The following is a 113,759-nucleotide window of genomic DNA, read 5'->3' on the forward strand; positions in this document are numbered from 1 at the left end:
GGTTCGCACAGCCTTGTTGATTCCTTGACGCGAAATTCCAAGCCAGGCAACGATGTCGGATGTGGTACACACAGGGCCGACGAGTTCGTGAAGGCCTGGGCGGGGATCGGTCATTGAACGGACCAGATGGGTGGCCTGCTCGACGATATCGGGAGTAATGACGGTACGGCGACGAGCACTTAACTGTTGTTCAATCGATGCGAGCAGATCCTTCTCTGAAGAAGTGAGACGACGCATGAGATGCTCCGAGGGGGGTGAGTAGGGCACAGATACGCAAAGAGGTACCCGGCCATTGGCGCCGCCTCGGCAATGGGTGCGCCATGAGGGACTTGAACCCCCAACCCGCTGATTAAGAGTCAGCTGCTCTGCCAGTTGAGCTAATGGCGCTTCAGTTATGTGTTTACAGTAGCACACAAGTGAACGTACTGTGTGCGCCATGAGGGACTTGAACCCCCAACCCGCTGATTAAGAGTCAGCTGCTCTGCCAGTTGAGCTAATGGCGCTTTGTCCTAAGGACAAGAAAGTAGATTACATACTAATGACGCCATGCGCAAATCATGCCGGGGCCGAATTTTGAGTACGAGGCTGTAGGCTAGGGGAGTGCAAGCAGTTGACATGGCATCGGTCGATAGTCGAGTTTCCCGCGAAAATACGGTAACGCAGGACTACCTCAAAGCAATTTGGGGAGCTGAAGAAAACGGTGACGAAGGAATCACAATTCGTGCACTTGCTTCGCGTGTCGGAGTCGCGGTTTCAACTGCCTCGGAAAAGGTCAAAAGGCTCGCAGCTGAGGGGCTTGCCTTTCACGAACCCTATGGGAAAGTAACTTTGACTGGAGAAGGCCGTCGGCGAGCTCTTGAAGTTGTGCGTCGTCATCGCCTTCTTGAAACTTATCTGCACGATGCTTTGGGCTTCGATTGGGATGAAGTCCACGAGGAAGCCGAAATTCTTGAGCATGCGGTTTCCGACCGTCTTCTGAACCGGATTGATGAACAACTGGGATACCCAAGGCGCGATCCTCACGGAGATCCGATTCCTTCAACTGATGGGCAAGTGCGCATTCTTTCGCTTACTCCCTTGCGTGACATTCCACTTCATCGTCGTATGCGAATAGCTCGTTTTAGCGATAGTGATGCACGTGCTCTTCGCTCCCTCGAATCTAAAGGACTAGGACTTGACGCCGTCGTGGCGATCAGTGAACGAATGGATGCTCAAACGATGAAAATCATCGTTCAAGCAGAAGAAAAAGAACGACTCCTTGAGCTTAACGCCCAAGAAGTCGCCCTTGTGTTCGTCACAAGCGTGGAGGAACAGGAAGCAAGTTACTGAAGCGAGGCCATCTGGGGTGGAACTTTGGCGCCGTAACCCAAAGCAACCACGGCCTCGCGAAGCTTCTCAATCGCAGCGTCGAGTTCTTCTGAGCTTGCAGGGGCTGCATTGCTCAAAAGGACGTCGCTCTCGGTGCGCAGAGGAATGACGTGCAGGTGCGTATGAGGAACCTCAAAACCGGCGATAACAAGTCCGGATCGCTCGACACCAAAGGCACGCTCTTGTGCTCGGCCGATGATCTGCGCGACTTCCATCAAGTGGGTGCATTCCTGTGGATCCAATTGTGTCCATGAAGGAATAGGATCTCGCGGGACGACGAGGACATGACCTGGACTCGTCGGCTCGATGGTTGCGAAAGCAACGCAGGAATCGTCCGCCCAGACGAAACGCCCAGAGAACTCACCTGAAATAATTTTTTTAAAAACGGTACTCATGTCTCTATTGTCGAACGCCGCGAGGGTTTTGCCTAGTGGGAATAAACAGGCAAATTTGCGCCAATGCACTACCCTAGATACGGCATAGAACGAGCCTGAAGACACTGTGTTTTCAGGGTAGATGGAGGCAAGGATGAGCGAGATCTCAACAGGGGAGCCCGATTTCCGTTACACGGCGCAATTGGCCGGAGAGATCGAAAACAAGTGGCAGGACCTATGGGACGAACGTGGGACCTTCTACGCGGATAACCCCGAGGGAGATCTTGCAGGTGATCTAGCCACACGTCAGTCTTTCTTCCTCCTTGACATGTTCCCGTACCCTTCGGGCAAGGGCCTGCATGTCGGCCACCCGCTGGGATACATCGCAACTGACACCGTTGCGCGTTTCCACCGCATGCAAGGTGAGAACGTTCTGTACACCATGGGCTACGACGCCTTCGGTCTTCCTGCAGAACAGTACGCTGTTCAGACCGGCCAACACCCGCGCGTGACAACCGAAGAGAACATCGCGAACATGCGTCGTCAGCTGCGCCGTCTGGGGCTTTCGCACGACCGTCGCCGTTCCTTCGCAACGACCGATGTCGACTATGTGCACTGGACCCAGTGGATTTTCCTTCAGGTGTTCAACTCATGGTTTGATCCGCAGGCACCGCGTCGCGATGGACGAGGCTTGGGTGCCGCGCGTCCGATCAGCGAATTGATCGCACAGTTTGCTTCCGGAGCGCGTGAGCTTCCCTCCGAGATCGCGCAGGGACGTACGTGGGATGAATTGAATTCGCGTGAGCGCGCGCAGATCATCGATTCCTACCGCCTCGCCTATATCTCCGAGGCGCCCGTGAACTGGTGTCCGGGTCTGGGAACCGTTTTGGCCAACGAAGAAGTGACGGCGGATGGCCGTTCAGAGCGTGGTAACTACCCGGTTTTCAAGCGCAGCCTGCGTCAGTGGATGATGCGTATTACCGCCTACGGTGATCGCCTCGCTGAAGACCTCGACACCATTAACTGGCCTGAAAAGGTGCGCACCATGCAGCGCAACTGGATTGGCCGCTCCAACGGCGCGGAGGTTGACTTCATTGCAGTCGGCGAAGGCGTCAGTGATCGTGGTTTCACGGTCTACACGACTCGTCCCGACACTCTCTTTGGCGCAACCTTCGTCGTCTGGTCGCCCGAGCACCCACTCCTTGGTGGCACCACCCCGGGTTCGGCCTCGGACCAAGCAGCGCTGGATATCCCCGCGAGCTGGCCCGAAGGCACCCGCGAGGCCTGGCGTGGTGGCTATGCAACGCCTGCCGAGGCCGTGGCGGCCTACCGTGCACAAGCTGGGGCAAAGACTCCTGAGCAACGCGCAGAAGATGCGGGGGAGAAGACGGGTGTCTTCACGGGCCTGTGGGCAATTAACCCTGTCAATGGCCGTCGCATTCCTGTGTTCATTGCTGATTATGTCCTCATGGATTACGGCACCGGTGCGATCATGGCAGTTCCTGCACACGATGATCGTGACTGGGAATTCGCTCAGCGTTTTGATCTGGATATCATCCGCACTATCGGTGATGCTCAAGATCCGACCGCTCATGACCTGAGCCAGGGCGCCTACACCGGTGATGGCGTTGCAGTTGACTCCGCGAACGAAGAGATTAGCCTCAATGGTCTGGATAAGGACGCGGCAAAGGCGGCAATGACCCAGTGGCTCGAAGAAAAGGGCTTGGGACGCGCTGCTGTTACCTACCGTCTGCGTGACTGGCTTTTCAGTCGTCAGCGTTACTGGGGAGAGCCTTTCCCGATCGTTTGGGACGAAGATGGGGTGGCTCATGCCCTCCCCGAAGAGATGCTCCCTGTTGAGCTTCCCGAGATTAGCGACTATTCGCCTCGTACCTTCGATCCTGATGATGCTGATACGGAACCGGAAGCGCCGCTGGGACGCGCACAGGAATGGGTGAACGTCACCCTGGACCTGGGGGACGGCCCGAAGAAGTATCGCCGTGAAACCAACACCATGCCTCAGTGGGCCGGTTCGTGCTGGTACGAGATGCGTTACACCGACCCGACGAACTCCACTGCTTTTGCCTCGCAAGAGAACCTGTCCTACTGGATGGGGCCGCGAGAGGGCAAGATCAGCGGTGGTACCGACCTGTACATCGGCGGTGTTGAGCACGCAGTTCTCCACCTGCTCTACGCACGCTTCTGGCAGAAGGTCCTCTTTGACCTAGGATTCGTTCCCGACGCTGAGCCCTACCACACCCTGTTCAACCAGGGCTACGTCCAGGCCTATGCCTACACGGATGCTCGCGGGCAGTACGTTCCCGCGGACGAAGTTGAAGGCGACGAATCCACCGGATTCACGTGGAAGGGTGAACCCGTTAACCGTGAATACGGAAAGATGGGTAAGTCACTGAAGAACATCGTGACCCCTGATGAAATGTATGACGCCTACGGCGCCGACGTTTTCCGCGTGTATGAGATGAGCATGGGACCGCTGGACGTCTCACGTCCGTGGGACACCCGCGCGGTTGTTGGCTCCCAGCGTTTCCTGCAGCGTCTGTGGCGAAATGTTTTGGACGAGACCACCGGTGAGGTGACCGTCAGCGATGACCCAATGGATGCAAAGACCGTACGCCTTTTGGCGCGCACCATTGCGGAAGTGACCGTCGAGTACGAGAACCTGCGCATCAACACTGCGATTGCAAAGCTTATCGTTCTCAACAATCACCTGACGTCTTTCGATCGCGTGCCACGCGTTGCAGTCGAGGCCCTCATTTTGATGCTCTCACCGGTTGCTCCGCACATCTGTGAGGAACTGTGGTCGAAGCTCGGACATGCAGATTCTCTTGCTCGCGTTCCCTTCCCGGTTGTGGAAGACGAATCCTTGCTCGAGGACGATACCGTCACAGCGATTGTCCAGGCCAATGGCAAGCTGCGTGCAAAGATCGAGGTTCCGGTCTCGATCTCTGAAGAGGATCTTCGTGCACTGGCTCTTGAGCAGGGCCCGATTGTCAAGCTCCTCGAAGGCCGCGAGCCTCTCAGGGTGATTGTGCGTGCCCCGCAATTGGTCAACATCGTTCTTCCGAAGTAACCATGCCTGAAGGAGATGCGATCCACCGGATCGCTCACACTTTTTCATCTCTTTTCGAAGGCGCTCAGGTGCAGGCGTCCTCCCCTCAGGGGAGGTTCGCCTCGTCTGCGCAGCTCATTGACGGCCACGTTGTGGTTGCGGTGCGAGCAGTGGGCAAGCATATGTTCGTTGCATTCGCTGCTCCCGGCCTCGCCACTTCCGTGATTGAGCAGGCCCGAGAAATTGAAGCTGAATACGCTGCTCGTTTGAACAGCGCCGAGGCCGTGGCTGCTCTTCCTTTTACCGGTAGTTCGCCGGTGTGGGGAGAACGTGCCTTCCCCAGTGAAGAATCCCTTCAGTGGCTCCATATTCACTTGGGGTTGTATGGCTCTTGGCGCTTTGACGCTGACGAGCGAACACAGGATGTTCCAGCCTCAATTGGCGCTCCCCGGACGAATTGGGTTGCAACGAAGGGACACCGTCATGCTGCCCTCAAGTGGGCAAGTTACTCGGAAGATAGCCTGTATGTCGAGGACAATCTTGCTGCCGGCGAGGCTAGGGATTTGGCAGGCCAATGGCAGGCTCCTGAACCTGTGGGGCAGGTTCGTCTGCGTATCCTCTCCGAAGTGGCCGTTGCAGATGTGACGGGACCAAATCGCTGCGAGCTCATTTCCGACGACCAACGTTTGGTTACTGAGTCAAAACTCGGTTGCGATCCTTTGCAACCTGGGGCATCACAGGAGCCTGCAATGCGCAAACGTTTCATTGAGCTGGTTCGCGCGCGTAAACGTCCTGTTGGTGAATTAATCATGGATCAGTCCATTGCAGCAGGGGTGGGAAATATCTATCGCGCTGAGGCTCTTTTCCTCGCCGGGATTTCTCCGATGCGCGCAGGAAACCGGCTCTCAAAGGCTCGCGTTGGCCAGCTGTGGGACATCATCTGTGAACTGATGACTCGTGGATTGGAAATCGGACGGATCGACACTATCCGTCCCGAAGATCAACCTGATCCGATTCCTGAAGGGGATGAAGAACTTGGGCGATGGTACATCTACCATCGCAGCGGTCGTCCCTGTATTAAATGCGGGACCATGATCAGTGAGAAGCTCATGCAAAACCGCAGGCTGTTCTGGTGCTCAAATTGCCAGAACTAGGACAGAATCGTCAGTGAATCTGGGGTCTTAAGCCTGTTCGTAGTTTTCGCTCTCCTGGAAGATGTCGTAAACGTGTGGCAGATGCGCATTTGCCTCATCGATGCGGACGATCAGGGATGAAGCTCCCCAGTCTTGGCATCGGCGTGCACATTCTGCGACCAAAGCCGTTGCAATACCGCGCCGGCGGAATTTCGGGTGGACCATCAAGTCGATGACCTGTGGGAGACCGCTGGGTTCTTCTACAGGGGGGTCAACGACGACGATGATTGCTGCGACGAGGTCTCCATCGACCCACGCGCCCAGAAAAGATCCTTCCAACGGGGTGCCGAAAACCCCTTCGAAACACAGGCGCATTTCATCCGTTGCTTCAGCCTGTGCCTCCAGAGTTTGGCGTTCTCCGTAGGCTGCGAGCGAGAGCTGTGCAAGCTCGGGGATATCGAATCGTGTGAGCACACCGATTTCACACTCTGCTGCACCGTGAAGGCGCGTCAGTGCGTCAATCTGTGCTTGTAGAGAATGTTTATCCATAAGGACAGAATATGTGATCTGTTGCACGCGCGAGGTTCTATGGGAAGTTGTGCGCCTAAGGAGTCCTTAAGTTGGGAATATGTTCGAGGGCTTGACAAAACCTGCAGTGCTAGATGTACCAGGTCGGGTCTTCTTCCCAGCAGTTCGGATCGATGATGAGATCGCAGTCTTCTTCCACCATGCGAGTCTCAGGCTTTTGGCGTAATTGTGCCGGAACGCCAATTGCAACAGCATCCTCGGGAACATCTTTAGTGACAACCGCGTTTGCGCCGACCTTTGCTCCATCGCCGATGGTGATCGGTCCAAGAACCTTCGCTCCCGCACCGATCATCACGTGATTTCCGACAGTTGGATGGCGTTTGCCCTGAGTCATCGCAACGCCGCCGAGGGTGACACCGTGGAAAATAACAACGTCTTCACCTACCTCAGCGGTTTGGCCGATAACGACTCCCGTCGCATGATCAATAAATACGCGGCGACCGATTTTCGCCTCGGGATGGATATCAACACCCGTCGCCATGCGTGCAAGGGAAGAGAGTACACGCGCAGGAGTACGCAGATGGCGGTGCGCCCACATCGCATGGGTTACGCGGTGCGTCCACAGTGCATGAACGCCGGGATAGGCAAGTGCGACCTCGAGGGTAGAACGTGCTGCCGGGTCGCGGCGTTTAGCCGTGCGGAGATCTTCTGCAAGAAGTTCGATTACCTTGCGGGGAGACGAGGCCATGGTCAGTCTTTCGTGAATCGCGATCTGCACGTATCGTGCTGGTTTCTAGCCTAGCGAGCTGTGTGGAGGATTGGCAGAAAATTGAGTGGGTGGGGAATAAGCCCCCACCCACTCATGAGTGTTCTCAGTCGCGCAGATTTTCGAAGAGCGCGGTGGAGAGGTAGCGCTCGCCCGTATCCGGCAGAATGACGACGATACGCTTCCCCTCGTTTTCAGGGCGCTGAGCAACCTGAATTGCTGCGGCGAGCGCTGCACCGGAGGAAATACCGACGAGGAGTCCTTCTTCTGCTGCTGCACGGCGGGAAGTCTCAAGAGCCACAGGGGTCTCAATATCGATCACTTCATCGACCACGCTGGCATCGTAGGTCTTTGCGACAAAGTTGGGGCCAAGTCCTTGGATTCCGTGAGGTGCAGCCTGTCCACCGGTCAGAAGAGGAGACTCGGCGGGCTGAACAGCAATCACCTTTACTCCCGGCTTCAGTTCCTTGAGCACCGAACCTACGCCAGAAACAGTGCCGCCTGTGCCGACACCGGCAATAAAGATATCGATGTTCTCGTCAGTATCGCGAAGGATTTCTTCGGCGGTCGTACGACGGTGGACAGCTGGATTGGCAGGGTTCGTAAATTGCGATGCGATGATTGAACCGGGACGAGAGTCGCGGATCCGTTCGGCTTCCTCAACCGCTGCGGTGACGCCACCCTTGGGGTCAGTTAGGACCAGTTCTGCCCCGAAAGCGCGAATTAGAATGCGACGCTCAACGCTCATAGAAGATGGCATGACGATCACGACTTTGTATCCGCGAGCAGCGCCAACCATTGCCAAAGCCACGCCGGTGTTGCCGGAAGTTGCCTCGATAATGGTGCCTCCGGGCTTGAGCTGTCCCGAAGCCTCGGCGGCATCAACGATTGAGCGCGCGATACGGTCCTTAACGGAAGAAGCGGGATTGAAGGCCTCGACCTTTGCAACGATCTCTGCGCCGCCCTTCTTCAAGCGGTTAATGCGCACCAGGGGGGTGCCGCCGATGAGATCGGTAACGTCAGTTGCGATGTTCGTCATGATTTCTCCTCAGATGGCTGTGAGCCTTACTCACACCGCAACTCTAAAACCGACCGAGTTATTCCTCGATTTCTATGTAACGTTGTCCCAATTCACGGAAGGAATACTTCCCAGAGCTGAGATTAGCCAGAAGCGCAGTGGCGGATTCGAGCTGATCAGGAGACATTGCTAAGCGGATCAAGACGTTCTGGCTCCATTCGGTGGCCAGTACCTGTGCTCCCATGCGACGCAGTTCAGCCTCGATTCGTCCTGCGTCGGTGGGATCAAGTTCCGTTTCCACAACCGTGAGTGCTTCCAGGCGGGCAAAGGAAGCCAGTGCGAGGGCTTCGCTGGTCGCGCTTGAGTAAGCCCGCACGAGGCCGCCTGCGCCCAAGAGTATTCCGCCGAAATAGCGCGTGACGACGACCGTCACATTCCACAGCTCGTTCCGCTTGAGAACATCGAGCATCGGCGTTCCAGCGGTACCAGAGGGTTCTCCATCGTCAGAAGAGTGCTGAGACGGGGATTGCCCTTCTTCCGCAATCATCCATGCCGAGCAATTGTGGCGAGCTTGGGGATGTTCTTCTTTGATGGAATTGATGAAGGCTCGCGCTTCCTCGGGTGAATCTGTTCGTGCAATCGCAGCAATGAAACGTGATCGTTTGATCTCGATCTCGTGACTCAGACGTGTTCCTGAGCGAAGGACTCGAAGTGATGACATGGTGGTCTCATTGTCGCATGGCGGGGGAGTTTGGCTCGAATGAGACGAGCTTCGCACGAATATTTCCTTTGGAATATGCGTACTTTTGGCCCGTCGTGCTACAGTGGTCAGGTTGTCGAAAGTCGTATTCGTATGACTGTGCACCCAAAGGGGTGTTTTTCGACGCGGTAAAACGTCAGAACTAGAAGAGGAGCGGTAGGGTCATGGCAGTTCCCAAGCGCAAGATGTCCCGAGCAAACACCCGCACTCGCCGGTCCGCATGGAAGGCCGATCTCACTGAGCTGAACACCATCAAGGTGGGCGGCCGTGAGGTGCGTGTTCCCCGTCGTCTGGCGAAGGCGTACAAGAACGGCCTGCTGGACGTCGAGGACTGATTCCTCCGTTCGCAAGTTTTTGTGGGGCCCGGTACCTATTGGTACCGGGCCCCACACTGGTATTAGTTAGTCCGTGCTCTATTGTTGACATATGTGGCACGAACTTATCCTTGACGCACACTCGATTTACCGACTTTTCATCGGTATCGTGATCATCTCTGCTCACCTGACTTTGACAAAGAAACAGAGCCTCACCCAATTCACTTCCATTGACTTCATCGGAAACTTCATTTTGGGTGGAATTATCGGCGGTATTATCTATAACCACTCGGTTTCAACTTTCTCCTACCTCGTTTTATTGCTTGCAACCGTGGGGATGATTTCGCTCTTCAACTTCATTGCCTCCCGCTTTATGCCCGCGCGGCAAATCGTCAAGGGCAAAGCGGTGACCATCATCAATCACGGCCAGTTCGTCATTGATTCTCTCGATGATGCAAGCAGTAATTTTGACATCATTAATTTCATCGAAGAGCTTCGCTCGCGCGGGATCTTTTCAGTTGAAGATGTTGAGTTTGCACAGTATGGGTCCAATGGCTCTTTGACCGTTGTCAAGAAGGGCGATGGAAGCTTGAGCTACGTCTTAGTCTCGAAGGGACAGGTTGTTCAGGATCAACTTGAAGCCTCTGGCCAGAGCAAGGAATGGCTTACTAAGGAACTCAAACAACAGGGAATTAAGCTCGAAGACATTTTCTTTGCTGAGCTCGAGGGGCGCGAGAAGATTTATATCGTGATGAATGACTTAACGACTCATACCTTTACCTTCTCTCTTGAAAATTCTGAGGAGGGCGGAGAATAAGTCACTTGTGCCTATGCCTTGGGCATTTGTCGCGAGGAAAACTTAAGCGGTGGGGCGGCCTTTGGTCGCCCCACCGCTTAATAACGTGTCGGATCGAAGTACTCAGTGAGCGATGATGACCCGCAAGAAGCGGGGACCGTGAACACCGTTGACTCGAACCAACTCGATATCCGAGGTCGCTGAACCACCGGCGATCCAGGTCGTCGGGCGAGTCGGATTCTGGCCCAAAATTTCAACCGCCTGAGGAACAGTCGGTACGATCGCTGAGCGTTCCAAAATAACCACATGCGTGTCGGGGACCAGGGAAATCGCGCGGCGCCCCTGATCGGGTTCCCCATCAAGAACAATCGTTCCCGAAATCGAGATGCCAACACGCGAGCGGGTGACGACTGCGTCGATCTCATCGAGCTCCAGCGTCGGAATAGCGTTCTCGCGCGAGTCCTCGCGGACCGTGCGCTTGTCACGTCCCGCTGCCTTTTTGAACTGATCATCGAGGCCGGTGGGGACAACCACGGAAGAAGCCTTCGCCTCGGAAAGGAACTTCGCGATAGCGTCAGCAATGGCCTCGTCATCGCGAGCTTCAACCACCTGTGCTGAGTAATCCTCGAGCTTTTCGATCATATCGGCGATGACTTCATCTGAGCCCGGAGCAAACTGCCCTTCTCGGATGTAGTTACGAGGGATCTCGCGGACGGGGCGTCCTTCCTGCGAGCGCTCGATGGCCTCGCGCGCACGCGCAAGGATTGCGGTCTTTGCATCCATAACCATCTCAGGCCTCCTCATCATTCGTGTGAGTAGTCATTCCGTGCTCACTGGCCAAAGGAATGCCACGTGCGGGTGCATCTGTACGCGGGGCGGAGGCATCTGATTCGGGGTGAGTGCGCCGCCACCACTGGCGGAAGGTTTCCTTAGGGGCAACCGGAAGATCACGAGCTCCCGTCCACAGCGAGGCTGGGAAGGGGAGAGCGCCGATTTTGCCCTTCTTCTTACCAATAAGGCGGGTTGCCTTCACGCCGGCCGTTGCAAGCTCCCAGGCCTTAGCGTTGGACATGACCGGGGTTGAAACGCCCATTGCCAGATCCCACACGTCGGGCACGATGGTGTGCTTGACGTCCACGGTGCGTGCACGCATGTGGATCAAGATGTTCGGAATCTTGATCTTGACTGGGCAGACCTCGCCGCATGCGCCACACAGGGAAGAGGCGAAGGGAAGGGTGTGAACCGGATCCTTCTCATCCAAGCCCTGGGTGAGCTGCGGGGTGAGGATCGCGCCAATGGGACCGGGGTAGACCGAACCATAGGCGTGGCCAGAAGTGTGCTGGTAGACCGGGCAGATGTTCATGCAGGACCCACAACGGATGCACGCAAGAGCCTCGCGACCAATCGGGTCGGCCAAGGTCTTAGTGCGGCCGTTATCCATCAAAATCACGTGGAATTCCTGGGGGCCATCTCCGGGGGTGACACCGGTCCACATCGAGGTGTAGGGGTTCATGCGCTCGCCAGTTGCAGAACGGGGAAGCAGCTGAGCGAAGACCTCAACGTCCTGGTAACGAGGAACCAACTTCTCAATACCCATAAGGGTAATGAGAGTATCGGGAAGAGTCAGGCACATGCGGCCGTTACCTTCGGACTCGAAGATCGAGACGGTACCGGTTTCTGCGATGCCCATGTTTGTTCCCGAAACTGCAACCTTTGCGTGAAGGAACTTCTTACGAAGGTGCGCGCGGGCAGCGGCCGTGAGTTCTTGCGGATCGTCGGAAAGATCTCGGGGAGCGTCTTCCATGCGGTCGAGGAAGATTCCACGGACCTCGGAACGATTGCGGTGAATTGCAGGAACAACGATGTGGCTGGGCATGTCGTCAGCAAGCTGAACGATCATTTCCGCGAGGTCGGTTTCGCGCGCGGAGATGCCTTCGTCCTTGAGGAACTCGTTGAGGTTCGTTTCCTGGGTCGCCATCGACTTAATCTTGACGACTTCATCGACTCCCTTGGACTTGATGATGTCGGCGATGATGCGATTTGCCTCGTGCTTGTCGCGAGCCCAGTGAACAATGCCACCGCGTGCGGTTACGTTGCGTTCGAACTCTTCGAGAAGCTCGGGAAGTCGGGATTCGACCTCAAACTTGATAGCTTCAGCGGCGTCGCGCAGATCTTCCCAGTCGGGCATTTCGGCAACGCGCTGGCCGCGCTTGGTGCGGATAGTCCGAGTTGCATGGCCCAGGTTGCGGCGCATCTGAGTATTGGCGAGGGTGCGGTGTGCGCCCTGGGGGAAAGTCGGTCCCCAACGAAGCGTGTCCTCGGGAATGGTGACGGTAGTCCGCCATCCTCCGGTGTGAACCGTGGCGTCGGAATCGTTGCTGACGACTCCTGGCATACCAATAAAGGTTTCAGACATATCAGATCACCTGAGCGCTTTCCGGTGCGAATGAAATGTTGCCAAGGAATGGCTGGTCCTTGGTTGATGCAAGGATTTCAGCAAGGTGCATGGGACGGATACCTGAATTCAGACGAGACAAGCCGCCGCCAACATGCATGAGGCAGGAGTAGTCACCCATAACCAGAACCTCTGCCCGGGTAGACATCACGTTTGCGACCTTGTCGGCAAGCATCGCAGTTGAAGTTTCGGAGTTCTTCATCGAGAAGGTGCCGCCGAAACCACAGCAGACTTCGGCGTCTGGCAGATCGATGAGCGTCAGGCCTTCGACGGCGCGCAGGAGGCGGTAGGGGCGGTCACCCACGTGAGCGATGCGCATTGAGTGGCAGGTCGGGTGGTAAGTGACGGTGTGAGGGAAGTATGCGCCCACATCTTCCAGACCGAGGACATCAGTGATGAGCTCGGTGAGATCGTAGGTGTGCTTGGCGATTTCCTGGGAGCGCTTTGCGAGCTGCGCATCGCCAACGTGTTCGGCAACGAGCTTTTGCTCGTGGCGGGCAGCACCCGTGCAGGAGCCGGAGGGAACCACAATTGCGTCCCACTCTCCGTCGAGAACTGGTTCGAAAGCCTTGACGTGGTTGCGCGTGATCTTTGCGGCGTCTTCAAAGTAGCCGGTGTTTGCATGCATCTGACCGCAGCAGACCTGGCCTTCTGGGAAGACGACTTCATGGCCGAGGCGCTCCAGCAGAGACACTGTCGCCTGGGCGGCCTGGGGGAACATGACGTCTGCCAGGCAAGTTGAGAAGAGAGCGATACGCACTGGGAGATCCTTTCTCGTAGGTGCTATTTCTCAAAGTATGGCTGGGTCTGAGGTCCCAATGGGGGATAATGAGTCAGCCCCTTGCTAGGTGGCGGCCAGAATTGTTGATTTTGTGCGGAAAAGTCGCAGAATTAGATCGCTGAAATGACGGCTTCTCTTGAGCTATTTGTCGCGCCGAAAATGCGACTTAAGACAGAGCATCCTTTCCTTTTTCAGTTTTACGCGGCTGCGGTACGCGAAAAACTACTACCCGGCCTCGTGGATTGACGAGGCCGGGTAGTAGTTTCCGTATCTGCGAAAGGAAGTCCGTTCGGCTTCTCTATTACTTCGCGAGGGTGCTCAGCTGGGGAAAACGCGTTTTCTTAGCCCCTGATTCCTTCGCCAGTGACGATGATGAGGTTACAGTCTGAGGACGCCGCGAAGCTTGTTATATCGAATGACCCCCAGTTCGAGTAAATGTTGTTCTTATCAGTTTGGAGCACCGTGTTCGCATGATCGGAGGGAACAGTGAAAAAGTGGCAGTTTTGGGGGACGTACTCGTAGAGGCCTGGATAGATACCGGGAAGAAGTGCGTTATTTCCGTCGCTTCCATTGGCAAGCATCTGGATTGTCTCAGGAGGAACACTTGCGACGCCTGTTACCCATAAGTGATGGTCGGGTGAGGGTAAGAGCCATCCTTCTGGGAAGTTGGCTGCCACGACGTGTCCCTGAGTTGCACCAAGCCCGGGCATCCGTTCATTGAAGGAATCGGTGCGTTCTTGGACCTTGATTTCGCCGTCAGTTTCGTAAGTGAACTCGGCAAAGCGTGGGTCCTGGGGTAAGCGTGAGCGTGCTGCGTTTGAACCGAAGGGAATGCATCCCGTGAGAAGCGTGATCGCTGCACAAAGAAGTGCCAAGGATCGCAATGGCTTCGACATAAGACACTCCTTTTGAAGCAGACGTTGGGCTCGCAGCCACGAGACTGCGAGCCCAACGATCTTAAGCAACGGGCATATAGGAACCTAAATATCCTTGCGAGGCGAGGAAGATCAAGACGCACAAGATGAGCAGCAATCCGATGGAATAGGGGGCTGCTTTCTTGAGAATCTCTGCTTCGCTTCCGGGCTCGTTGATTGCGGTCGCTGCGATGGTGAGATTTTGTGGCGACACAATCTTGCCGATACCTCCACCAATCGTGTTGCCTGCAAGCAAAGTCGATGGGTCGAGTCCGGCGATCTGCGCTGCTGTGGACTGAAGGTTGGCAAAGAGTGCGCCTGCGCTGGTTGCAGATCCTGCGACTGCTGTTCCCAACCAACCAAGGATGGGGGAGAGGAAGGCGAAGAACACGCCGGTTGTTGCAAGAGCGGTACCAATCGCCCCAGTTTGTCCAGAGAGGTTCATGACGTAGGCCAAGCCCATGACCAAGCAGATCGTCAGGATAGAAATCTTCAAGGTGGAAATTGTCTTGAAGAGAGTTGCAATTCCCTTTGTGAAGGTCATGGGGTAGCGACCGCCCGAACTGGTGCGACCGTAAACGAAAGCAACAATGAGAGCAGTGACGAAGATCCACGTTCCAGGGTTGGAAAGGAACTGGAATGTGTAGATCGTCGAAGAAACGGCCTTGCCGGTGGAATCTACCAACTCCCCGTGCAATCCGGGGACGGGGATCTTAATGTCTGTGGACTTGAAAATGGCGTCAATATCAACGCCGATCTTCCACAACTTGGTGATGGCAATGACGACAACAACCAAAACGTAGGGGAGAAGTGCCAAGGTGATTCGCGAGGCATTGGGACGATCTTCTTGTGTGCTCTCAGAACGGTAATCGTCGGGCGTCTTCGGGGTCCATACCAAGAGGAAGATGTAGGAAGCGGCCAAACCCAGAAGTGAAGCGAGGACAGCGGTTAGTTCATAGGAGAACTCTGAGGTGAAGAAATGCCCTGCTGCGGTTGCGACGCCGGAAATCAGAGCGATCGGCCACAACTGGGCGACGCCTCGGCCCCCATCAAGGATCCACAAGAGGAGGAGAGGAATGAAGCAGGCGAAAATCCAAGAAAGGTGACCCATATTGGCTGCAACCACCAGGGGGTTTTGGCCGCCCAAACGGCCGGCGGTCGTTGTCGGGATTGCCATTGCTCCGAAACCAACGTTGATTGCGTTGCCAACGATGGTCACAACAGCAGCCTTTACCGGGGGAAGGCCAAGTGAGACAAGCATCGCGGCAACGATTGCCACGGGCGCACCGAAACCTGCGAGGCCCTCAAGTAGACCACAGAAGGAGAAGGCGATGATCAGCGCTTGGACTCGAATGTCACCCTTGCCGATCGTGTTGAAGACAGCTCGCATGTCTTTACTGCGGCCGGAAACCTCGGTGAGGTTATAAAGCCACACGGCGGCGATGATGATGTAGATAATTGGGATCAGAGCGAAGATGATGCCTTGGCCTGCTGCCAAGAGACTCATGCTCAGTGGCATCTTATAGCCAAAGACGGCGATGAGTAGTGCAGCAACGAGCGAAATCAATGCGCACCAGTGCGTCTTGACTTTAAAAGCGCCCAGAAGAACGAAGAACAGCAGGAGCGGGAGAATTCCCGCAAGTGCCGTTAAAAATACGTTTGCGCCGATAGCCGTCGTTGACGGCGTAAAACTTGTGCTCACCAAAGAGAACATGGCTACTCCTGCAACAGTGCGAGTGGGTGATCCTAGCCAGATTCTAGGCCTAAATTCCTATCTCGGTGAGATTTTTAGGAAAAATTCCGGTGAAACTACAGAATAAAGGCAAACTCTAGGCTGTTTTCCGGGAGAAAAGCATGCTAGGGCGAAATAAAAACGTCCTGTGCATATTGCGTGCGGAAAAGCGCCCCCGACAGGACTCGAACCTGCAACCTCGGGATTAGAAGGCCCTTGCTCTATCCATTGAGCTACGGAGGCACACCAGCCAAGCTCTGACCGGCCTTACATAGTGTACATGGCACAAGCCGTCACACTTTCCCAATCTCTGGGCCGACTGTGCACTTCGAAAGAAAACAACGGATAATACAGTCATGCTTGAAAGAAGTTCTGGACGTAGTGCCCTTGTGGGTTCGATCCGCGCTCGAATGTGCGCCTAAGTTTTCCGCGCATCCGACCGTGGCGCTTCGCGCCGACTTCCAAGGACTTATATGACACAGCCCTCTCAATCTTCTAGTGACCTCACGACCTTGTCGTTCGAGGTCATGCCTCCTCGTAAAGAAAACCTCATTAAACCTTTCTGGGATACCGTCCAGCGTCTTCTCTCCGTTACCCCCGATTTCCTGTCGGTAACTTATGGTGCCGCAGGACAAGATCGACACAGTGCACGCGATGTTGTGCGCTCTCTCGTGCAGGACAGCCCCGTTCAGCCCATTGCTCACCTCACCTGCGTGGGGACAACGGCGACGGAAGTTGGGGAAGTCGTTTCGGACTACTTGGACGCCGGAGTGCGGACTTTCCTTGCACTTCGCGGAGATCCTCCCGTTGGCCGTCCGGATTGGCAGCCTGCGCCCGGCGGAGTGAGTTCAGCAACCGAACTTGTCACTTTGATTCGCTCCATCGAGGCCGCGCGCTGTGCGCAATACCCCGGTGCGGCCTTGCGAGCAGCGTTCAAACCTCTCACTATCGCTGTTGCTGCATTCCCTGCTGGTAACCCTGCGGCGGGTACCTCTCCCAATCAAGAAGTTGAACGCCTGCTTGTTAAGCAATCAGCGGGTGCTTCTTTCGCAATCACACAGTTGTTCTGGGAGACAGATACCTACGTGAATTTCCTTGAGAAAGCACGGAGCAATGGGGTTACGATCCCGATTGTTCCCGGAATTTTGCCCCCGACTGACATTAAGCGCGTCAATCGAATGACAGAGCTGACCGGGGTTGTTTTCCCCGAGTACCTGCGTCGACGCTTGGAAAGCGCGCAATCAGTTGAGGAGATGTACTCAGTCGGCGTTTCTTTGGGAGCGCGGCTGGCTCGGGATCTTCATGAAGTAGGAGCCCCGGGTATCCACATGTATACCTTTAATAAAGCGGCACCTGCTCTCGATGTGCTTGATGCTGCTGGACTTGTTTCTGCAAGCCATTTAGACCCGTCCATTTCACGATGACAAAGGATAAGTAAATGACTCAATTCCCTACGGCGACCATCCTGGGTTACCCGCGCATCGGTCGTGGCCGCGAGCTGAAGAAGGCGCTCGAAGCCTACTGGGCGGGCCGCATTTCCGCCGAGGAACTTCGCGCGACGGAAGCTCTCCTGCGCAAGACCACGCATGACCGCCTTGTCGAGCTCGGCCTCGGCAGGGATGACGCGTCGATCCCCGAAACCTTCGCACTCTACGACCAGGTTCTGGACGCAATCACCCTCTTGGGTGCGGTTCCCGAGCGCTACCGTTCTTTCGAAGGCTTGGATCTGCACTTTGCTCTCGCGCGCGGCAATGCGCAGGTTGCGCCTCTGGAAATGACCAAGTGGTTTGATACGAACTACCACCACCTGGTTCCCGAAATTGGCCCTGATACGCCGATTTCTTTCGCTGATCGTACGATCGTCGAGCGCTTCCTTGCCGCCAATGAAGAAGGCACCGTTGTCCGCCCCGTTCTTGTTGGTCCCGTGACCTTCCTCGCCGTCGCTAAGGCTGATGAAGCAACCCCCGATTACGATCCCTTCGAGCGCCTTGACGATGTTGTTGCGGCATACGCAGACGTCCTCGCAGAGCTTGCCGAGGCCGGTGCTCCCTGGGTCCAGATCGATGAGCATGCGCTTGCTTCTGATAACCTCCGCGTCGATCGCGCCACGCTGATCGAATACTCGAACCGGGTCTTCCGTGCTCTGGCTGCACTCGAGAAGCGTCCTGCGATCTTCGCTGCTATTGGTTACGGTGATGGTTCACGCGCTGCAGCTTCTCTTGCCTCCACCGGCATTGAGGCTCTCGGCCTGGACCTGTGCCGTGGTTCTCTTCCCGAGGCCACTTCCGTGGATCTGTCCAAGGTTGCCCTCGTTGCGGGCGTCGTTGATGGCCGCAACATTTGGCGCACCGACCTCGATAGCGCAATTGCGCGACTCGATGACGCGAAGGCACTTCACCCCGCATCGTTGGCCGTTTCCACTTCTACTTCGCTTCAGCACGTCCCGCACGACACCGCGCTCGAAAAGTGGGACGATCCCGTGCTCGATGCGAACCTCCACGCATGGCTGGCTTTCGCCGATCAGAAGGTTGCGGAGGTCGTCACCCTTGCCCGCGGCGTGCGCCAGGGCTGGGATTCCATTTCCGAGGCCGTCGAGGCGACCCGCGAGGTTCTTGCGCAGCGTGCAGCTGCTCCCGGTGTTGTTCGCCCCGAACTGCGTGAGCGTGTTGCAAAGCTGACCGAAGCCGATCGCGAGCGCGAGGACTTCGCTCTTCGCGATGAACTTCAGCGTGAGCGCCTTGACCTGCCGCTGTTGCCTACCACGACGATTGGCTCCTTCCCACAGACCACCGAGATCCGTCGGGCGCGTGCTGCTTGGGCGAAGGGCGAGCTTTCTGACGCAGACTACGCAGAGCGTATGCGCGAAGAAATCGCTTCGGTGATTCGTCTCCAGGAAGACCTGGGACTGGATGTCCTGGTTCACGGTGAAGCTGAGCGCAACGACATGGTTCAGTACTTTGCTGAACAACTCGATGGCTTTGCAGCAACGAAGAATGGCTGGGTGCAGTCTTATGGTTCACGTTGTACCCGTCCTTCGATCCTGTGGGGTGACGTTGTCCGTCCTCACGCGATGACCGTTGAATGGGCACGCTATGCGCAGTCGCTGACTTCTCACCCGGTTAAGGGCATGCTGACCGGTCCGGTCACCATCATTGCGTGGTCCTTCCCGCGTAACGACCTGCCTTTGGCTCAGGTTGCTGACCAGATTGGTCTTGCCCTGCGTGACGAGGTCACTGACTTGCAGGACGCTGGAATCGCGGTTGTCCAGGTTGATGAACCCGCATTGCGCGAGCTTCTTCCTTTGGATGCTGCTCGACACGGTGAATACCTCAAGTGGGCAGTGGATTCCTTCCGCTTGGCCACTGCTGGAGTCCGTCCCGATACGCAGATCCACACGCACCTGTGCTACTCGGAGTTTGGCCAGATTCTTGATGCAATCTTGGGCTTGGATGCGGATGTTACCTCGATTGAGGCTGCGCGTTCTCGCATGGAAGTGCTTCCTGAGCTTGCAGAGCAGGGATTCAACCACGGCGTCGGCCCGGGTGTGTGGGATATTCACTCGCCTCGAGTTCCTTCGGTGGAAGAACTCACCGAGCTTCTGACGCTGGCTGCCGAATCGATCGAGCTGCGTAATCTGTGGTCGAACCCCGACTGCGGTTTGAAGACTCGTGGTTATGCAGAGACCGAAGAATCCCTCAGGAATCTTGTTGAGGCAACGCGAATCGTGCGTGCCCAGCTTGAAAACTGAGTAGTTATTGCTGCCTGAGAGGGTGGGAACATGTGGCCTATGGCCGCGTTCCCACCCTCTTGTTATTCCTTTTGACACGAGTTCAGCATTCGATAGAATAGGGCTATGACTTTTAACGCGACCATGACCTGCCGCCCCATGTGCGGCTCCATGTGCTCGCGAATGTGTATGTGATTGACCTTCGCCCTGTCAATCGCTACCGCCTGAAATCCCACGATGAAAGTGGTGTGTGCGGTACCAAATAGTTTGGATACACCATGACCCTTGTTTACACCCCTGAAACCCGTCCGGCTGAAGCTCCGACTTCTTTCGAGGATTTCCTTGAAGTTCTTGCAGGTCTCAGGCTCTCACCCGCATCAACGCACATTGATCTGGACCATCGCCGCCTTGAGGTTTACGGCTCGTCAGTCAAGCTTTCGAATAAGGAATATGAACTGCTTGCCTACCTGGCTAAGCGCGCGGACGAAGTAGTTTCACGCGACGAATTGCTGGAATCGGTCTGGTACGGCGAAGGCCTCGAGACACAAACGCGCACGATTGACGCGCATATCCGTCGTTTACGAGCAAAACTGCCCGAGACGGATCTTATTTCCACCCTTCGAGGCCAGGGTTACCGTTTCAACTCCACCCCGACGGTGCGCGTGAGCTGCACGCGTGTCCACACACTCGTTGCCTAGGCGCTGCGCATAATCCAGACAGAAACAGCGGGGCTCAGCTCGGTGCCTCAGGCTCCTTGCCTAAATCACCAGGCGGTAGATTTCAGAATCGGGACGAAGCTCTTCAACGTGCAGGGGAGAAGCCTCCATGCGCTCGCGCAATCCCGTGATGTCCTCACGATCAGCAAGATCGATACCGACCAAAGCCGGCCCAGAATCACGGTTATTCTTCTTCGTGTACTCAAAGTGAACGATGTCGTCACCAGGTCCGAGAACATCTTCGAGGAAACTACGAAGCGCCCCGGGTTGCTGCGGGAAAGTCACCAGGAAGTAGTGACGCAAACCCTCATGACGCAACGAGCGTTCCATAATTTCCGCGTAACGAGTCATATCGTTATTGCCGCCTGAAACCACTGCAACAAGAGCGCCGCTGGCGTCACCCAGAAGCTGTGCGCGTTGCTCAGGATCAGAGAAGTACATACGCGCCGCAGCCGAGGCCAACGCGCCTGCAGGCTCAGCGATCACACCGTCTGAGTGGTACAAATCGAGCATTTCAGTGCAAACTGCGCCTTCAGGAACGACCAAAATATCGTCGACCAGTTCACGAACGACAGAGTAGGGCAGGTCGCCAGCGCGGCCTACAGCAGTACCGTCGACAAAAGGATCAACTTTAGGAAGGGAGACGATCTCGCCTTCCTCGAGCGCAGCATGCATGGAGGCTGCGCCCTTGGGCTCAACGCCGTAAATCTTGACTCCGGGGAAACGGGAACGAACCCAGGTCGCAATTCCCGCAAGGAGGCCACCGCCACCAACAGGGACCAGCACAGCGGCGGCCTCGGGAAGGATCTGTTCCTCGAGCTCGACGGCGATTGTTCCCTGGCCGGCAATGGTATAAGGATCGTCGTAGGGGTGGATGTAGGTGCGGCCGGAGTGACGCGCAGCTTCCTGTGCTTGTGCGTTCGCACGGTCGAAAGTACCGTCGACGATCACCTGTTCAACCCAATCGCCGCCAATCGTTTCGATACGCTGACGCTTTTGCTTGGGAGTATTGGACGGAAGGTAGATGGTTCCGCGAACCTTCAACTGAGAACAGGCATATGCCAGCCCCTGAGCATGGTTGCCTGCGGATGCACACACAACTCCGCGGCGGCGCTCTTCCTCGCTGAGCATACTCATGCGGAAGTAAGCACCTCGCACCTTAAATGAACGGCACGTTTGCATATCTTCGCGCTTGAGGTGAACGGGAACACCCACGAAATCACTCAGGCGCTGGGAGTACATCACCGGTGTTTTCTCAACGACATCACCCAAAATTTCCGAGGCCTGGGCGACCAACTCGGGAGAAAGGGGGAACTGATCCGTTGACATAGGTACTCCTTGAATTGACGATCGGTCTTTATCGTAACTCACGGCTAGTGAGCGCACTTTCTCACGCCAAACAGTGAAATCTCGGTGAGAAGCCTACACTTGAGAACGTGAGTGATTTGAAAGAACCATTGGTGTGGATCGATTGCGAAATGACGGGACTCGATGTGTCCCGCGATGCCTTGATTGAGGTTGCAGTAGTTATTACCGACGCTGATCTGCGTATCGTTGACCCGGGCATTGATGTCCTTATTACCCCTCCCGCTGAGGCCCTGGAAGGGATGAATGATTTCGTCCGGCAGATGCATACCTCATCGGGGCTACTTGAAGATCTTGCATCGGGAACGACGATGGAAGAAGCACAAGAACAGGTCCTGTCCTACATTCGTCGCTTCGTCCCCGCGCCGAATAAAGCACTCTTGGCCGGTAATTCCGTTGGTACGGATAAGCTCTTCCTCGAAGCGAATATGCCGCAGGTCATTGATCACCTGCACTACCGACTGATCGATGTATCGTCGATTAAGGAACTCGCAAAGCGCTGGTACCGTAGGGCTTTCGAGGAAGCTCCTGTCAAGCACGGTGGACACCGCGCATTGGCCGATATCCTCGAGTCGATTCAAGAACTCGAGTACTACCGCCGTGTTCTTTTCCCTCACGAACCCATCACGCGTGAGTACGCGCGCGAGGTCGCTCAAGAGGTCGTGGCCTTGAAAATCCCTGAAACTGGTGAGGAATCTCAGTAACTTTCGAGTTTTCCACAGGGCGCACCGGTATCGGCGTTTTCCACAGACGCCGGTACCGGTCTTCCTTTTTCGGTGCGCGTGGACGCACAGTGGTCGAACCCGTCAAGGGAACCCGACTCTAGGAGGAAGAACCATGAACAACCAAGGCACCGTCATTCTTCGCGGTCGCGTCGGATCAGATCTACGGAGCATGACGACTCAGTCAGGGACAAAAGGAATCCGATTCCGCCTCGCCGCAAGTCAATGGCGAATTAATGACTCTGGCAAGTATGAGGAACGTGATCCCCACTGGTACACGGTATGCGTGTGGGATCGACTTGCAAAGAATCTTCTCTCGAGCGTTGAAAAGGGAACTCCAATCATTGTCAGCGGGCGACCAAGTGCTCGCGCGTGGATTGGCCCCGATTCCGAGGCGCGCGCGGAGCTTGTCATTAACGCGAGTTTTTGCGGTATTGACCTTGCTTTCAACCCTGCGGCAGTCATGAAACCGAAAATTCCTCAACACAATGTTCAAGAATCAGCGACCGTTGAAGCGGGGGAGTACGCCGCACAGCCGGATATGGAAGAAGTATCTTCAAACGGCGTTTACCGCCATGATCCGGGCGCTCCAGATACGCACTGCAGCACAGGTGAAAGAAATGGGATTGGCACTGAAGCCACATGCTTGATTGAGCACTGCACTGGTGACTGCGATGCTGACGAGGATCGTCATTCATCCTGGGAGGCGGAGGAGTCAGATCTCGACGGAAGTGATGCGGCTTAGAAGTCCTATATGCCAAAAATGCGACTCGTGCCTTAGCATTGAGGGGTCTGCCCAACTACGACGGCGTTATGTTACGTGATCCTGAACGGAGAATCCATGGCGGAGTTCATCTACCAAATGATTAAGGCTCGCAAAGCTATTGGTGACAAAGTCATCCTTGATGACGTCACAATGGCTTTCTTCCCCGGCGCTAAGATCGGTATGGTCGGTCCCAACGGTGCCGGTAAGTCCTCGATCCTCAAGATCATGGCAGGACTGGATGAGCCCAGCAACGGCGAGGCTCGTCTCAGCCCCGGATACACCGTCGGGATCCTTATGCAGGAACCCGAATTGGATGACTCCAAGACGGTGATCGAAAACGTTCGTATGGGCGCTGCCGATACCTTCGCTAAGCTTGCGCGTTTCAACGAGATCTCGGAAGAAATGGCAAATCCGGATGCTGATTTCGATGCCCTGATGGATGAGATGGGCAAGCTGCAAACCGAAATCGATGCCCTGAACGCGTGGGATATCGATTCGCAGCTCGACCAGGCCATGGATGCGCTTCGATGCCCGCCGCCGGACCAGCAGGTCAGCGTACTCTCCGGTGGCGAGCGCCGCCGCGTCGCTTTATGCCGTTTGCTCATTGAAGCTCCCGATTTGTTGCTTCTTGACGAACCAACCAACCACTTGGACGCCGAATCGGTTCTCTGGCTTGAAAAGCACCTTTCCACCTACCCCGGCGCTGTGATTGCTGTTACCCACGACCGTTACTTCCTCGACCACGTCGCTCAGTGGATTGCCGAAGTTGACCGCGGTCACCTGTATCCCTACGAAGGCAACTACTCGACCTACCTGGAGACAAAAGAGAAGCGTCTGCAGGTTCAAGGCCAAAAGGATGCAAAGCTTGCAAAGCGTCTGAAGGAAGAACTCGAGTGGGTCCGCACCTCACCGAAGGGACGTCAGGCGAAGTCGAAGGCGCGTCTGGAACGCTACGAAGAAATGGCTGCTGAAGCAGAACGCAGTCGCAAGCTTGACTTCGAAGAAATTCAGATCCCGCCGGGACCGCGTTTGGGCAACATCGTGATCGAAGCTTCGAACCTTCGAAAGGGCTTCGGAGATCGCGTATTGATCGATGGACTTTCCTTCTCCCTGCCTCGAAATGGCATCGTCGGTGTTATTGGCCCCAACGGCGTTGGAAAGACGACCCTGTTTAAGACCATCGTCGGCTTGGAGCCGCTTGACGGAGGTGAGCTCACCATCGGTGAGACAGTCAAGCTGAGCTACGTTGACCAGAATCGTGCGGGAATCGATCCCGATAAGACGCTGTGGGAGGTCGTCTCTGACGGACTGGACTACATCCAAGTCGGCAGTGTCGAAATGCCCTCCCGTGCATACGTTTCAGCCTTCGGCTTCAAGGGCGCAGACCAGCAAAAGCCTGCAGGCGTTCTTTCCGGTGGCGAACGTAACCGTCTGAACTTGGCTCTCACGCTCAAGCAGGGGGGCAACCTGCTGCTCCTTGACGAACCGACAAATGACCTCGATGTGGAAACCCTGTCTTCACTGGAGAATGCTCTCTTGCAGTTCCCCGGTTGTGCAGTGGTGATCACCCACGATCGTTGGTTCCTTGACCGCGTTGCCACGCACATCCTCGCGTGGGAGGGCACCGACGAGAACCCCGCATCGTGGTACTGGTTCGAAGGAAACTTCGAATCCTACGAAAAGAACAAGATCGAGCGATTGGGACAAGACGCAGCTGCGCCTCACCGCGTGACGCACCGTAAGCTCACTCGCGACTGATCTCTGGGTTACGACTCAATGGGAGGGAACGGTGAAACCGTTCCCTCCCATGGTTTTGGTAGTTATCTATACGAAGAAGTAGGGGTAGATTGTACCTTCGGTGGCGCAAGATCAGCGCTACGCCATGCTGCTCATCGGTTTACCACTCTGGGGGTCCACACCAAATCCCCAGTGGCTTGATTTGTGTCCTTCGCTGGGAATGCGAAGCATTGCCTCTTGTGTGGCATGGGCAAGCAAAGTCCCGTGCTGCGAAAATATTGAGCATTCGACCAATACACGTCCGTTGACAATCTGCGTACAGCGTTGATCGAAAAGGATCCACTCATTGATATCGACATCATGGTGGAACCACATCGCGTGGTCCAAAGAAGCAGCAACGAGCCCCGGAGACATCCACGACAAACCAAGAGTGCGAAGCGCGGGTTCCAACATCACCTGGTCGACAACATAAGTCAGGAGTGCTCGGTGAACATACTGGGAGGCTTCTTCTGGAACGCGAGCTCGCGGTTTCATCCACAGCCGCTGTGCTGGTTCTCTTTGGGGATCAGCTTTGGTGTACAGGCTCTGACCGATGTGTCGAACGTCAAATGCCGCAGTCTTTCCAAGAAATTTCCCGACAGGGTGGTCCATGAGCCTGAAAATCTCAAAGGCAGAGCGGCACTCATCTGCTGGGGGCACCTGCGGAGCAGACGGCGAATAGGAGGGTGCCGCCTCGTGGCCCTGGAAAGAGACACTCATAGTGAGGATCTCGCGGGTGTCTTGGAAACAAGAGACCGAACGATTAGTAAATGAACGCCCGTCGAGTACTCGGGTCACGTCGAGGGTAAAAGGACTCTCTGGGTCTCCGCCTCGGACAAAATATGCGTGTAGGGAATGGGGGAGTCGCCCCTCGGGTACAGTCGCACTGGCGGCAAGAAGACCCTGGGCAAGCACTTGCCCCCCATAGACTCGGCGGACCTGAGGCAGTGAGCGGGCGATAAAAGAATCTTCGCCATTTTCTTTGAGAGAAAGAATGCGCAGTACCGAGGCAACAGGTTCCGTTGAGATGGTGGGGACGGGAAGCGGCGTTGTCATAGATCTATTGTGCTCATTCCGCGCCTGAAAGTGCAGTGCACTTGTGTATCTCAGGTTGTCATACGTGACGTATTGCACTGCATCGAATATCCCGTATATATTTATGAGGTGTATGTCACTTGTGTGGAGAGGGGATAGGCGTGGAAACGGCATCGCTTCTTCTCCAATCACTTGGGGGAGCGTCGAATATCCGCGATATCGAACCGTGCATGCTCCGTATTCGAATCGAAGTGGAGTCGCCGGAATTGGTCAACGAAGAAGGTCTTCGTGTGCCTGAGGTATTGGCTCTTGTACGCTCTGGCAACATCGTTCAGCTTGTAACAGGTGTCAATGCGCGCAACATTGCTTTGCAGATGCTCCAGTTGTGTTTGCCTCAAGATGTGTCTGCTGGCACACGCAAATCGCTGTTCTCACGTATTCCGCAACCCATAAAATAGACAAAAGCAGCTGTATTTCAGAGAGGACCTCATGGCAAACCAATCGGTAACAGAGAAACTACGTGAACTCGCCGAGACCGTGGGGGTCTCAACCGGTTTCTGGGATTGGTACGGTAACTGGAAGCATGTTGAAGATGCCTCCCTCATCGCCGTTTTGAACTCTTTGGGTTTCTCTCTTTCTTTTGATCCCTCAGAGGCAGAAATTAACGACGCATTCCGACGCAACGAAGATTTTGCTTGGGCTGCGCCGCTTCCTCCGACAACCGTGTGCCGTCAGGGCAATGAAGCAGAAATTCCTGTCCATGTTCCTCACGGAATGGGCGTGTGGTGCCACGTTGAGACCGAAGATGGATATCACCATGAACTTGAGCAGCTAGATCGCCCGATCCCGCCGCGAATGGTTAATGGAAATCTGGTCGGCCGTGCGACCTTTAAGATTCCCAACTGGTTGCCGCAAGGATGGCACCGGATTGTTGCTCGTCATGAAGATGGCAGCGAATGCTCCTCGACCTTGATCGTTGTTCCGCAACGACTTTCTTGCCGTCTCGATGATGGCCACAAGCGTTGGGGGGTCGCGGCTCAGCTCTACTCCACGCGTTCGAGCGGCTCGTGGGGGATGGGGGATACCCAAGATCTGGCTGATTTGACGGCAATTGTTGCGCGCGATGGCGCAAACTTCCTGCAGGTCAACCCCCTGCATGCACCCCAGCCGTGTTTCCCCCAGGAGACTTCGCCTTACCTTCCGGTTTCGCGTCGTTGGGCAAGCCCCCTCTACATCCGTCCCGAGGCCATCGATGAGTACGCGCGCATGGACGGAAAGGAACGCGGAGTTATTACGCGATATGCGCACGCATCTCGATCTCAGGAAGACATCATCGACCGTGACCTCTCATGGAAGTCTAAGCTGAAGGCCCTGCGCAAGATTTTTGAGATCCCCCGCTCGATCACTCGTCAGGCGCAATTCGAACATTTCTGCGCTGAGGGCGGAGAATCCTTAGAGAACTTTGCTCTCTGGTCTGCTCTGGTTTTTGAGAATGGGGACATCGAGCTTCCTGCGCCTTACGCATCAATCAATGCTCCCGAAGTTGAGCAGGCGCGCCAGCGCTTGGCGGGTGAAATTGAGTTTTGGCAGTGGTGTCAGTGGATCGTCTTCGATCAGCTGATCCGCGCCCAGGAAAGTGCACATCGCTTGGGAATGGATATGGGTATCATGTCCGACCTCGCCGTGGGCGTGCACTCTTTGGGCTCAGAGATTTGGTCGATGCCCGAGATCTTCGCCCCGGGAATGAGCGTTGGTGCGCCTCCCGACATGTATTCGCAGCAGGGGCAGAACTGGTCGCAGCCACCGTGGTCTCCGCGTGGCCTTGCCGAGGCCGGCTACGCGCCTCTTCGCGACATGTTGCGTTCTGTGCTCTCGTATTCGGGTGCAGTTCGCATCGACCACATTCTTGGTTTGTTCCGTCTGTGGTGGATCCCCGAGGGGATGGAAGCAAGTGCCGGTGCCTACGTTTCCTATGATCACGAGGCCATGGTTGGGATTGTGCTTCTCGAAGCGCAGCGCGCGGGCGCAGTAGTCATTGGTGAAGACTTAGGAACGGTTGAACCTTGGGTTCGCGGTTACTTGAATGATCGTGGCATCTTGGGCACTTCAGTTCTTTGGTTTGAAAAAGAAGGAAGCGGATGGCCATTGTGGCCTGACCACTATCGTCGTTCCTGCCTTGCTGCAGTAACGACGCACGATCTTCCGCCGACCCTTGGATACCTCGAGGGTGTTCACACTCAACTCCGGAATCGTTTGGGCTTGCTTGTCGAGGACTTGGACCAGGTGCTCGAGGCTGACCGCGTTGAACGAGAGCGAATGGTGTCTCGCCTGAATGAAGGCGGCTTCATTCACAATGACGAGCCCAGCGAAGAAGAGCTTGTTATGGGCTTCCACGCTTATCTAGCGGCTTCCCCCGCGCTCCTGCTTGCGGTTTCTCTTGTCGACGCAGTTGGAGAGAAGGCTCCCCAGAACCTGCCCGGAACCTCAGATCAATATCCGAACTGGTGTATCCCTCTCCATGGCAGTGATGGCGAAGAGGCGCATATCGAGGATCTTGCCGCTTCAGAGAAGGTGCACGCCTTCCTCTCGAACGTGAATCGATACGTGCGCTAAGTGAGCTTAGCTTTCTTCTGATGCCCGGTGCACTCGTGCGCCGGGCATCAGTGCTTCGATCGGTGAACAATCTGCAGGCAGATGCTCAAGATAGCTTGCAGGTGGACACAAGACAACAACAATGACTTCAAGCGGGTAGCCCATGTTGCGGGCTGGCGCGGTGTCCCATGCGATCAGTGGGTCACCCGCACTGACTTCGTCCCCAAGATTGCGGATACTTGAAAAGCCCTCACCGCCCAGCTTCACCGTGTCAATACCCAGGTGGACGAGAATCTGTTGCCCGTTTGCACGAGTAATTGCACAGGCGTGAGGAAGTAGATGCGTGAGGGTGCCATCCGTAGGAGCGCACACCTTCACATAACGGTCATTTTCTGGTGCGACGGCAAAGCCCGGCCCCATGATTTCCTCGGCGAAAACCGGGTCCGCGAGCGTATTGAGATGTCGAAGCGTCCCGGAAATGGGGGAGTAGAGCTCGAAACTCACTTGAGTGAAGAGATTTCCTCAGCGATTTCTTCTGCTTGCGGACCCATGACGATCTGCGCGTGGGACCCCACCACGACGACACCGAATGCGCCGGCTTCACGAAGCGCGGCCTCGTCGATCTTTGAATCATCCTTGAAATCAACGCGAATGCGGGTGATGCAATGCTGAAGATCGGTGATGTTATCCCAACCGCCAAGTGCGTTCAGGATGGTTTCTGCTTGGCTCATGATGCCTCCCCATTGCGATTTAGCCCTTAGGCCAAGGATAACGCGAAAATGCTCCCGTGTTCAGGGAATTAGGTCAGAAATTTGGGTGAATAGACTAGTATTCAAGGCGTGGAACCAGACATTTTGTTGACAGTCGTGATCCCTGCCTACAACGCACAGGACTACATTGATCGAGCAGTGACTTCAGTGCGTGGCTTTGATGAAGTCGAGGTGCTCATCATTGATGATGGCTCTCGCGATAAAACCGCTCAGATTGCTGATGAATGGGTAACTCGTGATCCCGAGCATATCCGCGTTATTCATCAGGAGAATGCTGGCCATGGCGGCGCTGTTAACGCTGGCATTGCTTCGGCGCGTGGGCGTTACCTCAAAATTCTCGATGCTGATGACTGGTTGGATCGTCTGGCGCTGAAACGTGCCCTTGAGCGCTTGGCCCTACGCGAAGAACAAGGGGAACCTCTCGACCTTCTAGTCGCTAATTACGTCTATGAAAAGCAAGGAAAGTCCCATAAAGCGGTGATCCGCTATGGCAATGTGATTCCCCGTGATCGTGTCGTGAGCTGGGATGAGGTCAAGCGCTGCCGCTACGACCAGTACTTGATGATGCATGCGCTCATTTTGCGCACGGAGCTTGTGCGCGAGTGTGGACTAGTGCTCCCGACGCACACGTTCTATGTCGACTTCATTTATTCCTTCGTGCCGGTCATCGATGTGCGCACTTTCGAGTATCTCGATGTTGACCTCTATCGCTACTTCATCGGGCGCGATGATCAGTCAGTCAATGAACAAGTGATGATTTCACGTGTCGATCAGTTATTGCGTGTGAATGCTGCAATGGTTGACGCAATTCCTCATCCCGATGATGTCCCGCCGAAACTGTACCGCTACCTCGTTCATTACCTGCGGATTAACTGCGTGATCTGTACGGTCATGCTTTTGCGTTCGGGAACGGAAGAGAATGCGGCTCGCAAAGATGAGCTATGGGCGCAGCTAGAAGCGAAGAAACCGGAGGCGTATCGAGCGGTACGCCGAGATCTTCTTGGGCGTTTGATTACCTTGCGTTCGAAGCCTGGGCGCGCGGTAATTATGTCGGGCTACCACATTTCGCAGTGGGTCTTGGGATTTAACTAAGTAGCTTAGCTGGGGCAAAGTGTCCATTTGACTTAGGGCAGGGCCACGCTCTTTAATGGTAATGAGAACGATTATCATTCTAGAGAGTTGGTCATGTCAGCATTGTGCCCTAAGGTAGCGCGCGCACTCATTTCACTATTCGCCGCCATTTCGCTCATCAGCGCCTGGATCTTTCTTCCACCTCCTGCTCAAGCGGATAGTCTTTCCTCCTCCCCAGAGGAACCTCGGCTGGCGAGCGCTCTCCAGGTCACATCCTGCGACAATGCTGGCAATGACAGAAATAGCATTGAGCTGTGTACTCCGGGGGACAATGGCGCGAAGTCGCCTCTTCGAGATGGCGCACTGAGGCTTCAAACAACTCCGGCAGAGCGCGACGGAGAGTTTGGCCTTGCTGAAGGATATGAAATCGGCGTTGAACTCAATCCCTCCCTCTTCACCCAAGGAACTCGCTATCTCATTGAATTGACCACCCATTCTGAGGATGCAGCTGAAGAACAAGGCACTCCCACCGCACTGAGTATTGAAAGCAGTGGGCAACGCCGCTTTGGTACCCCAGTTGAGGAAAATGTCAACGGCGCTCACGAGTTCTACCGAGGCTTTTCCCTAGAAGCCGAGGAAGAAGATCTTGTGTCAGGGCACGTGCAGCTCCGCTTCGCTGACCTTGGTATCCGCTCGCTTCGACTTCGCATTCTTGAAGCGCTCGAGGCAGGTGATCCTTCTCTTATTTCCGAGGCCAAATTCACCGCGAGCATTGAAGCGCCTGCGAGCGTGACGGAGCCGTCCGCTCAAGCCACTGTTCCCTCTCCCCCTAAGACCGCCCAGGAGAAGGACTCTGCTCAAAGTGGCGCCTCCGCTGTGCTCCCGAATAGTCGCGAGGCGCGCGAAAGTGCGGCGGCCTCGGCAATCAGACGTGAAGCGCAACCAAACGTGGAGGCGAACTCAGCCGAGCGCCGTCTCACTCTTGACCACGGGCATATCGACCTCTTCTACATGACGCTCGACGCCCAAGGACATCCTGTTCTGAAAGTGATGGAAGACGTCACCGGATCTGGCGTACAACACGAAGCAGAAGAACTACGCCTTGTCGTTCCTTCTTCGGCGCTCAAACACTCTCTTCCACAAGACATTGTTGCTGGAGGAAGCGGATATTTCCTCCCGCAAACTCAAGACCCAACTCTGCCGTGGCCAGGGTGGGATGTTCTTTCTCTTGCTCCTGCGGGTTTCGAGCGCGTTGAATTTGATGTTTCCTACACAAATTCCAATGGTGGACGCATTTCGCTGTGGACCGAAGACTTTGTCGCAGGGCGTTCGTCGCGACTGCGCACAGGAGGTTACGAATTAGATCCAAACGGGTCGACAATCGTCCAAGATTACCTCTCGCACACTCACGCGAACTGGGCCTTTTCTCAAGCTGGAAGCTACGAGCTGAGCGTTCAAGCACGTGCCTATCGAAACGATGGTTCCTTTGAAACAACGCGCAGTGCTCACTATCTCATTGAGGTTGGCGGCGCCCAGGGCGTGGTGTCTCCGAAGGATTCAAAGACCGAGAGTGGCGGAGTGCTTCCCCCTGCAGTTGATACGGGGAGGACAAACGGCGACGAATCACTTACGCGTGATGCCCCCCAGCGCCTTGGTGCAGAGCGCTGTATTCCCACCCGGATTACTCGCGAAGCAAACGAGGATGAAATTTCACGAATTCGTAGTGATAACGAGACTCCCAACCAAGCAATAACGACCCTGAACGTTCACGTTGGTAGCGAAGGCGGAATTACCGACGGGCACTTTGATCTGGGACCAGCCATTGAAAACGGCCAATTAGTCGCGCGAATTAAAGACGACCGAGCCGTACCTGCAGTGTGGAAAGATCCCGCATCAATGACTTTCGCACTGGGGGAGAAGGCCAAGATCAAGGCTCCTGAGGCGCTCAGCTACGCCGCGAGCGTGGGACAAGACGTATGGATGATCCCCGCCACCCAGATACGAGGCGTTCCGTGGCTCGGAATGAATTCGCAACGCGAAGAAATCGTGACTGAAACCAGCGGTCAGGTCCGTTTCTCTCTCCTTGATGTTCAAGGCCCCGGAAATGTCGCAGTATTTGAGTCGGGAAGCTTGGGCGCAGGAATCGGTACTCACGTTTTCGACGGCGCAGGAACAAGCTATACCCTGCCGGCCAATACTCATGCCCACCAAAACTGGGTGTTCACCGAACCGGGTTCCTACCAGCTGACGATCGCCATGAATGTGACGCCTCGCGGCAAAGACCTGCGCGGAAGTGGAAGTGGTGCTACTGGTTCCTTGATTGCGGCAGGAGGAACGGGGGAGCACGGACGTCCTCTGGTTTACGCAATCGTCGGACGCACGGCCTCGGGACAACCCTGCAGCCTAGCATCAACGGGCGCGGGGACCGCGGAACTTGCCCCGATGATCCTTGCAGCCCTCCTGATCGGATTCGGGTGCATTGCCACATCGACGCATATGCGGGTGAGACGGTGAAGTTTGCACGCTTCGTATCAGCGATTGTCACGTGCGTTCTTGCTGGCGCAGCTGGAGGATGTGCACCGCATAACGATGCTTCATCGCACCGCCTCAGCATTGTCGCAACAACGGGGATCTTGGCGGACTTTGCGCGAAACGTTGGCGGGGAATACGTCGATGTTCATCAGCTCATTCCCAACGGCGCTGATCCGCACTCGTGGGAACTGAGTCTGAGGGGTATTCGCGATATTGCCTACGCGGATATTGCGGTCACGAACTACCTGATGCTGGAGGATCATTCGGTGATTCGTGCGCTCGATGCGAATCTTCCCAAGGACGCTCTCTCGCTGTCCCTTGCGGAAGAAAGCGCGAAGTTTGGCGGGACTCTCATTCCCCTTGTAGAAGATCGCTCCCTTGATACCCCCTGGCTCGGAATGCGAGTCTATGGTGATGGAAGCCAGATCGGGGCAAAACGGTCATCCCAGGTAGAACTCTCTGTCACTGGTATCGAGGGACCGGGCCATGCCAGTGCCTACATCACGACAAGTTTCGGAAGTCCTGAGATTGCTTTCGCTTCGCGTGATGGTGTTGATACCGGGAATCATTGGGAAACAGATACCTCAATTCTGCCCGTTGGGGCACACCAGCACATGAGCTGGGTTTTTACTCAGCCCGGTATCTACACTCTGCATCTGCGAGCTCGCCTGCGCGTCACTCCGGATGCTGAGCCGATCGAGCTTCCCCCCTCACACGTGACCTTCGCCGTGGGGATCGATTCGGAAGAAGTTGCTCGCGAACGTGGGCTTTTTCTTCTCCGACGAGGCCACAGTGACATCACCGTGGACCTGCAGTCGCGCGCGTTGACCCTGATGGTTGACCGAGAAAAAGACGGTGGAGTCCCTGAGGGCGCGCCACTATTGGAAACGCCCGAGACGGGCAACGGGCTTCCTTCACCCCTTGCTTCTCTTGACCTTAAGCGGGTGCTGATCGATGTTCCTTCACGCACCTTGCGTGAAATTCCCAAAGGCAGGGGATGGGAATTCATCGGATCGGGGGATGGCCAAGCCTATGTTCTGCCGCAAGCAGTGCTGGGCAAACACGTCCACGGCGATATTGACCCACATGCATGGCATGACATTCACAACGCCCAGGCTTATGTGCGAGTCATTGAAAATGCCTTATCGACGCGTGACCCCGAGCATAGCGCGCAATACGCAGCCAACGCCTCGGCCTATATCGCCAAGCTTGACGAGGTCGACCGTGAGTTCGCACAGGCAATTGCGAAGATTAATCCACTTGATAGGAAACTTGTGACCACTCACGACGCCTATGCCTATTTGGCACGTGCGTATGACTTCGAAATTGCTGGCTACCTGAGTGCTCAAGACGGTAGCGAAGCCTCGATTGCAGACCGCAAACGCGTTGCGCAGACCTTGAAGAACATGAAAATTACCGCGGTCTTCTTGGAACCGCAAAAACGCAGCCGTCATCCCGTTATCGCTCAGGTTGCCGAAGAGAGCGGTGTTCAGGTCTGTGGGCTTTATGGAGACACCTTGGACGGACAAGCTCCGACGTATATCGAGATGATGCGTGCGAACGCCCATTCTTTGTCGCAGTGTTTAGGAAAGGACCATTCATGATCAACAGCACGGGGCATGTGCGTTCGACACAGGGCATAATGGCGCTTCTTGTCGGTATCGGGCTGAGTTTTGGTGTGGCACTGTCGGCACGCGCCGATGACTCGTTAACTCAACATGTGGACTCTTCAGAACAAGTCGTCCGAGAAGAAGCAGTTATTGAACGTGGTCACGTTGACTTGGGGCCAAAGATCGTCGATTCGAAACCGGAGATTCTGGCACGTGACGATTCCGGTGAGACCCCGCTTTGGCGCCCGCTAGACAACCTTGTATTTCGCGTGATGGATTCGGGTAAGCTCCAGGTACCTTCCGACCCGAGCTATTCATTCCTCCACGCACGCGAAGGAGAGTCATACTGGGTTATTCCACAAACTCAAAACCCCAATGTTGTCTGGTTGGGATGGAATACTCAAGACCCGGAACTGATCAAAGTGATGGGCAATGGTGCGACGATGACCTTGGGGAATCTCCAGGGCCCGGGTCAAGCATGGCTCTTCCTTCAAGACGGGGCTTTTGGAGCACCGACGGTCTTGTACGACTCGACTGCTTCCTCTCAATCCGATATCTGGGTCGAAGCTAATACTCATGTTCATGCGAACTGGGCGTTTTCTGCCCCCGGCGCGTATACGCTCAGCGTCCGCTGGTGTTTTGGTGACAGCAACTCTCCGCAGTGTGTAGCCGACACTCTACGATTCGTCGTAGGCGACGAGGCCAAGGTTGAGGAAGCCCGCGCGCTCACGACCACTGCGCTCGCGGCCTCGTCAAAGGCCAACAAGCAACCTAGCGCGCACGAGGATGCGCGCCAGCAAGGGGGAAATAGAGAGTTCTTCATCTACGGAGGGATCTGCCTTGTCTTGGGTGTGATCACCTTCGTTCTTGTTGCTCGTCGTACAAAGAGAACGCAGGCACAGATTGAGGAGGCGCGCGAGGAAGTTCGCCGTGGTTTCGGGTCGGAAAGCGGTGCCTGATGGAGTCTGAGAACGCTGTTTCGGCCCTCGACATTAGTGACCTTGATGTCTCCTACCCCGGGCGCGAGGTACTCAAATCGGTCTCACTCACTGTTGCTCCCGGAGAATTTTGCGCACTGATTGGTCCCAATGGCGCCGGAAAAACAACTCTTTTACGCGCAATCCTTGGTGCGATCCCATCTCGCTCGAGGCGCATCACCTCAATGGGGGCACCACTACAGCCCCGCGCAGTCGGCTACGTTCCGCAGCGTCATGAGTTTGCATGGGATTTTCCCATTACGATCCGTCAAGCTGTCCTGAGCGCGCTTGCTCCTCGGATAGGTTGGGGACGTAGAGCTCGCCTCGATGATCATCGTGCGGTTGAAGAAGCACTGCATCAGGTTGGCTTGGCGCAGCTGGGGGAGCGAGTCATTGGTGAGCTATCGGGTGGTCAGCGCCAGCGCGTTCTGGTTGCTCGGGCTCTTGCGCTGCGTCCGCAGTTGCTATTGCTGGATGAACCCTTTACCGGACTCGATATGCCCACCCAAGAAAGCCTGATCGATGTCTTTCAAGGGCTTGCGCGCACGGGGTGCGCAATTGTCATGACGACCCACGACATTCTTGGCGCAATCGATGCGTGCGATCGGCTTTTCTTACTGAATTCGACGGTTATTGCCTCTGGAAAACCGGAGGATATTCGAGATCCTCAGGTGTGGATGCGTACCTTTGATATTCGCCCCTCGAATCCCTTGCTGAAAGTCCTCGGGGTGATGTGAGTGCTGAGCATTATCGATTTTTTCAACGATTTAACGAACCCTGCCTTAGCCTTCTTACCGCGTGCAGTGCTTGTTACATGTGTTGCTGCATGTGTGTGCGCAGTAGTTGGCTGCCATGTTGTTTTGCGGGGAATGTCATTCATTGGAGATGCCGTAGCACACTCCGTATTCCCTGGTCTTGCCATTGCCTTCGTCTGCTCGGGATCGCTGGTGCTGGGAGGAACGCTTGCTGGCGTTGGAACTGCTGTGCTCGTTGCACTTCTTTCGCAAAATAGGCGTTTGAAGGAAGACTCAATCATCGGTGTTCTCTTCGTTGGAGCCTTTGGTCTGGGCTTGGTCATTATTTCCTGGGCTCCGGGCTACGCTGGCTCTCTCCAGGACTTCCTCTTCGGCTCACTGACGGGGATCCCAGCATCGGAAGTACCTTTTGTGCTTGTAGCATCCGCGCTGATCTTGGGAGTCTTTGCCTTCTTTCATAAGGAGATCGTTGCGGTCAGTCTTGACCGGGAAAGTGCGCGAGTCTCTGGATTGCCGGTAATGGCTCTGGATCTATTGGTCTATATCAGTGTTGCTGGCGCAGTCGTGATTTCCGTTCAGATCATCGGCAATATCTTGGTCCTTGCTCTTCTTATTACCCCAGCCGCCAGTGCACGTTTGCTGATGAACTCTTTGCATTCGATGATGTGGGGAGCCATCACTATCGGTGTCCTCAGCTCGATCGTCGGAATCTACGTGTCGTGGTCCTTAGACCTGCCCGCCGGTGCTTCTATTGTTTGCGTGGTAACCGCGGTTTTCGCTGTTTGCTGGGGATATCGAGCTATTCGTGTTCGTTTCGCATGATGGAATAAAATTGCCCGGAGCATGAGACGTTACTAGGTTTGGCCCTGTATAAGGGAAGGAAACGTCTACATGAGTACAGCAGCACCAACTGCAAAACGACGCACGCGCGATACATGGACCAGTCAAACTGGTTTCCTACTGGCAGCAATCGGTTCCGCGATTGGTTTGGGCAATATTTGGCGATTCCCTGGTGTTGCCTACACCAACGGCGGAGGAGCATTCCTTGTTCCTTACCTTGTTGCCCTGCTTTTTGCCGGTATCCCGATCCTGTGGCTTGAATACGCCGTGGGCCACAAGTTCCGTGGAACGCCACCGTGGGCATTTCGTCGTATGAGCGTCAAGGGTGAATTCCTTGGCTGGTTCTGTGTCTTTATTTGTTTCGTCATCATCACCTACTACGCCGCTGTTGTCGCGTGGTCGAGTAGCTACGTTGTTTATTCGATCAACGAGGCCTGGGGAAACGATTCGAAGACCTTCTTCCTTTCGTCCTTCCTTGGAACCGTGGGATCCAAGGAATTTTCGTGGACGCCGGTCCTAGCTGTTTCTGTGCCGCTCCTCCTTGTGTGGGTGTGCATCCTGCTGATTGTCTCCTTCGGCGTCTCCAAGGGCGTTGAGAAGGCGAACAAGGTCTTCCTTCCCTTGCTTGTCGTCCTCTTCTTGGCACTCGTTGTGCGCGCACTTTTCCTTCCCGGTGCGCTTGAAGGGCTCAACGCTTTCTTCACACCAAATTGGAGTGCCTTGACCGATTCCAAGGTGTGGATTGAAGCATTCGCGCAAATCTTCTTCTCGCTCTCCGTCGGCTTCGGCATCATGCTGACCTACGCCTCGTACCTCAAGAAGAAGTCGAACGTGACCGGCACCGCTCTGGTCGCGGGATTTGCAAACTCTTCCTTTGAGATTCTTGCAGGTATCGGCGTCTTCTCAGCCCTTGGCTTCATGGCTCACACGCAAGGAGTTGCGGTTTCTGAACTTCAGGGACTGAGGGGTCCGATCCTGTCCTTCGTAACATTCCCGAAGATTATTTCGATGATGCCCGGTGGGCCTCTCTTCGGTGTTCTCTTCTTCTCCTCACTTGTCTTGGCGGGTATCACCTCCTTGCTCTCGCTGCTTCAGGTCGTTTCGGGCGCACTCCAGGACAAGTTCGCGATGCAACCAATTAAGGCCTCGCTGGTCATGGGAATCCCGGCAACGGTGATTTCACTGGCACTGTTCGGCACCCGTTCAGGACTCAACACACTCGATATCGTCGATAACTTCATCAACAACGTCGGTGTCGTTGGTTGCGCGGTCGCAATGACGCTGTTCACTGCCCTTGTTCGTCCGCGTCTGGCGGGGCTGCGCAGACACCTCAATTCCGTTTCTGCCCCGGCGATCCCGCCCGTTTGGGATTTTCTGGTTGGAATCGTTATTCCCGCCGTTCTCACATTCATGCTCATTTCTTCACTGATTAAGAGCTTGCGAAATGGGTACGACGAATACGCGACCTACTTAGTGACGATCTTCGGATGGGGATCGGTGGCAATTGCCCTCATCGCCTCTGCGATTCTCACTCTTGTTCCCTGGTCGCATCCTCAGCGCACCTCGACAACCCCCACTGATCAGGAGATGGCATGAACGCCGTTGCTATTATCATGATGCTCGTCACCGTGCTTTTGGTGTGGGGAGGACTTGTTGCTTCACTCGTGATGCTTCGACTCCTGCCGACTCCTGGCGAGGACGAGGCTGAAACAACCGCTCCTGTTACGGAGCCCAACTCACGATAGGGGATAGCGTGCGCCTCGTAGCTTTCGACCTTGATGACACATTGGCTCCTTCGAAGTCCGCGCTTCCATCTGCGATGGCTCAGCAACTACGCGCACTTTTAGATGTCGTTCCTGTGTGTGTCATTTCAGGTGGGGAGTTCGGCCAATTTCGCGCACAGTTGCTGGAGAATCTGGACGCAACTTCCGAGCAGCTCTCGAAACTTCACCTCATGCCAACCTGCGGTACGCGTTACTATCGCTGGAATGCAGATCACTCCAACTGGGATCAGGTCTATGCGAATGATCTGAGTCAGGACGAACGCGAGCGTGCAATCAAGTCGCTACGCCTGCGCGCTCATGAACAGGGAGTGTGGGAAGCACAGCCATGGGGCGAGATCATCGAAGACCGAGGATCACAGATCACTTTTTCTGCCCTTGGCCAGCAGGCTCCTCTCGAGGCGAAACGCGCATGGGATCCTAGCGGAGACAAAAAACGTAAGCTGCGGGACGCTGTTGCTTTGGACGTTCCCGATCTTGAAGTGCGTGCAGGCGGTTCAACGTCGGTCGATATCACCCGCCGTGGAATCGACAAAGCCTATGGAATGGCAAAGCTTGTTGAGATGACGGGGATTGCCCCACAGGACATGCTCTTCATTGGCGATCGCCTTGACGAGGCAGGCAACGACTATCCGGTTAAGGCCGCAGGGTATCCAACGCGTCCTGTTTCCGGCTGGGAAGAGTGCGTCGACGTTATTGCTCAGATCGTTTCTGAGCTTTCTGAGCGAGCTTAGTTCCCAATTGTGCGTGTTGCCCACAGGGCAACCGCACTTGCTGCTGCGACGTTGAGTGAATCAACCCCACCCATCATGGGAATTCGAACAACGTAATCAGTCTGGGCAAGTGTGCTCTTTTTGAGGCCGTCCCCCTCGGTGCCCATGATGAGTGCGAGACGTGCGTCTGGTGCGGTCATCGCCGGCATCGTGATGAATTCGTCGAGGCTTACAGAATCATCACTCAATGCAAGAGAAGCAAGGGTAAAGCCTGCGGCGTGTAATTCATCTTTTGCCGGCCACTTGTCGAGTCTGGTCCATGGAACTTGAAACACGGTCCCCATGGATACTCGTACTGAGCGCCTGTACAAAGGATCTGCACACTGCGGCGTGACGAGCACGGCATCGGCGCCCAAAGCAGCAGCACTTCGGAAAGCCGCGCCGACGTTCGTATGATCGACCAGGTCTTCCAAGATCAGCACACGCTTGGGGCCTTCTCCCAAGGAACTCAGCAGCTCAGTGACGGCTTGGAGCTCAGGGCGTTGCATTGCCGCGAGCGCTCCGCGGTGGAGGTGAAATCCCGTAATCGATTCGAGTAGCTCTTCAGGAGCGATAAAGACGGGAGTGCCGCCGCCGTCGGCTGCGCCGAGGAAGTGTTCAAGAAGTGGCTCAAGATCGGGGAGCCAACGGGGTGCCATCATCAAGGACCGTGGGCGATGTCCTGCCTCAAGAGCGCGAATGATGACGTTCGTGGATTCTGCCATGTATAAGCCGCGCTCAACTTCCAGACTTTTACGCAGGTTGACGTCCGTCATGGAGGTGTAATCGGCAAGACGAGGGTCATCTGGTGCGGATAGGGCTGTCAGTTCAATGAGCATTCCTTCATTGTGCCACGCCTGCTAGTTCGCATCAGTCCCACCATAGCCACCAACCGGGACCGTGAGCCTCGTCCATACACGCGATCGGTTCGCATTCGTCCGGCCTGCAATAGCCATCGAATCCCAATCGCTCTTGAAGGCGTTCCCACACACCATCTTCGTAGATCAGTGCCCAGGGAGAGTCCTGATAGTCGCGAGCTGAGGAGTCCTCGATGTACACGGAATCGATGCTCATTCGTTCATCCCATCGCGGAGAAAGAACCAGATAACCTCCGAGGAGTACATGCGAATCGGCGAATGCTGCCTCAAAGAACAAATCGAGCGGCGGTGCATTGTTTTGACGATCTGCAAGGTTATCAACGGGGAGAAGTGGGCGTACTTCCTGTGCGATACGTCCGTTTACACCCGAAAAACGTGCAAAGTCTGCACAGATGCTGGGGGAGTCAACATAGGGACGCATGAGTTGCAAAATGCCATTGTCTTCGATCCAACCGGAAGCTCCGTACAGGCCGCTCGTTGGTAGTGACGCAAGAGAATGGGATGCCATCGGAAAGGTCCTTTCGTGAAGAGTGATGGCATCAGTCTGCGCTTGCGCACAACTGCGCTGCGGAGCGCTGAACAAACCTGTGGAAAACGCCGATAGGAGTGCAGGCTGTGGATAAAACTGGTGGGTATCAGCAACAGCTGATACCCACCACTCAAAAACCTAGATGTCGGTTACCTCGTTGGGAACTGCCCACGAGCAACCTGCGGGCGAGGCGAACGCCATGGGCGAAGCATAATTGCCCGCGAAAAAACATAGAACCACATACGGGGCGGGATCTTTTCACGCGGGTGAACTTCACCAAGCCTGCGCTTAATCTTCCGCCAGACCATCGTGGACTCAACGATGGCAATCAAGAACAGTCCGTACATGATCAGCATGACGATGAAGAGTGCGCGCTGAGCAAGATCTGAAGTTGACGAGAAGAACGACACCGCGAAGAAGACGACAAAAAAGACGATCATCACAGGAAACACGAATTCTGATGCCGAGCGACGAGCGTCGATCCAGTCGCGGGTAAAACGCTTGACTGTGCCCTTGTCACGCAAAGGCATGTAGCGTTCATCGCCGGTAACCAAGGCTTCTTGCTCGAGGCGGTCGCGTTCAGCTCGCATGGCACGTGCGCGCTCACGTGCAGCCTTCTTTGCTGCTTTACGATCAGCGACGATCAAGGAGTGATCATTACGGGCCTGCGCAGCCTTGCGCGTAGGAGTCGGACCGCTCTTTGTACGGTCACTCGCAGCGCGAGTTTGAGGCGTTTCTTCGGGTTCTGACTTCTTTGAACTCAACACGCTTCTAAGGGTAATAGATAGCAGAGTCGATCGGCACATTGACCAGGCCTTAACCGCGCACTGATACAGGTCGTCTCAGAAGCGATACGCTTGGATACATGGCTATTGACGAACTTCGTGAGCGCCTCGACGCGCTCTTCCCACAATTGGTCGACGAGCTTTCACAGCTTGTTGCAATTCCTTCGGTTTCTTCCGATCCCTCTCACAACGCTGACGTTGAACGCTCGGCTGAACATATTCGTTCTCGTTTCGAGGCACTGGGTCTGGATGCCCAGATTCATTCCGTCACCACTCCTGAGGGAGTACAGGGCAAGCCCGCAATTCTTGCACGCTCTGCACATATTGAGGGTGCCCCCACGGTTTTGCTCTACGCGCACCATGATGTCCAGCCCACGGGCGACCTTGCACGTTGGCACTCTGATCCTTGGAAGACGGTCGTCAAGGGCGATCGTATTTATGGTCGCGGCACGTCAGATGACGGCGCAGGTGTCATCGTTCACCTTGGTTCTTTGTCTCTCCTGGGCAAGGAGCTGAGCGCGAACGTCGTCGTGTACATCGAAGGCGAAGAAGAGATCGGTTCGCCCTCCTTCACTCACTTCCTTGAGACCTACCGTGATCAGCTCGAGGCAGACGTCATTATCGTCACCGATTCTGACAACTGGAAGGTTGGAGAACCCGCAGTAACGACCAGCTTGCGGGGTAATTGCGCATTTACCGTTGACCTGACGATTGCCGATCACGCGGTTCACTCGGGAATGTTCGGCGGCCCAATGATCGATGCTGCCACCTGTGCTGCTCTGCTCGTTTCCTCCCTCTACGACAAGGACGGAAATATCGTTGTTGAGGGGCTGGGCGGCGACGACCACGCCGAGGTGGATTGGCCCGAAGACGAATTCCGGGCAGCTAGCGGAATGCTCGATCAGGTGCGCCTGGCCGGAAGCGGTGATTTGGCAGCACGTACGTGGACAAAGCCTTCGGTGTCACTGATCGGATTCGATACGACTTCGGTTGCGAACTCCTCCAATACGATCATTCCTCATGTTCGTTTCCGTCTGTCGATGCGCACAGTGCCCGGCGTGGACCCGCGTCAAGCAATGGAAGCGATCGAGAAGCACTTGCTTGAGCATGCGCCCTTCGGTGCTCGCGTGGAGATTTCTGATCGAGATCTTGGCCCCGGCTACCTTGCCGACGTCGATTCTCCGGTTTCTCATGTCGTCAAGCAGGCCCTCACTGATGCCTGGGGCGTTCAGGCCGTCAATATTGGTGTTGGCGGTTCGATTCCCTTCATTTCGGAGTTCCAAGAGACCTTCCCCCACGCGCAGGTCGTTGTCACTGGCGTTGAGGATCCTCTGACAAACGCGCACTCCGAGGACGAGTCTCAGTCGCTCTCTGACCTGAAAGCTGCTGTGCTCGCCGAGGCCTTGGTGCTCACACGCTTGGCGCGCAAGTAAGTGGGTCGAGTCTTAATTTCGGGGCATTGGGGAGGGGATCGTAATCCTCTCCCCATCCTCGATTTACTTGCGCGGGGTTTTCAATCCCTTGCGCCGACTTGGCAGATGCAATGTGCCCCCTTTGGCCCTGGGCGCGCCTTTGTCGAGGCCATGCGTTCCCACGCGGGTATTGCAGTGCTTTCAACTGCCGAGGAGGCGGACCTAAGAGTTTTAGGCGCGCGCTATCGCGACGCGATTCTTGCAGGAAAGACTCCTGTTTTGGAAGGTGGGCATCTCGCGCATACCGACGGGGGAGTCGCCTTTCTCGAGGGGCTTTCAGGGCTCAGTCGCGCGGATTATTCTGACTTCGACCGTTGGTTTTTCTCCGCGATCGAGCAGTCACGAGTATTGTGCAGGCGCGGCGATTTCTACGCTGCTTTTTCGAGTGCGAGGCCTCTCTTTGGTCCCTCGTCGACGCTTGCTCTTAATCCCGACCTGAGCCTGCGAAGCGATGCGGATGCGGACTTTAATCGCCAATGGATGCGCCTCTTGCACCAAGTTGCACAACCGTATCTTCCCCTTCAAGGCCAGCCGGCCTCGTTAGTGGAGCCGGGGCGGATCGCAGGATCAGGGGCAAGCGGGGGAGCAGGTGCTGTGATCTCAGCGTTGGGAGGAAGGCTGATCTCTGATGGGGATTTCCTTGCCTACCATACGCATCTTCAATCCCTTCTTGCTGAGGTCGACCTCGTGATCATTCTTGAGCCCGAACTGCACTCTCCGCTCCTTGCTGAGTCGACGCTTCCAACGCTTACCGAGGCCGCGGCACATTTTGCGCTTCCCGTTCTCGCAGTTGCTCGGAGTTCATCGCTTTCAGCTCATGAGCGAGCCGAATGGGGCATCCATGGAGTGTTAACTGACGAAAATGAGGATTTTGAAGCTCTTGGCCAGCGAGCGGCGCGAACATGGGCGAATTAAATGAGGCCTCGCTCTCAGCTTAGAAAATGGCGTCAATCCATGACTAGCCGTAGGCTAGAACCATTACTGCAAACCCAACACATGAAGGAGCAGCATGTCTGAGAACACCACTGAGACTGCAACCCACGAGGTCATCTTGACTGATGTCGCCGCACAGAAGGTCAAGAGCCTTCTCGAGCAGGAAGGCCGCGATGACCTTCGCCTGCGCGTCGCGGTCCAACCCGGAGGCTGTTCCGGACTCATCTATCAGCTCTACTTTGATGATCGTTTGCTTGATGGTGATGCCGTTCGCGATTTCGACGGCGTTGAGGTTGTCGTTGACCGCATGAGCGTTCCCTACCTGGCGGGAGCAACGATCGACTTCTCTGACACCATCGAACGTCAGGGATTCACCATTGACAACCCCAATGCGCAGAACACCTGCGCATGCGGCGAATCTTTCGCCTGATCGGAGAAAAGTGAAGAAGCTTTCTGTTTTCGGTGCCCTGCTACTGAGCTGCACTCTTGCGCTGAGTGCCTGCTCGGGGCAAGCCAAGAACTCCCAATCGGCCTCGGCGAGTGCTTCAACAAGCGCGTCTTCGTCGGCTTCATCTTCAGCAGGTGCGCCGAAGGTTGATCGCTCCGGTCAAGGAAATTTCCCGGAGGTTACCGGGGGATTCGGTGAAAAGCCGGAAATTAAGGCCGGATCAGGATCGGTTGGTGACGCCATTCTGGTGAAAACCCTGCACCAGGGTAATGGCGCGACTGTCGGCTTGGATGACATCGTTCAGGTGAACTACGCGGGCGCTCTTTTCAAGGATGGAACGGTCTTTGACTCTTCCTTCGCTGATGGACGCACCCCGATTGCCTTCAGTCTGAATCAGGTTATTAAGGGCTGGAAGTACGGCCTTGCTGAAGCACACGTCGGTGACCGCGTTGAACTCGTTATTCCGTCACAGTGGGGATACGGAGCTAAAGGTGCAGGTTCGTCGATTCCGCCAAACGCTGATTTGGTCTTCGTCGTCGATATCTTGGGTACTGTTAATCCCTCAGACACTTCGGCATTGACCAAGGCAACACCTACTGGAAATGAACTTCCCGCAGGTATTACCGTGACCGGCGACTTGGGAAGCGAACCGAAGATCACTTTCGGTGTAAGTGCCCCCACTGCAGACGCCAAGATCGTCATCGCGGAAGGCAAGGGCGAGAAGGTCACTATCGGCTCAACCGTTGTTTACCAGGCAGTCGGCGCCACTTTCGGTGCCGATAGCAAGACTCAATCCAGTTGGAGCGAGGCTGGCGGTCAAGTCACGACTGTTGCGCAGGGGAACCAGCTCGTCGACTTCACCGCTGGTTCACGTGTACTTCTTGTCGGCGCAGGAAACACAGCTCAAGGCGCGGCTTCTCAGGCAGTTGTCGTGGATATTATCGCGGTGATTCCCGCGAAGTAATTTTTCGCGGCAAAGGCCGCCTGTCGCCTGAAAACAGAGCAAGTGGGGAGTTGGAAAACCAACTCCCCACTTCCGCATTCAAAAGTGGTTAGAATACCCTGAGTAACGATTTCTTAGCGTTGAGGAGCGCATCGTGAGTGAAACGCCTGTGAAGGTCTTGGTATTCAGTGATAATTCGTCCACTCGCCAGGCAGTGATCACAGGCGTCGGATTCAAGGCCTCGAAAGATACTGCTCCCATTGAATGGCTTGAGGCTGCCACCTCTTTCGGTGTTTTTGAACTTGTCGATTCCCACGATATTGCCGTTCTCGTGCTTGATGGAGAGACACAAAAAGAAGGCGGTATGTCGGTCGCTAAAGAACTGGCAAATACCCGTGAGAACCTTCCGCCGATCCTCATGCTCACTGCGCGTCCGCAGGATCAATGGCTCGCGACTTGGGCTGGTGCTAGCCGAATTGTGAGCGCACCTCTCGATCCTCAAGAGCTGCAAGAGAACCTCGCCGAATTACTGCGCGCTCGCCGCTAAGCGCTCAAAGAGTAGGTTGGTCTAGAGGGACCAGAGGATAGGCAGGGGAAGCAAAGTCCAAAGGTTGTTTTCCCTGCTCATCGATGAGGGTAGATAGCTCGTAAAAAAGAAGGCCTGTGGCTAGCGCATCGTCTAATGCACGATGCTGGCCGCCTCCCAATTCAAAGTGCTCGCGCAGGGTCGTTAATCGGTGGTTTTCAACTGCTGGTTTCGGCAAAGCATAGCGAGCTAAAGACAAGGTGTCATAGGGGGGAAGCGGCGGGAGAATACAGCTGCACTGCTGTTGGGCACGGGCCAGAAAACCCCAATCAAAAGCGACATTATGGGCAATTAATCCTGCAATCTTCCGTTTTTGACACGCCACTTCAATCCAGCTGCTAAAACGCGGGAACACCGCATGTAAATCCTGAGCTTGTGCGAGGACCTCATCGTTTAATCCCGTCAAAGAAGTAATAAACGCCGGGAGGGGACGGCGAGGATTGACGAGAGCTGAAAAACTATCAATAACCTGCTTCTCTTCGTAGATCACGGCCCCGATTTCGATAATCGAGTCCTTGGCACCGAGCCCCGTCGTTTCAAGGTCGACGACGAGCCATGCAGACTCCAACCACCGTGGAACCATTGCGGAAAAACTAGGCTCGGGCTGTACAGTAGAACCATTGACCATACCGACGATGCTAGCGGTTGACACCGGTGGAGGAAACATGGGTCTGTATCAAGCCTTAAAGCTGACGGGCACTCCGATTCTCAAAGCTGCTTACCGGCCCTGGATTCGAGGGAAAGAGAACATCCCCGAAACAGGTCCCGCGATCTTGGCATCGAACCATAACGCCGTGTGGGACTCAGTGTTTCTCCCCATGATGATTGACCGTGAGGTTGTCTTTATGGGCAAGGCCGACTACTTCACCGGGACCGGGCTCAAGGGCTGGGCAACGAAGGAATTTATGCGCGCCGTTGGCACTATTCCTGTTGATCGCAGTGGTGGTCGAGCCTCTGAAGCCGCGCTCAAAGCGGGCCTCAAGCGTCTTGGCGAAGGCGAACTGTTCGGGATCTATCCTGAGGGAACGCGCAGCCCAGATGGGCGCCTTTACCGTGGGAAGACCGGAGTTGCGCGATTGGCGCTGCTTTCCGGAGCGCCCGTCATCCCCGTTGCGATGATCGGAACACATGCGGCTCAGCCAATCGGGCAGAAGATTCCTTCGCGAACCAATATCGGTATGGTGATCGGCGAACCCCTCGACTTCAGTCGTTACAAGGGCTTGGACCGCGATCGTTTTGTCCTACGTGCCATCACCGATGAAATCATGTACAACCTCATGCTTTTGTCAGGACAGGAATACGTCGACCTGTACGCCGCGGATGTCAAGGCCCAGCTTGCTGCAGAAGGTGCCTTCGACGGACCTGTGCCTTCGAATGGAAAGACTGCACCCGGCGGGCGAGTTGCCCCCGACGTTGAAGTTCCCACTCCAACGGAGGAAGAACTTCACGAGGAAGAAAACTGAGCAAAGCCGGAGTTGCACGCTTGTCACCTCTCATGGACCGATAAAGCGAAGTAATCCCGCACTCGATAAGATAAGTACGTGGCGCAGATCGTTTTGATGTGCGCGAAGAAGACTGAAAGGTTTACCCATGACGGTTCGTCGTGTTGCCCTCTTGACCGCTGGTGGCTTTGCCCCTTGTCTTTCGGCCGCTGTTGGTGATCTCATTGAGCGCTACACCCAGGTCGCTCCCGAAGTAGAAATCATCCTCTACCAGTACGGCTACCATGGCCTGCTCACCGGCAACTACGTTGTCGTTGATGAAGAAGGACGTCGTGACGCAGCGGTTCTGCGTGAGTTCGGTGGCTCTTCGATCGGTAACTCTCGCGTCAAGCTGACCAACGCGAAGAACCTTGTGGAGCGCGGCCTCGTTGAAGAAGGCGTCGACCCGCTTGCTTTCGCTGCTGAACAGCTGCGCAAGGATGGCGTCGATGTCCTGCACACCATTGGCGGCGATGACACGAACACGACCGCTGCAGATCTCGCTGCCTACCTGCATGAGCACAACTACGAACTGACCGTCGTCGGTCTGCCCAAGACCATCGATAATGACGTGATTCCGATCCGTCAGTCCCTGGGTGCATGGACGGCAGCAGACGAGGGCGCACGCTTCGCATTCAACGTGATCGGCGAGCACCGTTCGAACCCCCGTATGCTCATCGTCCACGAGTGCATGGGCCGCAACTGTGGTTACCTGACCGCAGAAACCGCACGTCGCTACCATGAGCTGCTCCAGACAAAGCGCTGGGCACCTTCACTGGGACTCACCCGCGAGCGCTGGGATGTCCACGGCGTCTACGTTCCCGAGGCAGCATTGGATATTGCCGGGGAAGCTGCACGTCTGAAGGCAATCATGGACGAGCAGGGCAATGTCAACATCTTCCTCTCCGAGGGTGCTGGCCTGCCTGAAATCATTGCCGAGATGGAAGCTAATGGTGAAGAGGTTCAGCGCGATCCCTTCGGCCACGTCAAGCTTGACACCATCAACCCCGGCCAGTGGTTCGCTCGTAAGTTTGCGGCTCTTATCGGTGCCGAAAAGGTCATGGTTCAGAAGTCGGGTTACTACTCTCGCGCGGCTGCAGCCCACGAAGAAGACCTTGCTCTGATCAAGCAGATGTGTGACCTGGCAGTCGAGTGTGCGCTGCGCGGCGAGAGCGGCGTTATCGGCCAGGATGAAGAGAACGGTGACAAGCTTGCAGCCATCGCGTTCCCGCGTATCGCCGGCGGCAAGCCCTTCGATATTACTCAGCCGTGGTTTACTTCTCTGCTCGCTGAACTCGGTCAGCCCTTGGCTCCGGCACAGTGACCATGAGTTTCTCTACTCATCCGGGGCGCGGCGATTTTTCGCTGCGCCCCGGCGCACCTGACCTCTTTGCACCCACGGCTAACGAAGATGCTGCGCCTTGGGAAGCGTGGCGTCTGCGACGTGCGCTTCAACAGCCCACGTATCCTGATGCGGATGCGCTTAGCACGGTTCTTGCTGAGCTCCGTCGCCAGCCACCCCTGGTTTTCGCCGGTGAAGTAGATGATTTGCGCGCCGGATTGGGCGCGGCCTCGCGCGGCGAAGCTTTTGTGCTCACCGGCGGTGACTGCGCAGAGACCTTTGCCGAGGCCACTGCCGACCACCTGCGTTTAAAGATCCAAACCCTCCTGCAGATGGCAGTTGTTTTGACCTACGGAGCGTCGCTGCCTGTAATCAAGATCGGACGGATTGCGGGGCAATACGCAAAGCCTCGTTCGGCTGATATGGAAACACGGGATGGAGTAACGCTTCCTTCTTACCGCGGTGATGCGGTGAATTCCTTCGAATTTACGCCTTCATCGCGCGAACCAGATCCTTCGCGTTTGCTTGACCTCTATCACCATGCCGCTTCGACGCTCAACCTGATTCGCGCATTTACGCGTGGTGGTTACGCTGATTTGCGTCTGGTGCACCATTGGAACAGGGGCTTTACTGCGAATCCAGCGTATGCGCGCTATGAATCCCTTGCCGAGGAGATCCACCGCGCGGTCAAGTTCCTCGAGGCCGCTGGTGCAGGTTCTGCAGCGCAGATGCGCAGCGTCGATCTCTTCTCCTCGCACGAGGCTCTGCTTCTTGAATACGAATCGGCAATGACTCGTATTGACTCAAGAACAGGGGACTCATATAACACCTCGGGACACTTCCTATGGATCGGCGAACGTACACGTGGAGCAGACGATGCACACGTTGAGTTGCTTTCCCATGTGCGCAACCCGATTGGCGTTAAGCTTGGGCCTTCGACAACTAAAGACGATATGTGCCGTCTGATTGACCGTCTGAACCCTGAAGGCGAGGAAGGCCGACTGACCTTCATTACCAGGATGGGTGCGGATAAGATTCGCGACGTTCTTCCGCCACTGCTCGAAGCGCAATTGGCTGATGGTCGTCCAGTGACCTGGGTGACCGACCCGATGCACGGGAACACGATTACCTCGTCTACCGGCTACAAGACTCGCCGTTTCGAAACGATCATGGACGAAGTCACGGGCTTCTTCGAGGCGCATCGCCAGGTCGGGACGGTTCCGGGTGGTATTCACGTTGAACTCACCGGAGATGATGTCACCGAGGTCTTGGGCGGATCTGAGCAGCTTGATGAAGAAGCTCTTCGTGATCGCTATGAAACTTTGGTTGATCCGCGTCTGAACCACCAGCAGTCCTTGGAAATGGCTTTCCAAGTCGCTGAGTATTTGAAGAAAGAGTGAGGCTCACTGACCTGAGCACTTCACACCGGCATAAAGTTTGGGGGAGGAACCGTTGGTTCCTCCCCCAAACTGGTGGTAGTGGTGTTTTAGACGATCGTCAAAGTCACGGTAGTGCCACGAGGAACAACGGTTCCAGCTGCGGGGTTCGAGGAACGCACGGTTCCAAAAAGGCCACCCATGAATCGTTCAACGCGTACCTGTAGACCAGCTGCCTCGAGAGCCGAACGTGCTTGGCTTTCTTGTAAACCTTGAACGGTGGGCACCTCGACGGTTTCGGGTCCCTTGGACACGGTATATTGCACCTTGTCCCCGCGGTGAAGGGTTGTTCCGGCGGCGGTTTCTTGGGAAATAACGGTTCCTTGGGCAACCGTCGATGAGAACGCTTCCGTCGCTTCAGGAACCAAGCCCATCGATTCGAGGGTCTGTCGAACTTCTTCGGCGCTCTTGCCGCCAAGAGCCGGTACGCTCAGGGGTTCGCGTCCTTTAGAGACAACAAAGTCAACCTTCGTATCGTGGCGAATAGAGGAACCGGCCTCGACTGATTGCGAAATAATCTTGCCCTTTTCGATATCCTCTGACCAGTCCTCGGTCACATTTCCAACGGCAAGACCGCTGGTTGTCAGGGCATTCTTCGCAGCGTCAGTCGCCATTCCCTTCAGATTCGGCGCAGTCCGCATATCGACGCCCTTTGATACGACGACGAGGACCTCAGCGCGCTTGTGGACTCTGTCTTGGCTGCCTGGAGTCGTTGAAATAACGATTCCTGTTTGGACAGTATCGGAGAAGTCCTCGCGCTCTTGGAACTTCAGGTGAAGCGTGCGTAGATCATTCTCCACATCGGTAACCGTGCGGCCATCGGTGACCGGCATAGTGATATATGAACCCGGCCCGTATTCGTGCCACCACCACAATCCGCCGATGACGCCGACGATAAGGAGGGACATGATCAACGCCGCGAACTTGCCAAAACGGCTACGGCGCGTCTTTCGGTGAGCAACCTGCGTTAGTCCACCGGAGACATGGACAATAGCCTGAGATGTCGCGGGAAGCTTTTGTGCTGGCAGGGGAGCGGTGAGTTCAACGAGGCCCAGCGCAGCTGTTTTGTGCTCGCCATCCTCTTCTGCGGCTTCGATTTCAGCGCGTTTACCGGCAATCTCAGCTGGGATGGATGCTCGTGCGCGTAGTAAAAGATCAAGAGCCTCTTGAGCATCTAAAGGACGATTTTCGGGATCCTTCGCAGCAAGCGCTGCGACAAGATCGTCAAGCTCACGAGGGATCCAGGGTTCGAATTCTGAGGGAAGGGGAACGGAGTCATTGACGTGGTGATAGGCCATTTGCATGGCGGTTTCACCTTGCCACGGAACCGCGCCGGTGAGCATTTCGTAGAGCATGATGCCTACGGCATAAATGTCGGTTCGTGCGTCGCAGACACCACTTGTCGCAATTTCGGGTGCCATGTAGGCAACCGTTCCGAGCATCGAGCCGGTCGTGGACATCGAGACTTCGGATGCCGCGCGTGCAAGACCAAAATCGGTGACGCGGACGGGCCCCTCACTGGGAACAAGAACATTTTCTGGTTTGATATCCCGGTGGATGACGCCAACACGGTGGGCGGCGCGCAATGCCTCGAGGATGTCTTGCGTGTACTGCAGAGATTGTGAAACCGTAAAGGCGCCTTGCGCCTGTAGCAGCGCGCGCAGGTTAGTCCCATCGATGAGCTCCATCACCAAGAAGCCCTGGCCGTGGATGACACCTTGATCAAATACGGAAACAACTCCGGGGGACACAATACGCGCGGACGCGCGAGCTTCGCGGCGGAATCGAGCGACGAAGTCCGCTGATTCAGCTAAGTGAGGATGCATGACTTTGAGGGCGACAGGTCGATCAAGGCGCTCGTCATGGGCGACATATACGGTCGCCATTCCGCCTCGGGCAAGGCGTGCCTGAATCCTGTAGCGATCATCTACAAGTAAGCCGATCAAGGGATCAGCGGGCATAGATGAGTCTTGACCGTCAGCGTCGATGTGTTCATCACTGCGGTTGTCGGGTTCAAATTCCGTCTCAGAAGTCATCAGTGCGATTTTACTGGAGATTTCAGGGAATGTGCTCACGATATCCCGCGTGCCGTAGCGAAGCACTGCCAGCTAAGGGCGCGATATCATAAAGCCATGAGTGAAACCGTTGCCCTGTATTCCGTTGATGAGGTAGCTCGAAAGCTTGGCATTGAACCGCGCCGCGTGAAGCAACTGATTCGTGACCACATTCTTTTCCAGTACACCAACGCTGCAGGTGAAACTGGAATTCCTCAGGAAATTCTGATTAAGGGGAAAGACGGTTATGAGCCGCTCTATAACCTTCCGGGCACGCTCACACTCTTGTCCGATGGCGGGTTTTCCCCTGAAGAGGCTGCGCAGTGGCTGTACACCGAGCACGATGAACTGGGAGAAACTCCGATGCAGGCGCTTCTGGGCGGGCGTCATCATCGGGTGAACCGTATCGCTTCTGCTTTGGCTTTCTAAGCGGGGGCGGCAAACGACTGTTTGCCTCACTTTGAGCGTTTGATAAGCATCGCTGCAACCTGAGAGAGGGTATCGCGCTGCTCGGGAGTGAAGCGACTGGATTCGAGGGCTAAGAATCCCTGTGCTTCGAAGGTTGAGATCACTTCTTCGTGCAGTTTCCGTCCCCTGCGAGCGACAATATCTCGCAGCTCATCGAGCTCGTGGTGAGTCATCTCAGGATTGCCGAGGCGGCGCGCGAGTTTTTCACGTTCGCTTGTACTTGCGTTTTGCCAGGTCAGTGCGAGTAGATATGTTCTCTTTCCTTCGCGCAGGTCATCGCCTGCTCCCTTGCCAGTGATCTGTGGATCTCCAAATACGCCTAATTCATCATCGCGGAGTTGGAAGGCGTGACCCCATGGAGCCAAGACCATACCGAGAGCATCTGCGTCAAGGGGAGAAGCGCCCATAGCGAGGGCACCCAATGTTGCTGGAATGACAACTGAATAGTTGGCAGCTTTATGGGAAACGATGGTCAATGCGGTTGAGGCATTAATTGCCTCGGAATCATTGGTATCAAGAGGACGCTGCTCGGCGGAAATGTCGAGAAATTGACCAATAGCAACCTCGGCATGCATGCGCGCGTAGAGCTGCATGACGGGATCGCGGTAATGGGATAAGTTCTCGCACTGACGAATCATCGCGGATTCAGCGGCAGAGAAGAGAAGATCTCCGGCAAGGATCGCGGAACTGATTCCGAAGTCTTCGCTATCGCCTCGGAAATGGGTAGAACGATGGTAGGAGGAAAAAGCCGCATGCGCGGAGGGATTACCGCGCCGCGTGGGGGCGTGGTCGATGATGTCATCGTGGACGAGTGCGCTTGCCTGGTAGAGCTCAAGTGAGGCGCCTAAATCATCCAAAGGTAAAGTCTCAATGGGAGCATGAGTGAAGAGGCTGCCACCAACAAAAGCAAGGAAAGCACGGAAACGCTTACCTTCTTCAAGGCTCTTATGGCAAATCTCCAGCAGGGGAGTGACCTGCTCAGAGGGGGCAATCGAGTTTGCGAGCTCGGCCAAAATACTGTGGCTTCGTTCCTCAATTCGAGGTGCTAAAGAAAGTAGTTGCTCGCTCAAAACGCTCATGTGCCCAGTCTATAAAACATTCATACGCTACCTAGCGCTCATGTTTATCATGAGAGAAAACGTGAGGAGAACGATTGTGGCAATTGTTGTGAGCTATTACGGGAATCGTGAATCGGATGCTGCCTTGGACGAAGCTGTTCGCGTGGCATCGTGGATGCGAACATCTCTCATGATTGTCGTAGCTTCGCACGATTGCGGTGGGACGTTCTCAGACGAAAATACTGCCGAAGCCCACCTGTGGGAACGCTTAGAGGGAACCGAAGTTTCCTTTGAAGTCAAGCGTTGCCGGAGGGACATGTCAATGTCTGAAACAGTCTTGGAATACGCACGTGTTCTTGACGCTGACATGATCGTTATCGGATTGCGACCCGGCGGTTCACAACGGACAACAATTGGCAATACTGCAACAGAAATTCTGCTCGATGCGCCGTGCCCGGTGATGACGTCTTCGTGGCGTTTTGATGGTCACGCCGCGTAAGAACGCATTTTGTCTTGCCTTTCGAGCTGCGCACGTCAAGGTCTGACAGTTATAATTGTAGGCAGTATGTCGCCGTCCAGTGGATTGGCGGCTAATTTTGTCCACCCATGAAAGGGATTCGAGTGTCTCCATCCCGCGCTACCGGCGCTCGCGATACTGAAGCTGAACCCACTCAGTCGAAGAAGGCAACTCGTACGCGGCGCTCGTCTCAGGCTACACAGACGTCTGTAGAAACGGAAGAGACTGCCACGCCGAAGAAAGCGACAGCAAAGAAGGCTAGGAAAACTACGGCTTCAAAGGATGATGCTTCCGTAAAGACGGAGGAGACTGCGCCCAAGAAGCGCCGCGCGACAAAGAAGGCAACGGCCGCTCAAGAAGAGTCTCCTGCACAAGCAGAGGAAGCCGCTCCGAAGAAGCACCGCACCACAAAGAAGGCTCAAGAGCAAGAAGTAGCGAAGCCTGAAGCAGAGAAGAAGCCTCGCGCAACCCGCAAGAAGGCGGCGAAGGACGCGCAAACTGAAGGCACGGAAGAGGCTCCCAAGCGCGCGAAGCGCACGCGCAAGAAGGCAGCTGAGGTCGAAGAAACTCCTCAAGAAGTCGTACCCGCGCAAGACGATGAGGAACTCGAAGGCGACATCACCGAAGACGCCGATCTCGAAGAAGTCGAAGACATTGAACCCGATGTCGATGATCTGGAAGATCCCGAGATCGAAACTGACGATGACGACGTAGAAGACAAAGATTCTGAAGATGATGAGTCTTCTGCACATGACCAAGATTCGAAGCCGCAGAGCGCTGCTGAACTTCGTTCGAAGGGCGGATTCGTCGTTTCTGACTCGGATGAAACAGATGAACCAGTCCAGCAGGTTACAGTCGCTGGCGCAACGGCCGACCCGGTGAAGGACTACCTCAAGCAAATCGGTAAGGTCTCCCTGCTCAATGCCGAACAAGAAGTTGATCTTGCTCGTCGTATTGAAGCCGGTCTCTACGCTGAGGAAATCCTCAAGACGAGTTCGAATGAGAAGAGCTCTCGCGAACGCCGTGAGCTGCATATTTTGGCTCAAGATGGTCAGCAGGCAAAGAACCACCTCCTCGAGGCCAACCTGCGTCTTGTAGTTTCGCTTGCGAAGCGTTACACCGGACGCGGTATGCAATTCTTGGACCTGATTCAGGAAGGAAACCTGGGTCTGATTCGCGCAGTTGAGAAGTTCGACTACACGAAGGGCTACAAGTTCTCGACCTACGCTACGTGGTGGATTCGCCAGGCAATTACGCGTGCTATGGCGGACCAGGCGCGAACCATTCGCATCCCTGTCCACATGGTTGAAGTCATCAATAAGCTCGCGCGCGTTCAGCGTCAGATGCTTCAAGATCTTGGCCGTGAACCCACTCCTGAAGAATTGGCGAAGGAACTGGATATGACACCGGAGAAGGTCGTCGAGGTCCAGAAGTACGGTCGCGAACCTATTTCTTTGCACACTCCTTTGGGTGAAGACGGCGATAGCGAATTTGGCGATCTGATTGAGGACTCCGAAGCAATCGTCCCCGCAGACGCAGTGTCCTTCACGCTTTTGCAAGAACAACTTCACCGTGTCCTCGATACGCTTTCTGAGCGTGAGGCAGGGGTTGTTTCTATGCGTTTCGGCTTGGGAGATGGCCAGCCGAAGACTCTTGATGAGATCGGTAAGGTCTACGGTGTCACGCGTGAGCGTATCCGCCAGATCGAGTCGAAGACCATGTCCAAGCTGCGTCATCCCTCACGTTCGCAGGTGTTGCGCGACTACTTGGACTGATAGAGCCGTTTATAAACTTAAGTGGCCGGGACCTATTAGGTCCCGGCCACTTAAGTATCGCTCTACGAGCGCAAAAGACGATCAGTCGTCCTCTTCCTTCTCGATGCCCAGCGTCTCACGAATGTGATCGTAGAGAGAAAGCTGAGTGGCGATCGAGCAGTTGATCTGCTGAAGCAGCTGGGCGTCGGTTGCTCCATGCTCGTAATCGACATTGACCTCTGTCATCACGCGCAGGGTGCCATCGTCGGTGGGAGCATAGAAGGCCTTCGGCCAGATACGATCGCGGTGCCAGTCTTCGATGACACCGTTGAGCTCTGCTTCTTGTTCCATGGGAACTTCTTCTGCCATGCGCGAAGTCACGGACAGGATTTCATTCATCTGTCCCATGAAGAGGAAGAAGAACGGTGCGCCGTCCCAGCGGCCGCATACGTCGTCGTCATCATCGCGACCGTAGTACCAGCCCTGGCCATCGAAAATCTTCTCGATGCGTTCTTTCGAAATGGGGCGTACGGAATCGCCAGATTCACTGCTGCTGAACCAACCCATATTGACGTCTCCTTTGTGTCACATTCCCAGAGCTGCGCCCAGCTCACGGTAGAACTCGGAAGCGGTTCCAAGAGCACAGCTGACCTGCTGGTTGATCTGTGCGTCGGTTGCGCCATGTTCCCAATCGATTGAATTTTCGCAGAAGATGCGGACCACACCTTCATCGTTAATGCGGTGGTACGCCTTCGGCCACAACTTCGTGCGGTGCCATTCGCGGATGAATGCGCGTGCTTCTTCGAGCTTCTCCATGGGGACCGAGAGGTGCCACAGGGACTGAATGTGAAGAATTTCCTTGTTTTCGCCTCGGAGCATGAAGTAGAACTGGTCGTCGTCCCACGTGCCGCCAAGGTCACCATCGGAATCTACGAAGTAGTGCCACCCGCGTTCTTTAAAGAGGTCGATCAGACGTTCCTGGCTGATCGGTGGGGTGAGTGGGGCCTCTTCGGCCGGCTTTGGTCGTGAAAACAGACCCATGTTTGTTTCCTCCTTGGAAGGGATTGTCGTTCCAATGATAGGGGATAGCCCCTAGAAAGTCAGGATCCTTGTGTGAAGTAATTGCGCTCATCAATAATGTCGAGGGCCTTCGGGGCAATTGCATCGAGATGCTGATTGGCATGATGCGCGCAGAAGTTTAGCGTTCCCGTAGCAAGAGTGACTCGCACCCACGCGCGTGCTCCGCATTGATCACAACGATCTTGAGCGGTCAGAATCGGGGGAAGTGTCTGTCGTGCATTCTCAGTTGTTACGGTATCCATGCATCTATAAGACCACGTTAAAGTCGATCAAGAAGCAAAAAATGGCTTTTTCTGCCAACGGCCGAAAATCTGGAAACGTATCACAATTTGTCGATTTCGGTGCGTGAGCGTCTGAGTTGACCGATGCACTTCGTACACTGTCTGGGTGAGTGAAACCCAAGCCTCAGACTACTCCGCACGGCATCTATCGGTTCTCGAAGGACTCGAGGCCGTTCGTAAGCGCCCCGGCATGTACATCGGATCGACCGACCACCGTGGACTCATGCACTGCCTCTGGGAGATTATTGATAATGCGGTCGACGAGGCCTTGGAAGGATACTGCGACACGATCGATGTGCGCTTACATCCTGACCATTCGGCTTCAGTTTCCGATAATGGCCGTGGTATTCCCGTAGACGATGTCCCTGGAGTTGGTCTTTCGGGTGTGGAAGTTGTTTTCACAAAGCTCCACGCCGGTGGAAAGTTTGGAAATGGCTCTTATGCTGCCTCGGGTGGCCTTCACGGTGTCGGTGCCTCTGTTGTGAATGCTCTTTCGGCGCGAATGGACGTCGAGGTCGACCGCGGTGGTAAGACTTGGCAGATGTGTTTCAGGCGAGGAGAGCCCGGCGAATTCGATGATTCTCGTCAGCGCACCCCGAACTCTCCCTTCCAAGCTTTTACTGATGAGTCTCGCCTGAAGACGATCGCTAAAGTCTCAAAGAAAAAGACTGGCACTAGAGTTCGTTTTTGGGCGGACTATCAGATTTTCCCTTCAGATGAAGGCTTTACCTGGGACACTCTTCTTGCCCGAGCCCGCCAAACGGCTTTTTTGGTTCCTGGTCTGACGATCAATTGCTTTGATGAACGCGGCGAAGAAACAATTCACGAATCATTCCGTTTCGACGGGGGCGTTGTCGATTTTGTTGATTGGCTCGCTACTGATGGCCCTGTGACGGATACCTGGCACATCCAAGGTGAAGGTACCTTTACGGAAACCGTGCAAGCTTTGGATCCTGAAAGCGGTCATTTGAAGGCCGTTGAAACTGAACGCACGTGTGAAGTTGACTGTGCTCTGCGATGGGGAATTGGCTATGAGGCACAGCTTCAATCCTTCGTTAACATCATCGCAACGCCTAAGGGCGGAACCCACGTTGCGGGCTTTGAACAGGCCGTTTTGAAGGTGCTTCGTGCCCAGGTCGATAAGAATGCGCGCAAACTGAAAGTTTCGGCTAAGGACGGTCGTCCTGAGAAAGACGACGTATTAGCTGGTTTGACCGCGGTTGTCACTGTTCGTTTCCCTGAACCTCAGTTTGAGGGGCAAACAAAGGAAATTCTGGGGACGCCGCAGATTCGTTCAGTTGTTGCCCGCGTGGTCGGCGACTGGCTCGAGGCGAAATTTGCTTCCTCCAAGCGCGACGATAAGCAGCAAACCAGCGCACTTTTGGACAAAGTCGTTGGAGAAATGAAAGCGCGTGTCTCAGCGCGCATTCACAAAGAAATCTCCCGTCGCAAAAACGCATTGGAGACTTCTTCTCTTCCTGCAAAACTTGCAGATTGCCGAGCAGAAGATGTCGAACAGACCGAGCTTTTTATTGTCGAGGGTGACTCGGCGCTTGGAACCGCAAAGGCGGCGCGTAATTCACAGTACCAGGCGCTGTTCCCGATTCGAGGGAAGATCCTCAATGTCCAGAAGGCCTCGACTGCCGATATGCTCGCTAATGCTGAATGCGCGAACATTATTCAGGTGATTGGCGCCGGTTCTGGACGTACCTTCGACCTTGAACAGGCTCGCTACGGCAAAGTCATTTTGATGACTGACGCGGACGTTGATGGAGCGCATATTCGTACGCTTCTCCTGACACTCTTCTTCCGCTATATGCGTCCGATGGTCGAAGCAGGACGAGTTTATGCGGCCGTTCCTCCTCTACACCGGATTGAAGTGGCTGGAAAGGGGCGAAAAGGACGGGAGTTCATCTATACGTATTCTGAAGATGAACTCCATCGCCAGCTTGCTGCTTTGCGGAAAGCGGGACGCAGTTGGAAAGAGCCGATCCAACGCTACAAAGGCCTCGGCGAAATGGACGCCGATCAGTTGGCAGAAACGACAATGGACCGTGCGCATCGCTCACTCAGGCGCATCACACTTAAAGATGAGGAGGCTCTTCGTCGCGCCGAAGACGTCTTTGAACTTCTCATGGGGCAAGTTGTTGGTCCTCGTCGTGATTTCATTGTCGAAGAAGCTGCGGGTATCGATCGTGACCGTATTGATGCCTAGGCGTTGCGCATAGATATTAACTAGGACTGAGGACCCGCTTTCCCGTAGAATATTCCCTATGAATGGACTTGCGGAGCGTTTAAAGCCGCCCGAGGTAGTCTCTTTCCCAGGTTCTCACCTCGGTTTGCGGTGGCGGCCTTTGATCCCATCGGATCTAGGTGCGGTTGCCGATTTGATCCGCGAAGTTGAGAAAGAGGATGACGCGATCTTCCGGACATCCTCGCAGGAGATTGCGGACCTGGCATTGGGGCACCTTAAGGCTTCCCCTCTCGAGGTGATCGTGGGAATCGCCCAGGATCATGGCATTGTTGCGCTTGGGAGCGTGAAAGTGTTGACCGGGGTTACCGAGGCCGCGGTTGCGATCGTCAACGCTGTCATTCATCCTCTGTGGCGAGGCCGTGGAGTCGGTCGTTCTCTTCTTCACTGGCAAGATGGCCGTGCGCGCCAGATGCTTGTCGAATATTTCGGCGCGGAATCCACTCTGCAGGCTTCGATTGCCAACTGGGTTGATGGGCACATGACGGATCGTCGACGTCTCTACATTGCTGCTGGTTTTTACGCTAAACACATGTTCCAAGTCATGTACCGAGATCTTGAAGGTTCAGAGCATCTTGCTCCGGTCCCTGAGAATATAAAGATCTGCCCGATGAGTGAGGTTTCATTTTCTCAACTGCATCGGGTGCACTCAGAAGTTTTTAGCGATCACCCTCTGGCTGAGGCTAGAGACTTCTGGTGGAACCGCGCGCTTGAAGACTATGAGGATCGCTGGTCCTTCGTTGCGCTTAGCGATGAGGGGCAGATTTGTGGGTACTGTATGGCCGGTCGGTCTGCGGAAAGCTGGATTGCCCACGGGCGCCTCGAAGCTTATATCAACACCATCGGCGTCCCTGCAGATCACCGGGGGAAAGGTATTGCCTCGGCGCTGATTTCCGCTTCGACTCGCGCTGCTGCTCACGATGGGATGAACAGAATTGGGATCGATGCGGATCTGAAGAGTCCAACGCATGCTCAATCTGTTTATGAACATCTTGGATTTGTAAATGATCGCACCCGTGTCTTTTACAGTATTGATCAGTAGAAGTGCGGTACTGAATGGTTTCATTTCAACTCGCAGGAAATCAGGACAGCATCCCGCCCTTTCCTCCAGAGCATCACGGCATTACGTGGCGTCTTCTCACCGAGGACGATCTTCACGCACTCGGTGCACTATTTGCGCGCATGGAGGCTCGCGATAACCCACCGTATCGCACAGCATTAGGTGAAGTTGCTGAAATGCTTTCTTCCTCCACTCAATGGAGAGGAATCGTTGGAATAGCAACGAAAGGAATGGCTTCGGGGCGGATGGTAGCCTTCGCCCAGACACGATTGCGTGCCTCTGGACGCATTGAATGTCTATGCCAAGGAGGAGTCGATCCTGATTTTCGTCGTATCGGGCTTGGGCGCGCCTTAGTTGACTGGCAAATTCTGTCAGCGAAGGCGATGCTTGAGCGCTATGAAGGAAACGGTGCCCGTGCGATTGTCAGCTATGTTGAAAACTGGCAAGACGATCTTGAAGGCGCACTGAAATCTCAAGGCTTCCATTGGGAACGCACATACTACGATCTGCGAGCGAAGCTGCGCCCTCTTCCTGTTATTCCTTCGCTTGGCTCGTATATTTCCATCGAGCAATGGAGCCCACAGTGGGACGAGGAATTGCGTCAGGCTGCAAACTCCATAGCCCAGCAACAGGGCATCTCGGCCATGACTGAAGAGCAATGGACCATGGGACGAAGCTCCTTCGTGCCAGAATGGTCCTTCATTGCCGTTGACCGGCGCTCCGATCGCCCCCGTATTGCGGGTTTCGTATTGTCGTCAAAGTATGAGCAAGATTGGGTCGCGCTCGGCTGGAAGGAAGGCTACATCGATCAGATCGGGGTAGGGGATGAGTGGAGGACAAGTCGAGTCCTTGACGCTCTCGTCGCAACTTCGATGTCTGCCCAAGCGGAGGATGGTATGGCACATATTGCTACCGGAATCGCGCAGGCAGAAGGCTCAGCGATGCTTTCAGTCTTTGAATACCTGGGATTTAGAGTCGTCGGTCAATCGCGATTGTATGCAATCGATGTTCCGGAGGCCTAAGCTGTCGGGCTCGACCTCCGAAACATCATCAGCATCGATTTTTCCTTAGAGAACCTTAGAGAAAAATTCTCGCGTACGAGGGCTTTGAGGACTGATAATTACTTGCTCTGGTGTTCCCTCTTCAACAACTGTTCCTCTATCCATAAAGACGACATGATCGGCGACCTCGCGCGCGAAACCAACTTCATGGGTAACGACAACCATTGTCATTCCCGCCTGCGCGAGGTTTTGCATAACTGTCAGTACCTCGCCAACTAACTCGGGGTCGAGAGCTGAAGTCGGCTCATCGAAGAGCATGAGTTCCGGTTTCATCGCGAGTGCGCGAGCGATTGCCACGCGCTGTTGCTGGCCACCTGAGAGCTGCGAAGGATAATGGTTGAGCCGATCTCCTAAACCGACCAATTCCAAATATTCCTGTGCTTCTTCTCTTACTTCATTCCGGGCCCGATCCAAGACGTGGATCGGGCCTTCCATCACGTTCTCTAGTGCAGTCATATGCGGGAAAAGGTTGAAGCGTTGGAACACCATGCCGATCTGCGAGCGTTGGGCAGCGATTTGCTGATCCGTCAGGTCGTAATAGACGCCGGTATTTGGATCCTTTCTGTAACCCAGAAGCTCACCATCAATCAGGATTTCCCCGGCAGATATCGTTTCCAACTGGTTTAAGCAACGAAGCAGAGTCGATTTACCTGATCCAGATGGCCCCATGATGACACAAACCTCTCCATTGGCAATATCGAGGTTGATTCCACGGAGGACATGGAGGTCACCAAAGAACTTGTGAACGCTGTCGATGTGGATAAGCGCGGTTTGGTCTGTCATGGGGTTACCTCAATGAAAGTCGTGTCTCCAGGTGATGTCGAGTCAAAGCCCTTACCAAAGTGATGCTCAATGCGGCTCTGAATTCGCATGAGGATACTTGTGACGATCAGATACCAGATCGCAGCCGCGATGAGCAGAGGCACTGGTTGGAAAAGTTCTTGCCCTTTTTGGTTAGCCACGAAGGTCAATTCCAAGGTGTAAGGAATTGCGCTGACCAAAGAAGTCGTCTTGAGCATCGAGATAGTTTCATTCCCAATGGGAGGAACAATCACGCGCATCGCCTGAGGCAAGATGATCCGACGGAAGATTTTCCCGCGATTCATCCCCAGCGCAGTCGCTGCTTCCCACTGCCCTTGATCGACTGAGAGGATGCCGGCTCGAATAATCTCAGCGAGGTAGGCGCCTTCGTTGAGTCCAAGGCCGATGAATGCCATCCAGAAAGGAGTGAACCATGCGCGAGTTTCGAGGCTAAAACCTATTTCTGTTCCGGGGATTCCCAGAGTAATTGTCCGGTAGAGGGTCGGTAATAGAGACCAGAAGATCAACTGCGTGTAAATAGGTGTTCCACGGAAAAACCAGATGTAGGCAGAGGCCACTCCCCGTAAGACCGGGTTAATTGATTGGCGCATAACAGCCATGGTGATCGCTAGTGCCGTGCCTAAAGTCATGGACAAAACGGTTAGAACGATCGTCATGAACAGGCCTGTCATGATCATTTTTGAAAATAGCCACTTCCAGACAACATCCCACCTGAATTGCGGGTTTGTTACGAGAATATAGGCCAGCCCCAGCGCCATTAACCCCACGATGATGGCGCTAACCCAGCGGCCTAGGTGAAAAACCGGCTTTGACTGAATGAGTTTGACGCCGTCTTTGGTCTGTATAGACATGTGTGATTACCTCAAGCTTGATGAAGGTGACGCTCAGACCTGCGGATTGATCTGGGCAGTCTTGAGTGCTCCTTGGTTTGACCCGTAGGTCGATAGGATCTTTTCAACGTAACCGTTATCCATCAGGTACTGGACGGCCGCCTGAATCGCCTTTGTGAGCTGTTCGTTATCTTTGGAAACGATGATCCCCTGTGGCGCTGATTCAACAACATCACCAACCTGTTCCAAGGATCCTTCTGAACGCTCGATCGTGTAGCCAATTACGGGGGAGTCTGCGAGAGTCGCATCGTATTGTCCGCTCGCCACGCGGACAGCGATATCAGTCTGAAGGTCGTGAGGCATGATTGTTACGGCCTTTTCACCTTTATCGGTGCACTCCTTGGACAGCTGGGTGATGTAGTCAAATTGGAAGGTGCCGTTTTGGACTCCAACAGTTGTTCCGCATACATGCGTGGGATCAAAGTGCTTGGGGTTTCCTTTTGCAACAGCGAATGCCGTCCCTGTTTCAATGAAGCTGATCATGTTAACTTCCTTTTCGCGATCAGCTGTAATGGTGAAACCTGAAATGCCGACATCAAACTTTGATCCCAGAGAGGGAATGATCGTGGCAAACTCTGCGTGTTCAGTGGTTGCGCCCTTGAGGCCCATAACGTGGGCGATGGCATCGGCCATATTCACGTCATACCCAGTTGGCGTTTTCCCATCGGATTTGAAGAACTCTGCGGGCGCGTAGTCGATCGATGCGCCGTTCTTCAAGGTGCCAGCTTTCTTGACTGATTCGGGAACCAAGGCCTCGATTTCTGGAACGGCCTGGATTGATGAAGTGTCGAAGCTCAGGTCACTGCTTGTCTGCGAGCTTGATGAGGTGCCTGCGGCAGCAGGCTTTTCATCGGGATTTGAACAAGCGGTAATGCTCAGTGCGCTTAGGGCTAGGACGGATGGAATTGCAATAATCTTTGTCTTCATGATGTCTCTCCTGAACGTCTAATGCAATAACCATACATTACGATGCATATTATGCATAATGTGTCAGGGTGACATCGACAACAAAAGTGAAGGCCTGCAAACCGGTGGTCTGCAGGCCTTAGCGTGTTTAACGTCCTCGTAATGCGCGTCGATTGGGGCGAGCCCGAGCGGGATCAATTCCCTTAGGAATCGGGGCTGAACGCCTGTCGAGAGCGCTCAAACGCTGATTAACCAAGGGGACTTCGTCGCGCGTCAGATTCTTCTTGAGTTTACGAAGTTCGCGAAGCAGATTGGCGAGGCGCACCTGGCCTTTACCGGTACCTACCTGGATTGTCGTAATGGCGACATTACGCATGAGGCGCTGCGCCTTCTTGCGTTCTTGCTCGAGAAGGGGACGGACTCGAGAACTTGGGCCTTCTGAGATAAGAACAATTCCGGGGCGTCCGACGAGGCGCCAGACAAGGTCCTGCTCGGCATTAGCAGCAATCGGCTGCTCATTGACAATCCAACCATTGCGAATACGGCTAATAGCGACATATACCTGGCCAACACGTCCTTCGACTTGTGCATAGGTTGCGCGGTCGGTCAGGTTAGACAGAATGAATGTCGCAATGAGAACGCCGATTAAGAAGCCCAGGAAAGTAAGCGAGAACCAGCCTGAATGTGTCAGGGCGGCTGCAAGCACGCCCAATGCGGTTGCAACCACAACAACACCGGCCATGAGCCATCCGACCCACGGGTAGGTTCGTTGACAAATACGGAAGGCGTCCATCAAGTTGTGATAAAAACGCCGTTTCTTCTGAGGTGTACTTTTCTCGCTCATAACAGCTCCAATGTTAGCGGGTTTTTCTCACTCAAAGGAATACAAAAGGGGGTGTGAAGCTCGTTGTGAGCTTCACACCCCCCAAGTGTGATGATCAGCGGGTTGCTTCGGGAAGAGGAACCTCTGCATCGGGCTCGTGTGTGATTCGATTGCGAATATCGCGACGAACGATTTCGATCGACCACAACCATACGACGTGCCCCAAGGCCTCTGAGAAGTGCTCGGCCCAACTTTGTCCGCCCTCAACCCAGGGGAAGGGGGAGGGAACGGTACCCATCAGTGGCATGAGAATCAGGTGGAAACCGATCCATACCAAGAGGCCGAATGCTGCACCTTGCCAGAGCTTAATGCCGGGGAAGTACTCTGCAACGATGCAGTAGAACAGGGCGAAAATAATCGCAAAAGAGAAGTGGATGATGAAGGAGTAGATCGGCAAGTTATCGTTGCCGTTGAAGCTGACGGTGGTGTGCACCTGATCCGAGGTCATTCCAAGCTGCTGCAAAAGCATCTGAGGAGGATTTGTGGCATTGCGCTCAGGAGTGCGCGGAGGGAAAGGAACTTCCCAGCCGAACTTGACGATTGCCGAGAAGATACCGCCTAAAATGCCGACTGCAGCTGCGACACCAACACGACGGCGCTTGGGATCGGTCTTCTTGAAGAGATTTTTGAACATGTTCGAGCTTTTCTATCGATACTGATGAGCATGGATATTGAGCGCGTCGCGAGGCGACGCAACCCCGCATATCGGTTGACAGTTTCTCATGTTTGAACGTCGGTCGCTAGATACAGACACTGTTTCTGACGCAGTGAAATAAAGGCGGTGGGCAAGCATCAGCTTGCCCACCGCCATTTTGAAATCAGTTAGGTTTACAGACCCAGTTCTGATTCAAATGCAGCTTCTTCGAGACGGCGCTTGACGTCCATCAAGAAACGCGATGCGTCGGCGCCATCGACCAAGCGGTGGTCATAGGACAGCGACAGGTAGACCATCGAGCGGATAGCGATGGAATCGTTGCCGAGTGCATCCTTAACTACAACGGGGCGCTTCACAATAGTCCCAACACCCATGATTGCTGTTTCAGGCATGTTGAGGACCGGTGTGTCGAAGAGAGCGCCGCCCGAACCGGTGTTGGTGATCGTAAAGGTTGAACCGGACAATTCGTCCGCGCCAATGGTCGCCTCACGTGTGCGTGCTGCGAGGTCGTTGATCGACCGAGAAATGTCCGCCAAGGAAAGCTCTTGGGCTCCCTTGATGACCGGAACGAGAAGGCCTCGCTCAGTATCGACTGCAATGCCGATATTCTCGTGATCGAAGTAGGTTACTTCCTTGTCGTTGATCGTTGCGTTCACCTTTGGGTGGAAGCGCAGAGCTTCGGTAGCTGCCTTGACGAAGAACGGCAGGAAAGTGAGCTTGGTATTCTCACGCTGCGCGAAAGAATCCTTGGCGCGCGCACGTAGAGCAGCGATCTTAGTGACATCAACTTCAATGACCGTTGTGAGCTGTGCAGCGGTGCTCAGTGACTCAACCATGCGACGGGCGATGGTCTGTCGCAAACGTGACATCTTTTCCGTTGTTCCGCGCAGCGGTGAAGCCTCACGGCCGGCAAAGACGTTTTCTCCTGCCGATGCTGCAGATTGAACCGCTGGTGCAGGCGCTGGGCTAGCAGGTGCCTGCTGAGCCTGAGCAGCCTTTCGTGCTGCAATCGCAGCTTCGACATCCTCGCGGCGGATCCGTCCGCCAATACCGCTGCCCGTGATCTCAGCAAGGTCGATACCTGCTTCGCGGGCAAGCTTGCGCACGATCGGCGTGACATAGCCGGTAGCTGTCACTTCAGCAGGTGCCGGGGTGGCAAGTTCGCCCTTTGCTGCGGTTTCAGCCAACGAGGCCACAGTCGGGAACGGGCTGACCGGAGCAGGTGCGCTCGGCGTAGGTGCGACAGGCGCAGGTGCTGCGGGAGCTGCCGGAGCAGAAACAGCAGGCGCAACCGGTGCTGGCGCGCTTGCTGCGGGCGCGACCGGCTGAGCAGGCGCAGCGCTACCCGTGGGTGCCTGAGCAGAAATAACAGCCAAGACAGTGCCCACCTCGACAGTATCGTCTTCGGCTACGCGGATCTCTGCTAGGAAACCAGCGGCGGGGGAGGGAACCTCTGAATCTACCTTGTCGGTCGAAACTTCAACCAGAGGCTCGTCGAGTTCAACGGCATCGCCGAGGGACTTCAGCCACGTGGTGACGGTGCCTTCGGTGACGGACTCACCCAATGCCGGCATAAGTACCTCGGTTCCGGCGACTGGCGACGAGGCAGCCGGAGCGGGAGCCGAAACAGGTGCTTCGATGGGAGCGGAAGAGGTGGGCTCGGGAGCGCTTTCTTGTGCGGGCGCGGGGCCATCTTGAGGGGCCTCGGAAGGATCTCCAATAACGGCCAGCTGTGTGCCGACCTCAACGGTCTCATCTTCTGCAACGAGAATCTGCAGAAGAACGCCCGCTGCTGGGGAGGGAACTTCAGAGTCCACTTTATCTGTGGAAACCTCGACTAAGGGCTCATCGAGTGCGACGGTATCGCCCACGGATTTCAGCCAGGTGGTGACGGTGCCTTCTGTTACCGACTCACCCAAAGCGGGCATGATCACTGCGGTTGCCATGTTCAATCTCCTTGTCGGTGGCTGGTCAGTTGTGTGCGTGGAGAGGCTTACCGGCCAGAGCCATCGCTGCTTCGCCAATAGCTTCGTTTTGCGTCGGGTGGGCATGGATCAGCGCTGCGAGATCTTCGGGGTAGGCTTCCCAGTTGACCATGAGCTCGCCTTCTCCGACCTGCTCACCGATGCGCGCACCGATGCCGTGGAATCCGACAATCGGCCCGCCTTCTACGGAGACTAGCTTAATGAAGCCAGTCGCTCCAAGAATATTGGACTTTCCGTTACCAGCGAGATTGTATTCGACAGTGCGCACACGGTCGCCGTACTTCTCGCGGGCCTGCTTTTCGGTCAGGCCAACAGAAGCGATTTCAGGCTCACAGAAGGTTACGCGCGGGATACCGGACTCATCCATCAGCTTGGGGGCGAGGCCAGCAATCTCTTCAGCGACAAACATTCCTTGGAGGAAGCCGCGGTGTGCGAGCTGAAGGCCAGGAACGATATCTCCGACTGCATAGATATTGCCAACTCCGGTGTGCAAACGTTCGTCGGTCAGGACGAAGCCACGTTCCATGCGAATACCGGCCTCTTCAAAGCCGAGCCCTTCGGTGACGGGACCGCGTCCGACGGCAACCAGGAGAACATCTGCATCAAAGGTCTTGCCATCTTCAGTTGCAACGTGAACGCCGAAATCATCCTGAGTGGCGCTTGCAAAACGCGTATTGGTGTGGAAAGCGATTCCACGCTTGCGGAAAGAACGTTCAAGGTGCTTGGAAACGGCTTCGTCTTCGTTATTCGCCAGGTGTGGAAGCGCCTCGATGATGGTGACTTCCGCGCCGAAAGAACGCCACACAGAGGCAAACTCGAGGCCAATAACGCCACCACCAAGAACAACTGCACGCTGCGGGACCCACTCCATTTGGAGTGCTTGATCCGATGTGATGATTCGGCCGCTGATATCGAGTCCAGGAATTGAACGTGAGTAAGAGCCTGTTGCCAAAATGATGTTCCGGCCGACGATGCGGCGGCCATTAACTTCGATGGTGTCAGGGGAAGCAAGTCGTCCCCAGCCCTCGATCACGTCAACGCCGCGCGAAGAGAGCAGCCCCTGAACGCCTCGGAAAAGCTTGTTGATAATGGAATCGCGATACTGACCAACCTTGGCCATGTCGATTCCTTGCAAAGTAGCTTGGACTCCAAAGGTATCGGACTCGCGAATCGCATCGGCAGTCTCTGCTGCGTGTAAATATGCCTTTGTAGGGATGCAGCCACGGTGGAGGCAGGTTCCACCAACCTTGTCACCTTCGATAAGGGCAACTTTCAATCCCAATTGGGAGGCGCGTAAAGCCGCAGCATAGCCGCCTGACCCTGCACCGAGGATGACGAGGTCGTATACAGACTCGCTCACGTGTTCCACTCCTTGATAGCGAAGAGAACGGACCTTCAATGTCCGACTTAGGTCCTATTCTCCCACTAGTCACTGTATTTGTCCGCGAGAAATTGGCTGCTTAATCGGTTAGACAGCCCACATGTTGCGCAGTCGAAAATGACGAGCTTTCTCAGGATAAACAACTACTATGGCACTAAACGAAGGAGGAGAAGTGAGCGAAGCAGCACACGAGCAGTCTCAAGATAACCGGCCACCGTCACGTGGTTCTGGTCGACTTGTCATTGCTCTGTACTGGTTGTTCAGTCTTGCTGTTACTACCTTGGCCGTTGTCGATGCGTATCATCGCCGTGATGTGCCACTGTGGGTACGCTTCACTGCCATCTTTATCGGTCTTATTTATGTAATTGCCGCCGTTGCCTTGACGCATAATGGGCGACGCATGCGCATCCTTGGTTGGTGCATGATTGCTCTAGGGCTTATTGGGCCACTGGTCTGTGGATTAGCCCAGAATCATCTGTCGCAGCTTGCTCTGGTAAGAAATGCGTGGAATTCGTTTGGGAGTGACTACTCCTACCTTCCGCTTGCTGTTGCGCTCATCGGTGCTATCTGGATGTGGTTATCGAATCCGCGCAGGATCGTTGAGCTCGCCGAGCAAGTTGAGCGTCCGGGATTGAGCTTACGTTCGTCAAAAATAACAGGGGCGAAACACTAAACTCCGTCGGGGAAGCCAAGCTGGCGCCAGGCCTCGTATAGGGCAATGGAAGCGGAATTTGCAAGGTTGAGAGAGCGGATGCCTTCGCGCATCTGGATGCGCACGCACTCGTTGACTCGAGGGTGAGACATCGCCCAATCAGGCAAGCCAACGGATTCTCGGCCAAAAAGAAGCCCATCGCCATCGGCGTAGGTGATGTCGCTGTAGTGGCGTGATGCGTGTCCGGTGAAAGCCCAGATCCTCCCTGGAACCTCTGCAAGAGGCTCATCGAAGGTGTGATGGACTTTGACATGTGCGAGGTCGTGGTAATCCAAGCCTGCGCGCTTGAGCTTGGTATCGGACATATCAAATCCCAGGGGCTCGACCAAATGAAGGAAGGCTCCCGTGCAGGCTGCTAAGCGGATTGCAGCTCCGCTGTTTCCGGGGATTTCAGGTTCAAGAAAAATGATGTGAAGCATGTCAGTTCAGTGGGGTAGAGAAAGTAGCGGTCAAAGTGGCGCGGGCGATGGAATGCTCGATTGCGAGGAACGAGTACATCGCCAAAGAGATCTCGTCATCACATTGCAAGGTGGGGACATCAAGTGCGTGGACCGAAAAGATGTAACGGTGTGCGCGATCTCCCGCTGGAGGTGCTGCTCCGAAGTAGGAATGATCGCCGTGGTCTCCGCGTAGATGGAAGGCGCTTCCATCGAGTTCAAGATCTGAGCGCCCAGCCCCCTGGGCAAGGGAAGTGCATGAAGAGGGGAGATCGACGATCATCCAATGCCAAAAACCTGAAGGGGTCGGGGCATCTGGGTCAAAACAAGAAACAAAGAAGCTCTCTGTTTCTTGAGGGAATCCGCTCCATTGCAGATGTGGTGAGACGTTTCCTCCCTGCGCGCTATGGAGCAAGGGAAGGGGCCGGCCGTCAGTCAGGTCGTTGGATTCAAGAGTAAAAGTCTGGGTCGGCGGCAAAGCGTCATAAGGATTCGGGGCGGCCGGGCGGTCAAAGAGATGCATGGCGTTATTCTTTCACTTCTCGAAGTGGATCAAAAGTGGACGCAAATGAGGCGGAGCCACATACACTAATAGAACACTTGTTCGATTGAGGTGGTTGTGTGACGCGTCTAGATATTGCCCGCCAGGTTTTGAATGATGTTGAAACTCGTTTGGGGATTGAGCAAAACCAAGCGTCTTGGGAACGTGTATCAAGTTGTACGGGTGTGTGGGAATTCGGGGATAACTACTCACTGTTGACCCGAATTTTAGTGGCGCTCACCGGCGAAGAAAACTCCTGTGCCCTTATAGGTGCTGATGACTTTGGATGGGAATACGCCGCCAAGCAAGGCCTTGATCTTGCGCGTTGCGTGCATGTTCCATCCTCCGCGGCAGACGCGCGCATCGTCTCTTTACTCCTTCCTCACTACAGGGTTCTTTATCTCGGAAAGTGCCCTTTAGAAATTGGCGATATGCGTCGTCTCGGCGCTCAAGTACGTCAAGAAAGAGCTGCACTTTTTAGTGCTGTCTCGTGGGGAGGGATGAGCAGGCTCTGGTGCGATCAAATGTATGAAAGACGAAAGGCTGTTTGATATGCGCTATGTCATGGTGTGGATCCCTAATTGGCCTGTGAATTCTTTGGTTGTTGACATTCCTCCCGGAACTCATGGTGCAATTGAAACAGGAGGATATATACGGGTCGTCACTCCGCCTGCTCGAAAATGCGGTGTCAGGCAGGGGATGAAAGTATCGATGGCGCGGTATTTATGCCCTGATCTTTTAGTTCTTCCATTCGATATGCGCCGGGAAATTTCTTCGTTTGAAGTAATTTTGCGGGCATGCGAGCAGTGGATCGCTCGAATAGCCTGCATTTATCCGGGGCTTGCCTGGGCTCCGGCCGCTGGAGCTGCTCGCTGGAGCGGGGGAGAAGCGCAATTAGCTGAAAATCTTGTTGATGCTATTTCAGATTGCACCGGTTCAGAGAGCAACGTTGGAATAGCTTCTGGACCTCTTGCAAGTTATGGCGCGGCCAGGCGCGGCATAATTCTTGCCCCAGAAGACACTCAAGATTTTCTTGATCATCTCGAAGTCCATCAGTGCCTTTCTCTTTTTCCACCAAAACAGCAAAGCGCACTTTCTCAGTTCGTACAGACGTGTCATTCTGCTGGGATTACAAGAGGAATCGATATTCGGAAAATGGGATCTGCTGCCCTGTATTCGCGTTTTGGCAGCATTGGAAAACATGTGTGGGAACTCTTCACGGGAAAAGATCTATGGCTTCCTGAGAGGCAGATTCTTCTCGACGATCTTCAAGTGGAAGAAGAATGTGAAGAGAGCCTTGAACGCGAGGAGCAAGTTACATTTTGTGCGCGACGCTTAGCACATCAAATCTGCGAAAAGTTGGATTCTCGTGGACTGCGCTGTTCCAGTATCGCTGTGAGTGCTCAAGATTCTGCATCGCAATCTTATGAACGGCAATGGTGGGGGATAGACGGAGAGGAAGATGAAATTGCCGATCGAATTCGATGGCAGTTGGTTGCTTGGTTGTCTGCTTCTGAAAGTGAGCAGGGCTTTGTACGCGTGAATGTGCGGGCTGAGCACTGCGAGCGTGTGGGGGCTTCACGAGCTTTATGGCGGGCAGGTGAGTCATCTCAACGCGATTCTGTTCTGCGAAAAATTTGTGCCTATAAAGGTGAAAATGCCATTCGTATTCCTCGTATCATTCCTGGATATTCACCCACTCAACGCGCAGGATTCGCCTCTGTTGATGAAAGAAAAGAAAAAGAACAAGTGACTTGTCTTGAAGGGGGAATCGAAGACGCTCCATCAAGGCTATGCGTCCATCCATATCCAGCGGAGGTCTATGGAAAGATCGAGGGGTTCCGAAAAGTAGATGTACGTGTTAATGGACGATCTGCTTTGACAAGCAGCCCTCAAGAAGTAAAAGTCTGTGCCTTTGGAGAAGAATACCGATATCACGTTCTGTCCTGGAATGGGCCATGGGCTGTGCCTCAGCAATGGTGGTCTGAACCAGCCGAGGATATGTCCCATGACCCGCAGACTCATTACCTTCGAGTGAAGTCTGATTCTTCTCCAGATCTGCTTTTGATGTGGAACCATCATGGGTGGAGCCTCGTGGGGATATATGAATGTGAGGCTTCTTTTGAGTGTGGATTATCCTGAAGGGATGGACACATCACCGATCCGCGCAGCGCTACTCTCCTGTGGCGAGGAGGGGGCAACGGCATGTGTCGGTCATGCTCTATGGGCACAAGGAGCGCTTGCATTCAAACGCGGTGACGTTCAAGACGTGACATGGGAAGACCAGCGCGTCTGGGCGCGGGTACGTGCAAAAGGTGTGTCTTATCGAAGCGAGATCGAATATGCGTCTTCCTTACCTTTCCCGCATCTACGTCTGAAATGTGCGTGTTTTCTTAACGGCGACTGTACTCATGCTGCAGCTTTACTTCAGTGCGCGATAGACAATGTGTTCTCTGCGAGTGAGGAGCGTACACGTCAACCGGCATGGAACCGTGATCTTGAGATCCTGCTTTCAACGGACGGAGGAGAATCCTTAGGGCTTGTGATTGACGCACATGATCCCGCAGACCCGGTGTGGTTGACTCCAGTGCGTTTGAACAAAGACCATCTACCGCCTCGCAGGTTGAGCTGGGCGGAATTGGCGCAGTCGCGCTGGGGTGGGGTTATTGATGCTCTAGCACCTGAGCAGCTGAAACTTCTCCGTCGCCTCTACCAGTGCAGCCGGAAATCTCAGGGATATATCTCAACGGGATACGACGTTTGCCTGGATTCTCTTGGCACGGAGGCGCCGCGATGGCTATATCGACTTCAATGCGGGGGAATCACTCTTTTAACACCGCAGTTTCAGAGATTTCACTTCGAACTTAGTTCGTCTCGCCTCGTGATCGACATGAATCTAACTGAGAAGAATCTTGAGCTCACGTACCACCGCCACTATGTCACCAGAACAAACGAAGAAATCCCTTTTCCTCGGCGAGCCCCGCATATGTCGCTGACCTTTTGTGACGGCGGTGATGGGGCAATAAGTGACGAGGATATCGATGATGAAGTGCTGCCCAATCAGATCGTTCAGATCCCTACTAAATCCGTTGGGGATTTCCTGTTCAAATGGCTGCCATTATTGCGCGAGCATTTTGAGTGCATCTCATCGACGGGAACCTTTCCTGTAGAAGGCTGCCAGCCAAAGCTCCGGATCATTTTGCATCCCAAAAACCGTATGTATGCACAGATCGAATGGGCACTGGAATATCACCTTGGAAATAAACATTTCCGTGTCGTTTTGCCCCCCCAGACAAAAATTTCACAGCTTGATCAGGATATTCAAGGCGACTTTAATGATGCACACGCTCTCTTACGACATTATTTCGCCTCGGCGTCACTTCATCCGAGTGTCCAAGGCCTTTTAATTTCGCTCCCTCAAGTCCCCGCATTCATACAGGAGATTGGAACGTGGCCGCTCTCATCGGTGTGCTGGGATATTGACGACAGCCTCAGGAAATTAACTCTCAGCGAAGAAACAGCGACTGTTACTGCTGCTATCGAGGCAACAGATTCTCCGGATTGGTGGGGGCTTCACGTCGCTATCCAAGTTGGTAACGAGCAAATTCCGATTTCACGAGTTTTGAAGGCACTTTCTTCAGGTGAAGAATACATTCGTGTTACGGATGGACGGTGGGCTCGCCTTGAAGGTGTTGACGTCGAACGTCTTCGCGTCCTGCTTCGCGGAGCTGCGCAACTGACGCGATCGCGTTCGATTGATGATATTCGTCTTCATACTTCACAACTTGGGCTGTGGGAAAGCCTGAGCCAGACAGTTGATGTCGCGCAAGAAGACCTGCAATGGCGCTCCCGCACTCAGGGCCTAAAACAACTTGCGCTAAGCGCCCAGTCCCACACGGATCACGATCAAGACCCGCGTCTTCGCCCATATCAGCTTGAAGGTCGCAACTGGCTTCACAGCCGGATTTCCTCAGGTTTTGGATGCATTCTTGCCGACGATATGGGGCTGGGAAAAACCAGGCAGGTCCTTGCAGCAATCGATGCTCTTCGCGAGGAAGGAAGTCTTGAATCACCCGTCTTGATTCTTGTTCCGACCAGCGTCATTTCAAGCTGGGCAGATGAAGCCGCGAGCTGTTTTCCGCAGCTCAGGACGTGCGTGCTTCGCGCCTCTCATCAGCGAAATCCGCACGCGTGGGATGACATCCCTCAATCCAACATCGTCATCACTTCACACACTCTCTTCCGAATGGACCACCTTTTGTGGAGCAAGCACTCACTCAGTGGCCTTGTCATCGATGAAGCGCAGGTTCTCAAGAACCCGCGCACGATCCTCTACCGAAGTGTGAAAGAACTCCATGTTCCCTGGCGAATTTGCATGAGCGGAACTCCCATTGAAAATTCACTGGAGGACCTATGGGCATTAATGTCTTTAAGCGTCCCTGGTCTCCTGTCGACGCATGCGCACTTCAATGAGAAATTCCGGCGACCCATTGAAGGGACTCAGCAAGACAGTGCTTTAGAACTTTTGCATACGCTGATTGCTCCATTCATCCTTCGCCGTACGAAAGAAGAAGTGACACCTGAACTTCCCGATCGCATCGAAACCTTACTTCCCGTTCCCCTAGAAGGGCGGCAACGCCAGATCTACGACCGCTACCTTACTCGTGAGCGTGCTCGGCTCCTTCGTATTCAGCTCAATAATGAAGGATCTCAAGGGCGATTTGAAGTTCTTGCAGCGCTCACACGGCTGCGGCAGCTTTCCCTTGATCCGGCTCTTGTCGATGAGCGCTATGAGGGGGTCGGTTCTGCAAAAATTAATCTACTGTGTTCGCATTTGGAACAAATCGTCCCTGCAGGCCACCAAGTACTTGTTTTCAGTCAATTCGTGAGTTTTCTTGAACGAATCGATACTGCTTTGAAACAGCGCGGAATTTCATGTCTTCTCCTTGAAGGAAAGACGCGAAAGCGTGAGGAAGTGATCGCGAAATTCCGTAGAGGGGAAGAATCAGTTTTCCTCATCTCTCTTAAGGCCGGGGGTGTTGGACTCACGCTCACGGAAGCAGATTATGTCTACATCATGGATCCGTGGTGGAATCCTTCTGTTGAAGCTCAGGCAATTAATCGGGCACACCGGATCGGGCAAGATCGCGCGGTCAATGTTTATCGTCTAGTTGCCCAGGACACGATTGAAGAGAAAGTTTGTCAGCTTCAAGCGCATAAGCAAAGGCTGATTGATACCGTCGTTGATGACGTTGGTGATGGGGGCACTCAAGGGATGGATATTGATCAATTGATCGAACTTTTGGGCGCGGGGGAGTGAAACCCCAGCAATAGCTATCGAACATCTGTTCGATATAATAGGGGGGTGGTTTCCCATCCTTATGCCGAGTTGCACGCGCACTCCTACTTCACGTTTTTAGAGGGGGCAGATGCTCCAGAAGACTATATCCTCTGCGCCAGGCAGCTCGGTCTTGACGCTCTTGCTCTGTTAGAGCGAGATGGAATGTACTCCCTCATCCGCTCCCTGCAGGCCGCACGCGAGTCATCTTTCCCGTTGATTATTGGAACTGAACTCACTCTTTCTGCCACTCAGTTTTCTCGCTACGATGCCAAAGCCTCGATAGGAACACCTGGCTGGGGTCTTCCTTGCGGATGGGAAGATACCGGAATTCGCTTACCGATCCTCACAACATCTCGCGATGGATATCGAGACCTGTGCTCGCTGATGAGTGAACGAACACTTGAGGACGCAGATGGCGAAAACCCCAGCCACGGCCTCGAAAATATTGCCGAAAATGCGCAGGATATACGGATTTTAACGGGAGGGCCCCGCGGACCTCTCAGGCGAATTTTGCATGCGCAGGGAAGAAACCAAGCGGATCGTTTTCTCAATGACCTCATTTCCCTCTTCGGGCGCGAGCGCATCATCGTTGAAAGCGTGCTGCGGCCCGGGGAAGACGACATGGGGGCCGAGCTTGCTGATCTCGCGCATAAGCATCAACTTCCTCTTGCTGCTACGGGTAGCGTCACTATGGCTTCTCCGGGCTCAAAGTATCGAGCGGACCTTCTGTGTGCTCTAAGACAAAGCAAATCTTTGGATGAGATTCGCTATCTTCTTCCAGCCCAGCATTCTTTTTTGAAGAGCGCAGAAGAAATGCTTGCCCTTCATCGCAGGGCTCCTCAGGCGGTTTCCAACGCAGCTGGGATTGCGCGTGAATGCTATTATCCGATGTCATTTGATACCTGGGATTTACCCGAGACGGAGGTTCCTCAAGGCTATACAACGATTTCGTGGCTCACTGCGCTTTCCTATGCAAAAGCGCAGGAGCTCTATGGTCCCCGATCCGCCAACCCGCACGCGTGGGAGGTTATTGACCATGAGCTGTCGATTATCGGACAGCTTGATTTTGCTGGCTACTTTCTCATCGTCTACGACATCGTGGATTTTTGTCGAAGGAGGGGAATTATGTGCCAAGGACGTGGTTCTGCAGCGAATTCTGCCGTCTGCTATTGCTTGGGGATTACAGCAGTTGATGCTATCCGCCATCGAATGCTCTTTGAGCGTTTTCTTTCCCCGGGACGCTCAGGAGCCCCAGATATCGACATCGACATCGACAGTGCCCGACGCGAAGAAGTCATCCAATATGTCTACCAACGCTATGGAAGAAGACGTGCCGCTCAAGTGGCAACGGTGATTACGTACCGTTCGCAATTGGCTTACAAAGATGCTGCCAGGGCTCTGGGAATTGATGCGACTCACGTTCCAAGTCGAGCTCAGCGAAGGGAAGAGAGTCACAAAACAGACAAGGCCCCTTCGCAGCTGATGCTTGCCACCTGCGCTCAGCTTTTGAGCGGGCTTCCGCGTCATATGGGGATTCACTCGGGAGGAATGATCCTCAGCAAACATCCCGTGAGCCAGATCTGCCCTATTCGCTGGGCAAAAACGCGTGGAAGAAGCGTGATCCAATGGGATAAAGAGGATTGTGCAGACGCAGGATTGGTGAAGTTTGACCTCCTTGGGCTGGGAATGCTTGGAGCCTTGGGTGCGATTTTTGATTCTCTTGAGAAGGAAGGGATTCGAAATTCGCAAGGAAAAGTTCTTTCCCTCTATGAGCTCGAAGACGAAGACCCGCGAGTGTACGACTTGTTGTGCGCAGCAGACACGATGGGAGTCTTTCAAGTTGAATCTCGCGCGCAGATGAATACTTTGCCCAGGCTCCAGCCGCGTTGCTTTTATGACATTGTCATTGAAGTCGCACTCATTCGTCCCGGTCCTATTCAAGGAGAATCGGTGCATCCGTATTTGCGTCGTCGTCGGGGGGAAGAAAAGGTGAGTTATCTTCATCCTCTTCTGCGTCCGGCTCTAGAAAAGACCTTGGGAGTTCCTCTTTTTCAAGAACAGATGATGCACATCGCTATGGATGTTGCGGGCTTTTCTGCTGCTCAGGCTGATGAATTGCGTCGAGCCATGGGCTCTTCTCGTAGCGCGGAGAAAATGAAAAAACTGCGAGGTCCTTTCATTGAAGGGATGAAAGATCGGGGTATCCCGATGGAAATTTGCGAAGAAGTCTTTCGACAGGTCCATGGATTTGCTGATTTTGGCTTTCCGGAATCTCACTCTTTTTCTTTCGCATATATCGTTTATGCGTCCGCTTGGCTTAAGGTCCACTATCCCGAGCACTTTTATGCGGGGATCCTTTCCCATCAACCCATGGGTTTTTATTCCCCTTCCTCTCTCGTGCACGATGCACGAGGCCACGGCTTGCGTGTGTGCGCACCTGACGTAAACCTTTCACTAGAGTCCACGCAGGTTCTTCCGCTGAGCAAGATCGTGCAGGTTATTGGCGCTGAGCGAGCACAGGAAGCATGCGGAATAGGAATGGAAGGCAAAGAAGGACTGGTTGATGTCCATCCCGAGTGGGGGATCGTTCTTGGCCTCGATATGATCCGAGGCCTCGATAAGGGGAGTATCAAAAGGATCCTCCGAGGGCGTCACGAAGGCCCCTATCAAGATCTTGAGGATCTTGCCTCGCGTGCCCGGCTTCGCAGCGCAGATCTTGAAAGGCTCTCTCAAGCTGGTGCTGTCGATTCGATGGGATATCAGCGCCGCGAAGGAATTTGGGCCAGTGGTGTCTTAGGACAAGATGGCGGTGAAGACCGGGAGTACCAACCGATGTTGGAAGGACTTGGGATGGAGTACCATCTTCCTTCCCTTCCACCGCTCGATTCTGTTTCGCAGATGAATCTGGATTATGAAGTCATGGGCCTATCTGTTACGACCCATCCTTTCGCATTGATCCGAAAACAGATGAACGCACAGGGAGTAATTCCGGCCTGCGAGATTCTCCGTCAAGAAAATCAGTCGAGGATAAGAGTTGCAGGAATTATCACGCATCGACAGCGTCCGTGCAGTGGAGGCGGGGTACTCTTTCTCAGCTTGGAAGACGAGAGCGGCAGCGTCAACGTGACAGTTACAGAGGCGACGTGGAAGCAGCATCGACGTGAAGTGATGGCCTCTGCGGTAGTCGTCGATGGGTACTGCGAAAATGCTTATGGTACGCGAAGCATCCGAGCTTTTCGGATTTATCCGTTTTCTACTCAGCTACGTTTGAACTCTCGAGATTTCCGCTGAGACTTTCCTACCGCGAGCTAGCTGCGTTCGCGCGGAGTATAAAGCTCAGAGAAGATCGCCCAAGCAACCGCAATAATCGGAATTGCGATAATCGCGCCGAGGAGTCCAGCGGTGAAGGTTCCCACCATGACGCCGATACCGACGACGACCGGGTGGAGAGAAACTTGGTGCCCCATGATGAGCGGCTGGAGAATATGACCTTCGATCTGGCCAATCAATGCGATTCCAAGCCCGACGATTGCTGCTGTAATGATGCCCTTTGCTGCAAGAGCAACGATCATTGCAAGGATCATCGCTGTAGGCGCACCGATGAGCGGAATGAAAGCACCGATGAAAACCAAAATACCAAGAGCAGGGGCAACAGGAACCCCGATGCATTGGAGGAAAATTCCAGCAAAGAGGCCGTCTGTTCCAGCCACCAGCATCGTTCCTCGCGCATAGCCGGAGAAAGTACTCCAGCCTGCTTGCGCAGCTCGATTGGTGATCTTGCGTCGGTGATAGGGAAGCAAAGAGACGAACCAGTCCCACATCTGTCCACCGGAGTGGAGGAAGAAGATCGTGATGAAGAACGCGAGGACCAATACCGAGGCGACGACCGCAGCATTGGAAACATTCGCCAGAGTTTCGCTGAGCAGTCCTGACCAATTGGACGCGATAAAGCTCTTTCCTTGAGCGATCAGAGTTTCATTCAAATGGCTGAGATCATTGAGCGGGATCTGGAAAGGAAGACGCAGACGGGCAACAAGGTCAGAAAGCTTGCCCAGACCATTGCCCACCTCTGAAAGAAGATTCGGCCATTGTCCCGCGATGGAGGACACAACAAGGGTCAACAGGGCAACAAAAGTCCCGATAAACGCAAAAAGCGCAGCGAAAACTGCAATCCAGCGGTTCACCCAGCGATTGAGGTAGTTCGTCAAAGGATTCAAAATCGCGGTGAGCAAGAGGGCAACGAAAATTGCAACAAATACCGGCGTTGCTTGGGCGATTGCGAAGACAACAGCGGAGATCACAATCAGTACACCGATGATCGCCCACGATCCATACCCCGCTTGCGCAAGCCACCGGGGGATCAGAGGCTTTCGAGCATCCGACGATGAAGCACGCGCGCCCCGGCGCTCGACGCGCTGGGGTGGAACCCACTGAACTGTGCGACGCGGAGACAAAGGACGGGGTTCAATCTCGCTCTTACGACCGGAACGCAGTCTTTGCGCAGTTGAAGAGCCGAGACGCTGCGCCCCTCGGCTCAGTGAATCAACGATTGCGCGAGAGTGACGGACCAATCTCATCGATTTGTCGGGGGATTGTTTACTCATTGTCGGAGTCTTTATCGTCTACGGAAGTATCGGTAGGAGAAAGACGTTCGCTTACCGCAGCCGCGGCCTCGCCAATTGCTTTGGAAGCACTGGAAAACATGCGGTTTGCTGGATCAAGAAGTTGCTCCTTGACCTTTCGACGCATGACCTTTCCCAAAGGATTACGCGGCAGCTCGGAAATAATGGCAAGCTGGCGTGGGAGTGCGTAGTGAGAAACATACTTTTCCGCCCACTGACGCACCTGCGCCAGGGTGATCATCGGAGCGTCATCTTCCAAGATCAGTGCTGCAGTAACTTCCTCTCGAGCATCCCCCGAGGGAAGACCAACGACAGCAACGTCCTTCACTCCGGGCATCGAACGGATCGCATCCTCGACCTGTGAAGGATAGACATTGAAGCCGCCCGAAAGAATGAGTTCCTTCTTTCGGTCCGACATCATCAAGAACCCATCGCGAATAACCGCAACATCACCGGTGCGCAGCCATCCGTCCTCGGTGAAGACGCGAGCAGTTTCTTCAGGAGCCCCAAGGTAACCGCTAAACACCTGCGGACCTTTAACGATGATTTCACCGGGGGTCCCTTCTTCAACATCAACAGAAGGATCTTCAAGATCAACCAAGCGAATGTCAGTTGAGGGGAAGACTAGTCCTAAAGCACCATGGCGACGATTGGCTGCAAGAGGGACTCCAGCGATCACCGGGGAAGTCTCAGACATGCCGTAGCCTTCAATGACCATTCCCTGAGTGGCTTCTTCCCACTGCTGCGCAAGGGTTTGAGACAGCGGCATTGCGCCACACAATGACCATTTCATCGAAGTCAAATCGATGTGCTCTTCTTGTGCGCCTTCCATGAGGCGTTCGAACATGGGAGGAACCCCCACGAAGAAGGTGACTGGATGACGCTTGTGAGCCTCTAGTGCCAGATGGACATCAAACTTGGGGAGAACCAACTGGGTCGCAGCAAGGCGAACAGCAGCGCACATCAAGAGAGTCAGTCCATAAGCGTGGAAGTAGGGGAGGAGAGAGTAGAAAGTTTCCGCGCCCTCATGGAGCTTCCACACCCACATGATGCATTGGTTGACGTTCGAGCCAATATTGCGATGGGTAAGCGGAACGGATTTGGGAACGCCATTGGTGCCACCGGTGTGCAAAATGACGGCAAGGTCTTGGGGCGAGGCGCCGGGGGTGTCTGGGTGGACGAGGCGTGCGCGCGCAACCGCGTGATCCCATGAGTGGGTTCCCTTGGGACGTTCGCCGCGCATTTGTTCGCGTGTGGAGCGTGCTCTTTCAATGGGGAGTTTGAGCAAAGCGCGCGAGCTACGAGGCATTTGCGCCGAAATATCGACGGTGAAAACACAGTCGAGAGCCTGATCTCCCTCACGGATAAAGGCGTCGACAGATTTTTCCCAAACGATAGCGACTTTTCCGTGATGGCGATCCAACTGCTGATGGATCTCTTCGATTGGCGCAAGAGGATTGTGCTGGGCTGCAACGGCGCCAATGCGCATACAGGCGTAGAAAGCGACCAATGCTTGAGGACAGTTAGGCAGACAGATCGCGCAAACATCACCCTTGCGAACGCCGTTTTCAACGAGCACCTGTGCAGCGCGGAGAACCTGAGCGTAGAGCTGAGTGTATGTCAGCGTTGCCCCCAAGTAGTCAATCGCAATTCGCTCAGGGTAGAGGCGCGCGGATGTCTCGAGAAGGGTAATAAGGGAGGTATCAGCGACCGGAACCTCGTAGGGAGTACCGGGATCATACTGAAGCCTCGACTTCGCCGTCAGCTCTGAGACCATGTCTCCTCCTTAGTGGAATGTCTGACCCTACGTTACCGTAGGTTTCAGCGTTGTGTGCCTGAAAAACGCCCAAGCATTTCCTCTTTAAAGTCCGAATATTCGCCGGTATTAATCGAATCTCGGATGGCATCAACTAGGCGAACGGTGAACCACTCATTGTGAATAGTGGTCAGCGTTGAAGCGAGGATTTCCTTCGCCTTGAAAAGGTGATGGACATAGGCGCGAGTGTAGTGCGTGCAGGTGTAGCACCCACAGCCTTCAACAAGAGGAGTGAAATCGCGCTTAAAACGAGCATTCGTGATGTTGAAACGGCCGTCGGGAGAATAAATCGCCGCATTGCGTGCCACGCGCGAGGGATTCACGCAGTCGAATGTATCGGCACCGGCCTCGACGCCTCGGAAGAGATCGTCAGGTTCGGAAATCCCCAGAAGATGGCGCGGACGGTCCTCTGGAAGTTCCGAACTCACCCAAGACACAATCGTTCCGAGGTTCTCTTTCTGGAGAGCTCCGCCGATCCCAAAGCCGTCGAAGATCTGTCCATCGACATTCATTTCAGCCAGTGTGCGGGCGGCGATGCGTCGAAGATCCTCGTACTGAGCACCTTGAACGACTCCCCATAGCTGCTGATAGGGCTTACCCACACGCTCCTGGGTCAATCGGCGGTGGATTGCCAGACACTGACTTGCCCATTCATGGGTGCGTTCCAGAGACTCTTCTTGGTAGCTGCGTGGATGGAGCAAAGAGGTGAGCTCATCGAAGGCGAACATAATGTCGGAACCCAATTCATGCTGAATGCGCATGGAAACTTCGGGCGAGAAACGGTGTTTGGAACCGTCAATGTGACTGCTAAAAACCACGCCCTCATCGTCAACAACTGCTCGGGATGCCTTGACTGCTTGCTTATTGAGCTTGGGATCCTTGAAATCAGCATCGCCTGAAAACTCCGCAGAGAGGACTTTTTTGAATCCGGCGCCCAAGGAAAGAACCTGGAAGCCGCCCGAATCCGTATAGGTCGGACCTGCCCAGTGCATAAAAGAACCCAAGCCCCCGGCCTCGTCAACGATATCCGAACCCGGCTGGAGGTACAGGTGGTAGGCGTTGGCAAGGACCGCCTGAGCGCCGAGGCCTCGCACCATTTCAGGAACAAGCGCCTTAACATTCGCCTTAGTTCCCACCGGAATGAATGCGGGGGTAGAAATCGTGCCGTGTGCAGTGTGAAGGGTGCCGGTGCGCCCAAGACCTGGGCCGTATTCAAGGCGCGTGTGGCAGTCAAAACCGCGATCTTGATTGGACTGGGGGAACGAGGAATCGACATCGATAGGGGCGCCAATCCACTGAGACGAAAGAGTCATGCTAGGACCTCTTCACGGCGCAGATGCTCAACCTTGCGAACCAAAGCAATCACGCGGTACGTGATGGGGAGGAAAACAACTTCGATTCCAACCTTGTAGACATAGCCCGTGATGATGTAGTTGAGGAACTCGCTTCCGGGAATGATTCCAGCAAAGGCGATCGTGCAGAAAATGACGGTATCAAAAGCCTCGCCGACAAGAGTCGAACCGATTAAACGCGCCCAGAGGTGGTCTGCACCCCAGCGCTGTCGGATCTTCACCAGAACAAGGGAGTTCATGAGCTGACCGACCAAGTATCCGCCGATCGATGCGGCAACGATTCGAGGAACGAAACCGAGCACCGCGACGAAGGCATCTTGGTTCTCGTATCCGGGGCCAGCGGGGATTGATTGCACAACCCAGAAAGTCAGTGAGGCAAGAAGAGAAGCTGCGAAACCCATGATGATGACTCTGCGTGCGCGCGCGAAACCATACACTTCGGAGAGCACATCACCGAGGATGTAGGTCAAGGGAAAGAGAACCGCGCCGCCGTCAAATACCAAGTGAATCGGGCCAGCATCGAGCACTGTCACCTTTGTTGCAGCGATATTAGAGATCAATAAGAAAGCAACGAAACTGACGGCAACAATGTCATAAACTCGGGGAGCTTTGGTGTGCCCAGTCGGCTCGGTCATCGGGGTTCCTTCCTGCATATTGTCAACCTCTCTATTGTGCCCGCAGTCCTTACCCGAGTGCGCGTTGGGCGCCGGCGGAGGCGCCCATTAGAATGAATATGTGATCAATGTTTCCAATTTTTCGTTGCGTATCGGCCCACGCGAGCTCATCCACAATGCCTCTTTCAGGATTGATAAAGGGATGTGCATTGGTTTAGTCGGTCGCAACGGGGCGGGAAAGACCACAACCATGAGGCTCCTTGCGGGGCAAGAGGATCATGGAAGCGCCCAGTATGAGGGGACCATTACGCGCAACGGAACGATTGGGTATCTTCCTCAAGATCCACGTGAAGGAGATCCTGATCAACTCGCACGTGATCGCATCATTTCAATTCGCGGAATCGACGCGATCATCAAGAAAATTAAGCGCGCAGAACAAGAAATGTCGACGACAGAGGGAAATCGCCAGCAAAAAGCGATGGAACGCTACGTTCGTCTCGATCACGAATTTACTCAAGCTGGCGGCTGGGCCGCCAATGCCGAGGCAGCGCAAATCGCCCATTCTCTTGGTTTAGATGATCGGGTTTTGTCTCAGACTCTGTCGACTCTCTCGGGCGGCCAGAGGCGCCGCGTGGAGCTGGCCCGTGTCCTCTTTTCAGGGGCAGACACCCTATTGCTTGATGAGCCGACAAACCACCTAGACCACGACTCAATCATCTGGCTTCGCGATTGGATCAAGACCTTCCCGGGCGGAGTACTCGTTATCTCCCACGATGTGAAGCTTTTGGGTGACACTGTCAATCAAGTGCTCTACCTGGATGCCAACCGAGCAGAGGTCGATATCTATCACCTTGGTTGGTCTGCCTACCTCAAACAACGCGAAGAAGATGAACGCCGTCGCCGAAAAGAACGCGCTGTCGCACTGAAGAAAGCCGAACAACTGCGTGCTCAAGGCGAAAAGATGCGTGCCAAGGCGACAAAAGCGGTTGCTGCTCAGCAAATGCTGCGTCGTGCGGAGGAGCTAGTTGCCTCTGTTGGGGCTGAACGCGTTCAAGAAAAGGTTGCGCGCTTGCGATTCCCAGATCCACTTCCGTGCGGCAAAGTGCCATTAAGTGCTCAGGGCCTGTCAAAGAGCTACGGATCCCTCGAGGTCTTTACCGGTGTTGACTTGGCAATTGATCGGGGATCGAAGGTCGTTGTCCTCGGCCTCAACGGTGCTGGAAAGACAACGCTCTTGCGCCTCTTGGCCGGAGTTGAAGAGCCCGACAGCGGAGTCGTCGAAGCCGGTCATGGACTGAAAATCGGATACTACGCGCAGGAACATGACACTTTGGATATGACGGCGACAGTTCGAGAGAACATGTCCCATAGCGCGCCCGATTTCGACGATACTCATGTCCGCAATGTTCTCGGTCAGTTCCTCTTTAGCGGCGATGACGTCGATAAACCCACGCATGTACTCTCCGGCGGCGAAAAGACACGTCTTGCGCTTGCAACTCTGGTTGTCTCAGGCGCCAATGTCCTACTGCTGGACGAACCGACAAACAACCTTGATCCCGCCTCGCGCGAGGAGATTTTGCATGCGCTGCACTCTTACGAAGGAGCAGTCGTGCTGGTCACCCACGATCCTGGTGCAGTGACCGCGCTTTCACCGCAGCGCGTGCTTGTTTTGCCAGACGCGGACGAGGACCTGTGGGATGACTCCTACCTTGACCTCGTCACCTTGACCTGAGCGCTAGCCGATCGTAGCGATCGCGTGAGTGAGTGGGGTCCCTGAACCGTCACGTCGCTCGTCGGGGGCTGGCAGTTCCACGGGGCTTCCGTCCGCCGAGGCCGCGCGGGGATTTTCGCCGACCCAGGCAATATCCAAGCGGTCTTCCCCGCGAAGGAAACGCTGGACGCGTACGCCTTGAGTGCCTCGTCCCTTGAAGGGATACAGGGCAAGAGGCGTCACTTTTGCGGTCGTCTGACCGGTTCCGGGGAGAGCTCCAGCTGCCCCAGCAACTGTGACGACGAGCGCTTCTTCTGGTGCATCAACTACCCAGAATCCCAGCACATGCGCGGAGTCGGAAAGCTTCATTCCCGCCATTCCCGAGGCAGTACGTCCCTGCGGGCGCACCTTGTCGGCTGGAGTACGCAGAAGTTGTGCGTCCGAAGTAATAAAGACGAGGTCTGATGCGTCGGTACTCGGCGCAAAACCAACCAATTCGTCTCCGTCTTCCATGGAGATTACTTCCCACTCGTCACGCTGGAGGACATCGGGCTTGAGTCGCTTGACGACACCCATCCGCGTTCCCATTGCCATGACGGTCGATGCCTCGGGATCCAAAAGCCCGATAGCGGGAGAATCCGTGTGAAGCAGAAGCGCGCTAGGAGTCGCAGCGGCGAATGAAAGCCCGGTTTCAAAACGGGGAAGAGCGGGAAGATCGACAACTTCGATGCGGTGCGCAAGCCCGTCTGCTGTTACGACGGCAATTTGCGAACGGGCGGTCGATATCAATTGCGCGCGGATTCCATCGTGGGAGGCACGTGGCCCGGCCTCGATCGGATCTCCACCTTCGACGCGAGCGAGACCTCCCTGAGCGGAAAGCACGACGACGCACGGATCGTCGGGTACCTCAAGAGCCATCGTTGAGGCTTTGCCCGAGGCCGTTGGCAGGGTTGCGAGGGCAGCGCCAGGAAGCGCCTGATCTACTTGGGTGCCAGTCGCCGACAAGAGGAGAGTGCGACGCGGAGTACCCAGACGCTTAGCGACGTCGCTCATTTCATTGCTAATGAGTTCATAAAGGCGCTCTTGGGAACCCAGAATTTCTTCAAGCTCTGCAATCTTCGCGTTCAATTCGTCGCGTTCGGATTCAAGCTCAAGACGTGAGAACTTTGTGAGGCGACGCAGGCGCAATTCGAGGATGTGGTTGGCCTGGACTTCGGAAAGATCGAAAGCAGTTTGGAGCCTATCGCGTGCAGTTTCCACATCGTCGGAGGAACGGATAATCGCGATGACATCATCAATATCAAGGACTGCGATCAGTAGGCCTTCGACCAAATGAAGTCGATCGCGACGCTTAGAAAGACGGAATTCACAGCGTCGGGTCGTGACCTCGATGCGGTGGTCTAGGAAAACGCGCAGCATTTCTTTGAGGCCCAAGGTTTCGGGCTTTCCATCGACCAGGGCGACGGCGTTGATCGAGAAAGAATCTTCAAGAGGCGTTCGCGCATAGAGCTGCTGGAGAACAGCTTCTGGATTAAACCCGTTCTTGATTTCAATGACTAGGCGAAGGCCGTGGATACGGTCGGTAAGGTTTTGAACTGCCGAAATGCCTTTGAGACGACCTGCAGAGACATTCTCCTTGATCTTTTCGATGACCTTCTCGGGGCCAACCATGTAGGGAAGCTCAGTGACAATGAGCCCCATCTTTCGCGCCGTAACGCGTTCAACTTGGACCTTGGCACGAGTTTTAAAGGAACCCCGCCCGGTTTCGTAGGCTTCTTTGACACCCTCGAGTCCAACGATCACGCCGCCTTCGGGAAGGTCCGGCCCGGGGACGTATCGCATGAGGTCGGCAACTGTTGCCTCAGGATTCTTCAAAAGATACTGGGCAGCAGCGATCGTTTCTGCCAGATTATGGGGGGCAATATTCGTTGCCATGCCGACGGCGATTCCCGAGGCGCCATTGACGAGCAATTGAGGGAAAGCAGCAGGTAGTACTTCGGGCTGCATGAATTGGTTGTCGTAATTGGGAACGAAATTGACCGTGTCTTCATCAAGGGAAGCAACCAAGTCCAACGCTGCAGGGGCCATGCGAGCTTCCGTATAACGTGCTGCTGCTGGACCATCATCGAGCGAACCGAAGTTACCGTGTCCATCAACCAGTGGAACACGAAGATTGAAGGGCTGTGCGAGTCGAACAAGTGCGTCATAAATTGCGGAATCGCCGTGGGGGTGAAGCTTACCCATGACCTCGCCGACCACGCGTTGGGACTTCACATGACCACGATCGGGACGCAGCCCCATCTGGTCCATTTGGAAGAGAATGCGACGCTGGACAGGCTTTAGGCCATCTCGAGCATCAGGAAGTGCACGTGCGTGGATAACAGAGACAGCGTATTCGAGGAAGGAACCCCGCATTTCTGAGGAAACATCAATCTCGGTAATGTTCTGATCATCCTCGGGCAGGATCAGTTTTTCTTCCTTTGTTCGCATGGGTCGATTCTCTACGAAAAGGTTCAGAATCCGCCAAGTACACGCCGCTCTTGTTAAGATTGTGTGGTGAAACTGGATCTCGACATTGAACGTGCGGGTTTCTTCCCGCAGCTGGCCACGCGCGCTGTTCATCGGCTCGTTGGTGATCACGAAGTCAAGGCGTCCGTCGTTCAAGTCGAGGCTGCATTTGACCGCGGATCCATGTTCCGTCACCTGACGATTCTGATTCTCACCGGCACTTCTTTTATTCAAGTCCACATTGACGAGGCAGACAATCACAGTGCTGTTGTGACTTCCGCCGTGCACTCAGTACGGGCGATTCGTGGAGTTTCAGTCCAAGAAGTTTTTGCAGATCCGACGGATAACGAGGAGATCAGCGAAATTACGATCAGCGTCGACATGGCTTCTCAAAGACGCAGCGACATTGAGTCGCTTCGCTGCGATGATCCCTCTTGCCAGGCTGATCATGGTTTCCAGGCTCGCACCTATCCAGATGATGTGACGATCCGAATCTCGCAGCTTGGAGATGGTGCGCGAGCATGTGCAGATGCTCAGAACTTGATTGATACTCTCACGCAGGTGATCAGCGATGAGCATCTCTAATCTTCGTGCGCGTGGCGCGTGTATGGCAGGGGATAACGACATCTCTTTGACTGATGTTATTCCGACTGCGCTGGGTGCTGTTATCCCATCGTTAGCTTTTGCTCGCCCTGATCTTGCTCGGCGACTTGCAATGCCATCGGCTGATGCAGTGGTCGTTATTCTTGTCGACGGTTTGGGGTTGCTTCCCCTTCAAGAGCACTTGGGGCACGCCAGAACTCTTCGCAGTTTTCGTGACGGTATTGAGGCTGCATACTCGGTTGTTCCTTCAACAACGGCAGCGGGTATTACGGCCTGCGGAACTGGCCAGCTCCCGGGCCGAACGCGCATGGTGGGCTATAGCGTGTTTCATGGCGAGCAGATCTTCAATCTCCTTGCATTTACCGAGGGGATTGATCCCGCGCACTGGCAGCAATGTCCTACATATTTTGAAGAACTCCGCGAGTTGGGAATTCAGAGTGCGACTATTCTTCCCGCTAAGTTCGCTGGATCGGGGCTCACCACCGCAGCGCTACGTGGCGCCCATTTTGTTCCCGCAACTGGCTGGGATGAGCGCTGTGATGCAGCGGTGACTGAGCTGAAACAGGGCAGGAAGCTTGTCTACCTCTACTGGTCCGATATCGATGCTTGTGGACACTCTTACGGTACCGATTCAACGCAGTGGAGCGATGCGCTTGAAGACTTTGACGCCGGACTGGGACGCTTCCTTTCACGAATCCCTGCTGGTGTGCGCGTTGTGCTCACTGCAGACCACGGCATGGTCAACATTGATTTCTCGCAGATTCTTGACGTCGCACAGACGCCTGCTTTGCGCGATGGAGTTCGCGTGGTCGCAGGGGAGACACGCGCGGTTCATGTCCACTGCGAGCGCGGTGAAGATCCCGAACGCGTTCAAGAGCGTTGGGATAACTTCCTTGGTGAGCGGGCTTGGGTTGTGGGGCCTAGCGAGCTGTCCGAATTGATGGGAGACGGCCCCGGCCTAGCCGAAACGGGTGACTTTGTTGCTTTTTCACGAGGCCGTGGTGGGATCGTCGACAGCCGCACGCAAAGTGCAGGCGCGATGTCCCTTACCGGCGTTCACGGCTCCTTGACCCAAGAGGAAATGCTCATCCCGCTTATTCGCCTGGCTTAGGCGCGCGAGCCGAAAACGATTTCGTCCCAGCTCGGTACTGAACGCCGCTTTGATTTCTTCGGCGCAGGTGCCGAGGGCACATCTTCGAGCTGTTCCAAAGGAAGCGGGGGCTCATCGGTTTGGGCACCAGACTGTGTCTCTTCATCTGCCTGGGTTGAGCTTCGACGTGCTTCCGTCAAAGAATGGATTCGTGCAGCAAGAGATTCAACTCCCGCGGGAAGATGCGGAAGATCTTCATCCTCCTCGTCTTCATCGATGTCATATTCAATCTCTTGGGGCTTCCCCCTTTGAGAATTGAGCTGATCGATGAGCGCCTCGCGCTGCTGCATATCATCTTCGTCCGCGGTTGGTAGTGGCGCAGGGGTCGGAAGAGCAGCGAAGGTCTGAACGCCCGTCGGAGAGGCAGTTTCGGTAAGCCAGCGGGCTTCCTCGTCAATGGCCTCGAGATGACCGGAGGAAGGAAGACGCCACTGAGCGCCGTGTTCGACGGCTCCCTGGACAAAGGACAACTGAATGACCCAGGGAGAATCCGCTTGGCGTGAGGCCGACCAATTAAGAGAATCCGGGCTAACGCCTCGGGCAGCAAGACGATCGACAACCAAATCTCCCATGACCGGAGAGTCCGGGAGTGATCCGATGTGACTGGAAAGCGCGCGTGAAAGTGCGTAATCCTTTTCAGCCTGAACGGGGGCTTCGTAACGCGTGATTTGGGAAACCTCAACATTGTGTTCGCGTGCAATATCTACAGCACGCGCACCTGCACGGAGGAGCGCCTGAATTTCGCGAGGGCGTAAAGGCTTATCCTCACTCACTGCCTCGATGCGTGGACGGTCGCGACGAACGGCTCCGCGTAGCTCATCGGTAATTGGGGTGGTGTAACGACGGCCCTCGCTATCCGTGAAGACCAGTGTTTCCTCGTCAGCGCCAACTCCGAGAAGATCAAGATCGATCATCGTTTCCTCCTTGCATCTGCTCTCAGATTTTCTCAAAGATGCAGCGAAAATCGGCGATTGCTGGGGCGCGTGTCCTTTTCAGTAGCGCGAAAAGTTTCAACGTGTTACCCTGCAGCCCAGCGAATGTGTTGTGTGTGAACGTGACGCATCACGACAGATAAGGGGAGGGCATTATGGCTACCGATTACGACGCACCTCGTAAGAATGACGATGATGTTGCGGAAGACTCGATTGAAGAGCTGAAGTCTCGCCGCAACGATTCTGGCTCTGCCAACGTTGATGATGACGAGAATGAAGCTGCAGAGAATTTTGAGCTTCCCGGTGCTGACCTTTCGAAGGAAGAACTGACGGTTCACGTCGTCCCCAAACAGGACGATGAATTCACCTGCTCAATGTGTTTCCTCGTGCATCACGCTTCGCAGCTGGCCTACACAGATGACAACGGCCAGCCCGTCTGCACTGAGTGTGCCGGCTGAGCGTGAGATAATTCAGTTATGTTCGGACGTAAGCGTAAGGAATCTCAGGTAGAAGAAGAGGTCGAAGAGGTAAAGCTTCCGCAGCTCTACGATGAGTCAGAGTTGTGGGAGATCCCTGGACCTCGTGAGGAATACGAAGTAGACACCTCGGTGGACTACGTTGATCTAGGATCGTTGCGTATCCCTGCTGTCCCAGGAATGCAGATTCGCGCTCAAGCGGGCGAAGATGGCAAGAGCATCATCCGTATCATGCTGGTCTTGGCTTCGTCAGGCCTTCAGTTTTCCATCGCGGCCGCACCCCGCTCGGGTGGGACCTGGGATGAGCTTCGCCCTCAAATTCGTGCAGCTTATGAAGAAGGCGGAAGCACCGTACGTGATCGACACACTCGCTACGGTCACGAGCTTGAAGTCGATGAGTCGGTGACGCTACCCGACGGATCAGAGGGGACGACTCGTACTCGTATTATCGGGCGAGAAGGTGACCGCTGGTTTGCCCGCATCGATATGGTTGGACCGGCTGCTCTCGGCGGGCAAGAAGCCAGCGATTTCGAAGAACTGATCGATCGAATCGTTGTTGTTCGCGGCAGCGAACCCCATCCGCGCCTCGATCTTCTCCCGTTGCATCTGCCTTCGCAAGAAAGTGTCGAAGTTCCGAATGTTTAAGCAAATCTTTGCTCGTATCTCGCGTCTATTTTCTGTAACACGAGAAGACCTTGACGCCGACGATGAAAAGCGGAGCAGAGAAGAGCGTGGACGACGGGCAGTTGCCGATGTTCTTCCTCGTGAAGAGGCCGTGCTATTTGGTGCAATTCAATCGGTGACCTATTACCCGGAAGAGATTCGTCCGCTGATTGATGCGACTCTCTTTGACGGAACAGGGACGATCGTTCTTCGATGGCCGGGGCGCACTGATATCCCCGGTTTGCATGCGGGAATTCACCTTGAAGTTGAAGGAACTGTCGGATTAACCAATGGTGTGAAGGTCATGACCAACCCTCTCTACCGACTGATTGCTGAAGAGAATGCCGAATAATCGTTACTCTTGGCTTGCTGACGAAGAGTTTTCTCTTCACAGCGTTCTTGGCGGTGCTAGGGGAGTAGCCGAGGCTGTTCTCCCCGGTTTGGTCTTCTTAGGCGCGTATCTCATAAGCGGTGCTTTAGTGTATTCCGCGCTTGCATCGGCGCTGTGCTCAGTCATTTTTACTGTGATTCGAATTGCACAACGACAGGCTGTGGTACAGGCCATTTCGGGACTATTCGGGGTTGCTATTGCAGTTGTCTGGGCCCTTGTTTCTGGCCGTGGTATTCATTTCTTTACCTGGGGGTTGTTGACAAATGCCGCCAGTGCGCTTGTTCTGCTTTTGAGCCTTGCCGTCGGCTGGCCGTTGGTCGCCGTCATATTTGGAGCGCTTACTGGACGACCCCTGAATTGGATGCGTCAGAGCGAAATGCGCGAACTCGCACGCAAGTGTGTCTGGCTCACACTCGTGTGGACGGCGCTTTTCATTATTCGGCTTGTGGTTCAGGTACCACTATGGCTGAGTGACCAAGTCGCATGGCTATCCGCCATGAAAATTGCCTTAGGTATTCCCCTGTTTATTCCGGTAGCGTGGCTGACGTGGTGGTTGCTCAAAGATGATTTCAATCGAGCGGCACCGTCACCATCTGAGTGAGCGCATCCAAGACTTGACCGCCGCGTGCGGAAATAAGGAAGACTAGCTCATCTCCAGATTCATATTGGTCGTCTGCCCGCGGGGCAAAAGGCTCTCCGTCACGCAAAATCGCGCTCAGTACGACACGCGGTGGGAAAGCGACATCTGCGATGCTCTTGCCGATAATCGGAGAATTCTCGGGAAGAACAAAGGCATACATTGCTGCCTGAGCTGAATTGAAAGCAAAGAGCTTAACCGGCGTACCAACAGAAATAGCTTCTTCCACCAGCGCAGTCATGATACGCGGCGTTGAGACGGGAACATCGACTCCCCACGAGGCATTGAACAACCATTCATTCTTCGGATTGTTCAGACGTGCAACTACTCGAGGAATTGCAAATTCAGTCTTGGCCAGGAGCGAGATGACGAGGTTTGCCTTATCGTCTCCCGTGGCGGCGAGGACAACGTCAGCCTCTCGCAGACCTGCCTCGGAAAGCGCCTCAGGAGAGCAAGCATCAGCCAAAACCCACTCGGCATCTGCGACGGATGCCACACGCAGCTGATCAGGCTTCTTATCGATTAACGTGACTTCATGGCCATGGTCGAGAAGCTCCAAGGCGACTGCGCGGCCCACTGAACCCGCTCCAGCAATAACAATTTTCATCTCTCAGTCCTCCATACGCGGAGCACGCGTCAAAACATCGCGGAGCGGAAGGGGATCTTCGCCCGAAATTGCAAAGTAGAGCTGGTCGTATTCTTGGATAACAAGCTCAGGTCGTGCCGGAAGAATCGTTCCCAAACGAGAGACAAATGCAATTCTTTCGCCTGTGAGCGTCTCTACAGTTGGGAAGGGAATTCCATACCAATCAGCGATCGGTGTCGCTGTGACCAGAGAGACCAAACCGGAAGGGTGAGTCCAGGTGACGGCGGCATCGGGAGGCATGAGGCGACGCAAAACTGATTCAGTCGTACGTTTGACTGTCGCAACTGTGGGAATACCCAGGCGCTCGTAAACAAAGGCGCGTTCGGGATCATAGATTCGGGCAACGACGCGTTCAACATGGAAAGTTTCGCGCGCAACACGTGCGGCAATGATATTCGTATTATCTCCGCTGGATACTGCAGCGAAAGCATAGGCATCTTTGATACCCGCCTGTTTGAGAGTATCGCGGTCCATGCCCAGTCCAGTAACGCGGCGTCCCGAAAAATCCCGTGGGAGCCTCTGGAAGGCTTTGGAGTCTGAATCAATCACAGCGACTGAGTGGCCTTGCGCGTCAAGAATGCCTGCAAGACTTGCGCCCACTCGGCCGCAACCCATAATTACGAAGTGCACACTCCAACGCTACTCGCCCGAAGGGCAAAAAGCATCTCTTGACACTGTTTAGCGGTTACCCGTCGAACAAAAATGACGCTCGGTCCTCCAAAGGATAGTCTTATAAGGTGTCTTCATTCGTTGAATCCGCGAAACGAGTAATTATCGGACGCCCTATCCGTTCGAAAGCCGCGGCTCGCCAGCTCCTTCCAAAACGACTTGCCTTGCCGATCTATGCTTCGGACGCACTGTCATCAGTGGCCTATGCTCCCGATGAAATTCTGCTGACCTTGGCGCTTGCCGGGTCAATAGCCTTGATCAAGTCTGTATGGATCGGGGTCGTTGTTGCCTGCGTTTTGGCTGTGGTCGTCTTGTCGTACAGGCAGACGGTTCATGCCTATCCCTCTGGTGGCGGGGACTACGAGGTCGTCACAACCAACCTCGGACCGAGCTGGGGACTTCTTGTTGCTTCAGCTCTGCTAGTCGACTATGTGCTCACCGTTGCAGTGTCAATTTCTTCGGGCGCAAACTACATCACGACTATCGTTCCTCACCTGCGGGGTTCTGAAGTTCCCATCGCTGTGGGCCTCATCGTCTTTCTCACTCTTGTTAACCTGCGCGGAACACGCGAGGCAGGAACCGCTTTCGCGATCCCGACATACACCTACATGTTCGCGATCGCTCTCATGGTGATCGTCGGGTTTATCCGACTTTTCACAGGCCATCTACCCATGGCCGCCAGCGCTGCTTATGAGATTCAGGCGAGCAACGCACACGTTGACGGACTTGTTGGTCTGGGCGGCGCTTTCTTGCTCATGCGAGCTTTCTCATCCGGATGCGCAGCGCTAACCGGCGTCGAAGCAATCTCAAACGGCGTTCCAAACTTTCGCCGCCCGAAATCGAAAAATGCCGGAATTACTCTGCTACTTCTGGGCAGTATCGCGGCGACGATGATGATTTCTATCCTTGTGCTGGCACGCCGCACCGGGGTACAGATGGTGGACGATACGTCTAAGGTATTCCTCAACGGAACGCCTCATCCTGAGGTCCATTTTGCGCCGGTTATTGGCCAACTGGCCTCGACAATCTTCGGAGACGGCTCCGTCCTCTTTATTCTGGTAACGGCAGTGACGGGCTTTATTCTCGTTCTTGCTGCGAACACCGCCTTCAATGGCTTCCCGACCCTGGCCTCGGTCCTCTCACGCGATTCTTTCTTACCGCGCCAGCTCTACAAGCGCGGTGATCGGCTCTCTTATTCCAACGGAATCATGGTCTTGGCGGTCGGCGCTTCAGCCTTGGTTATTCTTTTCGATGCGAGCGTGACTCGCCTCATTCAGCTCTATGTCGTCGGTGTTTTTGTCTCCTTCACACTCTCACAGCTGGGAATGATCCGACATTGGAATAAGCGTCTTCGACTGCCTCAAAATGGGGGAGAGCGCGGTAAAGTTTTGCGCTCGAGGTCGATCAATATTGTCGGTTTTATGATGACGGGTTTTGTCCTCACCATCGTTCTCGTCACGAAGTTTACGCACGGAGCGTGGATCACTGTCGTCATGATCGCACTTGTCTTTGGCATTCAGCGTCTGATTCGTCGACACTATGACACGATTCGCGGTCAGCTCCGTATCGATGACTGGCATGCGCGACGTGCCCTTCCCACCCGTGTGAGGGCTCTGGTATTGGTGTCTAACCTGTCAAAGCCTTCGATGCGTGCAATCGCAACAGCGCGTGTTCAATCGCCAACCAACCTTGAAATCGTCTCAGTGGTCGCGGATCTTGACGAAGAAGAACATATTCGCCGCGAGTGGGATGAATCGGGACTTCCGGTTCCGCTCACATTGATTTCCTCTCCGTTTAGAGATGTCACGCAGATCGTGAAATCGTATGTGCGCGCACGGAGGCTTCGTTCCCCCGGAGAAATGCTCGTGATTTATATTCCCGAGTTCCTTGTTCGCCACTGGTGGGAAAATCTGCTCCACAATCAGATGGCACTGCGCTTGTCGCGGTCTCTGCTTCGTATTCCTGGCGTTGTCGTGACCATTGTTCCGTGGAAGCTCGGTGAAGAAGCTGAGGTTGAAGGACGCCAGAGCGTGAACGATCCCTTCAAACGGCGTGAGGCAAAGGAGAGGGCATGAGCAGGGGCGAAGAAGTTTGCGAACTGACGATTGGCGCTCCCGCACACGGCGGTGCCTGCGTCGCTCGCGATGAGTCTGGACGTGTGGTTTTTGTTCGACATGCCTTGCCCGGTGAGCGCGTTCGTGCGCGCATCATTGATCGACAGAAACGTATGGCCTGGGCCGAGGGTATAGAAATCCTTGAAGCCAGCCCAGACAGAATTTCGAGCGTCTGGCCGGCGGCCGGGCCTGGAGGCGTGGGCGGCGGCGAACTTGCGCATGTGAGTCCTGAAGGTCAACGTCGCTGGAAGAGCGAAGTTCTATTGGACCAGCTCGGGCGTATTGGCCGCGATCGCGTTATGCAGCAGGTCGATGCGATTGGCGGAGTAGAAGTCCGGCCCGCACCCGGTGATGAAGAATCCGGCAGTCTTCTCGGGCGGCGCACACGCATTGAGTGTGTTGTTGACGCGGAAGGATTTCTGGGGATGCGTCAGTATCGCTCCCACAAGATTGTGCGGCTAGATTCAATGCCCTTGGCATCAGCGCAGATCAACGCACTCCCCGTTTGGGAAGGTAACGAGGTCTTTTCTTCCCTCCCGCAGGGCTCTCGAGTTCGCCTCATTGCACCACCTGGTGGCACTCCCGTGATCTGCACAGATCAGGGTTGCTGGGATGGGGAAGGTAATTCTTGGGACGGACCTTTGCACTGGCGCATTTCACATCCTCAAGGGATGGATGAATACGCGGTTCGCCCGTGGGGTTTTTGGCAGACCCACCGCAGCGGCGCCGAGGTCTTGGCACGAAACGTCGAAGAGATCGTGAGCGCGCATTCCCCATCTCGGGTTATGGAGCTTTATTCGGGCGCGGGGCTCTTTTCGCTTCCCCTTTCGCGCATCGTAGGCGACCAGGGTGCCTTGGTCACGCTCGAGGCTGACGAGGCCGCGGTTGCTGATGCTGCGAACAACCTTGGGCGCAGCGTCTGTGAGCCATTCGTCGGTGATGTGGATGGCGGTGCAGTGCGCGAGTTGAACGATTACATCGGTGGCGTAGAAGTCATCGTTGCAGATCCACCGCGCGCGGGTGCAGGTCAAGAAGTGTGTCATGCGATGGCCAACACTGGAGCTCAATGCATTGTGCTGGTTTCCTGCGATCCAGCAGCTGCTTCTCGCGATCTTCACGATCTGTGCGAGAAGGGCTACCACATTGCGGATATGAGGGCGTGGGATTTGTTCCCCTACACGCATCATTTCGAGGTGATGACGGCCCTCACCAAGGATTGATGCAGCGACGACTAAGCACATCGTGCTGGGCTCACTAATGGCGTGGGGCAGACCAAAACGGTCTGCCCCACGCCTTGTCTGTCCAAGAAGTTTAGAGGTTTTGAATCTCTACCTTCACGGGACATGAAGCATTAAGCTTCCAGACTTGCGAGTAGAAGCTGAGTTCGCTTTCCCACGAGTCTTTAATATTTTCGGCGCGGCGGAAGCCGTGGCCTTCGCCCTCGTAAATACGCAAAGCGACCGCGCGTCCGTTGCCACGAAGCGCCTCGTACATCGATTCAGCTTGGGAAGGAGGTACGACCTTATCGGCACTTCCCTGGAGGAGAAGAAGCGGCGCACGGATCTGGTCAATCTTATGTATCGGGGAACGCTCGATCCACAACGAGTCATTCAGATTGTCCGAGCCGAGCAGCTTGAGATCGTAGTGGGATTCAAACTTGTGGGTTGTAGCTTCCAGTAGTTTGAGATCAGCAATACCAAAGAGAGAAGTTCCAGCGGTGAAGACGTCGGTATCGGCCAAGGCAGAAAGGACGGTGTAGCCGCCAGAGGAACGGCCTCGGATCGCAAGGCGCGCGGGATCGGCCAAGCCCTGAGAAACCAGGTACTGAGCGCCCTCTGCGCAATCCTGGACGTCGAGGACGCCCCAGTGCCCGTTCAAGCGCTCACGGTATGTACGCCCGAAACCGGTGGAGCCCCGGTAGTTGACATCAAGGTAGGCGAAGCCTCGTGAGGTCCAATACTGCACTCCGATGGATAAGCCAGCGCGCGCCGAAGAGGTCGGGCCGCCGTGCACGTTGACCAACAGAGGCGGAAGATCCCCCTCGGGAGCAGTAAACTGCGGGTTCTTAGGCGCGTAGTAGAAGCCGTAGACGGTTTCTCCGTCACTGCTTGTCCACGAAACCGCTTGCGCCTGTGAGATCAGTTCTTCAGGGAGTCGCTCTTGCGACGAGGAACGCATGACGCGAGAAGAACCACCGGAAACTTCGACAATCGCGGGTTCGTGGGTGGGGGAGTCAGCAAGAGTGACAACGCGGCCCTCGAAGCACGCAACATTGCCAGTCGGCCACCACGGGGTGCGCCACTCTTCACACATTCCGTTATCGAGGCGAACAGTTCCCAAGTGCCAGGTTCCGTTCTCAGCCCACGAGCAAATCAAATTCTCGTAGTCGAAATTGTCGTAGGAATGCAGACCGAGCTGCCAGTGCGGGTGCGAGAAAGCTCGAGGACTGGGGTGGAGCGGACGAGTTCGCAAGCGTCCCATCCATGCGAGCGCGTCTTCATCTTCATTCCAGTGGAAGCCCTCGGTGCGGTAGAGATTCGCCCAACCAGAAGAATCGTCAACGTGAATGAGATCGCCGTTGAGGGTCCATCGCGGTTCATAGACGCAGACCTTCGGGCGGTCAACTAGAACCAGGGAAGCAGATACGCGGCCTTCAAAGTCCAGAGCACCTACATGCAAGGTGGAGTGCGTCCATGCCATTTCGGGGTGATTCCAGCTCAGCCACGCGAGTTTCGTGCCATCTGGGCTAATTGCTGGGGAAGAAACGAAATCAGTACCGCTGAAGATCGACACGATTTCGAAGGCATTACGGGCCGCGCGTCCGTCTAGAGGAATCGCAACAAGAGAGTTGACGGGTTCACCTGGGTTTGAGTGGTCCTCTGCAACGGCGTAGACGAGGCCTCGTACATCTGCGATTTCAAAGTCACCGTAGCGCACCTTGCCGAGGGGCGTAAGGGGAACGAGTTTGCGGTGAGGATCGCGAGTATTGAATGCATAGACCCGGCCATCAAAACCGTCAGAAAAGACAATCAATCCTTCCGAGACCGCGTAGGCCTTACCACCATACTCGTGGACGCGTGTACGCACGTCAGGCAGGCGGATGCCATCGATCAAAGGAAGAACTTCAGAAATCTGTCCCATTGAATTCGAACGCAAAAGGGTGTTGCGCCCCTGGTCGCGGGGATTTCCTTCAACCCAGTAGGTATCGGCCTCGTCGACGCGTACCTGCGACAGCTGCACTGATGTCTGAGTATACGAATCAGCTTCTACAGGAGAATCCCACTGTCCGTACGGGCGTTGCACGCTCATCATGTCTCCTTCTGCATGTGGGGAAAGTTCTCGCCGCATCCATTCTAATTCCTGGCGCTATCTCATGCTTTGAAGAAGTCGTGTGCTGAAATTCCGGCGCTCTTTCAGCCTCATTGCATCCTTGACACTAGAATCGTTCCCATGACGCAATCCGAGAATCAAGCTTCGCTGCTGAGCACTATTGATTCACCCCGCGATCTTAGGCGGATTCCGACCGCGCAATTAGACTCTCTTGCTGAAGAGATTCGTACGAAACTGATCGATGACGTATCAAAGACCGGCGGACATCTGGGGCCGAACCTTGGCGTTGTCGAGCTCACCATCGCACTTCATCGAGTCTTCCGCTCTCCCTCTGACACAATCGTCTTCGATACCGGGCACCAGACCTACGTCCACAAGTTGCTGACCGGTCGCCAGGATTTTTCACACCTACGCCAAGAAGGCGGCATTTCGGGATACCCCAGTCGTAAAGAATCCATTCATGATGTCGTGGAGAACTCTCACGCGTCCTCATCCCTATCGTGGGTCGATGGAATCTCGCGTGAAAAAGCACGAAGGGGAGACCCCACGTGGACTATTGGGGTCATTGGCGATGGCGCATTGACCGGCGGAATGGCGTGGGAAGCGCTCAATAATATCGCCTCGGATCCCAAGAGACGTGCCATCATCGTCGTCAACGATAACGGCCGTTCCTACGCGCCAACGATTGGTGCTTTTGCGCGTCATCTTGATCTTCTGCGCTCATCTCAGAACTATGAGAAGGCGCTGTCCTGGGGCAAACGAACTCTGATGAATTTCGGCGAGCCGGGACGAGCAACTTATGGCGCACTGCACGGCCTGAAAACCGGACTGAAAGACACTCTCATTCCGCAGGCGATGTTCGAAGACCTCGGCCTGAAATACCTTGGGCCCGTCAATGGTCACGATATCGCTGCCATGGAAGAGATCTTCAATCGGGCCCGTGAGCTTCATGAACCAGTACTCATCCATGTGATGACACAAAAAGGACGCGGCTACACTCCAGCTGAAGAAGACATCGCGGATCGCTTCCATGCCGTTGGAAAGATACATCCGGAAACGGGGCTTCCTATTGCTCCGGCACGTTTTGCGTGGACCAGCGTTTTCGCTGACGAGATCCGAAAGATTGCCCATGAGCGCGCGGATATCGTTGGTATTACGGCGGCAATGATGCTTCCTGTAGGTCTAGGTCCTTTTAAAGATGATTATCCCGATCGCGTTGTCGATGTGGGCATCGCAGAGCAGCACGCAGTTGCAGCCGCAGCTGGGATGGCATTTGCGGGCGCTCACCCGGTATTTGCAGTCTACGCAACATTCCTCAACCGGGCTTTCGACCAGATCCTCATGGACGTCGGACTCCATCACTGCGGCGTAACTTTTGTGCTTGACCGCGCTGGAATTACCGGCGATGACGGAGCTTCGCACAACGGCATGTGGGATATTTCCATGCTGAATTCCGTGCCTGGATTGCGTCTGGCCGCGCCGCGTGATGAAGCCACCTTACGTGAAGAACTTCGCGAGGCCGTTGCTGTTGGTGATGCTCCAACCGTCTTGCGTTATCCCAAGGGCGCCTTGAGTGACCCGATCGTTCAACTGCGTAGAGAAGGCGGTTGCGACGTCCTTAAGGACTGGGATGAAAAGAGCGCACTGCCTCGTGTGTGCATTGTCGCGCTCGGATCGATGGTTCCGGCTGCACTTGAGAGTGCAGCGCGTCTTGAAGAGGAAGGCAAAGCCAGCGTTCGAGTGGTTGATCCCAGGTGGGCACTTCCCGTTCCAGAAGCTCTAGTTTCGTTGGCTAAAGGCGCAGATCTTGTCTTGAGCATCGAGGATGGTCTTGTCGATGGGGGATTCGGTTGGTCGCTGCGCGACCTATTGAGTACTCACGACGAAACGCTGGATATTCGCGTTGTCACTGCGGGTATTCCAAAGGAATTTCTTGATCAGGCAAGTCGCGCCAGTATCGTGTCTACCTTGGGTTTGGATGCTGAAGGACTCACAGCGACGCTCATGCGCGAACTAGCCCGCAAGTAGCTGATGAAGCTCGGGCGCAACGATGGCAACTTGCCACGGGCGCGCGCCCTGAGCCGCGAGGTATTCATCAACGGGACCCATTGGTTCGCCCTGCGAGTAGTCCCAGGCGAGTGCTCGCTGGATACGTGGTTCTAGTAGGATCTCCGGGCTGATTTCGAGGTGTTGAGCCTGCTGGGCTACGCAGTCGCGCACCTGGAGAAGCAAATCATGTGCCTCTGCACGTAGGCGTTGCCAGTGACGAACGCTAGGGGTGTGTTCATCGTCTTCTTTGCGGTGACGAGGCGGGAGCTGGTTGTCGGGAAGAACGAGTGCCCTTCCGACGGCGGCCAGAAAACGGTCAGCGTAACGGCGGGTTTGCGGTGAACGAAATTCCGCGATCGAGAGCAGATTATGGCGGGTTCGGGGTGGGCGTTGAGCAGCGTGAATAATTCCACTGTTGCGCACCAGACGTCCAGGCGCCAAGTCGATTTCTTGCGCAATCGCATCGCGCTCAAACCAGAGTTCTCGGGCAATAGCCAGAGCTCTCTTGGAGGTGAGTTTGCCGATGCCGGGAATTGACCGCCAACGATCTTTCTTCGGTTTGGGAGGCGCGGCCTCGGCAATGTGAGAAAACTCCTGCTGCGCCCACGAAAGGCGCCCGAGAGCCTCTAGACGCAGCTCAAGCGCGTCCTTTAAGGCTGTCAGGAGCTCGACATCGAGGACCGCATAGCGGAGCCAATCTTTGGGAAGTGGACGCACAGACCAATTAGCGGCCTGGTGGTCCTTAAGCAAAGCAAGTCCAAGAATCTGTTCGCATACTGCAGAAAGGCCGAAGTGCGTGAGGCCGACTAAACGAGAAGCGACCTGGGTGTCAAAGAGCTGGGGGACTTTCAGGCCGAGCTCGCGTAGGTTGGGAAGATCTTGCGAGGCATCGTGAAGAATCCAGGAGGCTTCAATAGATGACTGAAGGATCTTCAGATCACGGAGCTCAGCGGTATCAATTAAGAAGGAACCGACGTCCTCGCGGCGCAGTTGAAGAAGATACGGGGAGGAGCCGTAGCGAAAGCCCTGTGCTCGCTCGACATCGACAGCCAGAGGCATTGCTGAGTGGCCGAGTTTTTCTGCAGCATCTTTCAAGGCCTCAACGGTCGAAATGACCTCGGGGATCCCGTCTCGGGGAAAGGCAATGAGCTGTGGATCTTCGGTGTCGCCCCGGAGAATTCCGTAGGGGTTGTCGACTAACACGACCTAAGCCCTCTCAAGAAAGCGTTGGTTTTCAACGCCAGCGATACGACACATGAGGTCCTGCCACGCGAGGAGGTGCTCGCCAATCCATGGCGTATTGGGAGTGAGTGAAGCGCGGATTTCCACAGCCAAAGTTGAACCCATTAAGAGAAGACCGCCGAAGGATTCGCTGACTTCCTTGCTGACAGTTCCAGTCAAGTCATGGAAACCGGCGCCGCGCTCTTCAAGGCAATCGTGGGTCCAATTCCACAAAGCCTCAGACAAGAGGGGATCCGAACTCATATCCGCATCGATTTGGGCTCGAAGTTGAGTAACGAGGCGGAATGGACCATTCCATCCCATCTGTCCGTTTGGGTCGTGTAAGACGATGAAACGTCCGAAGGCGAGTGCTTCATCGTGAGCCATTTGAGTGGTTCGAAGTGCAAGCGCAGCGGTGAAAGGAGCAAGTGCCCGGGGTGCGGGAACTTCCTCGATTTCAACGTGAGGATGTACCGCGCCTCGCAATGACATGAGTGCGGTTCGGAAATCCTCTGGTGGTGCCACTTCGATCACGTCCTTGACTTTATGGGGGAGTGTCTAAATGGGGGTGGAGGCGCGCCGTCGCAATGAAAAACAGGGTATGTGAGCGGGGACACTCGCTCCTGATTTGTGTTCCGGGGCCAAACCCTGTTAGGCTTCCATCCGTTGCAAAACCGTTTCGATGGTTTCAAACGCGGATGTGGCTCAGTTGGTAGAGCATCACCTTGCCAAGGTGAGGGTCGCGGGTTCGAGTCCCGTCATCCGCTCGGGCGATTGGCGCAGTGGTAGCGCGCTTCCCTGACACGGAAGAGGTCACTGGTTCGAACCCAGTATCGCCCACTGTCGTTATCTAACGACGGACAAGGCCCCAGTCTGATAGAGACTGAGTGCGGATGTGGCTCAGTTGGTAGAGCATCACCTTGCCAAGGTGAGGGTCGCGGGTTCGAGTCCCGTCATCCGCTCTAACCTTCCGAAAATCCTTGTGGTTGAGGTTGGATAGGGTGGGTTGGCCGAGAGGCGAGGCAGCGGCCTGCAAAGCCGTATACACCGGTTCGAATCCGGTACCCACCTCGGGCGATTGGCGCAGGGGTAGCGCGCTTCCTTCACACGGAAGAGGTCACTGGTTCGATCCCAGTATCGCCCACGGAAATTTTGAAACGCTCGCGCGAATCTCGATTTGTGACTGACGCTCGTGCGTGTTAAAGTTTCCAAGCCGCAAAGCTTTGGCTTTGTGAGTCACCTGCGCGGGTGGCGGAATAGGCAGACGCGCTAGCTTGAGGTGCTAGTCCTCATTTTACGAGGGTGGGGGTTCAAGTCCCCCTCCGCGCACAAGTGCCCGGGGATCATCTGATCCCCGGGTTTTCTTTACATTCCGTGCATCATTGTTGGATGAAAATACGCCGTGGGCGGGTTAAGACGCGTTTTGCAGTGGTAACTCTTGAAGGGCGCACGTACCCTTTTGGGTAGGACGATAGATACCGTTTTTCAAGGAGAATGCATGCATATCGACGTATGGGCAGATTTTGCGTGCCCTTGGTCTTACCTCGGTATCCATCATCTACGAGACGCTCTCACGCGTTTTGAACATCGCGATCAGGTTGAGGTTCGTTTCCACGCCTATTTGCTTGATCCTGAGCAATCGAGCGTCCTTCAGATGTCTCAGGCGGAATTCCTGGTTCATACCCATCCCGGAATGAGCCTGGACGAGGCCGATGAGGCACTCGAGCGCGTCAGTGAACTTTCGCGAGCAGATGGTATTTCCTTGGACTTTGAATCCTTGGTTCTTGCTCCGACGTCCTTTGCCCATAAGGCTATGGCTGCAGCTCGAGAAATGGATGAACGCTCTGGAATCACGACGGGTGCAGCAACCTACCAATTCACCTACGCCGAGGCCTTGTTCCGCGCACGCTTTGAAGTTGGTTTAAACCTTGCCGACCCCGACGTGCTAATCGGGTGCGCACAGGACGTGCGAATCCCCGAAATGCTGGTTGTTGACGCGCTCAGCGATCCTGTGGCCTCGTCCGAAGTATTTTCGGACTACCAAATTGCAATTCAGATGGGGATTGACTCAATACCGACCTATCTCTTCGATCGGCGTTTCGTCGTTCAAGGTCTCCAGAGCCTCGATGCGACGGTACGTATTTTGGAAAGCGCGTGGAGCCAATCATTGAGTTCCACAGATACGACGGAGGAAACACACTAATGCAGTCATTTGACGTTCGTGGCGATCGCATCGTCTTGGTTCCGATCTCAGTTGAGGATGCCGCCGATCTCACTGCAGCCCTCCAGGATCCGATTTTTCACGAAACAACTTCGATTCCGTATCCCTACACCTTGTCGATGGCTGAAGGGAACCTCGCCAAAGTTCCAGCGAAGTGGGAACAGGGGAGCACAGATTGGGCCATTCGAAGTGTCGACGACGGACGTTTCCTTGGCCGCTTCGAACTTATTCGAAACGCTCACTTTTCTGACCGTTATGAAGTTTCATATTTTGTTAGCCACGATGAATGGGGACAGGGCATTGCAACGGAAGCGGTTGCTTGTGCCCTCGATGCTGCTTTTGGAACCTTGGGCGCTTCCCGAGTCGAATGGGCGGCACATGTAGGAAATTGGGGTTCGTGGAAGGCCGTGTGGAAGAACGGCTTCCGCAAGGAAGGCGTTGTCCGTCTTCCCGGTTACGAGGCCTGGGTGGGGGGCATTCTTTCAACCGACCCGCGCACTCCCGCCACTGCCTGGGACGGTCCCAGTGCTGGGGCACCCGAAGTCTTGGATTCATCGCGTCCGCAAGATCTTGTTCAGCAGTTCCACCGCACGTACTTCATGCCTGACCGCGTCCGAGACGGTCAGGAACCGACACTTGACTATGAGCGTCTCCACATGCGAGTGAGCTTGATCCGCGAAGAGTTTGCTGAGCTTCTGGGGGCGGTGTACGGAAAGGAAGCGCGTGCAATCGTTGAAGAAGCGACGCAGCGCGCAACCGCAGCCGACGATGGAACCCGTGACATTATTGAGACTGCTGATGCCCTCGGGGATTTGGTCTACGTCATCTACGGCATGGCCCTCGAGTCTGGTATTGACTTGAATCGCGTCCTCGCTGAAATTCAGGCATCGAATTTGTCGAAGCTGATGCCGGATGGAAGCGTAAAGCTTCGCGAGGATGGCAAGGTTTTGAAGGGGCCGAACTTCTTCACCCCGAACATTGCACGAGCCCTCGGTCAGCAATAACACACTTTTTGCGCTCGTCGCGCAGAAAGTTTTCGGGGACAATGAAGGGGAGCGAACGAGTAAAGGAGAGCGCTGTGGCCCGAGTCGTCGTTGTCGGTGGCGGATACGGTGGTGTCACCGTCGCCAAGGGACTTGATCCTTTGGCTGAAGTCATCTTGGTTGAACAAAAGGATCAATTCGTTCATCACGCTGCCGCTTTGCGTGCAGCTGTTGACGAGGCGTGGCAGCACTCGATCTTCATGCCCTACACGAACCTTTTGACCAATGGCCGGGTTGTTCATGGAACCGTTTCACGCGTTGAAGGCACTCGGGTACACATTTTCGGGCAGGATCCGATTGATGCGGACTACGTCGTGCTCGCAACTGGCTCTACCTATCCTTTCCCCGCGAAGTACACAGCCTCGCGTTCAGACGTCGCAAAAGCTCGTCTGAGCCAGCTTTCCGCGTATCTGCATGGCGCGCGCTCTGTGCTGCTTGTCGGTGGCGGAACCGTTGGCATCGAATTTGCTGGGGAACTGCGTCATGCCTTCCCCGACATTGACATCACTTTGGTCGAGAAGAGCCCCGAAATCCTGCCGACTTACGGCTTCTCTGAGGCTCTGCGTGAGCAGGTACGTGAGCAGCTGGCGGAACTGAACATCCGCCTTTTGGAAGGTTCAGAGCTTGCCTACCTCCCGCCGTTTAATGTCGGCGAACTCGGTCACTTCAATGTCGAAACCAAGGACGGTCAGAGCATCGAAGCAGACATCTGGTTCCAGTGCTATGGCTCGCGTCCAAATTCCGGCTACGTTGTCGGCACCTCTTTGGAAGCTGCGCTGCGTCCCGATGGTGCTCTGAGGGTTGAACCGACGCTGCTTGTATCTGGACAAGAGCGGGTCTACGCAGTCGGCGACCTAACCGATGTTCGCGAGTCAAAGCGTGCGGATGCTGCGCGTGCTCAGGCGCGTGTCGTTATCGCAAATATCTCCGCACAGCTGGCTGGAAAGGCTCCCGAAGTTCAATACGTTCCCAGTGATGAATGGGTGATTTTGCCGCTGGGTCCCGAGCACGGTGTGTCCCAGCTTCTCGATAATGAGGGAAATGCTCGTATTCTAGGCGCGGATCAAACTGCCGAGATTAAGGGCGCTGACCTCATGGTTTCGGGTATTCGTTCTCAGCTGAACTTGCCCTAGAGTTTCGTGTAGGATATGTGACCATGACCACGAATCCGCGCCTCGTTCTTGATCAATTGATCGCAGCCTTCGAAAACCACTATGAAGTTACGTCTTCAGACCAGGTTGACGAGCAGGCACTGCTTGACGCTGAAGAGGCACTTCGTGACGCCTTTTTCACCTACGACGACGTACTTTTTACGCAGTATGAAGTCGAGCTTCCTTTCGACCTCATTGTCTCTGACGATGAGGAAGACGAAGAAGATGACGATGATTTCATCGATCTCGACGAAGACGATGAATCAGACGATGACGACGATGATTTCATCGATGTTGAAGATGAGGACGATGACGACTGAGATTGTCGCCTAAAGGTCAAGTAAATCTATAAGTGTGGGGCAGCTCGATGGCTGCCCCACACTTACTATTCGGCTGCTAATTCGTTGAGCACGCCGCGGATCGGTGAAGGCAATTCAAGCTGTCCACCAAGAAGCTGCTCAAGCTGCTTGAGGTTCCTTGGCCCAATAATTGCACTCGTCACCCCGGGAGTATCGCGTACCCAAGCGAGCGCGATGTCTGCGATTGAAGACTCAAGCCCCTGCGCAGCCTGGGAGAGGGCCTCGACAATGGGATCACAGGAATCAAGGTACGGCGCAACGGTGTGACGCAGATGAGTGGAGGCTGCGCGTGAGTCCGGGGGAGTGGCATGGCGGTACTTTCCAGTCAGCACACCTCCGGCAAGTGGCGAGTGCGCAAGAAAACCGAAATTCTTGTCTTGGGCACGACCAAGGAGGGGAGAAGAACACACAAGTGAGAACTCTTCTTCGACAGCAGTTAAGGGTAGCGTTTCGGACTTTGCCCAAGCCAATGCGCAATCCCAGGTATCGCGGTGACTTAACCCCACGTAGTGTGCGCGACCGCTGGAATAAGCCCACTGAAGCGCTAACAGCGTTTCCTCCAGGGGAATCGGTGTACTTGAAGGCGTCGCTAGCCAAAGATCGACATAATCGGTGTCGAGAATCGCCAGTGTTGTGTCCAGGCAACGCAGCATGTCTCCGCGGGAAGCGGAAACCTCGTTAGAACCTTGCGAAAAACGCATTGCACCTCGCAGAGCGATAACAATGCGATGACGTCCGACCTGCTTGAGCGCCTGCGCAAGGACGCTAAGTGCGCGTCCGCTACCGTGGAGAGGGCTAATTTCGACGAGGCTCCCCCCAGCATCAACGAATGCAGTCAACATTGCACAGGCCTGTTCCTCGTCGGTATCGCGCCCCCACGTCAACGTACCTAGGCCAAGGCTCGAGACGGCCAGGCCGTGTTTTCCGCAGTGTCGAATATCCATGGATCTAGAGTAGAACGCCAGCTCTATGACGGCCTACACATGCACATATTTCGCCCTGACAGGGCCCTGGGCCCTACAGTGGAGGTATGAGCTGGCTTGATGCAATTATTCTCGGGCTTGTCCAAGGTCTGACAGAATTTCTTCCAATTTCTTCTTCGGCGCACATTCGAATCGTTGGAGAACTGATGGGGTCCTCTGACCCGGGCGCAGCCTTTACGGCAATTACACAGATCGGGACAGAACTCGCCGTCCTCATTGTCTTCTGGAAAGACATCGTGCGGATTCTTCGAGCATGGTTCCACTCATTGCCGCTCGGTTCGCGTGACTCACGCGTCCCATCATCGGATCCTGACGCGCGCATGGGATGGATGATCATCGTTGGCTCCCTTCCCATCGGAATTCTGGGCCTACTCTTCCAAGACGCAATCGATACGACGCTGCGTAACTTGTGGATTACCTCTGCGATGCTCATTGTCTTCGGCCTTCTTCTAGGCTTTGTCGACCGTTATGCGCCGGATACGCGCGAGCTGAAATCGATGAGTTGGAAAGACGCAATACTCTATGGCCTTGCGCAAGCAATGGCTCTGATCCCCGGCGTCTCCCGTTCGGGAGGAACCATCACCATGGGCCGTTTCCTCGGCTATTCCCGCGAAGCTGCAGCTCGCTATTCTTTCCTTCTGGCGATGCCCGCGATCATGGCCTCGGGACTGTATAAAGTCGCCAAGGTGGTCACCGGCGGGGACGCTATTGCGGTCGGCCCAACCATCCTCGCAACAGTGATTGCCTTCGGGGTTGGAATCGTTGTTATTTTGTGGTTCCTCAAGATCATTTCGACGCGTTCTTACGCACCTTTTGTGTGGTATCGCATAGCCATTGGTATTCTTGTAGCCCTTGGCCTTGTCACCGGAGTGCTTTCTGCATTGGGAACGGGCGCAGGCGCGTAATCGTTCGAAGAAGAGAGGACCGCACGAATGACACAACCTCAGGCAATTCTTTTCGACATGGATGGAACCATCGTCGATACAGAACCCTTGTGGGAAGCTGCCGAAGCGCGGGCTCTTGCCGATATGGGCACGAAAATGACCCCTGATATGCGTGCTCAACTCTTAGGCTCGACCTTGCCGCGCATGGTGGCTCTCTTGCGTTCCTTCGCCGCGCATCCCCTTGACGAGGCCGTGGTTGGCCAGCGCGTTGAACAAGGCGTGATCGATCTCCTTGATGAGGGACTGCCGTGGAAAGTGGGACTTCGCGAGCTTCTTGAGTGGGCGAATTCCAAGGGAATTCCTACCGCGGTTGTCACCGCGACGCGTCGTCATGTCGCTTCTCGCGTACTTGCCCACGCCCCGGTTACTCCGGGTTTTACGACAGCCGTCTACGGCGACGACGTCACCGAAGGAAAGCCCTCGCCAGAGGGCTACCTCATGGCAGCGCGTCTTCTTGGGGTTGATATTGCGTCCTGTCTGATTGTTGAGGATTCTCCCGTAGGACTCCAAGCAGCTCAGGCGAGTGGTGGAGTGCCTGTGGCGATCAAAGGTGCGGCATCCGAAGATTTCGCGAAGAACTATCCGTACATTCGTGAGCTTTCAGACCTGAATGAGGAAGTTATCGAGGCGATTATGGCAGGTGAGTGCCCGAATTTTGTCCAGGAGGCAAGTTCCTAACGGGAAGCCGGCCCTACGGCTAGAAGGCGCTCGAGTCCTTCTTGTGGAATCTTGGGGCTTTCTCCGTTAAAGAGCGGACATAGCTGCTGTACTCCGCACCAATTGCACAGGGGATTCTTGCGTGGTGGGAAGTATTCTTTCACGGCATCGTTTCTGATCTGCTCCCATAGAGTGCTCAGCTGCGCACTCAAGCGATCGATATCTGCCGGGTCTGGGTCGAAAGTTAAGACCTTTTGCGAGGCGAGGTAAACGAGCTGGGTACGTTTAGGTAGCCGCTCAGTGAGGCTGAGAAGAAGTGCATAGAAACGCATTTGGAAAAGAGCTTCTTCTTGGAATCGCTCGGAGGGCGCTTTGCCGGTCTTGTAATCAATGACGCGTAAGTCGCCATTTGGAGCCCGATCGACACGGTCGATATACCCCAAGAGGTGAACGCCATCTTGAGTCGTTCCCTCTACTAGGGCTTCCCTTGAATAAGGTTCGAGTGCGCGCGGTTCCTCGATCTGAAAGTAGTTCGAGATCATTGAACGCATGCGTGCGTACCAACGCTCAAAATCCGCATGATCTTGAAAGAGATTCATCACCGTGGGGTCTTGCTCAAGAGTCGCCTTCCATTCGCGTTCCAAGAGGTTGTGAGCGAGTGCTTCATCGCGTTGCATTCGCGGAGCCGCGTAGAGGTTTTCGAGCGCGCTGTGCACGGTAGTTCCCAAGAGAGTTGCCTGAGTGGGAGGCTCTTTGACCCGGTCGACAACGTGAAGACGGAACTGAAGTGGACAGCGCTGATACTCTTTCGCACGGCTTGCCGACAATGCTGGATGACTCGGACGGGAATTCCTCATGGTCCTACCGTAACGAGTTCCACCTTCTTAGGTGTGGTTTTAACAGGAATTTCATCTTTGGCTCACGGTAGTGTAGAGGCGATGAGTACTCATGAAACTGCAGTCCATGGCCTCGGTCAAGAACGCCATCGTGGCCCCCTTCGCGAAGGTGAGAGGGTTCAAATTCGTGATCCAAAAGGACGCCTACATCAGGTGATTTTGGTTGCGGGTGGGCGTTTCCAATCGAACCGAGGGTTTATCGATCATGATGATCTGATTGGCCGCCCCGACGGTCAAGTGATCACTACTGAGGAAGGACGTCAGTTCCAAGTTCTTCGTCCTCTTCAAGCCGACTACGTCATGTCGATGCCCAGGGGCGCAGCTGTGGTTTACCCCAAGGACGCTGGGACGATCGTTCACTACGCGGATATTTTCCCTGGAGCAGTCGTTGTCGAGGCAGGCGCCGGTTCAGGTGCTTTGTCGATGGCCCTTCTTAACGCGGTGGGGGAGAAAGGAAGGCTCATTTCTGTCGAGCGCCGCGAAGAATTCGCCGAGATTGCTCGGGACAATGTTGAACTCTGGTTTGGAACGCCACACCCCGCGTGGGATTTACGCGTAGGGGATCTTGCAGAGGAATTACTTGGCATGCCCGAGGCCAGTGTCGACCGGATTGTGTTGGACATGCTTGCGCCTTGGGAGAATCTTGAGGCGGTTGCTCATGCGCTTGTTCCCGGCGGAGTTTTGTGTTGCTACATCGCAACCGTTACTCAGATGTCGCGTTTGATTGAAGACCTGCGAGCTACGCAGAACTTTACCGAACCCCTCGCGTGGGAAAGTCTTTCGCGGGAGTGGCACGTTGACGGTCTTGCCGTTCGGCCCGAACACCGAATGGTCGCGCACACGGGCTTCCTGATGATTTGTCGACGTCTGGCTCCCAATACTCTTCCCCAGGAACGTTCCACGCGCCCCGCGAAGGCAGCTGAAGGCCTCCAGGGAGCATGGGATGAGGAAGAAGAATGGAGCGAGTCTCGCGTCGGTTTGCGCCTGAGCTCGGATAAAAAGATCCGAAAAGTTCGCCGAGATCTTCAAGCGAAGGCCAGCACGTGGGTTGAGGGAAGAGAGAGCGATGAGCTCTGAACAGACAGAACTGTCGATTCTCGAACAAAAGAATGCGCACCTGAGCGCAGCACTTACCCAAGTTCGTCAAGAGCTTGTTCGCCTCCGTGAACAACTCAAACATGTGAATCAACCTCCGTTGACCCTTGGGGTTTTTCATCGGGGGAACACAGATTCGC

General features: G+C 54.9%; 105 protein-coding genes and 9 tRNA genes (2 of these 114 running past the window's edge). 65 read left to right on the top strand and 49 right to left on the bottom strand.

The genetic code is table 11. The features are described 5' to 3' along the window. The 3 genes from HMPREF1627_RS08665 to HMPREF1627_RS08675 form a co-directional block, all read right to left on the bottom strand. Positions 1–237, bottom strand: partial view of a hypothetical protein gene (locus HMPREF1627_RS08665; RefSeq protein WP_034502943.1) — the beginning only. It extends 318 nt beyond the left edge of the window; only the first 237 of its 555 coding nucleotides appear in the window; it begins with the start codon at positions 235–237; the stop codon falls past the left edge of the window. Positions 238–314: 77 nt separating this feature from the next. Then, positions 315–387, bottom strand: a tRNA-Lys gene (locus tag HMPREF1627_RS08670). 43 nt (positions 388–430) lie between these two features. Then, a tRNA-Lys gene (locus HMPREF1627_RS08675) sits at positions 431–503 on the bottom strand. Positions 504–600: 97 nt separating this feature from the next. Between HMPREF1627_RS08675 and HMPREF1627_RS08680 the strand changes: the two genes are divergently transcribed. Then, positions 601–1,329 (top strand): metal-dependent transcriptional regulator, encoded by a 729-nt coding sequence (locus HMPREF1627_RS08680; protein WP_234305303.1) that lies wholly within the window; start codon positions 601–603, stop codon positions 1,327–1,329. Here the strand turns inward: HMPREF1627_RS08680 and HMPREF1627_RS08685 are convergent. Then, a complete protein-coding gene (locus HMPREF1627_RS08685) occupies positions 1,323–1,763 on the bottom strand; it encodes an HIT family protein (protein ID WP_034502947.1) in 441 nt (146 codons plus the stop codon). The genes HMPREF1627_RS08680 and HMPREF1627_RS08685 overlap by 7 nt on opposite strands. A 133-nt stretch (positions 1,764–1,896) precedes the next feature. Here HMPREF1627_RS08685 and HMPREF1627_RS08690 point away from each other — a divergent pair, with 133 nt between their 5' ends. After that, the gene (locus HMPREF1627_RS08690) at positions 1,897–4,833 is read left to right on the top strand and encodes a leucine--tRNA ligase (RefSeq protein WP_034502950.1); all 2,937 of its coding nucleotides are present in this window, start codon (positions 1,897–1,899) and stop codon (positions 4,831–4,833) included. A 2-nt stretch (positions 4,834–4,835) separates the two neighbouring features. Next, positions 4,836–5,966, top strand: a complete 1,131-nt coding sequence (locus HMPREF1627_RS08695) for an Fpg/Nei family DNA glycosylase (RefSeq protein WP_034502952.1) — start codon at positions 4,836–4,838, stop codon at positions 5,964–5,966. A gap of 27 nt (positions 5,967–5,993) precedes the next feature. Here HMPREF1627_RS08695 and HMPREF1627_RS08700 read toward each other — a convergent pair whose 3' ends face one another. The 4 genes from HMPREF1627_RS08700 to HMPREF1627_RS08715 all read right to left on the bottom strand — a co-directional run bounded on the left by HMPREF1627_RS08700 (position 5,994) and on the right by HMPREF1627_RS08715 (position 8,978). Further along, complete coding sequence (locus HMPREF1627_RS08700; protein WP_034503689.1) at positions 5,994–6,494, bottom strand: GNAT family N-acetyltransferase; 501 nt, start codon at positions 6,492–6,494, stop codon at positions 5,994–5,996. A 109-nt stretch (positions 6,495–6,603) separates the two neighbouring features. After that, positions 6,604–7,221 carry a serine O-acetyltransferase gene (gene cysE / locus HMPREF1627_RS08705; protein WP_034503696.1) on the bottom strand — a complete coding sequence of 206 codons (618 nt, stop codon included), beginning with the start codon at positions 7,219–7,221 and terminating at the stop codon, positions 6,604–6,606. 124 nt (positions 7,222–7,345) lie between these two features. Next, positions 7,346–8,278: a cysteine synthase A gene (gene cysK / locus HMPREF1627_RS08710; RefSeq protein ID WP_034502956.1), complete on the bottom strand. Its 933-nt coding sequence runs from the start codon at positions 8,276–8,278 to the stop codon at positions 7,346–7,348. A 58-nt stretch (positions 8,279–8,336) separates the two neighbouring features. Continuing rightward, positions 8,337–8,978 (bottom strand): YigZ family protein, encoded by a 642-nt coding sequence (locus HMPREF1627_RS08715; protein ID WP_034502960.1) that lies wholly within the window; start codon positions 8,976–8,978, stop codon positions 8,337–8,339. 203 nt (positions 8,979–9,181) lie between these two features. On the opposite strand from HMPREF1627_RS08715, the gene rpmF reads away from it, so the two are divergent. Further along, entirely contained in the window at positions 9,182–9,352 is a 171-nt protein-coding gene (rpmF, locus tag HMPREF1627_RS08720) for a 50S ribosomal protein L32 (protein ID WP_009409287.1), read from the top strand. A 91-nt stretch (positions 9,353–9,443) separates the two neighbouring features. Beyond that, a complete protein-coding gene (locus tag HMPREF1627_RS08725; protein WP_034502965.1) occupies positions 9,444–10,148 on the top strand; it encodes a DUF421 domain-containing protein in 705 nt (234 codons plus the stop codon). Positions 10,149–10,250: 102 nt separating this feature from the next. Here HMPREF1627_RS08725 and HMPREF1627_RS08730 read toward each other — a convergent pair whose 3' ends face one another. The 6 genes from HMPREF1627_RS08730 to HMPREF1627_RS08755 form a co-directional block, all read right to left on the bottom strand. Then, positions 10,251–10,910 carry a LutC/YkgG family protein gene (locus HMPREF1627_RS08730; protein ID WP_199805888.1) on the bottom strand — a complete coding sequence of 220 codons (660 nt, stop codon included), beginning with the start codon at positions 10,908–10,910 and terminating at the stop codon, positions 10,251–10,253. 7 nt (positions 10,911–10,917) lie between these two features. Then, positions 10,918–12,543 (bottom strand): LutB/LldF family L-lactate oxidation iron-sulfur protein, encoded by a 1,626-nt coding sequence (locus HMPREF1627_RS08735; protein ID WP_034502973.1) that lies wholly within the window; start codon positions 12,541–12,543, stop codon positions 10,918–10,920. A gap of 1 nt (position 12,544) precedes the next feature. Beyond that, positions 12,545–13,342 carry a (Fe-S)-binding protein gene (locus HMPREF1627_RS08740; RefSeq protein ID WP_034502975.1) on the bottom strand — a complete coding sequence of 266 codons (798 nt, stop codon included), beginning with the start codon at positions 13,340–13,342 and terminating at the stop codon, positions 12,545–12,547. A 362-nt stretch (positions 13,343–13,704) separates the two neighbouring features. Continuing rightward, positions 13,705–14,259 (bottom strand): hypothetical protein, encoded by a 555-nt coding sequence (locus HMPREF1627_RS08745; RefSeq protein WP_420705314.1) that lies wholly within the window; start codon positions 14,257–14,259, stop codon positions 13,705–13,707. A gap of 61 nt (positions 14,260–14,320) precedes the next feature. Further along, positions 14,321–15,991, bottom strand: a complete 1,671-nt coding sequence (locus tag HMPREF1627_RS08750; RefSeq protein ID WP_034502980.1) for an L-lactate permease — start codon at positions 15,989–15,991, stop codon at positions 14,321–14,323. A gap of 188 nt (positions 15,992–16,179) precedes the next feature. Beyond that, positions 16,180–16,252: transfer RNA gene (locus tag HMPREF1627_RS08755), tRNA-Arg, on the bottom strand. Positions 16,253–16,482: 230 nt separating this feature from the next. Between HMPREF1627_RS08755 and HMPREF1627_RS08760 the strand changes: the two genes are divergently transcribed. The 3 genes from HMPREF1627_RS08760 to HMPREF1627_RS08770 all read left to right on the top strand — a co-directional run bounded on the left by HMPREF1627_RS08760 (position 16,483) and on the right by HMPREF1627_RS08770 (position 20,434). Beyond that, positions 16,483–17,433, top strand: a complete 951-nt coding sequence (locus tag HMPREF1627_RS08760) for a methylenetetrahydrofolate reductase (protein ID WP_034502983.1) — start codon at positions 16,483–16,485, stop codon at positions 17,431–17,433. A gap of 14 nt (positions 17,434–17,447) precedes the next feature. Further along, on the top strand, positions 17,448–19,757 hold the full coding sequence (gene metE / locus HMPREF1627_RS08765) for a 5-methyltetrahydropteroyltriglutamate--homocysteine S-methyltransferase (RefSeq protein WP_034502988.1): 2,310 nt from the start codon (positions 17,448–17,450) through the stop codon (positions 19,755–19,757). 257 nt (positions 19,758–20,014) lie between these two features. Then, complete coding sequence (locus tag HMPREF1627_RS08770; RefSeq protein ID WP_034502990.1) at positions 20,015–20,434, top strand: winged helix-turn-helix domain-containing protein; 420 nt, start codon at positions 20,015–20,017, stop codon at positions 20,432–20,434. Positions 20,435–20,494: 60 nt separating this feature from the next. On the opposite strand, the gene ilvA is transcribed toward HMPREF1627_RS08770, so the two are convergent. Continuing rightward, a complete protein-coding gene (gene ilvA / locus HMPREF1627_RS08775; protein ID WP_034502992.1) occupies positions 20,495–21,781 on the bottom strand; it encodes a threonine ammonia-lyase IlvA in 1,287 nt (428 codons plus the stop codon). Between the two features lie 107 nt (positions 21,782–21,888). Between ilvA and orn the strand changes: the two genes are divergently transcribed. The 3 genes from orn (at position 21,889) to ettA (ending at position 25,063) form a co-directional block, all read left to right on the top strand. Continuing rightward, the gene (gene orn / locus HMPREF1627_RS08780) at positions 21,889–22,521 is read left to right on the top strand and encodes an oligoribonuclease (RefSeq protein WP_107066773.1); all 633 of its coding nucleotides are present in this window, start codon (positions 21,889–21,891) and stop codon (positions 22,519–22,521) included. A gap of 133 nt (positions 22,522–22,654) precedes the next feature. After that, on the top strand, positions 22,655–23,284 hold the full coding sequence (locus tag HMPREF1627_RS08785; RefSeq protein ID WP_052040912.1) for a single-stranded DNA-binding protein: 630 nt from the start codon (positions 22,655–22,657) through the stop codon (positions 23,282–23,284). 96 nt (positions 23,285–23,380) lie between these two features. Beyond that, positions 23,381–25,063 (top strand): energy-dependent translational throttle protein EttA, encoded by a 1,683-nt coding sequence (gene ettA / locus HMPREF1627_RS08790; protein ID WP_034502995.1) that lies wholly within the window; start codon positions 23,381–23,383, stop codon positions 25,061–25,063. Between the two features lie 117 nt (positions 25,064–25,180). Here ettA and HMPREF1627_RS08795 read toward each other — a convergent pair whose 3' ends face one another. Further along, positions 25,181–26,137, bottom strand: a complete 957-nt coding sequence (locus tag HMPREF1627_RS08795; protein WP_034502999.1) for an acyl-CoA thioesterase — start codon at positions 26,135–26,137, stop codon at positions 25,181–25,183. Between the two features lie 140 nt (positions 26,138–26,277). On the opposite strand from HMPREF1627_RS08795, the gene HMPREF1627_RS08800 reads away from it, so the two are divergent. Continuing rightward, the gene (locus HMPREF1627_RS08800; RefSeq protein ID WP_034503002.1) at positions 26,278–26,574 is read left to right on the top strand and encodes a PTS transporter subunit EIIB; all 297 of its coding nucleotides are present in this window, start codon (positions 26,278–26,280) and stop codon (positions 26,572–26,574) included. 31 nt (positions 26,575–26,605) lie between these two features. Further along, the gene (gene malQ, locus HMPREF1627_RS08805; RefSeq protein WP_034503004.1) at positions 26,606–28,729 is read left to right on the top strand and encodes a 4-alpha-glucanotransferase; all 2,124 of its coding nucleotides are present in this window, start codon (positions 26,606–26,608) and stop codon (positions 28,727–28,729) included. A 6-nt stretch (positions 28,730–28,735) separates the two neighbouring features. On the opposite strand, the gene HMPREF1627_RS08810 is transcribed toward malQ, so the two are convergent. Both HMPREF1627_RS08810 and HMPREF1627_RS08815 read right to left on the bottom strand, forming a co-directional pair. After that, positions 28,736–29,212, bottom strand: coding sequence for a PTS sugar transporter subunit IIA (locus HMPREF1627_RS08810; protein WP_034503008.1), 477 nt, complete (start codon positions 29,210–29,212; stop codon positions 28,736–28,738). Continuing rightward, a complete protein-coding gene (locus HMPREF1627_RS08815; RefSeq protein ID WP_034503010.1) occupies positions 29,209–29,439 on the bottom strand; it encodes a PTS transporter subunit EIIB in 231 nt (76 codons plus the stop codon). Before HMPREF1627_RS08815 ends, HMPREF1627_RS08810 begins: the two co-directional genes overlap by 4 nt. Before the next feature lie 123 nt (positions 29,440–29,562). Between HMPREF1627_RS08815 and HMPREF1627_RS08820 the strand changes: the two genes are divergently transcribed. The 9 genes from HMPREF1627_RS08820 (at position 29,563) to HMPREF1627_RS08855 (ending at position 39,778) form a co-directional block, all read left to right on the top strand. Then, positions 29,563–30,570: a glycosyltransferase family 2 protein gene (locus HMPREF1627_RS08820; RefSeq protein WP_034503706.1), complete on the top strand. Its 1,008-nt coding sequence runs from the start codon at positions 29,563–29,565 to the stop codon at positions 30,568–30,570. 93 nt (positions 30,571–30,663) lie between these two features. Beyond that, positions 30,664–33,063 carry a TIGR03773 family transporter-associated surface protein gene (locus tag HMPREF1627_RS08825; RefSeq protein ID WP_234305304.1) on the top strand — a complete coding sequence of 800 codons (2,400 nt, stop codon included), beginning with the start codon at positions 30,664–30,666 and terminating at the stop codon, positions 33,061–33,063. Beyond that, positions 33,060–34,685 (top strand): anchored repeat ABC transporter, substrate-binding protein, encoded by a 1,626-nt coding sequence (locus tag HMPREF1627_RS08830; RefSeq protein WP_052040913.1) that lies wholly within the window; start codon positions 33,060–33,062, stop codon positions 34,683–34,685. Before HMPREF1627_RS08825 ends, HMPREF1627_RS08830 begins: the two co-directional genes overlap by 4 nt. After that, complete coding sequence (locus HMPREF1627_RS08835; protein ID WP_034503013.1) at positions 34,682–35,650, top strand: choice-of-anchor M domain-containing protein; 969 nt, start codon at positions 34,682–34,684, stop codon at positions 35,648–35,650. Before HMPREF1627_RS08830 ends, HMPREF1627_RS08835 begins: the two co-directional genes overlap by 4 nt. After that, entirely contained in the window at positions 35,650–36,405 is a 756-nt protein-coding gene (locus HMPREF1627_RS08840) for an anchored repeat-type ABC transporter ATP-binding subunit (protein ID WP_034503017.1), read from the top strand. The genes HMPREF1627_RS08835 and HMPREF1627_RS08840 overlap by 1 nt, the downstream gene beginning before the upstream one ends. After that, entirely contained in the window at positions 36,406–37,245 is an 840-nt protein-coding gene (locus HMPREF1627_RS08845; protein WP_034503019.1) for an anchored repeat-type ABC transporter permease subunit, read from the top strand. It abuts the gene before it with no gap. Between the two features lie 69 nt (positions 37,246–37,314). Further along, positions 37,315–38,859, top strand: coding sequence for a sodium-dependent transporter (locus HMPREF1627_RS08850; protein WP_034503022.1), 1,545 nt, complete (start codon positions 37,315–37,317; stop codon positions 38,857–38,859). Further along, on the top strand, positions 38,856–39,008 hold the full coding sequence (locus tag HMPREF1627_RS10260) for a methionine/alanine import family NSS transporter small subunit (RefSeq protein WP_081940808.1): 153 nt from the start codon (positions 38,856–38,858) through the stop codon (positions 39,006–39,008). The genes HMPREF1627_RS08850 and HMPREF1627_RS10260 overlap by 4 nt, the downstream gene beginning before the upstream one ends. 8 nt (positions 39,009–39,016) lie before the next feature. Further along, positions 39,017–39,778: an HAD-IIB family hydrolase gene (locus HMPREF1627_RS08855; protein WP_034503024.1), complete on the top strand. Its 762-nt coding sequence runs from the start codon at positions 39,017–39,019 to the stop codon at positions 39,776–39,778. Here HMPREF1627_RS08855 and HMPREF1627_RS08860 read toward each other — a convergent pair. The 3 genes from HMPREF1627_RS08860 to HMPREF1627_RS08870 form a co-directional block, all read right to left on the bottom strand. After that, a complete protein-coding gene (locus tag HMPREF1627_RS08860; RefSeq protein WP_034503026.1) occupies positions 39,775–40,635 on the bottom strand; it encodes a TrmH family RNA methyltransferase in 861 nt (286 codons plus the stop codon). The genes HMPREF1627_RS08855 and HMPREF1627_RS08860 overlap by 4 nt on opposite strands. A 31-nt stretch (positions 40,636–40,666) precedes the next feature. Continuing rightward, a complete protein-coding gene (locus HMPREF1627_RS08865; protein ID WP_034503028.1) occupies positions 40,667–41,182 on the bottom strand; it encodes a hypothetical protein in 516 nt (171 codons plus the stop codon). A gap of 170 nt (positions 41,183–41,352) precedes the next feature. Then, a complete protein-coding gene (locus tag HMPREF1627_RS08870; protein ID WP_034503031.1) occupies positions 41,353–41,970 on the bottom strand; it encodes a DUF3043 domain-containing protein in 618 nt (205 codons plus the stop codon). 98 nt (positions 41,971–42,068) lie between these two features. Between HMPREF1627_RS08870 and HMPREF1627_RS08875 the strand changes: the two genes are divergently transcribed. From HMPREF1627_RS08875 to HMPREF1627_RS08895, 5 genes are all read left to right on the top strand, one after another. After that, positions 42,069–43,421, top strand: a complete 1,353-nt coding sequence (locus HMPREF1627_RS08875) for a M20/M25/M40 family metallo-hydrolase (protein ID WP_034503033.1) — start codon at positions 42,069–42,071, stop codon at positions 43,419–43,421. 105 nt (positions 43,422–43,526) lie between these two features. Beyond that, on the top strand, positions 43,527–44,375 hold the full coding sequence (locus HMPREF1627_RS08880) for a glycerate kinase (RefSeq protein ID WP_234305305.1): 849 nt from the start codon (positions 43,527–43,529) through the stop codon (positions 44,373–44,375). Positions 44,376–44,469: 94 nt separating this feature from the next. Then, complete coding sequence (gene erpA / locus HMPREF1627_RS08885) at positions 44,470–44,823, top strand: iron-sulfur cluster insertion protein ErpA (protein ID WP_034503039.1); 354 nt, start codon at positions 44,470–44,472, stop codon at positions 44,821–44,823. Between the two features lie 10 nt (positions 44,824–44,833). Continuing rightward, positions 44,834–45,805: an FKBP-type peptidyl-prolyl cis-trans isomerase gene (locus HMPREF1627_RS08890; RefSeq protein ID WP_034503041.1), complete on the top strand. Its 972-nt coding sequence runs from the start codon at positions 44,834–44,836 to the stop codon at positions 45,803–45,805. A gap of 133 nt (positions 45,806–45,938) precedes the next feature. Next, entirely contained in the window at positions 45,939–46,331 is a 393-nt protein-coding gene (locus tag HMPREF1627_RS08895) for a response regulator (protein WP_034503045.1), read from the top strand. 4 nt (positions 46,332–46,335) lie between these two features. Here HMPREF1627_RS08895 and HMPREF1627_RS08900 read toward each other — a convergent pair whose 3' ends face one another. After that, entirely contained in the window at positions 46,336–47,022 is a 687-nt protein-coding gene (locus HMPREF1627_RS08900) for a PolC-type DNA polymerase III (RefSeq protein WP_234305306.1), read from the bottom strand. A gap of 13 nt (positions 47,023–47,035) precedes the next feature. On the opposite strand from HMPREF1627_RS08900, the gene HMPREF1627_RS08905 reads away from it, so the two are divergent. From HMPREF1627_RS08905 to HMPREF1627_RS08915, 3 genes are all read left to right on the top strand, one after another. Further along, a complete protein-coding gene (locus HMPREF1627_RS08905) occupies positions 47,036–47,833 on the top strand; it encodes a lysophospholipid acyltransferase family protein (RefSeq protein ID WP_034503048.1) in 798 nt (265 codons plus the stop codon). Positions 47,834–47,960: 127 nt separating this feature from the next. After that, positions 47,961–49,175, top strand: a complete 1,215-nt coding sequence (locus HMPREF1627_RS08910) for a pyrophosphate--fructose-6-phosphate 1-phosphotransferase (protein WP_034503052.1) — start codon at positions 47,961–47,963, stop codon at positions 49,173–49,175. Between the two features lie 2 nt (positions 49,176–49,177). Beyond that, on the top strand, positions 49,178–50,593 hold the full coding sequence (locus HMPREF1627_RS08915; protein ID WP_034503055.1) for a class II 3-deoxy-7-phosphoheptulonate synthase: 1,416 nt from the start codon (positions 49,178–49,180) through the stop codon (positions 50,591–50,593). 86 nt (positions 50,594–50,679) lie between these two features. On the opposite strand, the gene pknB is transcribed toward HMPREF1627_RS08915, so the two are convergent. Next, positions 50,680–52,665 carry a Stk1 family PASTA domain-containing Ser/Thr kinase gene (gene pknB, locus HMPREF1627_RS08920; RefSeq protein ID WP_034503059.1) on the bottom strand — a complete coding sequence of 662 codons (1,986 nt, stop codon included), beginning with the start codon at positions 52,663–52,665 and terminating at the stop codon, positions 50,680–50,682. 96 nt (positions 52,666–52,761) lie between these two features. Between pknB and HMPREF1627_RS08925 the strand changes: the two genes are divergently transcribed. Next, positions 52,762–53,112 carry an Rv2175c family DNA-binding protein gene (locus HMPREF1627_RS08925; protein ID WP_052040916.1) on the top strand — a complete coding sequence of 117 codons (351 nt, stop codon included), beginning with the start codon at positions 52,762–52,764 and terminating at the stop codon, positions 53,110–53,112. A gap of 26 nt (positions 53,113–53,138) precedes the next feature. Here the strand turns inward: HMPREF1627_RS08925 and HMPREF1627_RS08930 are convergent, their stop codons facing one another. After that, complete coding sequence (locus tag HMPREF1627_RS08930) at positions 53,139–54,230, bottom strand: polyprenyl synthetase family protein (protein ID WP_034503062.1); 1,092 nt, start codon at positions 54,228–54,230, stop codon at positions 53,139–53,141. 76 nt (positions 54,231–54,306) lie between these two features. Between HMPREF1627_RS08930 and HMPREF1627_RS08935 the strand changes: the two genes are divergently transcribed. Then, entirely contained in the window at positions 54,307–54,708 is a 402-nt protein-coding gene (locus tag HMPREF1627_RS08935; protein WP_034503065.1) for a universal stress protein, read from the top strand. 107 nt (positions 54,709–54,815) lie between these two features. After that, complete coding sequence (locus HMPREF1627_RS08940) at positions 54,816–56,501, top strand: RNA polymerase sigma factor (protein ID WP_034503069.1); 1,686 nt, start codon at positions 54,816–54,818, stop codon at positions 56,499–56,501. Positions 56,502–56,582: 81 nt separating this feature from the next. On the opposite strand, the gene HMPREF1627_RS08945 is transcribed toward HMPREF1627_RS08940, so the two are convergent. Genes HMPREF1627_RS08945 through HMPREF1627_RS08955 form a run of 3 tightly spaced genes read right to left on the bottom strand, consistent with a single transcriptional unit; the run spans position 56,583 to position 57,802 of the window. After that, complete coding sequence (locus tag HMPREF1627_RS08945) at positions 56,583–57,047, bottom strand: YbjN domain-containing protein (protein WP_034503073.1); 465 nt, start codon at positions 57,045–57,047, stop codon at positions 56,583–56,585. A gap of 18 nt (positions 57,048–57,065) precedes the next feature. Then, positions 57,066–57,521: a YbjN domain-containing protein gene (locus HMPREF1627_RS08950; RefSeq protein WP_034503076.1), complete on the bottom strand. Its 456-nt coding sequence runs from the start codon at positions 57,519–57,521 to the stop codon at positions 57,066–57,068. 59 nt (positions 57,522–57,580) lie between these two features. After that, positions 57,581–57,802, bottom strand: coding sequence for a DUF7455 domain-containing protein (locus tag HMPREF1627_RS08955; RefSeq protein ID WP_034503079.1), 222 nt, complete (start codon positions 57,800–57,802; stop codon positions 57,581–57,583). 145 nt (positions 57,803–57,947) lie between these two features. Between HMPREF1627_RS08955 and HMPREF1627_RS08960 the strand changes: the two genes are divergently transcribed. Genes HMPREF1627_RS08960 through HMPREF1627_RS08970 form a run of 3 tightly spaced genes read left to right on the top strand, consistent with a single transcriptional unit; the run spans position 57,948 to position 62,174 of the window. Beyond that, positions 57,948–60,056 carry a DNA gyrase/topoisomerase IV subunit B gene (locus HMPREF1627_RS08960; RefSeq protein ID WP_034503084.1) on the top strand — a complete coding sequence of 703 codons (2,109 nt, stop codon included), beginning with the start codon at positions 57,948–57,950 and terminating at the stop codon, positions 60,054–60,056. Positions 60,057–60,114: 58 nt separating this feature from the next. Next, the gene (locus HMPREF1627_RS08965; protein WP_034503087.1) at positions 60,115–61,134 is read left to right on the top strand and encodes a GNAT family N-acetyltransferase; all 1,020 of its coding nucleotides are present in this window, start codon (positions 60,115–60,117) and stop codon (positions 61,132–61,134) included. 14 nt (positions 61,135–61,148) lie between these two features. Continuing rightward, the gene (locus tag HMPREF1627_RS08970) at positions 61,149–62,174 is read left to right on the top strand and encodes a GNAT family N-acetyltransferase (protein ID WP_034503091.1); all 1,026 of its coding nucleotides are present in this window, start codon (positions 61,149–61,151) and stop codon (positions 62,172–62,174) included. A 45-nt stretch (positions 62,175–62,219) separates the two neighbouring features. On the opposite strand, the gene HMPREF1627_RS08975 is transcribed toward HMPREF1627_RS08970, so the two are convergent. The 7 genes from HMPREF1627_RS08975 to lpdA all read right to left on the bottom strand — a co-directional run bounded on the left by HMPREF1627_RS08975 (position 62,220) and on the right by lpdA (position 69,714). Next, positions 62,220–62,996: an amino acid ABC transporter ATP-binding protein gene (locus tag HMPREF1627_RS08975; RefSeq protein WP_034503095.1), complete on the bottom strand. Its 777-nt coding sequence runs from the start codon at positions 62,994–62,996 to the stop codon at positions 62,220–62,222. Next, positions 62,993–63,886 (bottom strand): amino acid ABC transporter permease, encoded by an 894-nt coding sequence (locus HMPREF1627_RS08980; RefSeq protein WP_034503099.1) that lies wholly within the window; start codon positions 63,884–63,886, stop codon positions 62,993–62,995. The genes HMPREF1627_RS08975 and HMPREF1627_RS08980 overlap by 4 nt, the downstream gene beginning before the upstream one ends. Positions 63,887–63,919: 33 nt before the next feature. Beyond that, the gene (locus tag HMPREF1627_RS08985; protein WP_034503102.1) at positions 63,920–64,852 is read right to left on the bottom strand and encodes an ABC transporter substrate-binding protein; all 933 of its coding nucleotides are present in this window, start codon (positions 64,850–64,852) and stop codon (positions 63,920–63,922) included. A gap of 127 nt (positions 64,853–64,979) precedes the next feature. Continuing rightward, positions 64,980–65,675: a DUF4191 domain-containing protein gene (locus HMPREF1627_RS08990; RefSeq protein ID WP_034503106.1), complete on the bottom strand. Its 696-nt coding sequence runs from the start codon at positions 65,673–65,675 to the stop codon at positions 64,980–64,982. A 94-nt stretch (positions 65,676–65,769) separates the two neighbouring features. After that, positions 65,770–66,348, bottom strand: coding sequence for a YagU family protein (locus HMPREF1627_RS08995; protein WP_034503110.1), 579 nt, complete (start codon positions 66,346–66,348; stop codon positions 65,770–65,772). 194 nt (positions 66,349–66,542) lie between these two features. Next, a complete protein-coding gene (gene sucB / locus HMPREF1627_RS09000) occupies positions 66,543–68,315 on the bottom strand; it encodes a 2-oxoglutarate dehydrogenase, E2 component, dihydrolipoamide succinyltransferase (protein ID WP_034503114.1) in 1,773 nt (590 codons plus the stop codon). Between the two features lie 25 nt (positions 68,316–68,340). After that, entirely contained in the window at positions 68,341–69,714 is a 1,374-nt protein-coding gene (gene lpdA, locus HMPREF1627_RS09005; RefSeq protein ID WP_034503116.1) for a dihydrolipoyl dehydrogenase, read from the bottom strand. A 169-nt stretch (positions 69,715–69,883) separates the two neighbouring features. Between lpdA and HMPREF1627_RS09010 the strand changes: the two genes are divergently transcribed. Then, complete coding sequence (locus HMPREF1627_RS09010) at positions 69,884–70,408, top strand: hypothetical protein (protein ID WP_052040917.1); 525 nt, start codon at positions 69,884–69,886, stop codon at positions 70,406–70,408. On the opposite strand, the gene HMPREF1627_RS09015 is transcribed toward HMPREF1627_RS09010, so the two are convergent. Both HMPREF1627_RS09015 and HMPREF1627_RS09020 read right to left on the bottom strand, forming a co-directional pair. After that, positions 70,405–70,866, bottom strand: a complete 462-nt coding sequence (locus HMPREF1627_RS09015; protein WP_034503120.1) for a tRNA (cytidine(34)-2'-O)-methyltransferase — start codon at positions 70,864–70,866, stop codon at positions 70,405–70,407. The two genes, HMPREF1627_RS09010 and HMPREF1627_RS09015, sit on opposite strands and share 4 nt — an antisense overlap. A 1-nt stretch (position 70,867) precedes the next feature. Further along, entirely contained in the window at positions 70,868–71,407 is a 540-nt protein-coding gene (locus HMPREF1627_RS09020) for a YbhB/YbcL family Raf kinase inhibitor-like protein (protein ID WP_034503125.1), read from the bottom strand. A gap of 98 nt (positions 71,408–71,505) precedes the next feature. Here HMPREF1627_RS09020 and HMPREF1627_RS10530 point away from each other — a divergent pair, with 98 nt between their 5' ends. The 4 genes from HMPREF1627_RS10530 to HMPREF1627_RS09050 all read left to right on the top strand — a co-directional run bounded on the left by HMPREF1627_RS10530 (position 71,506) and on the right by HMPREF1627_RS09050 (position 80,057). Next, positions 71,506–71,976, top strand: a complete 471-nt coding sequence (locus tag HMPREF1627_RS10530) for a hypothetical protein (RefSeq protein ID WP_034503128.1) — start codon at positions 71,506–71,508, stop codon at positions 71,974–71,976. Continuing rightward, positions 71,954–73,567, top strand: a complete 1,614-nt coding sequence (locus tag HMPREF1627_RS10265) for a hypothetical protein (RefSeq protein ID WP_081940809.1) — start codon at positions 71,954–71,956, stop codon at positions 73,565–73,567. The genes HMPREF1627_RS10530 and HMPREF1627_RS10265 overlap by 23 nt, the downstream gene beginning before the upstream one ends. A gap of 1,324 nt (positions 73,568–74,891) precedes the next feature. Beyond that, positions 74,892–76,745, top strand: a complete 1,854-nt coding sequence (locus tag HMPREF1627_RS10825; protein WP_234305307.1) for a DEAD/DEAH box helicase — start codon at positions 74,892–74,894, stop codon at positions 76,743–76,745. A 45-nt stretch (positions 76,746–76,790) separates the two neighbouring features. Further along, positions 76,791–80,057 carry an error-prone DNA polymerase gene (locus HMPREF1627_RS09050; protein WP_034503142.1) on the top strand — a complete coding sequence of 1,089 codons (3,267 nt, stop codon included), beginning with the start codon at positions 76,791–76,793 and terminating at the stop codon, positions 80,055–80,057. A gap of 17 nt (positions 80,058–80,074) precedes the next feature. On the opposite strand, the gene HMPREF1627_RS09055 is transcribed toward HMPREF1627_RS09050, so the two are convergent. The 4 genes from HMPREF1627_RS09055 to HMPREF1627_RS09070 are packed head-to-tail and all read right to left on the bottom strand — an operon-like array spanning position 80,075 to position 85,191. Continuing rightward, positions 80,075–81,370, bottom strand: coding sequence for an AI-2E family transporter (locus tag HMPREF1627_RS09055; RefSeq protein WP_034503146.1), 1,296 nt, complete (start codon positions 81,368–81,370; stop codon positions 80,075–80,077). After that, a complete protein-coding gene (locus tag HMPREF1627_RS09060; RefSeq protein WP_034503149.1) occupies positions 81,363–83,165 on the bottom strand; it encodes an AMP-binding protein in 1,803 nt (600 codons plus the stop codon). The genes HMPREF1627_RS09055 and HMPREF1627_RS09060 overlap by 8 nt, the downstream gene beginning before the upstream one ends. Positions 83,166–83,209: 44 nt before the next feature. Beyond that, the gene (gene tgt, locus HMPREF1627_RS09065) at positions 83,210–84,517 is read right to left on the bottom strand and encodes a tRNA guanosine(34) transglycosylase Tgt (protein WP_034503152.1); all 1,308 of its coding nucleotides are present in this window, start codon (positions 84,515–84,517) and stop codon (positions 83,210–83,212) included. Then, the gene (locus HMPREF1627_RS09070; protein ID WP_034503156.1) at positions 84,514–85,191 is read right to left on the bottom strand and encodes a queuosine precursor transporter; all 678 of its coding nucleotides are present in this window, start codon (positions 85,189–85,191) and stop codon (positions 84,514–84,516) included. The genes tgt and HMPREF1627_RS09070 overlap by 4 nt, the downstream gene beginning before the upstream one ends. Positions 85,192–85,291: 100 nt before the next feature. Here HMPREF1627_RS09070 and HMPREF1627_RS09075 point away from each other — a divergent pair, with 100 nt between their 5' ends. Beyond that, complete coding sequence (locus HMPREF1627_RS09075; RefSeq protein ID WP_034503161.1) at positions 85,292–86,902, top strand: ABC-F family ATP-binding cassette domain-containing protein; 1,611 nt, start codon at positions 85,292–85,294, stop codon at positions 86,900–86,902. Between the two features lie 3 nt (positions 86,903–86,905). Here the strand turns inward: HMPREF1627_RS09075 and HMPREF1627_RS09080 are convergent, their stop codons facing one another. Continuing rightward, a complete protein-coding gene (locus HMPREF1627_RS09080; RefSeq protein ID WP_034503164.1) occupies positions 86,906–89,371 on the bottom strand; it encodes a DNA gyrase/topoisomerase IV subunit A in 2,466 nt (821 codons plus the stop codon). A 66-nt stretch (positions 89,372–89,437) separates the two neighbouring features. Between HMPREF1627_RS09080 and HMPREF1627_RS09085 the strand changes: the two genes are divergently transcribed. Further along, positions 89,438–89,974, top strand: a complete 537-nt coding sequence (locus HMPREF1627_RS09085; RefSeq protein ID WP_034503725.1) for a DUF5998 family protein — start codon at positions 89,438–89,440, stop codon at positions 89,972–89,974. After that, positions 89,961–91,103 carry an alkaline phosphatase family protein gene (locus HMPREF1627_RS09090; protein ID WP_034503167.1) on the top strand — a complete coding sequence of 381 codons (1,143 nt, stop codon included), beginning with the start codon at positions 89,961–89,963 and terminating at the stop codon, positions 91,101–91,103. Before HMPREF1627_RS09085 ends, HMPREF1627_RS09090 begins: the two co-directional genes overlap by 14 nt. On the opposite strand, the gene sepH is transcribed toward HMPREF1627_RS09090, so the two are convergent. Next, positions 91,100–92,056 (bottom strand): septation protein SepH, encoded by a 957-nt coding sequence (gene sepH / locus HMPREF1627_RS09095; RefSeq protein ID WP_034503170.1) that lies wholly within the window; start codon positions 92,054–92,056, stop codon positions 91,100–91,102. The genes HMPREF1627_RS09090 and sepH overlap by 4 nt on opposite strands. Positions 92,057–92,229: 173 nt before the next feature. Here sepH and HMPREF1627_RS09100 point away from each other — a divergent pair, with 173 nt between their 5' ends. Genes HMPREF1627_RS09100 through HMPREF1627_RS09115 form a run of 4 tightly spaced genes read left to right on the top strand, consistent with a single transcriptional unit; the run spans position 92,230 to position 94,205 of the window. Continuing rightward, positions 92,230–92,532, top strand: coding sequence for a DUF4193 domain-containing protein (locus tag HMPREF1627_RS09100; RefSeq protein ID WP_034503172.1), 303 nt, complete (start codon positions 92,230–92,232; stop codon positions 92,530–92,532). 18 nt (positions 92,533–92,550) lie between these two features. Continuing rightward, entirely contained in the window at positions 92,551–93,195 is a 645-nt protein-coding gene (locus tag HMPREF1627_RS09105) for a DUF3710 domain-containing protein (protein WP_034503176.1), read from the top strand. Then, the gene (locus HMPREF1627_RS09110) at positions 93,188–93,565 is read left to right on the top strand and encodes an OB-fold nucleic acid binding domain-containing protein (RefSeq protein ID WP_034503179.1); all 378 of its coding nucleotides are present in this window, start codon (positions 93,188–93,190) and stop codon (positions 93,563–93,565) included. Before HMPREF1627_RS09105 ends, HMPREF1627_RS09110 begins: the two co-directional genes overlap by 8 nt. After that, positions 93,555–94,205 carry a DUF3159 domain-containing protein gene (locus HMPREF1627_RS09115; RefSeq protein ID WP_034503182.1) on the top strand — a complete coding sequence of 217 codons (651 nt, stop codon included), beginning with the start codon at positions 93,555–93,557 and terminating at the stop codon, positions 94,203–94,205. The genes HMPREF1627_RS09110 and HMPREF1627_RS09115 overlap by 11 nt, the downstream gene beginning before the upstream one ends. Here HMPREF1627_RS09115 and HMPREF1627_RS09120 read toward each other — a convergent pair. Together HMPREF1627_RS09120 and HMPREF1627_RS09125 are read right to left on the bottom strand one after the other, a co-directional pair. Continuing rightward, positions 94,174–94,848, bottom strand: coding sequence for a potassium channel family protein (locus HMPREF1627_RS09120; RefSeq protein ID WP_034503185.1), 675 nt, complete (start codon positions 94,846–94,848; stop codon positions 94,174–94,176). The genes HMPREF1627_RS09115 and HMPREF1627_RS09120 overlap by 32 nt on opposite strands. Positions 94,849–94,851: 3 nt before the next feature. Then, positions 94,852–95,502 (bottom strand): potassium channel family protein, encoded by a 651-nt coding sequence (locus tag HMPREF1627_RS09125; protein ID WP_034503188.1) that lies wholly within the window; start codon positions 95,500–95,502, stop codon positions 94,852–94,854. A 122-nt stretch (positions 95,503–95,624) separates the two neighbouring features. On the opposite strand from HMPREF1627_RS09125, the gene HMPREF1627_RS09130 reads away from it, so the two are divergent. Next, the gene (locus tag HMPREF1627_RS09130; protein WP_034503191.1) at positions 95,625–97,631 is read left to right on the top strand and encodes an APC family permease; all 2,007 of its coding nucleotides are present in this window, start codon (positions 95,625–95,627) and stop codon (positions 97,629–97,631) included. After that, positions 97,628–98,890: a class I SAM-dependent RNA methyltransferase gene (locus tag HMPREF1627_RS09135; RefSeq protein WP_034503194.1), complete on the top strand. Its 1,263-nt coding sequence runs from the start codon at positions 97,628–97,630 to the stop codon at positions 98,888–98,890. Before HMPREF1627_RS09130 ends, HMPREF1627_RS09135 begins: the two co-directional genes overlap by 4 nt. Before the next feature lie 91 nt (positions 98,891–98,981). On the opposite strand, the gene HMPREF1627_RS09140 is transcribed toward HMPREF1627_RS09135, so the two are convergent. After that, a complete protein-coding gene (locus HMPREF1627_RS09140; RefSeq protein ID WP_034503197.1) occupies positions 98,982–100,979 on the bottom strand; it encodes an alpha/beta hydrolase family protein in 1,998 nt (665 codons plus the stop codon). 141 nt (positions 100,980–101,120) lie between these two features. Here HMPREF1627_RS09140 and dxs point away from each other — a divergent pair, with 141 nt between their 5' ends. Next, positions 101,121–103,028: a 1-deoxy-D-xylulose-5-phosphate synthase gene (gene dxs, locus HMPREF1627_RS09145; protein WP_034503200.1), complete on the top strand. Its 1,908-nt coding sequence runs from the start codon at positions 101,121–101,123 to the stop codon at positions 103,026–103,028. Here dxs and HMPREF1627_RS09150 read toward each other — a convergent pair. Together HMPREF1627_RS09150 and HMPREF1627_RS09155 are read right to left on the bottom strand one after the other, a co-directional pair. Then, positions 103,014–104,252, bottom strand: a complete 1,239-nt coding sequence (locus tag HMPREF1627_RS09150) for an HRDC domain-containing protein (protein WP_034503203.1) — start codon at positions 104,250–104,252, stop codon at positions 103,014–103,016. The genes dxs and HMPREF1627_RS09150 overlap by 15 nt on opposite strands. Positions 104,253–104,255: 3 nt before the next feature. Next, positions 104,256–104,804: a DUF3000 domain-containing protein gene (locus tag HMPREF1627_RS09155; protein ID WP_081940811.1), complete on the bottom strand. Its 549-nt coding sequence runs from the start codon at positions 104,802–104,804 to the stop codon at positions 104,256–104,258. 160 nt (positions 104,805–104,964) lie between these two features. Between HMPREF1627_RS09155 and HMPREF1627_RS09160 the strand changes: the two genes are divergently transcribed. The 10 genes from HMPREF1627_RS09160 (at position 104,965) to HMPREF1627_RS09205 (ending at position 109,005) form a co-directional block, all read left to right on the top strand. Then, positions 104,965–105,037, top strand: a tRNA-Gly gene (locus HMPREF1627_RS09160). Between the two features lies 1 nt (position 105,038). Continuing rightward, positions 105,039–105,110: transfer RNA gene (locus HMPREF1627_RS09165), tRNA-Val, on the top strand. 49 nt (positions 105,111–105,159) lie between these two features. Beyond that, positions 105,160–105,232: transfer RNA gene (locus HMPREF1627_RS09170), tRNA-Gly, on the top strand. A gap of 38 nt (positions 105,233–105,270) precedes the next feature. Further along, positions 105,271–105,341 (top strand) — tRNA-Cys (locus HMPREF1627_RS09175). 1 nt (position 105,342) lies between these two features. Further along, a tRNA-Val gene (locus HMPREF1627_RS09180) sits at positions 105,343–105,414 on the top strand. A gap of 98 nt (positions 105,415–105,512) precedes the next feature. Next, a tRNA-Leu gene (locus HMPREF1627_RS09185) sits at positions 105,513–105,599 on the top strand. A gap of 169 nt (positions 105,600–105,768) precedes the next feature. Beyond that, positions 105,769–106,473: a DsbA family oxidoreductase gene (locus tag HMPREF1627_RS09190; RefSeq protein ID WP_034503206.1), complete on the top strand. Its 705-nt coding sequence runs from the start codon at positions 105,769–105,771 to the stop codon at positions 106,471–106,473. Next, complete coding sequence (locus tag HMPREF1627_RS09195) at positions 106,473–107,495, top strand: GNAT family N-acetyltransferase (protein WP_034503209.1); 1,023 nt, start codon at positions 106,473–106,475, stop codon at positions 107,493–107,495. The genes HMPREF1627_RS09190 and HMPREF1627_RS09195 overlap by 1 nt, the downstream gene beginning before the upstream one ends. A gap of 74 nt (positions 107,496–107,569) precedes the next feature. After that, positions 107,570–108,667, top strand: coding sequence for an FAD-dependent oxidoreductase (locus HMPREF1627_RS09200; RefSeq protein WP_034503211.1), 1,098 nt, complete (start codon positions 107,570–107,572; stop codon positions 108,665–108,667). 23 nt (positions 108,668–108,690) lie between these two features. After that, positions 108,691–109,005 carry a hypothetical protein gene (locus tag HMPREF1627_RS09205; protein ID WP_034503214.1) on the top strand — a complete coding sequence of 105 codons (315 nt, stop codon included), beginning with the start codon at positions 108,691–108,693 and terminating at the stop codon, positions 109,003–109,005. Between the two features lie 65 nt (positions 109,006–109,070). On the opposite strand, the gene HMPREF1627_RS09210 is transcribed toward HMPREF1627_RS09205, so the two are convergent. Then, on the bottom strand, positions 109,071–109,988 hold the full coding sequence (locus HMPREF1627_RS09210; RefSeq protein WP_034503217.1) for an aldo/keto reductase: 918 nt from the start codon (positions 109,986–109,988) through the stop codon (positions 109,071–109,073). An 86-nt stretch (positions 109,989–110,074) separates the two neighbouring features. On the opposite strand from HMPREF1627_RS09210, the gene HMPREF1627_RS09215 reads away from it, so the two are divergent. Both HMPREF1627_RS09215 and HMPREF1627_RS09220 read left to right on the top strand, forming a co-directional pair. Beyond that, complete coding sequence (locus HMPREF1627_RS09215) at positions 110,075–110,932, top strand: undecaprenyl-diphosphate phosphatase (RefSeq protein WP_034503220.1); 858 nt, start codon at positions 110,075–110,077, stop codon at positions 110,930–110,932. Between the two features lie 27 nt (positions 110,933–110,959). Continuing rightward, the gene (locus HMPREF1627_RS09220) at positions 110,960–111,649 is read left to right on the top strand and encodes an HAD family hydrolase (protein ID WP_034503223.1); all 690 of its coding nucleotides are present in this window, start codon (positions 110,960–110,962) and stop codon (positions 111,647–111,649) included. Here the strand turns inward: HMPREF1627_RS09220 and HMPREF1627_RS09225 are convergent. After that, positions 111,646–112,485 carry a RecB family exonuclease gene (locus HMPREF1627_RS09225; RefSeq protein ID WP_034503225.1) on the bottom strand — a complete coding sequence of 280 codons (840 nt, stop codon included), beginning with the start codon at positions 112,483–112,485 and terminating at the stop codon, positions 111,646–111,648. The genes HMPREF1627_RS09220 and HMPREF1627_RS09225 overlap by 4 nt on opposite strands. An 81-nt stretch (positions 112,486–112,566) precedes the next feature. Here HMPREF1627_RS09225 and HMPREF1627_RS09230 point away from each other — a divergent pair, with 81 nt between their 5' ends. After that, positions 112,567–113,601 (top strand): tRNA (adenine-N1)-methyltransferase, encoded by a 1,035-nt coding sequence (locus HMPREF1627_RS09230; RefSeq protein WP_034503228.1) that lies wholly within the window; start codon positions 112,567–112,569, stop codon positions 113,599–113,601. Then, positions 113,591–113,759, top strand: partial view of a proteasome ATPase gene (arc, locus tag HMPREF1627_RS09235; protein ID WP_034503232.1) — the 5' portion only. The gene runs 1,346 nt beyond the window's last position; 169 of the gene's 1,515 nt are visible here — the first part of the coding sequence; its start codon is at positions 113,591–113,593; its stop codon lies beyond the right edge, outside the window. The genes HMPREF1627_RS09230 and arc overlap by 11 nt, the downstream gene beginning before the upstream one ends.

Source organism: Actinomyces sp. S6-Spd3 (genome assembly GCF_000758755.1).
Classification (GTDB): Bacteria; Actinomycetota; Actinomycetes; order Actinomycetales; family Actinomycetaceae; genus Pauljensenia.

Excerpts from the sequence above, each read along its gene's own strand:
- HMPREF1627_RS08685 (WP_034502947.1), bottom strand. The coding sequence starts at position 1,763 with ATGAGTACCGTTTTTAAAAAAATTATTTCAGGTGAGTTCTCTGGGCGT.
- HMPREF1627_RS08690 (WP_034502950.1), top strand. The coding sequence starts at position 1,897 with ATGAGCGAGATCTCAACAGGGGAGCCCGATTTCCGTTACACGGCGCAA.
- HMPREF1627_RS08695 (WP_034502952.1), top strand. The coding sequence starts at position 4,836 with ATGCCTGAAGGAGATGCGATCCACCGGATCGCTCACACTTTTTCATCT.
- HMPREF1627_RS08700 (WP_034503689.1), bottom strand. The coding sequence starts at position 6,494 with ATGGATAAACATTCTCTACAAGCACAGATTGACGCACTGACGCGCCTT.
- cysE (WP_034503696.1), bottom strand. The coding sequence starts at position 7,221 with ATGGCCTCGTCTCCCCGCAAGGTAATCGAACTTCTTGCAGAAGATCTC.
- cysK (WP_034502956.1), bottom strand. The coding sequence starts at position 8,278 with ATGACGAACATCGCAACTGACGTTACCGATCTCATCGGCGGCACCCCC.
- HMPREF1627_RS08715 (WP_034502960.1), bottom strand. The coding sequence starts at position 8,978 with ATGTCATCACTTCGAGTCCTTCGCTCAGGAACACGTCTGAGTCACGAG.
- rpmF (WP_009409287.1), top strand. The coding sequence starts at position 9,182 with ATGGCAGTTCCCAAGCGCAAGATGTCCCGAGCAAACACCCGCACTCGC.
- HMPREF1627_RS08725 (WP_034502965.1), top strand. The coding sequence starts at position 9,444 with ATGTGGCACGAACTTATCCTTGACGCACACTCGATTTACCGACTTTTC.
- HMPREF1627_RS08730 (WP_199805888.1), bottom strand. The coding sequence starts at position 10,910 with ATGGATGCAAAGACCGCAATCCTTGCGCGTGCGCGCGAGGCCATCGAG.
- HMPREF1627_RS08735 (WP_034502973.1), bottom strand. The coding sequence starts at position 12,543 with ATGTCTGAAACCTTTATTGGTATGCCAGGAGTCGTCAGCAACGATTCC.
- HMPREF1627_RS08745 (WP_420705314.1), bottom strand. The coding sequence starts at position 14,259 with ATGTCGAAGCCATTGCGATCCTTGGCACTTCTTTGTGCAGCGATCACG.
- HMPREF1627_RS08750 (WP_034502980.1), bottom strand. The coding sequence starts at position 15,991 with ATGTTCTCTTTGGTGAGCACAAGTTTTACGCCGTCAACGACGGCTATC.
- HMPREF1627_RS08760 (WP_034502983.1), top strand. The coding sequence starts at position 16,483 with ATGACACAGCCCTCTCAATCTTCTAGTGACCTCACGACCTTGTCGTTC.
- metE (WP_034502988.1), top strand. The coding sequence starts at position 17,448 with ATGACTCAATTCCCTACGGCGACCATCCTGGGTTACCCGCGCATCGGT.
- HMPREF1627_RS08770 (WP_034502990.1), top strand. The coding sequence starts at position 20,015 with ATGACCCTTGTTTACACCCCTGAAACCCGTCCGGCTGAAGCTCCGACT.
- ilvA (WP_034502992.1), bottom strand. The coding sequence starts at position 21,781 with ATGTCAACGGATCAGTTCCCCCTTTCTCCCGAGTTGGTCGCCCAGGCC.
- HMPREF1627_RS08785 (WP_052040912.1), top strand. The coding sequence starts at position 22,655 with ATGAACAACCAAGGCACCGTCATTCTTCGCGGTCGCGTCGGATCAGAT.
- ettA (WP_034502995.1), top strand. The coding sequence starts at position 23,381 with ATGGCGGAGTTCATCTACCAAATGATTAAGGCTCGCAAAGCTATTGGT.
- HMPREF1627_RS08795 (WP_034502999.1), bottom strand. The coding sequence starts at position 26,137 with ATGACAACGCCGCTTCCCGTCCCCACCATCTCAACGGAACCTGTTGCC.
- malQ (WP_034503004.1), top strand. The coding sequence starts at position 26,606 with ATGGCAAACCAATCGGTAACAGAGAAACTACGTGAACTCGCCGAGACC.
- HMPREF1627_RS08815 (WP_034503010.1), bottom strand. The coding sequence starts at position 29,439 with ATGAGCCAAGCAGAAACCATCCTGAACGCACTTGGCGGTTGGGATAAC.
- HMPREF1627_RS08825 (WP_234305304.1), top strand. The coding sequence starts at position 30,664 with ATGTCAGCATTGTGCCCTAAGGTAGCGCGCGCACTCATTTCACTATTC.
- HMPREF1627_RS08835 (WP_034503013.1), top strand. The coding sequence starts at position 34,682 with ATGATCAACAGCACGGGGCATGTGCGTTCGACACAGGGCATAATGGCG.
- HMPREF1627_RS08840 (WP_034503017.1), top strand. The coding sequence starts at position 35,650 with ATGGAGTCTGAGAACGCTGTTTCGGCCCTCGACATTAGTGACCTTGAT.
- HMPREF1627_RS08850 (WP_034503022.1), top strand. The coding sequence starts at position 37,315 with ATGAGTACAGCAGCACCAACTGCAAAACGACGCACGCGCGATACATGG.
- HMPREF1627_RS10260 (WP_081940808.1), top strand. The coding sequence starts at position 38,856 with ATGAACGCCGTTGCTATTATCATGATGCTCGTCACCGTGCTTTTGGTG.
- HMPREF1627_RS08860 (WP_034503026.1), bottom strand. The coding sequence starts at position 40,635 with ATGCTCATTGAACTGACAGCCCTATCCGCACCAGATGACCCTCGTCTT.
- HMPREF1627_RS08865 (WP_034503028.1), bottom strand. The coding sequence starts at position 41,182 with ATGGCATCCCATTCTCTTGCGTCACTACCAACGAGCGGCCTGTACGGA.
- HMPREF1627_RS08875 (WP_034503033.1), top strand. The coding sequence starts at position 42,069 with ATGGCTATTGACGAACTTCGTGAGCGCCTCGACGCGCTCTTCCCACAA.
- HMPREF1627_RS08880 (WP_234305305.1), top strand. The coding sequence starts at position 43,527 with ATGCAATGTGCCCCCTTTGGCCCTGGGCGCGCCTTTGTCGAGGCCATG.
- erpA (WP_034503039.1), top strand. The coding sequence starts at position 44,470 with ATGTCTGAGAACACCACTGAGACTGCAACCCACGAGGTCATCTTGACT.
- HMPREF1627_RS08905 (WP_034503048.1), top strand. The coding sequence starts at position 47,036 with ATGGGTCTGTATCAAGCCTTAAAGCTGACGGGCACTCCGATTCTCAAA.
- HMPREF1627_RS08910 (WP_034503052.1), top strand. The coding sequence starts at position 47,961 with ATGACGGTTCGTCGTGTTGCCCTCTTGACCGCTGGTGGCTTTGCCCCT.
- HMPREF1627_RS08915 (WP_034503055.1), top strand. The coding sequence starts at position 49,178 with ATGAGTTTCTCTACTCATCCGGGGCGCGGCGATTTTTCGCTGCGCCCC.
- pknB (WP_034503059.1), bottom strand. The coding sequence starts at position 52,665 with ATGACTTCTGAGACGGAATTTGAACCCGACAACCGCAGTGATGAACAC.
- HMPREF1627_RS08925 (WP_052040916.1), top strand. The coding sequence starts at position 52,762 with ATGAGTGAAACCGTTGCCCTGTATTCCGTTGATGAGGTAGCTCGAAAG.
- HMPREF1627_RS08930 (WP_034503062.1), bottom strand. The coding sequence starts at position 54,230 with ATGAGCGTTTTGAGCGAGCAACTACTTTCTTTAGCACCTCGAATTGAG.
- HMPREF1627_RS08940 (WP_034503069.1), top strand. The coding sequence starts at position 54,816 with ATGAAAGGGATTCGAGTGTCTCCATCCCGCGCTACCGGCGCTCGCGAT.
- HMPREF1627_RS08945 (WP_034503073.1), bottom strand. The coding sequence starts at position 57,047 with ATGGGTTGGTTCAGCAGCAGTGAATCTGGCGATTCCGTACGCCCCATT.
- HMPREF1627_RS08950 (WP_034503076.1), bottom strand. The coding sequence starts at position 57,521 with ATGGGTCTGTTTTCACGACCAAAGCCGGCCGAAGAGGCCCCACTCACC.
- HMPREF1627_RS08955 (WP_034503079.1), bottom strand. The coding sequence starts at position 57,802 with ATGGATACCGTAACAACTGAGAATGCACGACAGACACTTCCCCCGATT.
- HMPREF1627_RS08965 (WP_034503087.1), top strand. The coding sequence starts at position 60,115 with ATGAATGGACTTGCGGAGCGTTTAAAGCCGCCCGAGGTAGTCTCTTTC.
- HMPREF1627_RS08970 (WP_034503091.1), top strand. The coding sequence starts at position 61,149 with ATGGTTTCATTTCAACTCGCAGGAAATCAGGACAGCATCCCGCCCTTT.
- HMPREF1627_RS08975 (WP_034503095.1), bottom strand. The coding sequence starts at position 62,996 with ATGACAGACCAAACCGCGCTTATCCACATCGACAGCGTTCACAAGTTC.
- HMPREF1627_RS08980 (WP_034503099.1), bottom strand. The coding sequence starts at position 63,886 with ATGTCTATACAGACCAAAGACGGCGTCAAACTCATTCAGTCAAAGCCG.
- HMPREF1627_RS08985 (WP_034503102.1), bottom strand. The coding sequence starts at position 64,852 with ATGAAGACAAAGATTATTGCAATTCCATCCGTCCTAGCCCTAAGCGCA.
- HMPREF1627_RS08990 (WP_034503106.1), bottom strand. The coding sequence starts at position 65,675 with ATGAGCGAGAAAAGTACACCTCAGAAGAAACGGCGTTTTTATCACAAC.
- HMPREF1627_RS08995 (WP_034503110.1), bottom strand. The coding sequence starts at position 66,348 with ATGTTCAAAAATCTCTTCAAGAAGACCGATCCCAAGCGCCGTCGTGTT.
- sucB (WP_034503114.1), bottom strand. The coding sequence starts at position 68,315 with ATGGCAACCGCAGTGATCATGCCCGCTTTGGGTGAGTCGGTAACAGAA.
- HMPREF1627_RS09010 (WP_052040917.1), top strand. The coding sequence starts at position 69,884 with ATGGCACTAAACGAAGGAGGAGAAGTGAGCGAAGCAGCACACGAGCAG.
- HMPREF1627_RS09015 (WP_034503120.1), bottom strand. The coding sequence starts at position 70,866 with ATGCTTCACATCATTTTTCTTGAACCTGAAATCCCCGGAAACAGCGGA.
- HMPREF1627_RS09020 (WP_034503125.1), bottom strand. The coding sequence starts at position 71,407 with ATGCATCTCTTTGACCGCCCGGCCGCCCCGAATCCTTATGACGCTTTG.
- HMPREF1627_RS10265 (WP_081940809.1), top strand. The coding sequence starts at position 71,954 with ATGAAAGACGAAAGGCTGTTTGATATGCGCTATGTCATGGTGTGGATC.
- HMPREF1627_RS09055 (WP_034503146.1), bottom strand. The coding sequence starts at position 81,370 with ATGAGTAAACAATCCCCCGACAAATCGATGAGATTGGTCCGTCACTCT.
- HMPREF1627_RS09060 (WP_034503149.1), bottom strand. The coding sequence starts at position 83,165 with ATGGTCTCAGAGCTGACGGCGAAGTCGAGGCTTCAGTATGATCCCGGT.
- tgt (WP_034503152.1), bottom strand. The coding sequence starts at position 84,517 with ATGACTCTTTCGTCTCAGTGGATTGGCGCCCCTATCGATGTCGATTCC.
- HMPREF1627_RS09070 (WP_034503156.1), bottom strand. The coding sequence starts at position 85,191 with ATGACCGAGCCGACTGGGCACACCAAAGCTCCCCGAGTTTATGACATT.
- HMPREF1627_RS09080 (WP_034503164.1), bottom strand. The coding sequence starts at position 89,371 with ATGCGAACAAAGGAAGAAAAACTGATCCTGCCCGAGGATGATCAGAAC.
- HMPREF1627_RS09090 (WP_034503167.1), top strand. The coding sequence starts at position 89,961 with ATGAGCATCTCTAATCTTCGTGCGCGTGGCGCGTGTATGGCAGGGGAT.
- sepH (WP_034503170.1), bottom strand. The coding sequence starts at position 92,056 with ATGATCGATCTTGATCTTCTCGGAGTTGGCGCTGACGAGGAAACACTG.
- HMPREF1627_RS09100 (WP_034503172.1), top strand. The coding sequence starts at position 92,230 with ATGGCTACCGATTACGACGCACCTCGTAAGAATGACGATGATGTTGCG.
- HMPREF1627_RS09105 (WP_034503176.1), top strand. The coding sequence starts at position 92,551 with ATGTTCGGACGTAAGCGTAAGGAATCTCAGGTAGAAGAAGAGGTCGAA.
- HMPREF1627_RS09110 (WP_034503179.1), top strand. The coding sequence starts at position 93,188 with ATGTTTAAGCAAATCTTTGCTCGTATCTCGCGTCTATTTTCTGTAACA.
- HMPREF1627_RS09115 (WP_034503182.1), top strand. The coding sequence starts at position 93,555 with ATGCCGAATAATCGTTACTCTTGGCTTGCTGACGAAGAGTTTTCTCTT.
- HMPREF1627_RS09120 (WP_034503185.1), bottom strand. The coding sequence starts at position 94,848 with ATGAAAATTGTTATTGCTGGAGCGGGTTCAGTGGGCCGCGCAGTCGCC.
- HMPREF1627_RS09125 (WP_034503188.1), bottom strand. The coding sequence starts at position 95,502 with ATGGGTTGCGGCCGAGTGGGCGCAAGTCTTGCAGGCATTCTTGACGCG.
- HMPREF1627_RS09135 (WP_034503194.1), top strand. The coding sequence starts at position 97,628 with ATGAGCAGGGGCGAAGAAGTTTGCGAACTGACGATTGGCGCTCCCGCA.
- HMPREF1627_RS09140 (WP_034503197.1), bottom strand. The coding sequence starts at position 100,979 with ATGAGCGTGCAACGCCCGTACGGACAGTGGGATTCTCCTGTAGAAGCT.
- dxs (WP_034503200.1), top strand. The coding sequence starts at position 101,121 with ATGACGCAATCCGAGAATCAAGCTTCGCTGCTGAGCACTATTGATTCA.
- HMPREF1627_RS09190 (WP_034503206.1), top strand. The coding sequence starts at position 105,769 with ATGCATATCGACGTATGGGCAGATTTTGCGTGCCCTTGGTCTTACCTC.
- HMPREF1627_RS09195 (WP_034503209.1), top strand. The coding sequence starts at position 106,473 with ATGCAGTCATTTGACGTTCGTGGCGATCGCATCGTCTTGGTTCCGATC.
- HMPREF1627_RS09205 (WP_034503214.1), top strand. The coding sequence starts at position 108,691 with ATGACCACGAATCCGCGCCTCGTTCTTGATCAATTGATCGCAGCCTTC.
- HMPREF1627_RS09210 (WP_034503217.1), bottom strand. The coding sequence starts at position 109,988 with ATGGATATTCGACACTGCGGAAAACACGGCCTGGCCGTCTCGAGCCTT.
- HMPREF1627_RS09215 (WP_034503220.1), top strand. The coding sequence starts at position 110,075 with ATGAGCTGGCTTGATGCAATTATTCTCGGGCTTGTCCAAGGTCTGACA.
- HMPREF1627_RS09220 (WP_034503223.1), top strand. The coding sequence starts at position 110,960 with ATGACACAACCTCAGGCAATTCTTTTCGACATGGATGGAACCATCGTC.
- HMPREF1627_RS09225 (WP_034503225.1), bottom strand. The coding sequence starts at position 112,485 with ATGAGGAATTCCCGTCCGAGTCATCCAGCATTGTCGGCAAGCCGTGCG.
- HMPREF1627_RS09230 (WP_034503228.1), top strand. The coding sequence starts at position 112,567 with ATGAGTACTCATGAAACTGCAGTCCATGGCCTCGGTCAAGAACGCCAT.